At 53.1% G+C, this 88132-nt stretch carries 81 protein-coding genes and 1 riboswitch (1 of these 82 running past the window's edge); of the genes, 63 read left to right on the plus strand and 18 right to left on the minus strand.

The window, feature by feature from the left end; translation table 11 throughout:
* From sucC to E6072_RS05985, 5 genes are all read left to right on the plus strand, one after another.
* A protein-coding gene (gene sucC, locus E6072_RS05965) for an ADP-forming succinate--CoA ligase subunit beta (RefSeq protein ID WP_316694425.1) crosses the window boundary here: on the plus strand, positions 1 to 249 show its end. It extends 918 nt beyond the left edge of the window; only the last 249 of its 1167 coding nucleotides appear in the window; the start codon falls outside the window, past its left edge; its stop codon occupies positions 247 to 249.
* Between the two features lie 30 nt (positions 250 to 279).
* A complete protein-coding gene (gene sucD / locus E6072_RS05970; RefSeq protein ID WP_101930148.1) occupies positions 280 to 1212 on the plus strand; it encodes a succinate--CoA ligase subunit alpha in 933 nt (310 codons plus the stop codon).
* 381 nt (positions 1213 to 1593) lie between these two features.
* Complete coding sequence (locus E6072_RS05975; RefSeq protein ID WP_316694429.1) at positions 1594 to 3735, plus strand: DUF6350 family protein; 2142 nt, start codon at positions 1594 to 1596, stop codon at positions 3733 to 3735.
* 29 nt (positions 3736 to 3764) lie between these two features.
* Positions 3765 to 3843, plus strand: a riboswitch (ZMP/ZTP riboswitch).
* A 27-nt stretch (positions 3844 to 3870) separates the two neighbouring features.
* Complete coding sequence (purH, locus tag E6072_RS05980; protein WP_316694431.1) at positions 3871 to 5481, plus strand: bifunctional phosphoribosylaminoimidazolecarboxamide formyltransferase/IMP cyclohydrolase; 1611 nt, start codon at positions 3871 to 3873, stop codon at positions 5479 to 5481.
* Positions 5482 to 5664: 183 nt separating this feature from the next.
* Positions 5665 to 7794 carry an alpha/beta fold hydrolase gene (locus tag E6072_RS05985; protein ID WP_316694432.1) on the plus strand — a complete coding sequence of 710 codons (2130 nt, stop codon included), beginning with the start codon at positions 5665 to 5667 and terminating at the stop codon, positions 7792 to 7794.
* Here the strand turns inward: E6072_RS05985 and E6072_RS05990 are convergent.
* The gene (locus tag E6072_RS05990) at positions 7791 to 9227 is read right to left on the minus strand and encodes a L,D-transpeptidase (RefSeq protein WP_316694433.1); all 1437 of its coding nucleotides are present in this window, start codon (positions 9225 to 9227) and stop codon (positions 7791 to 7793) included. The two genes, E6072_RS05985 and E6072_RS05990, sit on opposite strands and share 4 nt — an antisense overlap.
* Positions 9228 to 9586: 359 nt before the next feature.
* Between E6072_RS05990 and rpmE the strand changes: the two genes are divergently transcribed.
* The 25 genes from rpmE to E6072_RS06115 all read left to right on the plus strand — a co-directional run bounded on the left by rpmE (position 9587) and on the right by E6072_RS06115 (position 30420).
* A complete protein-coding gene (gene rpmE / locus E6072_RS05995) occupies positions 9587 to 9805 on the plus strand; it encodes a 50S ribosomal protein L31 (RefSeq protein ID WP_316694434.1) in 219 nt (72 codons plus the stop codon).
* Positions 9806 to 9966: 161 nt separating this feature from the next.
* On the plus strand, positions 9967 to 11016 hold the full coding sequence (locus E6072_RS06000; protein ID WP_316694435.1) for a galactitol-1-phosphate 5-dehydrogenase: 1050 nt from the start codon (positions 9967 to 9969) through the stop codon (positions 11014 to 11016).
* 5 nt (positions 11017 to 11021) lie between these two features.
* On the plus strand, positions 11022 to 11972 hold the full coding sequence (locus tag E6072_RS06005) for a sugar-binding domain-containing protein (RefSeq protein WP_316694436.1): 951 nt from the start codon (positions 11022 to 11024) through the stop codon (positions 11970 to 11972).
* A 2-nt stretch (positions 11973 to 11974) separates the two neighbouring features.
* Entirely contained in the window at positions 11975 to 12616 is a 642-nt protein-coding gene (gene deoC / locus E6072_RS06010; protein ID WP_316694437.1) for a deoxyribose-phosphate aldolase, read from the plus strand.
* 27 nt (positions 12617 to 12643) lie between these two features.
* On the plus strand, positions 12644 to 14182 hold the full coding sequence (locus E6072_RS06015; protein ID WP_316694438.1) for an FGGY family carbohydrate kinase: 1539 nt from the start codon (positions 12644 to 12646) through the stop codon (positions 14180 to 14182).
* Between the two features lie 212 nt (positions 14183 to 14394).
* The gene (gene prfA / locus E6072_RS06020; protein ID WP_316694440.1) at positions 14395 to 15498 is read left to right on the plus strand and encodes a peptide chain release factor 1; all 1104 of its coding nucleotides are present in this window, start codon (positions 14395 to 14397) and stop codon (positions 15496 to 15498) included.
* 19 nt (positions 15499 to 15517) lie between these two features.
* Complete coding sequence (gene prmC, locus E6072_RS06025; protein ID WP_316694442.1) at positions 15518 to 16372, plus strand: peptide chain release factor N(5)-glutamine methyltransferase; 855 nt, start codon at positions 15518 to 15520, stop codon at positions 16370 to 16372.
* A 76-nt stretch (positions 16373 to 16448) separates the two neighbouring features.
* The gene (locus E6072_RS06030; RefSeq protein ID WP_316694444.1) at positions 16449 to 16850 is read left to right on the plus strand and encodes a hypothetical protein; all 402 of its coding nucleotides are present in this window, start codon (positions 16449 to 16451) and stop codon (positions 16848 to 16850) included.
* A 15-nt stretch (positions 16851 to 16865) separates the two neighbouring features.
* Positions 16866 to 17489 (plus strand): L-threonylcarbamoyladenylate synthase, encoded by a 624-nt coding sequence (locus tag E6072_RS06035; RefSeq protein WP_316694445.1) that lies wholly within the window; start codon positions 16866 to 16868, stop codon positions 17487 to 17489.
* 9 nt (positions 17490 to 17498) lie between these two features.
* The gene (locus E6072_RS06040) at positions 17499 to 18644 is read left to right on the plus strand and encodes an MraY family glycosyltransferase (protein ID WP_316694447.1); all 1146 of its coding nucleotides are present in this window, start codon (positions 17499 to 17501) and stop codon (positions 18642 to 18644) included.
* Positions 18641 to 19159, plus strand: coding sequence for a hypothetical protein (locus E6072_RS06045; protein WP_316694449.1), 519 nt, complete (start codon positions 18641 to 18643; stop codon positions 19157 to 19159). Before E6072_RS06040 ends, E6072_RS06045 begins: the two co-directional genes overlap by 4 nt.
* A 177-nt stretch (positions 19160 to 19336) precedes the next feature.
* Positions 19337 to 20134 (plus strand): F0F1 ATP synthase subunit A, encoded by a 798-nt coding sequence (gene atpB, locus E6072_RS06050; protein ID WP_316694534.1) that lies wholly within the window; start codon positions 19337 to 19339, stop codon positions 20132 to 20134.
* 57 nt (positions 20135 to 20191) lie between these two features.
* Complete coding sequence (gene atpE / locus E6072_RS06055) at positions 20192 to 20395, plus strand: ATP synthase F0 subunit C (protein WP_024059362.1); 204 nt, start codon at positions 20192 to 20194, stop codon at positions 20393 to 20395.
* Between the two features lie 23 nt (positions 20396 to 20418).
* Entirely contained in the window at positions 20419 to 20973 is a 555-nt protein-coding gene (locus tag E6072_RS06060) for a F0F1 ATP synthase subunit B (RefSeq protein ID WP_316694450.1), read from the plus strand.
* A complete protein-coding gene (locus E6072_RS06065; protein WP_316694452.1) occupies positions 20973 to 21803 on the plus strand; it encodes a F0F1 ATP synthase subunit delta in 831 nt (276 codons plus the stop codon). The genes E6072_RS06060 and E6072_RS06065 overlap by 1 nt, the downstream gene beginning before the upstream one ends.
* Positions 21804 to 21831: 28 nt before the next feature.
* Positions 21832 to 23487 (plus strand): F0F1 ATP synthase subunit alpha, encoded by a 1656-nt coding sequence (atpA, locus tag E6072_RS06070; RefSeq protein WP_316694454.1) that lies wholly within the window; start codon positions 21832 to 21834, stop codon positions 23485 to 23487.
* Between the two features lie 2 nt (positions 23488 to 23489).
* Positions 23490 to 24413, plus strand: coding sequence for a F0F1 ATP synthase subunit gamma (locus E6072_RS06075; protein WP_316694457.1), 924 nt, complete (start codon positions 23490 to 23492; stop codon positions 24411 to 24413).
* Between the two features lie 27 nt (positions 24414 to 24440).
* Positions 24441 to 25886, plus strand: coding sequence for a F0F1 ATP synthase subunit beta (gene atpD, locus E6072_RS06080; protein WP_278606040.1), 1446 nt, complete (start codon positions 24441 to 24443; stop codon positions 25884 to 25886).
* Positions 25886 to 26143 (plus strand): F0F1 ATP synthase subunit epsilon, encoded by a 258-nt coding sequence (locus E6072_RS06085; protein ID WP_278606039.1) that lies wholly within the window; start codon positions 25886 to 25888, stop codon positions 26141 to 26143. The genes atpD and E6072_RS06085 overlap by 1 nt, the downstream gene beginning before the upstream one ends.
* 37 nt (positions 26144 to 26180) lie before the next feature.
* Positions 26181 to 26603 (plus strand): DUF2550 family protein, encoded by a 423-nt coding sequence (locus tag E6072_RS06090; RefSeq protein WP_278606038.1) that lies wholly within the window; start codon positions 26181 to 26183, stop codon positions 26601 to 26603.
* A gap of 69 nt (positions 26604 to 26672) precedes the next feature.
* Complete coding sequence (nucS, locus tag E6072_RS06095; protein WP_316694459.1) at positions 26673 to 27371, plus strand: endonuclease NucS; 699 nt, start codon at positions 26673 to 26675, stop codon at positions 27369 to 27371.
* Between the two features lie 40 nt (positions 27372 to 27411).
* A complete protein-coding gene (locus E6072_RS06100; protein ID WP_278606036.1) occupies positions 27412 to 28632 on the plus strand; it encodes an N-acetylglucosamine-6-phosphate deacetylase in 1221 nt (406 codons plus the stop codon).
* Between the two features lies 1 nt (position 28633).
* Entirely contained in the window at positions 28634 to 28915 is a 282-nt protein-coding gene (locus E6072_RS06105; protein ID WP_278606035.1) for an ATP/GTP-binding protein, read from the plus strand.
* A 110-nt stretch (positions 28916 to 29025) separates the two neighbouring features.
* Positions 29026 to 29799, plus strand: coding sequence for an alpha/beta fold hydrolase (locus E6072_RS06110; RefSeq protein ID WP_278606034.1), 774 nt, complete (start codon positions 29026 to 29028; stop codon positions 29797 to 29799).
* A 207-nt stretch (positions 29800 to 30006) separates the two neighbouring features.
* Positions 30007 to 30420, plus strand: a complete 414-nt coding sequence (locus E6072_RS06115; protein WP_278606033.1) for an ACT domain-containing protein — start codon at positions 30007 to 30009, stop codon at positions 30418 to 30420.
* A 21-nt stretch (positions 30421 to 30441) separates the two neighbouring features.
* On the opposite strand, the gene E6072_RS06120 is transcribed toward E6072_RS06115, so the two are convergent.
* Positions 30442 to 31491 (minus strand): DNA adenine methylase, encoded by a 1050-nt coding sequence (locus E6072_RS06120; protein WP_316694461.1) that lies wholly within the window; start codon positions 31489 to 31491, stop codon positions 30442 to 30444.
* Positions 31492 to 31606: 115 nt separating this feature from the next.
* Here E6072_RS06120 and E6072_RS06125 point away from each other — a divergent pair, with 115 nt between their 5' ends.
* Positions 31607 to 32953 carry a DUF4921 family protein gene (locus E6072_RS06125; RefSeq protein ID WP_316694462.1) on the plus strand — a complete coding sequence of 449 codons (1347 nt, stop codon included), beginning with the start codon at positions 31607 to 31609 and terminating at the stop codon, positions 32951 to 32953.
* A 149-nt stretch (positions 32954 to 33102) separates the two neighbouring features.
* Here E6072_RS06125 and E6072_RS06130 read toward each other — a convergent pair whose 3' ends face one another.
* The 6 genes from E6072_RS06130 to E6072_RS06155 are packed head-to-tail and all read right to left on the minus strand — an operon-like array spanning position 33103 to position 35665.
* Entirely contained in the window at positions 33103 to 33348 is a 246-nt protein-coding gene (locus E6072_RS06130) for a CsbD family protein (protein ID WP_316694464.1), read from the minus strand.
* Between the two features lie 19 nt (positions 33349 to 33367).
* Entirely contained in the window at positions 33368 to 33994 is a 627-nt protein-coding gene (locus E6072_RS06135; RefSeq protein ID WP_316694466.1) for a hypothetical protein, read from the minus strand.
* Positions 33991 to 34587, minus strand: coding sequence for a hypothetical protein (locus tag E6072_RS06140; protein WP_316694468.1), 597 nt, complete (start codon positions 34585 to 34587; stop codon positions 33991 to 33993). Before E6072_RS06140 ends, E6072_RS06135 begins: the two co-directional genes overlap by 4 nt.
* Complete coding sequence (locus tag E6072_RS06145) at positions 34584 to 34940, minus strand: hypothetical protein (protein ID WP_316694470.1); 357 nt, start codon at positions 34938 to 34940, stop codon at positions 34584 to 34586. The genes E6072_RS06140 and E6072_RS06145 overlap by 4 nt, the downstream gene beginning before the upstream one ends.
* Before the next feature lie 12 nt (positions 34941 to 34952).
* On the minus strand, positions 34953 to 35147 hold the full coding sequence (locus E6072_RS06150; RefSeq protein ID WP_024059343.1) for a hypothetical protein: 195 nt from the start codon (positions 35145 to 35147) through the stop codon (positions 34953 to 34955).
* Between the two features lie 23 nt (positions 35148 to 35170).
* Positions 35171 to 35665, minus strand: a complete 495-nt coding sequence (locus E6072_RS06155; RefSeq protein WP_316694472.1) for an Asp23/Gls24 family envelope stress response protein — start codon at positions 35663 to 35665, stop codon at positions 35171 to 35173.
* Positions 35666 to 35840: 175 nt separating this feature from the next.
* On the opposite strand from E6072_RS06155, the gene E6072_RS06160 reads away from it, so the two are divergent.
* Positions 35841 to 36881 carry a hypothetical protein gene (locus E6072_RS06160; protein ID WP_316694473.1) on the plus strand — a complete coding sequence of 347 codons (1041 nt, stop codon included), beginning with the start codon at positions 35841 to 35843 and terminating at the stop codon, positions 36879 to 36881.
* A 14-nt stretch (positions 36882 to 36895) separates the two neighbouring features.
* On the opposite strand, the gene E6072_RS06165 is transcribed toward E6072_RS06160, so the two are convergent.
* Complete coding sequence (locus E6072_RS06165; protein WP_316694476.1) at positions 36896 to 37441, minus strand: gamma-glutamylcyclotransferase family protein; 546 nt, start codon at positions 37439 to 37441, stop codon at positions 36896 to 36898.
* 294 nt (positions 37442 to 37735) lie between these two features.
* Here E6072_RS06165 and E6072_RS06170 point away from each other — a divergent pair, with 294 nt between their 5' ends.
* Positions 37736 to 38179, plus strand: coding sequence for an Hsp20/alpha crystallin family protein (locus tag E6072_RS06170; RefSeq protein ID WP_316694477.1), 444 nt, complete (start codon positions 37736 to 37738; stop codon positions 38177 to 38179).
* Positions 38180 to 38277: 98 nt separating this feature from the next.
* Here the strand turns inward: E6072_RS06170 and E6072_RS06175 are convergent, their stop codons facing one another.
* On the minus strand, positions 38278 to 39024 hold the full coding sequence (locus E6072_RS06175) for a hypothetical protein (RefSeq protein ID WP_316694478.1): 747 nt from the start codon (positions 39022 to 39024) through the stop codon (positions 38278 to 38280).
* A gap of 194 nt (positions 39025 to 39218) precedes the next feature.
* Between E6072_RS06175 and E6072_RS06180 the strand changes: the two genes are divergently transcribed.
* From E6072_RS06180 to pgi, 4 genes are all read left to right on the plus strand, one after another.
* Entirely contained in the window at positions 39219 to 40445 is a 1227-nt protein-coding gene (locus E6072_RS06180; RefSeq protein WP_316694480.1) for an NADP-dependent isocitrate dehydrogenase, read from the plus strand.
* 208 nt (positions 40446 to 40653) lie between these two features.
* Positions 40654 to 41496 carry a substrate-binding domain-containing protein gene (locus tag E6072_RS06185; protein WP_316694481.1) on the plus strand — a complete coding sequence of 281 codons (843 nt, stop codon included), beginning with the start codon at positions 40654 to 40656 and terminating at the stop codon, positions 41494 to 41496.
* A 25-nt stretch (positions 41497 to 41521) separates the two neighbouring features.
* Positions 41522 to 43786: a 6-phosphofructokinase gene (locus tag E6072_RS06190; RefSeq protein ID WP_316694482.1), complete on the plus strand. Its 2265-nt coding sequence runs from the start codon at positions 41522 to 41524 to the stop codon at positions 43784 to 43786.
* A 27-nt stretch (positions 43787 to 43813) separates the two neighbouring features.
* Positions 43814 to 45511, plus strand: a complete 1698-nt coding sequence (gene pgi / locus E6072_RS06195) for a glucose-6-phosphate isomerase (protein ID WP_316694484.1) — start codon at positions 43814 to 43816, stop codon at positions 45509 to 45511.
* 349 nt (positions 45512 to 45860) lie between these two features.
* Here pgi and E6072_RS06200 read toward each other — a convergent pair whose 3' ends face one another.
* Both E6072_RS06200 and E6072_RS06205 read right to left on the minus strand, forming a co-directional pair.
* Entirely contained in the window at positions 45861 to 46709 is an 849-nt protein-coding gene (locus E6072_RS06200) for an aldo/keto reductase (RefSeq protein WP_316694486.1), read from the minus strand.
* A gap of 262 nt (positions 46710 to 46971) precedes the next feature.
* Entirely contained in the window at positions 46972 to 47400 is a 429-nt protein-coding gene (locus tag E6072_RS06205) for a GNAT family N-acetyltransferase (protein ID WP_316694487.1), read from the minus strand.
* 403 nt (positions 47401 to 47803) lie between these two features.
* Here E6072_RS06205 and dnaK point away from each other — a divergent pair, with 403 nt between their 5' ends.
* The 8 genes from dnaK (at position 47804) to E6072_RS06245 (ending at position 58129) form a co-directional block, all read left to right on the plus strand.
* Positions 47804 to 49681, plus strand: a complete 1878-nt coding sequence (gene dnaK, locus E6072_RS06210) for a molecular chaperone DnaK (RefSeq protein WP_278609015.1) — start codon at positions 47804 to 47806, stop codon at positions 49679 to 49681.
* A 104-nt stretch (positions 49682 to 49785) separates the two neighbouring features.
* Entirely contained in the window at positions 49786 to 50631 is an 846-nt protein-coding gene (gene grpE / locus E6072_RS06215; protein WP_316694488.1) for a nucleotide exchange factor GrpE, read from the plus strand.
* A 21-nt stretch (positions 50632 to 50652) separates the two neighbouring features.
* The gene (locus E6072_RS06220) at positions 50653 to 51660 is read left to right on the plus strand and encodes a DnaJ C-terminal domain-containing protein (RefSeq protein WP_316694490.1); all 1008 of its coding nucleotides are present in this window, start codon (positions 50653 to 50655) and stop codon (positions 51658 to 51660) included.
* 11 nt (positions 51661 to 51671) lie between these two features.
* Positions 51672 to 52097, plus strand: coding sequence for a heat shock protein transcriptional repressor HspR (locus tag E6072_RS06225; protein ID WP_316694491.1), 426 nt, complete (start codon positions 51672 to 51674; stop codon positions 52095 to 52097).
* 45 nt (positions 52098 to 52142) lie between these two features.
* Positions 52143 to 53120, plus strand: a complete 978-nt coding sequence (locus E6072_RS06230) for a hypothetical protein (protein WP_316694492.1) — start codon at positions 52143 to 52145, stop codon at positions 53118 to 53120.
* Positions 53121 to 53350: 230 nt separating this feature from the next.
* Positions 53351 to 55972 (plus strand): ATP-dependent chaperone ClpB, encoded by a 2622-nt coding sequence (gene clpB, locus E6072_RS06235; RefSeq protein ID WP_316694493.1) that lies wholly within the window; start codon positions 53351 to 53353, stop codon positions 55970 to 55972.
* A 285-nt stretch (positions 55973 to 56257) separates the two neighbouring features.
* The gene (locus E6072_RS06240; RefSeq protein WP_316694494.1) at positions 56258 to 57253 is read left to right on the plus strand and encodes a TetR/AcrR family transcriptional regulator; all 996 of its coding nucleotides are present in this window, start codon (positions 56258 to 56260) and stop codon (positions 57251 to 57253) included.
* Positions 57254 to 57265: 12 nt separating this feature from the next.
* The gene (locus E6072_RS06245; RefSeq protein ID WP_316694495.1) at positions 57266 to 58129 is read left to right on the plus strand and encodes a serine hydrolase domain-containing protein; all 864 of its coding nucleotides are present in this window, start codon (positions 57266 to 57268) and stop codon (positions 58127 to 58129) included.
* Here the strand turns inward: E6072_RS06245 and E6072_RS06250 are convergent.
* Positions 58126 to 58926 (minus strand): exodeoxyribonuclease III, encoded by an 801-nt coding sequence (locus tag E6072_RS06250; protein ID WP_316694497.1) that lies wholly within the window; start codon positions 58924 to 58926, stop codon positions 58126 to 58128. The two genes, E6072_RS06245 and E6072_RS06250, sit on opposite strands and share 4 nt — an antisense overlap.
* Before the next feature lie 41 nt (positions 58927 to 58967).
* Between E6072_RS06250 and pyrE the strand changes: the two genes are divergently transcribed.
* From pyrE to carB, 12 genes are all read left to right on the plus strand, one after another.
* Positions 58968 to 59543 carry an orotate phosphoribosyltransferase gene (gene pyrE, locus E6072_RS06255; RefSeq protein ID WP_024059322.1) on the plus strand — a complete coding sequence of 192 codons (576 nt, stop codon included), beginning with the start codon at positions 58968 to 58970 and terminating at the stop codon, positions 59541 to 59543.
* Positions 59544 to 59545: 2 nt separating this feature from the next.
* Complete coding sequence (locus E6072_RS06260) at positions 59546 to 60319, plus strand: SDR family NAD(P)-dependent oxidoreductase (RefSeq protein ID WP_316694499.1); 774 nt, start codon at positions 59546 to 59548, stop codon at positions 60317 to 60319.
* Between the two features lie 3 nt (positions 60320 to 60322).
* Positions 60323 to 60952 (plus strand): TrmH family RNA methyltransferase, encoded by a 630-nt coding sequence (locus E6072_RS06265; RefSeq protein WP_316694501.1) that lies wholly within the window; start codon positions 60323 to 60325, stop codon positions 60950 to 60952.
* A 55-nt stretch (positions 60953 to 61007) separates the two neighbouring features.
* Positions 61008 to 62030, plus strand: coding sequence for a class II fructose-bisphosphate aldolase (gene fbaA / locus E6072_RS06270; RefSeq protein ID WP_316694503.1), 1023 nt, complete (start codon positions 61008 to 61010; stop codon positions 62028 to 62030).
* A 612-nt stretch (positions 62031 to 62642) separates the two neighbouring features.
* Entirely contained in the window at positions 62643 to 63629 is a 987-nt protein-coding gene (locus E6072_RS06275) for a glycosyltransferase family 2 protein (protein ID WP_316694505.1), read from the plus strand.
* Positions 63622 to 64074 (plus strand): PssD/Cps14F family polysaccharide biosynthesis glycosyltransferase, encoded by a 453-nt coding sequence (gene pssD, locus E6072_RS06280; protein ID WP_316694507.1) that lies wholly within the window; start codon positions 63622 to 63624, stop codon positions 64072 to 64074. Before E6072_RS06275 ends, pssD begins: the two co-directional genes overlap by 8 nt.
* The gene (locus E6072_RS06285) at positions 64071 to 64607 is read left to right on the plus strand and encodes a hypothetical protein (RefSeq protein ID WP_316694508.1); all 537 of its coding nucleotides are present in this window, start codon (positions 64071 to 64073) and stop codon (positions 64605 to 64607) included. Before pssD ends, E6072_RS06285 begins: the two co-directional genes overlap by 4 nt.
* A 65-nt stretch (positions 64608 to 64672) precedes the next feature.
* The gene (glf, locus tag E6072_RS06290; RefSeq protein WP_316694509.1) at positions 64673 to 65848 is read left to right on the plus strand and encodes a UDP-galactopyranose mutase; all 1176 of its coding nucleotides are present in this window, start codon (positions 64673 to 64675) and stop codon (positions 65846 to 65848) included.
* 3 nt (positions 65849 to 65851) lie between these two features.
* Positions 65852 to 66718 (plus strand): ABC transporter permease, encoded by an 867-nt coding sequence (locus tag E6072_RS06295; RefSeq protein ID WP_316694510.1) that lies wholly within the window; start codon positions 65852 to 65854, stop codon positions 66716 to 66718.
* 5 nt (positions 66719 to 66723) lie between these two features.
* Positions 66724 to 67491 carry an ABC transporter ATP-binding protein gene (locus E6072_RS06300; protein WP_024059312.1) on the plus strand — a complete coding sequence of 256 codons (768 nt, stop codon included), beginning with the start codon at positions 66724 to 66726 and terminating at the stop codon, positions 67489 to 67491.
* Between the two features lie 202 nt (positions 67492 to 67693).
* The gene (carA, locus tag E6072_RS06305) at positions 67694 to 68899 is read left to right on the plus strand and encodes a glutamine-hydrolyzing carbamoyl-phosphate synthase small subunit (protein ID WP_316694511.1); all 1206 of its coding nucleotides are present in this window, start codon (positions 67694 to 67696) and stop codon (positions 68897 to 68899) included.
* Positions 68883 to 72164, plus strand: a complete 3282-nt coding sequence (carB, locus tag E6072_RS06310; protein ID WP_316694512.1) for a carbamoyl-phosphate synthase large subunit — start codon at positions 68883 to 68885, stop codon at positions 72162 to 72164. Before carA ends, carB begins: the two co-directional genes overlap by 17 nt.
* A gap of 282 nt (positions 72165 to 72446) precedes the next feature.
* On the opposite strand, the gene E6072_RS06315 is transcribed toward carB, so the two are convergent.
* The 3 genes from E6072_RS06315 to E6072_RS06325 form a co-directional block, all read right to left on the minus strand.
* Positions 72447 to 73160, minus strand: coding sequence for a PspA/IM30 family protein (locus E6072_RS06315; RefSeq protein WP_316694514.1), 714 nt, complete (start codon positions 73158 to 73160; stop codon positions 72447 to 72449).
* Between the two features lie 72 nt (positions 73161 to 73232).
* Positions 73233 to 75215 carry a TPM domain-containing protein gene (locus E6072_RS06320; RefSeq protein ID WP_316694516.1) on the minus strand — a complete coding sequence of 661 codons (1983 nt, stop codon included), beginning with the start codon at positions 75213 to 75215 and terminating at the stop codon, positions 73233 to 73235.
* Positions 75216 to 75293: 78 nt separating this feature from the next.
* On the minus strand, positions 75294 to 78485 hold the full coding sequence (locus tag E6072_RS06325; protein WP_316694519.1) for a hypothetical protein: 3192 nt from the start codon (positions 78483 to 78485) through the stop codon (positions 75294 to 75296).
* Positions 78486 to 78616: 131 nt separating this feature from the next.
* Between E6072_RS06325 and E6072_RS06330 the strand changes: the two genes are divergently transcribed.
* The 3 genes from E6072_RS06330 (at position 78617) to E6072_RS06340 (ending at position 81395) form a co-directional block, all read left to right on the plus strand.
* Positions 78617 to 78994: a cold shock domain-containing protein gene (locus tag E6072_RS06330; protein ID WP_316694521.1), complete on the plus strand. Its 378-nt coding sequence runs from the start codon at positions 78617 to 78619 to the stop codon at positions 78992 to 78994.
* A 28-nt stretch (positions 78995 to 79022) separates the two neighbouring features.
* On the plus strand, positions 79023 to 79796 hold the full coding sequence (locus E6072_RS06335; protein WP_316694523.1) for a DUF3027 domain-containing protein: 774 nt from the start codon (positions 79023 to 79025) through the stop codon (positions 79794 to 79796).
* 141 nt (positions 79797 to 79937) lie between these two features.
* Positions 79938 to 81395, plus strand: a complete 1458-nt coding sequence (locus E6072_RS06340; RefSeq protein ID WP_316694524.1) for an NCS2 family permease — start codon at positions 79938 to 79940, stop codon at positions 81393 to 81395.
* A 127-nt stretch (positions 81396 to 81522) separates the two neighbouring features.
* On the opposite strand, the gene serC is transcribed toward E6072_RS06340, so the two are convergent.
* A complete protein-coding gene (gene serC, locus E6072_RS06345; protein WP_316694526.1) occupies positions 81523 to 82665 on the minus strand; it encodes a phosphoserine transaminase in 1143 nt (380 codons plus the stop codon).
* A 159-nt stretch (positions 82666 to 82824) separates the two neighbouring features.
* Between serC and E6072_RS06350 the strand changes: the two genes are divergently transcribed.
* Together E6072_RS06350 and E6072_RS06355 are read left to right on the plus strand one after the other, a co-directional pair.
* Entirely contained in the window at positions 82825 to 83511 is a 687-nt protein-coding gene (locus E6072_RS06350; RefSeq protein WP_316694528.1) for a metal-dependent transcriptional regulator, read from the plus strand.
* A 265-nt stretch (positions 83512 to 83776) separates the two neighbouring features.
* Positions 83777 to 84526 (plus strand): NlpC/P60 family protein, encoded by a 750-nt coding sequence (locus tag E6072_RS06355; protein WP_316694530.1) that lies wholly within the window; start codon positions 83777 to 83779, stop codon positions 84524 to 84526.
* A gap of 1186 nt (positions 84527 to 85712) precedes the next feature.
* Here the strand turns inward: E6072_RS06355 and E6072_RS06360 are convergent.
* Complete coding sequence (locus tag E6072_RS06360; protein ID WP_316694531.1) at positions 85713 to 86783, minus strand: hypothetical protein; 1071 nt, start codon at positions 86781 to 86783, stop codon at positions 85713 to 85715.
* A 921-nt stretch (positions 86784 to 87704) separates the two neighbouring features.
* Between E6072_RS06360 and E6072_RS06365 the strand changes: the two genes are divergently transcribed.
* A partial coding sequence (locus E6072_RS06365) for a hypothetical protein (protein ID WP_316694533.1) occupies positions 87705 to 88132 on the plus strand: 428 nt, incomplete at its 3' end.

Here is an 88132-nt window from a genome sequence, read left to right on the forward strand (position 1 = left end):
CAGGTCAAGTCGGTATTCGTAAACGTATTCGGCGGAATCACCGCCTGTGACCAGGTGGCTGCCGGAATCGTAAAAGCAATCGAAATCTTGGGCGATAAAGCCACTAAGCCACTGGTAGTACGCCTAGATGGCAACTCAGTAGAGGCTGGCCGCAAGATTTTAGAGGAAGCGAACCTAGAGCAGGTGACCATGGTAGAAACTATGGATGCTGGCGCCGCCCAGGCAGCTAAACTCGCTGCTGGCTGTTAAGAATCGGTAAAAGCATAAGGAGAAGCAAATATGTCAGTATTCCTTGATTCCTCAGCCCGGATTGTCGTACAGGGTATGACCGGTTCGGAGGGGCGTAAGCACACCCGGCTGATGCTAGGCGCCGGGACTAATGTGGTGGGGGGAACCAACCCCAAGAAAGCAGGACAAACGGTTGATTTCGATATTGTCCCCCTGGGTGAGGCCGCCGAAAAGAAAGGTGTTAAAGCCGGAACAGTTTCGGTGCCGGTATTTGGCACCGTGAAAGAAGCCATGGAAAAAGAGGGTGCGAATGTTTCAGTAGTATTCGTCCCTCCGCGTTTCGCTAAAGGGGCGGTACTAGAAGCCGTAGAGGCCGGGATGCCGCTGATCGTGGTGATTACCGAGGGGATTCCGGTACAGGATTCCACCGAGTTCGTAAATGCCGCCCTGGAAAAGGGATGCCGGATTATCGGTCCGAACTGCCCGGGGATTATTACCCCGGGACAGTCCAATGTGGGCATTACCCCGGCAGATATTACCGGTTCTGGTCCCATCGGATTGGTATCTAAATCTGGTACTTTGACCTACCAAATGATGTTTGAGCTGCGAGATATTGGCTTCACCACCTGTATGGGGATTGGTGGTGACCCGGTGGTGGGCACCACCCATATCGATGCTCTCGAGGCCTTCGAAAAAGACCCCGACACCAAAGTAATCGTGATGATCGGCGAGATTGGGGGAGATGCGGAAGAGCGCGCCGCCGACTATATCGCCGCTAATGTCACCAAGCCGGTAATCGCTTATGTAGCGGGCTTTACTGCTCCTAAAGGTAAAACCATGGGGCACGCAGGTGCTATCGTCTCTGGTTCGGCAGGTACTGCCCAGGCGAAGAAGGAAGCTCTGGAAGCTCATGGCGTCAAAGTTGGCAAGACTCCCTCTCAAACGGCGGAGCTGGCCAGGGAGGCCTTTAAAGCTCTTAGCTAACTGATAGTCAGTGCCAGATAGCAAAACAAAATTATTGCCTGGTAGCTAGAGATATTGCTGGGGGGGCGGTGCTTAGCACCGCCCCCCCAGTCGACTATTTACCGTCAGGCGCAGCTGACCGCGGTGCGCCTAAGTGGCTAGAGAGTTAAAAAGTGGACAATAGTAGGGATGTTGCGCCGGCCTAATGTTCCAAAAAATCCTCTCCGATCTGCAGGAGCCAGGAAACAAGTTGCGCATACCCAAAAGGGGGCAACTATCCAGGCCAGTAAAAACTATCAGCAGGAAGCTTCAACGCGGAGACGGGGACAAGCCAAGCAACTGGCCTTTACGGACAAGAAACGTCCAAGCAGCAGCGCGAAGACAGTTGGGAGTCGTGGATTGGTGAACAAGCTGCGGTTAGTTCGCAAGAAAGCCCCAACTGCTGGGAAAGCTACCGACAATGCCCTTGACTCAAAGGCGAAAGCCAGCTCCCAAAATACTCGACGCACCCTCACAGTGAGAATTCCTCGCGGAATCACCCGGATGGTGGCCGCCGCTCTGATCACCTGCCTAATTCCCTGGCTTGTTTTCTTGAGTATTAGTGCCGGAGTTTATTTTTCCACCTCTTCCAACCCCTGGATGACAGACACGGTTTGGACGGATTCCCTGGCCGTAGGAGCCAGTATCTGGGCTCTGGGATTCGCAGTCCCTCTTCCCGCTGGTCTAGGGCAAGCCGCCACTTTGTCGGTGATTCCCCTGGGATTGTGGATAGCCTATCTTTGGCTAGGGGGGCATGTGGCGCGCACTTTCGTCCTCGAAAGTAGAGCTGTACTGTGGGTTTACCCCTTTGCGCAAGCGATAGTTGCCTTCCTGGTGGGGCTAGTTGTGCGCGGATCCTACAGTCTGGGGGCACTATTCTTTTGGGCGTTAATCCACGGTTTCGCTACCGTGATCTACGCTTTTTATCTCTTTGATCGCGATCAGCGTCCCGATACGGAAAAACCATCCCTACGGCATCCCAAAGCGCGTTTAAAAGATGACCTAGAACGTTTTACCAGCTGGAGCCGGCAATTTATCCTCCGCGTGCGCAAACCAGATCATGCCTATAATCAGGATCTCGAAAACCGACGCCTCGGCATTGACCGCGATGAACGCAGTTGGGACGGCGTCAATAGCACTTGGACAGTACCCGGCTGGGTTATTTCCGGGCTGCGGGCTGGTTGGCAAGTATGCAAACTATTTGGGATCGTGACCTTGATACTGGTAGTTGCCCAAGTGTTCACCCATTTCCCAGCAGTAAAGAACATCTTAGACCTGTATGGTCTTTCCCTAGGGGCAGGGATTTTGATTTGGCTGGCGCAATTGCTGTATCTGCCTACTGTGCAAACTTGGGCGCTGGCCTGGGTTCTCGGGCCGGGATTTCAACAAGGTACCGGCACTATCCGTTCGCTGACGGAGGTAAAAACCGGCCCGATTCCGGCAGTCCCCATTTTGGGGGCGCTGCCAAATCAAACTCCCGGGTACTGGATATCGGCTGTGATCGTAGGGCTCGGTTTGCTGTGCGGATACCTGTTTTACACTTCCATGGCGCGGGTAGATTTCTTCTCCCACGTGGCTTCTTTCTTGGTAGCTACCCTTTCGTTTACGGTTTTAACTACTTGGTTCTGCTTTTTATCTTCCGGCTCCATCGGCGCGGGACGCATGTCCATGTGGGGGGCAGATCCCTTGACCACCGCGGCTATGGGGTTAATCTTGGTGTGGATACCGATCCTGCTGATAGCAATCCTTACCCACCCTCATGCTCGCGCTTACCTGGCAGATAATTTCTTTAAACTCAAGAGGGCGAGCGAACGAGCTGGGCGTCAAGGCTTTGCAGTCGCGAAAGAAAAAGCGAAAGAACTGCACTCCCGAAATCCCCTGAGCGCCGAGGGCGCGGTTACGGATGAGGACGCGGAAGCTGATACGCAGGAAACGGGCGGCGAGGATAGCTCCGCGAAGCCGCAGGCGACTGGAGATAATGAGGCGCAGGAAGTGCCCTCAGCTGCGAAAGAGGTGACGGAAACTGAACAAGTAGCGCTACCGCCAGAGCTTCCGGTAACAGATTCGGAAGCTGTCTCCGCTGGTGACAGCGGCGATACTAAGGTAGAGGCAGAAAGAAACACTGAAAATATTCCCGGAGACAGCGAGGACGCCCTCGACACTACCAAAAAATCGCAAGCTGACCAGGTGGCGAAGCCAGCTGCCCCGCGGCAGAGCCCGGAAGAAAAGTTTGCGCGCTCTAGGGGAGCCCTGCCGGTAGATACCGAGGAAATAAAAGACCTGGCCACCGATTGGGCAGAGCGCAAAACCGATGAAGTTATTGCGAAAGAACGCCAGGAATTGGAAAAAATCAAATCTTCTGCCCAGCGCCTCCCAGAAGCAGAACTGACGCGGCCAGCAATAAAACGCTCAATTTTCAAACGAGGCCGCTTGCGTGCTGGCAAACCCCGGCGCGGCGCTGACGACACTTCCACCCAGGCCATCGAAATCCCCGACCAAGACTAACTTTCGCCACCGAAGCCAGCAGGGTAGACTGGTTCTAACGTGACTGGCGAAAAAAGTGGATAACCACTGGGGAACGTAAAAGGACAGTCGCTCGCCTGGGCTGGACAAAGAATGCAACAAAAGGATTCCCACGTCATGAGCGAAATAAAACCCATTAAACGGGCCCTGGTCAGCGTCTATGATAAAACCGGCCTTGATAAACTGGCGAAAAACCTACAGGCAGCTGGGGTTGAAATTGTTTCCACCGGTTCTACTGCTCAAGTGATTGCCGCTGCCGGGGTAGAGGTAACCGAAGTTTCCCAGGTAACCGGGTTTCCCGAATGCCTCGATGGGCGGGTAAAAACCCTGCACCCGCTGATTCATGCCGGGATTTTGGCTAACCGGGAGCTTCCTGCCCATGTTGCCCAGCTAGAAGAACTCAAAGTAACCCCGATTGACCTGGTGGTTTGCAATCTTTATCCCTTCGCCGACACGGTGGCTTCCGGCGCCGGGTTCGCTGATTGTATCGAAAAAATTGATATTGGAGGGCCGTCAATGATTCGGGCGGCCGCCAAGAATCACGCCGATGTCGCGGTGATTGTTGATCCTAGTTCCTACGACGATTTAGCTGCTGCCCTGCAGCGCGGAGGCTTCACTGCTGCGGAGCGTCGCGAACTCGCAGCTATGGCTTTCAACCACACCGCCATTTATGACACCCAGATTTCTTCCTGGTTTGCGAAGCAACTAAAGGGCGAGGATGAAGCTACCGCTGGCAGCGCCCTGCCTAACTTAGAACAGTGGAAACCGCAGCTCAAGGAACTGCACAGCTTGCGCTATGGGGAAAATCCGCATCAAGAGGCCGCCGTCTACCGCTTCACCGATGAAGAGGGCGGCCTGGCGCAGGCAGAGCAGCTAGGCGGCAAACCTATGAGCTACAACAACTACACTGACGCCGATGCGGCTTGGCGCGCGGCCACCGACCATAGCGAGCCATGCGTGGCGGTAATCAAACACGCTAACCCCTGCGGGATTGCAGTTGCCGAGGACGTAGCGAAGGCGCATTTATTGGCGCACGGCTGCGACCCGCTATCGGCCTATGGTGGAGTGATTGCCTGTAACCGTGAGGTTACTTTGCAGATGGCCCAGCAGGTGAAACCGATTTTCACTGAAGTAATTATTGCCCCTGACTATGAAGCAGAGGCGCTTGAGCTGCTGCAGACCAAGAAGAACCTGCGGATTTTGCGGATTGACGCAGATGCCCCGGTGCAGTGGGAATTCCGGCAGATCAGTGGAGGAATGCTGGCGCAAACTCGCGACCGCTTGCAGGCCGAGGGCGACAACCCCGAAAACTGGACTTTAGCGGCGGGCGCAGCAGCTGATGAAGCCACTCTGGCAGATTTAGCTTTTGCTTGGAAGGCAGTGCGGGCAGTGAAGTCAAATGCCATTTTGCTGGCAAAAGAACAGGCCACTGTAGGTATCGGTATGGGGCAAGTGAACCGGGTAGATTCTTGTGCTCTGGCGATTCAACGTGCAAATACCTTGGGGCAGGCGCCGGAAGCTGAAGCTGCCCCCGAGCGGGCACGCGGCTCGGTGGCTGCCTCCGATGCGTTCTTCCCCTTCGCTGATGGCCCGCAATCTCTGATTGAGGCAGGCGTGAAAGCCATTGTGCAGCCCGGTGGGTCGATTCGCGACGAAGACACCATCAAAGCCTGTCAAGAAGCAGGCGTAACCCTGTACTTGACCGGTACCCGCCATTTCTGGCACTAGGCTGCTGAGTCGGGGATAGAGACTAGATAATCGCTAGTTTTAATGCGGTGAATGCAGCATCGGGCTAAGTAATAAATTGCTTTGCAGTAGCGGTTAATCTGATTGCGTACTGATAACCTGGGGACGCCGGCAGGCGTCCCCAGGTTATTTTGATTTTCCAGGTGTGTAGTTAGGAGAGCGACGATGATTATCGCAGCAACAGATGGTTCCTCCCTCGGAAATCCCGGTGCAGGCGGCTGGTGTTGGTATCTGTCTCCTGATTGTTGGCGATCTGGTGGTTTTACGCTCGGAACTAATAATCAGGCAGAACTGATGGCAGTAGCCGATTTACTGACCGAAACTGCGGGTATGAATGATGATTTATTGATCCAGGCGGACTCCCAGTACGTGATTAATATTTTGACGAAATGGCGGTTCGGCTGGAAGAAAAGGGGGTGGAAAACTGGCGGTGGTAAACCGGTAGCCAACCTGGAACTGGTCAAACGCCTAGATCAGTTACTATCTGACCCTGCCAGGAGGGGGAAAGTTAGCTTCGAATGGGTAAAGGGGCACGCCGGGCATCCCCTCAATGAACAGGCAGACTCCCATGCGCAGGCGATTGCAAAGGCATTCCAGGCGGGGACTCCTCGGGAGGCGGATTTTGGGCCAGGCTGGAATACCGGCAAGAAGAATGCCGGTGGACGAGATTGTGATACAGCAGGTGGTAGTGCTAACAGTTCCGTACAAGAGCGGAAGCTGAAAGGTTGCCGCGAAACTAACGGCCAGCAAAAACCTGCCGCTCCGGCATCTGCCTTCGCGCGCCCCCTTTACCCGAAACTAGACCAAAATCCTAACCCCAAAGAATATCGTCAAGGACGTTACCTGATCCGCGAACACGTCCTCACTGTCCCCCTCTACCATCCGGAAGTAGCGTTAAACCTGTTCCCGGACTCGGCGAAAAATCCGGTAGTAAACCTGGAACGAGGGGCAGATAGCCAGGAAACCGGGGTGCAGAGCGAGCTTTTTGCGGTTAATTCCGGCGAACAACCCCGGCCAAAAGCGCCGGGAAACTCCGATATTTCGACACCAGGCAGCCAGTTCCTGCCTCCCTGGGTAGATGCGGAAATCAAGAAAACCAATATCGAAATTTATGCCCGCGAAATCGCCCTTGACGATGAGGAAAACCGTCCCTATCTGATTTATTTCCAAGGCGGCCCGGGGTGTAAAGGCTCTCGTCCGGCAGACTGGTCATCTCCCTGGTTTGGCGCTGTCCTGGAAAAATATCGGATAATCATGCTTGACCAGCGAGGAACCGGGCGCTCCACCCCGCTCGATAATGTCACTATTCCTGCCCTAGGAAACCGCGCTGGAGCCTGGTTGCGACTGATGCGCGCCGACCAGATTGTAGGGGACGCCGAAGCACTGCGCCGCGCCCTGGGGATAAAAAAATGGACGGTGATGGGGCAAAGTTTCGGTGGCTTTATTATTACCGCCTATCTGTCTCGCTTTCCCGAGGCTATCGAAAAATCCTATATCACCGGGGGGCTGCCGGGGCTGACCAAGGTAAACCGGATTTACGAGCAAACTTTCGCGGCTACCGCCCGGCGTTGCCAAGAATTCTACGCCCTGCCCGGTATGGAAGAAGCGGTTCGGCAAACCTGTGCACACGTGCTAGAACACGATGAATACCTGCCTAATGGAGAAAAACTGACCCCCAATCGGATTAGGCAGGTGGGTCTGGAGCTGGGACGTACGCTCGGCCTGGAAAATCTGCGCTACCTGTTCGAGGCGCCGTTTGTGCAGATCGGGGGTAAACGTCACCTCACTCAAGAGTTTTTAGGACAGGTAGGAGGACGAGTCAGTTATGCTCTCGATCCCCTCTACGCCCTCCTGCATGAAACTATTTACGGGAACGCGGTTCCGCAAAGCGAAGTGGAACCCACTGCCTGGGCGGCAGATCGGATTCGCGAGAAGGCTCCCGGATTTGCCCAAGCTGCCGATCCCCTCGATAAGACCCAACCTTATTATCTTACCGGGGAACATTTTGGTAGCTGGGTGTTTACCCGCGATCCTGCACTCAAGCCCCTAGCGGAACTGGCAGATGATTTGGCGGCGGAAACCGAGTGGCCGGTACTCTATGACCCGCAGAGATTGGCGGAAAACCAAGTACCGGTACATGCGGTAGTTTACCGGGACGACATTTTCGTTCCCCGCGCCCTATCGCTAAATACCGGCAGAGTTATGGGAGCAAATATCTTGGAGAAAGAGGATTTGCACCACGACGGGCTGCGCGCCAGCGGAAACCAGATTATTTCCTGGCTGCTATCCCGCTAGGAGTGGGATATAACCGGGGTACCGATCGGTGCCCACTCATAGAAATCGCGAGCCCCGCCCACCGGCATATTCACGCAACCATGAGATCCTCCTGGGCCTCCCCAGCCGAAGGATCCGCGCCAAGGAGCTCCGTGCAGCGCGTAGCCTCCAGAAAAGAACATGGCGTAGGGGACGTTCGGAGAAACATAGCGACTTCCGTCAGTATTGAATCCCCGCATGGTTTTAGAACGATATTTACGTTCGATAGCGAAGTTACCTTTAATGGTGGGGGTAGCAGGAGCTCCGGGAACCATAGAGGTAGGTCCCTTCACTACTGAAGCACCTTCATACCCAGTTACCGTGTAGTTAGAGAGGTTAACATCAATCCATTTTTCTCCCGGCGCCGCCATATAGGATAACTTTTCCGCGCCATCAGCAATGGTTTTGTCTTTGACGCTAGCTTTTTCAACCTGGGTTTCGTAGCTGAGGGAACTGTCTTGCCCAGCTGCAAAATTCTTCGTTATTTCTTGGGTTAGTTGTTCAACATTGCTGACCTTCACCCCATCTTTAGGTTCGGTCTCGGTTTTCAGAACTTTGCCGGAACTATTGACGAATCGTTTCCCGTCAACCTTCTTAACTTCAACTTCCCCTTTATTCTTGTTAACCCAGTCTCCGACAGCCTGTTGATTAACTTCAGGTTTAGCGGTTTTACTGATTGCAGGGATTTTTACAAAACTAACTTTTGCTTTCTGATCAGCGGTGAAGGTCTTTTCTCCCGCAGCAATCGTCACTTTGTTTTCCGTTAGTTTAACAGCTGCATCCGCCATTTGTTGTGCCATATCTTGGCTGGCTAGTGGTTTAACTGGGCTAACCTTTAGAGAGGAAAGTTGATCCTTTTGAGTGTCCATAACCTTGTTGGCTGCTGCGACCAGCGTATGGGTATCCACGCCGAACCCGTCCTTACCTGGAACCACTTCGAATCCGGTTCCTTCCGCATTAGCTTTCACTATCGGCTCGGTAGCGGGTTTGGCCTCTGGAATAGCTTTGGACAGATCCTGCGATAGTTTATTGGTTACCGCCGGATCAATGTCGTGAACGATATCCACCTGACGGGAAGTGAATAGGCTACTGAGGTAGCTGAAAGCGCTGTCTCGATTCGTGGCATTTTGCGCAGTAGTTTTCGAGTCCAACAGGTATCCGATTTCCTGGGGAGTAAAGGATTTCTCTGGGATTCCCTGTCCTGAGAAAGTCGCTTTATAGCCGGTTTGGGTGGCTTCCAGTTCTTTTTGGATCTGGGAGCTGGTCATTCCGGATACTTTTACTTCCCCTACCTTGGTTCCCGGCAGAGCCTTTTTTCCCATCGCGTAGTAGGTGACATAAATAGCGAATGCCGCAACCAGCGCCACCAGGGCGGTAACTATCACGGCAACAGTTATTTTTGCATTCTTGGACATCGATATCTTTGCTTCCGAACGGTCTAATCAAATAACATCTTCATCCTAACGGGCTTTAGAGCCTTCTAACATAGCCAGGGTGGGTAAGTCTGCTCACAGTGCAGGTAGAACCACTTTTTATTCTGTTTGACCAGCGGTAATAAGCCCCCGTCTCTCCTGCTGTTATGAGATTGTTATCAGAATTGTTTTTCGGATAGTGAACACTGGTGAGATGCAGAAAAATAAAAGGTCACTCCCACCACATTTTGCCTGAGAACTGGCGTTACCAACGCCCAAAGTGGCATAATCAAATCCGGTTCCGGTTCACCTTATGTAACCAGCATTTGGACCCGGCGCCCTGAGAACCTCAAGGAGAAACCATGAAACAGGGAATTCATCCCGAATATGTTCCCACCACGGTTACTTGTACCTGTGGGAACACCTTTGAAACCCGTTCCACCATTACCTCCGGCGTTATGCGGGTAGATGTGTGTTCCGCTTGCCATCCCTTCTATACCGGTAAGCAGAAGATTATGGACACCGGAGGACGAGTCGCTCGCTTCGAAGCCCGTTACGGCAAGCGCAAGCGCGAAAAGTAAGCTTTGTTTTAAGTGTGGCCGACGAGTGCGTCGGCCACACTTTTTATTTTTTCCACTGCACCATTGGTGCAGTTTTTTCTTTATTTGCCGTATGGGCTACCTAAACAACTAGCGTTTAGTTAGCAAGCAAAGAAGCTTGTTTAGACTGATAGGAGGCAGATATGGCAGAAAAAATGACTGCGGTAGTTATGTATGGGGTTGACGATATTCGGATGGAACAGGTGGATGTTCCCAAACCTGGCTCCGGGGAAGCACTACTAAAAATCGCTGCCTGTGGAGTATGCGGATCTGATTTAGACCGAATGTACAAAAAGGGGCCGCACAAACTGCCTCTTATCACAGGGCACGAATTCTCAGCGATAGTAGAAGAAGTAGGCGAAGGTGTAACTTCTGTGAAAGCTGGCGATCATGTGACGGTGCCTCCAATGTTGCCGTGCTTTAAATGCGGCCCTTGTCAGCAGGGGCACTTCTCGCTGTGTGAAAACTATGATTACTATGGATCGCGCCGACATGGAGCCTATGCAGAATACGTATGCGGTCCGGCCGATTTGTTATTGAAAGTTCCCGATAGTCTGGACTTAAGAGCTGCAGCAATGGTAGATCCGGCTGCTATTGCCCTGCATGCTATTCTCCGCACTAAGCTCACTGTAGGGTCACGAGTTGCGGTAACGGGCGGGGGCGGTCCTATTGGTCTTTTCGCAATCCAATGGGCACGAATCATGGGTGCTTCCCAGGTTGTCTCTATTGATGTGACAAAGGAGAAAATACCTATGGCAAAAGAAGCCGGGGCTGATGAGGCAGTTAGCGACTGGAAGGATTTGGGAGATATCGGCGGAGGCTTTGACGTCATCATTGAGACTTCTGGTGCCAGAGTCGTTCCTGATCTTGCAGTATCTGTATTGGCTCGTCATGGAGAGTTAGTCTTGATTGGTATTCCCAATGCTGACATCACCATTTCGGATTCAAGTTGGGCACGTTTGATGCGTTTAGAAGCGGCAATTATGGGTTCGTGGAACTCTTTCTCTGCGCCGTTCCCCGGCCATGAATGGAGAACCGCGGTAGAAAAACTAAATTCCGGAGACCTGAAATGGGAGTTTATGATTACCCACGAGCTTGGCTTGGATTCTGTAGCGGACACAATAAAACGTATGTACAACCGGGAAATCCATAGCTCTAAAGTGATTTTCATGCCGGACAAGACTCGTAAATAGTTCATATGAAGCTTCCGAGTGAATACCGCAGAGAACAGGTCTTGGGGGCGGCCAGACTATATTTTCTAGAAAGGAAAACCACCTCCCAAGTTGCTCAAGAGCTGAACTGTTCCCGATGGACGGTGCGGCGACTACTGCAAGAAGCCTATGACGAGGGGTACGTTTCGATCGAAATCGTTGATCCCTATGTTAGGGTCAGTGATCTCGAGGAAGAAATAACCCATCGTTTTTCGCTGTCCCGAACTATCGTAGTGCGGAATCGTTTGAATCTAGAGGATACCGTTACCGCAGTAGCCAATGAAAGCGCCAAATACTTAGCTGGGCTTAAGCCGATGCCTCAGCTTGTGGGGGTCTCTTGGGGACGCACACTCGCTGAGATAGCGAAAGCATTGGAATCAGGATGGGCAGTAGATCCTATGATTGTCCAACTCAATGGGGGAGTGGCTGCACTCTCTTCAGCTCAATCTGTCCAAGAAACTATTTTGAGCTTTGCCCAAAAGGCAAATGGTAAGGCTAAAGGTCTTCCTTGTCCGGCAATTGTTTCAAAAGTTTCATTGGCAAAGGATCTTCGCGAAGATCCTGGAGTAGTAAGTGTGCTCGATATTGGGCGTCAGGTCGATGTGGCGATTTTTTCTCTGGGAGCTTTGAGATTCGACTCGGTACTCGTTGAGTCCGGATGCATTACCCGCCAGGATGTTAGCTATTTAAGAGCCAATGGTGGCGTGGGGGATATTCTCGGTCGTTTTATTAACGGCGCCGGAGAAATAGTGAGTCCAGAGTTGGAATCGAGAACTATTGGTGTTGATTTAAAAACACTTAAAGGGATTAAAAATTCCATTGGGGTAGCTGTTGGTGAAAACAAAGCATCAATAACCAGAGCTGCTCTAAAAGGTGGCTTTATGACCACTTTAATTACCGATGAAAAAACAGCTAAGGAAGTATTAGCAGAAAGGTAATCATGACAAAAGTATCTGCAAATATTATCGATCACACCCTGCTGGCTCCTGAAGCCACATCCGAGGATATTAAAGAGCTAATTGAGGAAGCGGTGGAACTTGGTACTTACTCGGTATGCGTCTCACCGAGCATGCTACCTATTTCTACTCCTAAGTCTTTAAAGGTCGCTGCCGTGTGCGGTTTTCCAAGTGGTGCTCATGCAAGTGAGGTGAAAGCTCTAGAGGCAAAGCTAGCGGTAGAAAATGGTGCTGACGAGATAGATATGGTTATTAACGTTGGAAAAGTTAAAGAGCATGACTGGGACTATCTGGTTTCCGATATCAAAGCAGTGCGCGCTGCTATTGCCGAAGACGTGGTACTCAAGGTAATCATCGAATCTGCATGTTTAACCAACGATGAAATTGTTCAAGCATGTCAATGCGCAGAAAAAGCTGGAGCTAATTTTGTGAAAACCTCTACTGGATTCCATAAATCTGGTGGAGCATCCGTGGAAGCTGTGAAGCTAATGCGCAAGACGGTGAGTGACGAAATAGGAGTTAAAGCCTCTGGAGGCATTCGAGATCCCGAAACGGCTTCAGCAATGGTTGATGCGGGAGCTAATCGCCTGGGTCTGTCTGGTTCAAGAGCAGTTCTAAATAAGTAAAAATATCTATTAACAATGGGGTTAAAAATGGTTGATAAATTATTGCTGAGTATAGATGTTGGAACTGGAGGAGTAAGAGTTGCTGCTGTTACTCCGGAGGGCAAGATGCTTGATTCAGCATCCGTTTCAGTGGAGACTTACACTCCAAAACCTGCGCATGCTGAGCAAAATCCCCAAGACTGGTGGGATGGATTAAAAACTGCTGTTGGGAAGTTGCTACTTAACCTGCCGACTGACGCCTTCGCAGGAATTGCAGTTGATGGGACTTCTGCAACAGTAATCCCTTGCGATAGTAGTGGGAAGCCACTCCGTCCCTGCCTGCTGTGGATGGATGTTAGAGCTGCTAAACAAGCTGAAAAGCTTACCAGTACTGGAGATCCTGCTCTTAAATACGCGGGAATGCAAACAGTGTCTGCCGAGTGGGGTGTGCCCAAGCTTATGTGGCTGGCCGAAAATGAGCCCGATATATACAAAAAGGCAGAGGTGTTCGTTGATTGTGTTGACTGGATGAATTTCAAGTTAACAGGCGAGTGGGCAATGTCCATTTGTACAGCTACCTGTAAATACTTCTACGACTCAAACTGGTCAGGATGGCCTACTAGCCTCTACGAAGAGGCGGGAATTCCCGACGCCCTAGGGAAGCTACCTAGCAACGTGTTGAATATGGGCGAAGTAGTGGGTGAGCTAAGTCGTGGCGCCGCGCAAGAGCTTGGTTTGCCTGCGGGGATTCCTGTCACGATGGGAGGTATCGATGCTCATGTCGGTGCAATCGGACTTGGAGTCGTTGATGAAGGATCCTTGGCACTAATTACCGGTTCTTCTCACGTGATGCTAGGGCAAACAGATCAAGCTATCTATGCCAAAGGAATCTGGGGGGCATATTACGATGCTATTATTCCTGGTCTTTATACAGTTGAAGCCGGACAGATTTCATCAGGTTCAGTGAATAATTGGTTCACCAATAGGTTTACGGTTGATGCCCATAGTTCCAGGAACCTATCCGGAGATCTTTACAAGTATTTGGATGCACAGGCTCAAGAGATTCCAATAGGCTGTGACGGTGTCGTCGCGCTGGATCATTTCCAAGGAAATCGTTCTCCTTTTTCCAATCCCTATTCCCGGGGAGCGTTCACCGGGCTGACTCTTTCACATACTGAAGCTCACCTGTACCGAGCTGTTTTGGAGTCGGTTTGTTATGGAACAAAAACTATTTTTGACACATTCCGGGATAAAGGTTTCGACCCGGTAAAAGTGGTGGTTTCTGGCGGGCCGACGAAATCGAGATTCTGGATGCAGATGCATGCAGATGTAACTGGGGTACCGATGTTATTCCCGAAGAATACAGAAGGGCCGCTGATGGGTGGTGCGATCTTAGCGTCAATTGGGGCTGCATTGCATGAAGATATTGGGAGTGCAGCAAAAGCTATGGTTGAGATGGCGGATGCGATTGAACCAAACTCAGATGCAACTAGCGAGTATCAGTTCTACCACCAGAGATATTTAGAAATATATGAAGCCCTAGCTCCGGTAAGTAGCCAAATAGTGCGGCATATTTCCGAAAGCTAGAGTACGGCGTCAAGCGGGGGTGCGGTTCAGTATGGGGAACTGCACCCCCGTTATTGATGTAAATAGTTCCAATAAATCCCTTTGCCGTATTCCCGTACTCTTCTAAATAATTTGTATTTATTTTCCCAGAGATCCCGGACAGTCATTTTTTGGTTCATCCCACCGGCAACGTAGAGTAGAAGTCAGTTCGCGAAGAGTTATAAGGAGCAACTGTGGGATCGCCGATTGACGAGGAAGCTGTAGAAGCCCTCATCGCAGAAAAAACTGAACTGGAAATGAAGATGGGCGATCCCCAAGTGCAAAAGGATCAGCAGCAGGCTCGCAAAATCGGTCGCCGTCACACCCAGTTGGCGCAGATAGCGAAAGCCTATGAGACCTGGAAGAGTGCGCGGGAAGATTTACAGGCCGGACAAGAGTTGGCTAAGGAAGATCCGGACTTTGCCTCCGAGATTCCCCAGATGGAACAGGCTGAAAGCAAAGCGTTAGATAAGCTACGTAAAGTGTTGGCACCCCGCGATCCTGATGATGCTCGTGACGTCATTATGGAGATTAAAGCGGGTGCAGGTGGGGATGAATCCGCCCTCTTCGCTGGGGATTTGCTGCGGATGTACGAACGTTTTGCAGAAACCAAAGGCTGGAGCGTGCAGATCATGGACTCCACTGTGAATGATCTGGGCGGAATCAAAGACGCCCAGATCGCAATAAAAGCTAAGGGGAACGTAGCCCCTGAAGAAGGAGTCTGGGCGAACCTAAAGTATGAGGGCGGAGTGCACCGGGTGCAGAGAGTGCCGGTTACCGAGTCACAGGGACGCATTCACACCTCTGCTGCCGGGGTATTAGTGATGCCGGAGGTAGAAGACGCGGGAGAGGTGGAGATCGACCCCAATGAGGTGCGGGTAGATGTATTCCGCTCCTCCGGACCGGGTGGACAGTCGGTTAATACTACTGATTCCGCGGTACGTCTGACCCATATTCCCACTGGAATCGTGGTCAGTATGCAAAATGAGAAGTCACAAATCCAAAACCGTGAGGCCGCGTTCCGGGTGTTGCGGGCTCGCTTAAAGGCAGAGGAAGAGGCGAAACGGGAGGCCGAGGCGGCAGAGCAACGACATTCTCAAGTGCGCACCGTAGATCGCTCCGAACGCATCCGTACCTATAACTTCCCGGAGAACCGGATTGCTGACCACCGCACCGGGTATAAGGCCTATAACCTTGACCAGGTACTTAACGGACAGTTGCAGCCAGTGATTGACTCGGCGATCAAACTTGATGAGGAGCATCGTCTAGAACAGCTTTCCGGACAGTCAGCTAACTAGATTCTGCTCGGATCTTCTGATGAGTGAAGCCGGTTTCTCCCGCCCGCAGGCGTTTAGTTGGGCACGCCAGCGCTATAGTGAAGCTGGAATTGAACCGGCGCGAGAAATCATGGCGATTTATTGTGCTGCTTGTGGAGCCGACGAATTTTTGTTTGCCCCCCAGGAATTAACTCCTGCTCAGACCCAAGATTTCCGGGAACTGGTGAAACGGCGCTGCAGTCACGAACCATTGCAGCATCTGCTAAAAGAGATGTTTTTCGGTTCCTTCCGCTTGTTTTCCAGCCCCGATGCCTTTATCGTGCGTCCGGAAACTGAGTACCTAGTAGAACTGGCCTTGCGCCCTCGGGGTGCACGAGAAGCGGGCTTGGCTGCGGATTTATGTGCAGGATCGGGCGCTATTGCCCTGACACTTGCCCGCGAGTTGCCTTCGGCTGCGGTCTTTATGGTGGAGATTAGTGAAAAAGCCTTGCGAGTAGCGCGGAAAAACCTGGAACGTTACCCACAGCTTGCGCGGCGAATTAGCGTGAGCTGCGCAGATGTGGCTGACCCTCGTTTATGGGAAGAGCAAGCGGGGCGTTTTGATCTAGTGGTTAGCAACCCTCCCTATGTCCCGCCGGGTACTATTACGCAACCAGAAGCCTTAAAGGATCCCCCGCTCGCCCTCTGGGGTGGGGGAGTAGATGGCCTTAATATCCCGAAACAGACAGTGAAACAGGCTTTTCGACTATTGGGTAAAGACGGAATTTTGGCGATGGAACACGATCCTACGCAGGGAAAAAAACTGTGTGAATACGCTGGTAAAATAGGATTTAGTCGGATGAGGACGGAGCGGGATCTCACCGGGCGTCCTCGCTATCTATTGGCACGAAAGTGAAGATCAGATAAAGGTCTGCCTTAAATAATGCTAACGTTAAGGTAAAGTGGCTGGAAGATAGCAGAAGGGTACGGCAATGGCGGCTTGGTTTCGCGCGGTAGGAGCAGCAACCGCCGCGGCGCTAGTACCTATGGTTTTCACCGCTACCGCCTTCGCAGAGGATCCGTCCCCCCAACCAACTTTGCATTACGTGGAAGCTCCTCTGGACAGCCCTCCCAGTACTACCAGTAGCACCCCTAAAGAAGTCACGATTACTGCCGAGGCGGAGCCAACGACTCCGATGCCTATCCCGGAAACTAGCGAGCCTACTCCTACCGGACAGATGAATCCTCCTTCCGCGTCAAATAGAACCTCCGCTGCCCCCAGGCATCTAGCCCAAACCGGAGGTCAGCGCGATATTTGGCTGATCGGGTTTTCACTGCTTAGCATTTGGGTGGGAAGCGCAGTGATCACCTATGGGCGCAAGCAACACCGATAAGGCTAATATGCAAGTATGCGAACTCCGCTTAGTAAGCAAGATATAACTAGTCTCAAAAGTCTGATAGCGGCGGGAAAACTGCTGGTAGTACCCACCGACACAGTCTATGGAATAGCCGCCGACCCTTTTGCGGCTTCCGCAGTAGATCGGTTGCTAACGGCAAAAGGTAGAGGCCGGGATTTCCCCTCCCCGGTACTAGTAAGTAGTATTTCGCAAGCTGATGCATTGGTACCCAAGATTTCTCCTCTGGCCAGAGTGTTTATGGAGAGTTTTTGGCCGGGAGCTCTGACCGTGGTGTTGCCAGCGCGAAACGATTTGCCACTCGACCTGGGGGTAACGGGAGGAACTGTAGCCCTGCGCCAACCAGATCAAGTTGATCTTTTGCAATTACTGCAGGAAAACGGACCGCTGGCAGTAACCTCTGCGAATCTTCATGGGTTACCACCTGCACAAACGATTAAGCAAGCGCAAGACTATTTCTCAGATAAGGTCGCCGAGTATATCGACGCCGGTCCTAGTCAGATTGGAGAACCATCCACCATAGTTAAGGTAGAGGAAGCAGAATACTCGGTGCTACGCAGCGGGGCAATTCCGCCTCGTCAGCTTCAGACGGTTGCCGGGAAAGCAGCAAAACAATAGGGAGAGAATGTGAAAGCCTATCTGTTACTGGGGGTAATTGCCTGTGCGATTACTTTTTTGGTGACCCCGATAGTGCGCCGTATCTCCTTGGCTCTTCACGTTTTGACCCCGGTGAGGGAGCGCGACGTTCACCAGGTGCCCACTCCGCGACTAGGTGGGGTTGCTATGCTGTGCGGCCTGTTAGGAGCGTTTTTGGTTTCGCGGCAGATGCCTTATTTTTCCCAGTTTTACGCCGATCCCCAGGTGTGGGCGCTTATCTTTGGTTCGATCGCCATAACAGTGCTTGGGGTAGTGGATGACATTTATGACTTGAACTGGTGGACTAAACTTTCCGGACAGGTCTTGATCGCGGCTGCGGTCGCTTGGCAGGGCATTCAAGTGGTTTCGTTCCCTATCTTTGGGATGACTATTCCCTCAACCAAGATGTCGATTCTGATAACCGTGCTGATCATAGTGTTTTCTACCAATGCGGTGAACTTTGTTGATGGTCTTGACGGTTTAGCAGCCGGAATCACTTTGATCGGGGCAGGAGCATTCTTTATTTATTCATATCTTTTGATTCGCCTGACCAACGCGCAAAGTTACGCCTCCTTCGCTGCCATGATCGGAATTGTAATTGTGGGGGTTTGCCTAGGTTTCCTAGCCTCTAACTTTCATCCCGCAACTATTTTCATGGGAGACTCGGGTTCGATGCTGCTGGGGCTGACCATTTCTTGCATGTTCATCGTAGTTACCGGACAAATTGATCCGGTTTCTCTGGGCACATCACAGTTCCTACCAGCAGCGATTCCGCTGCTTTTGCCGCTGGCAGTAATGGCTCTGCCCTTTGTCGACATGATAATGGCGGTGATTCGCCGTTTGGCCAATGGGCAAAGCCCCTTCAAACCGGATCGTCTTCACCTGCATCATCGACTTTTGAAGATGGGGCATTCGCATCGCCGCGCAGTGTTGGTCATGTACCTGTGGGCATTTTACTTTTCGGTACTGGCAGTTTGTTTGCTGAAGCTTGACTGGCGTCCCGAGTTAATACTGGCGGCGCTAGGTGGGATAACCTGCCTGATAGTCACCCTTTTCTACTTACCGGGATTACGTAGTTACTATTCGCTGGGCGCGGATCCCTATCCCCGACATGTACGAGGAAAGGATGGCCGATGAACGAAAATATCGAAAGCTTCTCCGAAGGGACGTCGGGGAGGGGCTTGACCCCTGCGCATCGAGACCCTGACACAAGGAGTCCGCGCACCCCGGAAGTCACTACAGTTGCTGATCGCTACGGCGCGCGGATGGCTATTCGCAAAGGAAATCGCGCTGTTGTCGTGATTTTGGCGATCCTAACCCTGATTTCTGTACCGGCGGCAGGAATAATTCGTTCTTGGCCAGGGGCTCTAGGGGCTCTTTGTGCCATGGGAATCATGTGGGTGGTGGCGGCCGTTGGAATCGGTGCCAACCGGATGGTATTGCGAGATCCCCTGCGCACCAGCGGCTATGTTTTTGGGGCCTATTTAGTGAAACTGGTCATAGTTATCGTGGCGGTAGCGATGCTTCGCCCTTTGCCACAGGTTGATAGCAAAGTGATTTTTCTGGTGTTGGTAATCGCAATTTTACTAACCACTATTGGAGAGGCGCGAGTAGTAACGAAAACCAATAAAATAAGTATCGGAAAGCTCTAGGCCAGGTATTTTTATGGTAAAACTCCGGTTAGTTCTCGGGGACGCAAGTCCTATGCTAAGTTATTTTAGAGGTATTCGGGAGTCCGTCCGCCGACTGAAATAAAGCGTTAGGATGGAATCCGGATCACGGTTTTCGGCCAAGATCGGCAGAATTGAAGGGAACAGATAGTGTCACTGATGCTTAGTGGGCTAACCACCCTGATACCGCAAGGCGGTTTCGAGGCACCTACCATTGACGAATTTTTTCCAGACGTAATAGCGTTCGCTGGTACTCCCTTCGAAATGAATCGCATCACCTTGGTGCGGATTGTGCTGCTGGTGGCTTTCTTGATTTGCGCGATCCTATACACGCGTCGAGCCAAAATGGTTCCGGGAGCGGCACAATCTACTATGGAGTACCTACTGGATTTTTGCCGCACTAATATTTCCGAACAAGTGATGGGCAAAGTATACGCCCAGAAATACAACGGTTTTGTGACCGCAATCTTCTTTACCGTCCTGTTTATGAATATCGGGGGAGTCATCCCCGGGTTAAATATTGCCGGTAGTGCCGTGGCGGGAATTCCGCTGCTTCTGGCAATATTTGTCTGGTTTTTATTCATCATCGCGGGAATCCGGGCACAGGGATTTGGGGGCTACTTTAAATCCTCGCTATTTATTCCGAACGTACCCAAAGTGCTCTATATTTTACTGACTCCAATCGAGTTTTTCTCCACGTTCTTGGTACGTCCCTTCACCTTGTTTGTCCGGCTTTTAGCCAATATGATCGCCGGACACATGCTGCTAGCGCTGACTATTTTGGCATCCAACTATTTCCTGCTTACGGCTGCCGGGGGCTTGAAGGTAATATCGATAGTCACCTTCCTGGCCGCAATTGCGGTGACCGCTTTTGAAATTTTTGTTGCGTTCTTGCAGGCTTATGTATTCGCGGTGCTGACTGCAGTCTACGTTGAGCAGTCGGTGCACTCCCATTAAAGACTTCCGCTTTTGGCGGGAAAACCCACAAATAAAGAAAAGAAAGAGAAGAAAATAATGACTGGATCAATAGCTACTCTTGGATACGGATTGGCATGCCTCGGCCCTGGTATCGGCCTTGGTATTTTGATTGGTAAGACCCAGGAATCTATGGCTCGCCAGCCTGAACTAGGTGGCCGCCTAACCACCAATATGTTCATCGGTATCGCCTTCGTAGAGGCGCTTGCCCTGATCGGTTTGGTTGCCGGATTCCTGTTCTAATCTAATCGTAAAAGGGAAACTTGATGTTAAACATGATTCAGCAGGCCGAGGCAGGTGAACACAATATTCTGCTACCTGCGATTCCCGAGCTAGTGTGGTCTGCGATTATTATCGCGATCTTCTTCTTCGTGATTTTGAAGTACGTTTACCCCAAGTACAAGGAAATTACTGACCAGCGCGCCACCACCATTAAAGATGGTTTAGAAAAGGCAGAGCAGGCGAAACAACAAATCGCCGACGCTAATGCCCAATCTGAACTGGCGTTGCGCGAGGCTCACGAAGAAGCAGCCCAGATCCGTTCGGAGGCGCAAGAGAGCGCCAAGCGGATCGTGGCCGAAGCGAAAACCCAAGCTAACGAGGAAGCTGAGCGTATTAGTGCCCAGGCACAGCGGCAGGTGGAAGCCAACCGGCAGGCGGCAGAGATTTCTCTTAAGACTGAGGTCGGGATGCTGGCTGCAGAATTGGCAGAGAATATTGTGGGCGAACAGTTGACGGATCGGGGCCTGTCTGCACGGGTAATTGACCGTTTTTTGGATCAACTGGAAACCTCCTGCGAAAAGGAAAGTGTTAGGAAATAATGCGCGCATCCAGTAGGCAAGCTCTAGAGCAGGGCAAAGCGGTTTTAGCCCGGCAAACGGGCATGACTGCCCAGACTTGTTACGACTGGGCAGATGACTTCTTTGTACTATCTGACTTGGTGCAAGGCTCATCTAGGATTGCATTGGCGCTTACCGATCCGGCTCGTAGCTTGCAGGATCGGGTCAGGTTGCTTCAAGCCTTGGCCGAAAACCTTTCAGAGGTTGCACTTACAACCGTGGAAGGTGCTCTTAGTGCAGCTCCCAGCGCCCAAGAACTGCCCACCGTGATTGAAACTCTCGGTGAATACGCAGTACAACGCGGTGCTCAGACTGAGGGTAAAGCTATCGAGATCGCGGACGAAATATTCGCTTTGGAACGATTCGTGCGATCTAATCAGCAGGTACGCTCAGCGCTTTCGGATCGCAATCGCGAGCCAAAATATCGGGTGCGCTTACTAAAAGAGCTTTTTGGTTCCAGTTTGTCGCGTCCGGCTACAACTCTGGCTCTTCGGGCGGTAAGTGCTGTAAGTCGCGATAGCAAGCTGGAGGACTCGGTATCCTTAACTGGAAACTTGCGTCATATGCGCCGTGATCTGGCAGCAGCCGGCGATACGCTGGTAGCAACGGTGCAGGTGGCAACCCCGCTTGCAGATGCCCAAGCTGAGCGACTGCGGGATATCTTGTCCCGGCGTTATCAAAAAAACATTCACCTACAGGTGAGCGTAGAACCTTCGGTGCTAGGAGGCATGAAAGTTCGGGTGGGTTCCCAAATTTTCGATGGCTCCTTGGCCACCATCATTCAAGAAACAAAGCAGAAACTGGCCGGGTAGTACCGGAACGTTAGGAAAAGGCAATTTCATGGCTGAACTTCAAATCCAACCGGAGAAGATTCGTGACGCCCTCGCGGACTTCGTAAGCTCCTATGAGCCCACTCGCTCTACCGAGGACGAAATCGGGCATGTAGTGATGGCGGCTGATGGTATCGCGCAGATCGAGGGCTTGCCGGGGGCAATGGCGAACGAGCTTCTCAAGTTCGCCGATGGCACTACCGGATTGGCAATGAACCTGGAAGATCGCATGATTGGCGCGATTGTGCTGGGCGACTTCTCGGGTATTGAAGAGGGACAACCGGTGCGCCGTACCGGAGAGGTACTATCCGTTCCAGTGGGTGACGGGTATCTAGGGCGCGTTGTTGATCCCATGGGGCAGCCCCTAGACGGCCTGGGCGAGATTCAAGATATTGAAGGACGCCGGGTCTTGGAGCTACAGGCTCCCGGGGTGATGATGCGTAAATCCGTGCACGAGCCCTTGCAGACCGGCCTGAAAGCCATCGACTCCATGATTCCGATTGGGCGGGGTCAGCGGCAGCTGATTATTGGAGATCGCCAAACCGGTAAAACTGCGATTGCGATTGACGCCGTGCTTAACCAGCGAAAGAACTGGGAAAGCGGCGACCCCAATAAGCAGGTACGTTGCATCTATGTTGCTGTGGGGCAAAAAGGTTCCACCATTGCCAGTGTGCGTGGCCAGTTAGAGGCCGCCGGAGCCATGGAATATACCACTATCGTGGCGGCGCCTGCTTCTGACTCTGCCGGGTTTAAGTACCTGGCACCCTACACCGGTTCCGCGATCGGTCAGCACTGGATGTACCAGGGTAAACACGTCCTCATTATTTTTGATGATCTGTCCAAACAGGCAGAAGCCTACCGTAGCGTTTCCCTACTGCTGCGCCGTCCGCCGGGGCGCGAAGCCTACCCCGGTGACGTTTTCTACCTGCACTCTCGCCTCCTAGAGCGCTGTGCCAAGCTTTCTGATGAGCTGGGTGGAGGCTCGATGACCGGATTGCCTTTGATTGAAACCAAAGACAATGACGTTTCGGCCTATATTCCCACCAATGTTATTTCCATTACTGATGGCCAGATCTTCTTACAGTCGGATCTGTTTAACTCCAACCAACGTCCGGCCGTGGATGTAGGTATCTCGGTTTCTCGTGTAGGCGGCGACGCGCAGGTCAAAGCGATGAAGAAAGTCTCCGGCACTTTGAAGATTACTTTGGCGCAGTACCGAGATATGCAGGCTTTCGCGATGTTCGCTTCCGATCTGGATGCCACCACTAAGCGGCAGCTAACCCGGGGTGCGCGGTTGATGGAATTGCTACGTCAGCCGCAGGCTACTCCCTACGAGGTCGAGGATCAGGTTTGCTCAATTTGGGCAGGAACCAGCGGGTATCTGGACGATATTGAGGTTTCTGATGTGCACCGCTTCGAATCAGAGATGCTCGCTTATCTGCATGCCAATACGGAGGTACCCGCCAAGATCAAAGAAACCGGGCAGTTCGATTCCGATACCGAAGAGGCTCTAAAAGCAGCGGTCGAGAAGTTCCGCAGCGGTTTCGTTTCTTCCCAGGGAGTGCTGGACTCAGAAGTTAACATTCCCGAAGAGGTTTCCGAAGCTGAGCGTGATAACGAAAAACTGGTGGTAGATCGCCACAACAAGCAAGATAAAAAGGATTAACCTTGAGCGGAAAGCAGCGGATATATAAGCAGAAGATCAAGGCCACGCAGACGCTGGGTAAGGTCTTTCATGCTATGGAGCTGATCGCGGCCTCGCGTATCGGAAAGGCTCGCGAAGCTGCCACTCAGTCCACGCCCTTTGATACGGCAATCACGCAGGCTTTGGCGGCTTTAGCGATGCACTCTTCTTTTGATCATCCGATCACCAGGGAGCGACTGGACACTGATCGGGTAGCAGTCATGTGTGTTACCTCCGATCGCGGTTTGGCCGGTGCCTATTCTGCCTCCATCTTGCGGGAAACCGAAAAGCTGGTGGAAGAGCTAAAAGAGCGGGGTAAAGAGCCGGTGCTTTACGCCTATGGGCGTAAAGCCGAAAGTTACTTTCGCTTCCGCGGGATTGAGGTGGAGCGATCCTGGAGCGGTAACTCGGATTCACCGACCATCGAGCAATCTTACGAGATCGCCGACGTTCTGACCGACACTTTTTTGGCGGACGTGATTCACCAGGGAGTCTGTGAGGTTTACCTGGTGTTCACCCGTTACGTGAACATGGTCAAACAGGTTCCGATAGTGCGCAAGATGTTGCCACTGGAGGTTATCTCGGAAGAAGAAGCCGAAGAGATGGATATTAACCTGGATACGCCCCAGGGCAAGGTACCTCCGCTATACGAGTTTGGGCCCAGCCCCGAGGCAGTTATAGACCAGATCTTGCCTATGTATGTGCGTTCGCGGATTCGCTCGGCGCTGCTGCAGGCAGCTGCCAGCGAGCTGGCCAGTAGGCAAACCGCGATGCACACTGCCAATGACAATGCTCAGGACATGATTGAGCGCTATACCCGCCTGGCTAATAATGCACGTCAGGCAGAAATTACTACTGAAATAACGGAGATCGTCGGCGGGGCGGAAGCCTTGGCCGCTGGTCGCTAGAGGAAACAAAGGATTAAGGAGACTCTAATGAGTGATACCGAACGGACTACGGGCGTGGGACGGGTTTCCCAGGTGATCGGCTCGATCGTGGACGTGGAGTTCCCGCCAGATCATCTGCCGGAAATGTACAATGCCCTGGAGACCATGATCCAGATTGAGGGCGAAGCTGCACCCCATAAGCTCACCCTGGAGGTGGCACAGTTCCTAGGCGACGATGTGGTGCGCTGCCTAGCCCTAAAGCCCACTGACGGATTGGTGCGCGGACAGGAAGTAACTGATACGGGAGCCCCCATTTCGGTTCCGGTAGGTGACGTTACCAAGGGGCACGTATTTAACGTGACCGGCGACTGCCTCAACCTGGAAGAGGGGGAGACCCTCGAGATTAAAGAACGGTGGCCTATCCACCGCGACCCGCCCTCTTTCGATCAGCTGGAATCCAAAACCCAGATGTTTGAAACCGGGATTAAAGTTATTGACCTGCTTACCCCCTATGTGCTGGGTGGGAAGATTGGTCTGTTCGGCGGGGCAGGCGTAGGCAAGACCGTGTTGATTCAGGAAATGATTCAACGCGTAGCCCAAGATCACGGCGGTGTGTCGGTCTTTGCTGGCGTGGGTGAGCGTACCCGCGAGGGTAACGACTTGATTCATGAAATGGATGAAGCGGGAGTTTTTGATAAGACCGCACTAGTCTTCGGACAGATGGATGAGCCTCCGGGGACGCGTCTGCGCATTCCGCTAACCGGTCTAACCATGGCGGAATATTTCCGGGACGTACAGCACCAGGACGTGTTGCTGTTTATCGACAACATTTTCCGTTTCACCCAGGCCGGCTCGGAGGTATCAACTCTGCTGGGGCACATGCCGTCGGCGGTAGGCTACCAGCCGAACCTGGCCGATGAAATGGGTCTGCTCCAAGAACGCATTACTTCGGTTGCAGGACACTCGATTACCTCGCTGCAGGCGATTTACGTGCCGGCTGACGACTACACCGACCCGGCTCCGGCAACTACTTTCGCGCACCTAGATGCCACCACCGAACTTTCGCGTGATATTGCTTCACGTGGTCTGTATCCGGCGGTTGATCCCTTGTCTTCGACTTCGCGGATTTTGGATCCCACCTATGTAGGTGAAGAACACTATCAGGTGGCCACCCAGGTAAAGTCGATTCTGCAAAAGAACAAAGAACTGCAAGACATTATCGCGATCCTAGGCATGGATGAGCTTTCTGAAGAAGACAAACTCACCGTGAACCGGGCACGCCGGATCCAACAGTTCCTGTCCCAGAACACCTATATGGCCGAGAAATTCACCGGGGTAGAAGGCTCCACAGTTCCGCTGGCTGAAACCATTGAGGCCTTTAAGCGCATCTGTGAAGGCACTTATGACCATATTCCGGAGCAGGCGTTCTTTAATATTGGCGGGATCGAGGATCTGGAACGCAATTGGGCGAAGCTGCAGAAGGAAGCGGCGTAATGAGTTCGCTTTCGGTTAAAGTAGTGACCCGCTCAGGGGAGCTGTTTAGTGGGCAGGCAGGCTTCGTCTCCCTGCCCACTACCGAAGGCTCACTGGGGATTTTACCTGGACACCTGCCTTTTTTAGGTACCATTACCGCGGGAAAAGTTAAAGTAGGGATGAAAGAAAATGACCCGGATGCCCGGGTTTTTGAAATAGTTCCCGGATTTGTTTCCGTTGATGAAGACAAGGTGACCATCGTAGTTGACGGGCTGTAAATCGAAAAGATTTGGCTATAGGCGATATAGTTAGGCCATGACGGCGCTAAAAGTTCTTCTGCTAATCATTTTGGTGATTGCCGCCCTAGTGGCTTTAATCGCCGCCTATTTTTTGTGGCGTATGAATCGCCTCTACCGTCAAGGAGCTTTTCTGTGCTCCTACCGACCGGACGTAACCTCCGGATGGACCGAGGGCTGCGCAGTATATGAGGCCGAGTCTTTAAGCTGGTACAAGGCGGCTGCTCTGTCATTCCGTCCCGACAAGACTTGGCCGCGTCGGCAGATAGAGCTAGGGAAAGTCCACAACTACCTGTCCAAAAAGGGGATACGGAACGTGGCGGTTCCGGTAACGGTGGATACCCATCGTTTCTGGTTGTTTCTTTCCGAGGACGATCACGCCGGCCTCGTATCCTGGGCAGAAGCCGCGCCCCCTCGCGAAATCCCCCAGTCCTGGGGTTAAGATGCTTGCAAACTAACGCCGGAAATGACCGGGTGAAGTAGATTTCCTGATGATCTAGAATAGACTCCCATGCGCGTATTTTTCGCTAATTGCTCCGTCGAATACAATGGTCGCCTCACCTCGTTTCTACCGATGGCACCGCGAATGATTATGGTGAAAGCCGATTCTTCGGTACTGATTCACTGTGATGGCGGTTCCTATAAACCCCTTAACTGGATGGCAGGGCCGGCTACTATCGAAGAATTACCGGTACCTCCTGAAGACGAGGCTGCCGGCATAGACCAGATTTGGTTAGTAGAATCAGCAAAAACTGGCGATCAGCTAAAACTGCGGATCGGAGAGGTCTTCTCGGAAACCAGTTGCGATCTGGGAATAGACCCGGGACTACAAAAAGACGGGGTAGAGGCGCATTTACAAGAGCTGCTGGCGGCGCAAGTTCCCGACATCCTGGGCGCCGGCTGGGAACTAATCCGGCGCGAGTATCCCACTCCGGTAGGCCCGGTCGATTTACTGGTTTTCGACCCCGATCTCAATCACGTCGCCATCGAAGTGAAACGCCGCGGAGAAATCGATGGGGTAGAGCAGCTTACCCGCTACCTAGATCTGCTTTCCCGCGATCCAATTATGCCGGAAGTGCGGGGGATTTTTGCGGCGCAAGTAATCAAACCGCAGGCCAGAACCCTTGCCGAAGATAGGGGGATTCGCTGTCTAACCTTGGATTACGATACGATGCGAGGAGTAGACGACGCCGAATCGCGCCTGTTTTAAGCCATGAAAAAACAACTTATCGGGCAGGAGCATTGCAGCTATGAATGAAGTATTTGCCATCCGCGGACGAGTAATAACCGCGAATCGCATAATTACCGATGGGGCAGTGGTAGTTTCCGGAGACGCCATTGTTTGGATAGGCGAATCAACTGCGGCTAAAGATGCTGGTTTCGGTGACGAAATACTGGCAGCCACCGCTCCAAGCGACGATCGCTACGTATTGCCGGGGTTGATCGACGTCCACTGCCACGGGGGCGGGGGTGTGTCTTTCCCCGATCTCCAGTCCGAAGACCAAGCCCTGGCAGCGGTGGCTGAACATTTACGCTGGGGTACTACCTCGCTGGTAGCCTCGCTGGTTACGCAATCACCGATGGTGTTGCGGGAGAAAGCAGAAATATTAGCCGGGATGTGCGCGGCAGGTAAACTCGCGGGTATCCATTTTGAAGGTCCCTTCATTGCTCAAGGGCATTGTGGCGCTCAAGATCCCGCGCATATTCAAGCCCCTAATGAACCCTTAGCGCGCGAGCTGCTGATTGCCTCCCGGGGCTATGCGGTGTCGATGACTTTCGCGCCGGAAAAACCTTACGCCATGGGACCTTCCGGAGTCGCCGAAACCTTGATTGCAGGTGGGGCAGTACCTTCCTTTGGACATACCGATACCAGTTCTAAGAAGATGCGGGACGCCTTGGTAGAAGTGCGGCAAACCCTGCAGCATTCGGCGCATGCCCGCTGCCCGCATGCGACGGTAACTCACCTGTTTAATGGAATGGCGCCCATGCATCACCGCGATCCCGGACCGGTTCCGGAGATCTTGGCGGATGCCGCCGGGGGCGGAGTGATTGTCGAACTCATTGCCGACGGTGTCCATGTGGATCCTTCTTTAGTACGCAACGTATATGAACTGATCGGGCGCGAACAGATGGTATTCGTGACCGACGCAATGGCCGCTACGGGGCTGGGAGACGGCGACTACGTCCTCGGGGGGCAAACAGTAACCGTTAAAGAGGGCGTAGCAACTTTGAGTCAGCGCGGCGGAGGGCTCGCGGGCGGAACCTCTCATCTCATCAACCAGGTGAAGATAGCGCATAAGGCAGGAATCCCGCTGGTAGATGCGGTGTATTGTGCTTCGGCGCAAGGGGCAAAAATCTTAGGAAACCCCCAATTAGGGCAGGTGGCTCCCGGCAAATTTGCTGATCTTTTAGTTACTGATGCCGATTTGAATCCTATGGAGGTTTACAAACGCGGATCCCGGGTATTTTAAAGTGGCTAGGCGCTCTCGTAAACGTCCCTGGGGGGAGCATCGGCCTTTAAGGATGGATTCTTTAGCTTCCATGCCGCGGGCAGTTTCCCGCCCGGACGGTGATTTCCAGGTGCAGTACCTGTCCCAGGCGCGTAAAACTTATTTGTGTCCCGGGTGTAACCAGGAGATTCAGATCGGCCAGGAACATGTGGTGGCTTGGCAAACTGACTCTATTTTTGGTACTCAAGCTGGTCTAGACCAGCGCCGACATTGGCATCGTTCGTGTTGGGAACGCGGTCTCTAGTATTTGCGACTTCGTGGGGCTCGCCAAAACCCTAAAACATAATTCCGCAACTATCATGCCAGTTTTCGCGGTCATCTTCTCCGAGCTGTGCGAAGATGGAGATTATGAACGTGGCTATTTTTACGCGGGATGCGCATAGAATGGCGGGCACCCCCGCAGTGGTTTTATTAGCAGCTTTTCCCTATGACCATCGAATGTGGGAAGGGGTTGCCCGTCGTTTTGAGGGAGTACCGGTAATAGCGATCGATCCTCCCGGGTTTGGCCGTTCCCCGGTTCCGCTAGACCCGCCCTCTTTAGAAATCTATGCCGATTATGTAGCCCAGGCAGTACGAGCAGAAGGTGCGGAAAAAGTACTGGTGTGCGGGAACTCTATGGGAGGGTACACCGCGCAGGCAATGATTGAGCGTCATCCTCGCTTAGTGGGCGGAGTGGTACTAGTGGGCACTAAGGCTGATATTGATACTGCGGCCGCGCGAGCTGCACGCACAGAAATGGCGGTCGGCGCCCTGGTGGGCAGGGCGCAAGAACAACTGGTAAAGTCCATTCCCACCATGTTAGCCAAAGAGACCCTCACGGATTTTCCCAAGATTCCCCAGCTGATGGAAAAATGGATTAACGAGGCACCCGGGGAGGCAATTTCTTGGGCGCAGCGTGCTTTGGCGGCGCGCCCCGGCCGTCTCGAGACGCTAGGACGGGCGCAGATTCCGGCCATGGTGGTTCGAGGGGAGCAAGATCAAAACTCCACTGCGGCCCAGGCGGAGGCGATGGCCAAGGCGCTCGGTACTCGGGTAGTCTCAGTGCCGCGGGCGGGACATTTGGTGCCGTTAGAGGCGCCCTCGGCGGTAGCGCGGGCAGTGATGAGTGTTTATCGGCGGATGTCCTGACTTCCGCCCGGGATGAGGGTCTTACGGGCAGAGTCGATCCCCGCTTTGCCAAGGCCTTATCAAGGCCGGATTTATAAGCCAGCACTCTAAAACAAGTTGCTGAACGCAGCCTGAAAGTTTTGGTATTTACCTGCTGCAACCGGTAAAAATCGACCGCAGAGTGAGACTAGAAAGCACGGGTAGGGCTTAGCCCCCTAACTTAAAACTATGAGTTCGTATTCTGACTTTGATCTAGCATTGTCTAAGCTTCATCCCCATATGTGTGGCAAGTATGTGTTCTTGTCGGAGCGGGATGGTCTGCCCGCGGGCTTAGAGCCGTTTGCACAGATAAAAGAAGAAGAAGGACTCACCCTAATCGTTCCCTTAGAACAGGCAAAAGCAGCAGGTCTGGACACGGGGAAAAAGATCTATCGTCGGATTACTTTGGATTGTGATGTCTCGCTAGAAGAAACGGGGCTGACTTTTACGGTTGCTTCCCAGCTGGCCAGCCAATCTATTCCCTGCAATGTTTTATCCGGACTGCACCATGACCACCTGATGGTACCGGCAGCGCGGGCGCAAGAGGCCATATCTTTGTTGCAGCAGCTCTCCCAGCAGGCTAAAGGCTGGCTCCAATACTAAAATCTCTAACTGTAGACTGATTTAAGAGGATAAGGCCGCGCTGATTTGAGACAGAATGGTAGGGTTGCCACCCACAAACACATTCTCAATATTTCGATCCGCGCCGGGCTTGCCCACTTTCTTTCCTTGCGGGTCATAGATTCCGATTTTTGCCCCCACATAGCGGCGCTGTGAAAACGAAAACTTTTTTACCTGGGCAAATCCAGCCTCTAGGATGGCGTTAACCATCTCGTCCTCGCCAATCCAAGCTTCGTCATTATAGGAAACCACTATGGTTTGGGCGCGTACCCGGCCAAGCAAGGAAAAGAAACTTTGCGCCATAGTGCGTTTGGAATTAAATACTGAACGGTGCTGATCACCGCGCGCATCGATCCTTTTGCGCGCCACGCCGTAGGCCTCCGGGGCATCCCAACGCACTAAGGTTTCCCAAATATGGTAGTTCGTGAAGTAACGATGCTGGTTATAGGGGGGATCGAGGTATGCGAGATCTACTTGGGGTACCTGGTCAACCAGTTTGAGGGCGTCTCCTTGTAAGGCCTGCCCCTTTCCCGGCAGCAGCTGCGGCAAACGCAGCTCCAATTGGTTATAGGAACGCGACGCCCACTTCTTCAGATACGCCATTTGGACTCCCGTGGTGGAATCTACGCGGTCGGCGGCCTCCATCAGAGAAGTTAATAATATCGGGAATAAGGGATCATCTTGCAGGTCAACCAGGTAATCTCGGCAAGCATCGATACGCCTTCCGTTATGGGGCTGAAAAAACCGGGCCTGGCGGCAAAAAGTTTCGGTGAAGTATCCCTCTTTACCTTTAAGGGCGCTCATTGCCTCTAAGTGCGTTGCCAAACCGGCAAGGTCAACGCTGTCCCCATCGGTTTCGATATAGGTGCGTGCCAATTGGTAACTATAGGAAGCAAGATCGCAGGCAGTGGTGAAGATCCCCCGGCGTTTAAACTCTTGGGCGACCCGAGTGGTACCGGAAAAAAGATCGAGAGCGCTCCGCGCGCCAGCAGCACTAGCAATGCTTCCTAAAGCTGGTACCAGCTTCCGTTTTGACCCCAGATATTTAATCAACTTACCTCCTTCCCCCTTCCGCTCACTATAAACCAGACCCCCCGCATTTAAAGCATCTGACTTACACGCGCTGGGAGTGGGCGAAAAAGTAGCAATAGGCAACTAGGGTGGAAGTATGGCAAAAGAGGAAGCAGCAGCCGCACGAGCATTAGTTAAACTGGCAGATGGAACCGTTAAGCAACGAAATCAGTTAACTGGAACCGAGGTGTGGACGGTACCGGGTCGGGGGCATCGCCCGCTTTCCAAGCCTCAAGTTAACCCCACTCCCATTAGCGCCAAGGATCATACTGCCAGTTGTGCCTTCTGCTCTGACCGCTATTTAGAAACCCCGCCCGAAAAATCTCGAATTGTCTTAGGTGATCCAGATCTGCCAGCAGATAAGACTACCACTTTCGGAAATTTCCAGATTGTAGAAGGGCTAGCGGCCGATCAGCTTAGTAAATACCCGGCCGATTTTCGCCGGATCCCGAATCTATTTGAGATCGTTTCCTATCAGTACTGGCATCTTAATCATGGCCATGAACCATCCGACAAAGAACGCCAGCACCTGGCGGAATACCTTTCTACCCCTACCGGCTATGACCATGTGTTGCGGGTAGTGCGAGCGAAGCTGCACCAATATGGGATGAATGACGAGGAAATAAATAGCCTCAGCGAACCCGAAATGTTGGGGCAAGCGAACTCGTTCTTCTCCGGTGGACATGATCTGATTGTGGCTAATCGGCATTTCGTTCCGGGAGCCACTAACTCCTCGCAGCTGGCTTCCGCGGGTACTCTGACTCCTGATGAGCATCATGCCTATATTGCCTTCACGGCGAAGGCACTGCGAGATCTGTACGATCTGGATCCTGCCGTCAAATATGTGGCGGCTTTTCAAAATTGGCTAAAACCGGCGGGTGCCAGTTTCGATCACCTACATAAGCAACTGGTAGCGATTGACGAATTCCCCGTTCAGACCACTCAGGAACGCGAACGGCTGCGCAAAGACCCCGATATTTACCACACCATTTTGAAGATTCGGGCTACTCGCGGGCTGATCTTGGCGCAAAACGAGGACGCAATTGCGATGGCGGGGGTGGGGCACCGTTATCCTACGATCGCGGTCTGGCCGCTCGGTAAGCCCTGTAATCCCTGGGACGCGGAAGAAAAGAAGACGCGGGCAGTTTCTGATATTTTGCACGCTATCCATGCTGCTACCGGCGCTGATGTACCTTGCAATGAAGAGTGGTATCACCGTCCGCTATCGGTTTCGACTCCCATGCGCTGGCGGATCTTACTGAAATGGCGAATTTCAACTTTGGCGGGTTTTGAGGGCGGTACCCGGATTTACCTAAACACGATTGATCCTTGGGGTATTTCCCGGCGAGTGGTTCCCCGGCTGAAAGAGCTGCGCGCAGCCGGTAAAATCGCCGATATGCGCATTGGTGAGGAAACCAAAGTTTTGCCCTCCCTACTGGATTAGCTAAGCATTAACGATAAACTGGCCGCTTGCGGGTTTCTAAACGGGGTTTATAAACGTAAACGCTAGGGGAGTGGGACATAAAAGGATCGGGAGGCGATTGCCTCCCGATCCTTTTATATAGCTATTTTAAAGCTTAGTTTTCTCTGGATTTACTTATCGCCAGAGAAACCTTCCTTGATTTTTTCGGCAGCAGCTTTTAGGTTAGCGCCGGCTTCTTCGGCCATGTCCTTGGCTTTATCGGAGAATTCAGAAACCTTATCTTTGATTTCTGCACCCACCTGGTCAGCTTTGCCTTCGGCTTCTACGTTCTTGTCTCCGCTAACTTTGCCGGCAGCTTCTTTTGCTTTGCCGCCCAAGTCCTCTGCAGAGTTCTTAATCTTGTCGTCCAGTCCCATGTTGTTCTCCTTTTATATTTTATGAATCTACGCGATCCGCAGATCCTAAATTGGTTCGCCAGTTCGTGGTTAGTTGCACCAGAATCGGCATTTTTATTCCTAACACTTGATCTAACTTCGTAATCGCTTGATCAATTTCTATCTTAACTGCGCGAGGGTTCGTTCCCTTGTAAACCGCGGCGGTTAGCGCCAGTCCTGGACGCTTTTTTACCTCCCATGAAGAGATTTTTAGAGAGGCAATGTCGCGACTACTAGCCACTTCACTCTCGATTATGTCCTGGATTAACCCTAATTCGGCAGTAGTCTCGCCCTCTTTGTCAGAATCCTTTCCGGCCTTATTTAAAGCCAGCGAGCGAATCTTGCCGCCACCTTGGGAAAACACCCAGACTATTAGCAATAGGATCACCAAGATTCCCAAGGCTAGGGCTCCTGCTTGAACCGCGGAAATCTCTCTGCCTTGCACCTGGAAGGTGGACTGTCTAGCCAGGGTGGTAAATGCGGACTCTATTTTTGAGCGGTAGCCAAGAAGGCGGCGGTGAATCGAGGTTGAGGTCGCAGCGGCGGTAATTGAAACTCCGGCGACAAGAAACAGCAAGCCAAAAATAAACAGTAAGATCCGATTCAAGGCTCGGGGTAGTTTTTTCACTTTTCGAGCCTCCCTTCGGTAGCGATCTTAACTGCTGATTTTAGCCGCGGCCTCAGCTGCCAGGAAGCTATTTCATCGCTTGCCACCTGTTGAATTTGGGCTTGGTCTAAGGGGCGCCCAGTACTAGGGATAATAGTACTTACCGAACGCCTTTTACTAACTGCGGTAGAGACGGTTCCTTGTGGCAGTCCCGCCTCTTCACGTACTAAACGAGAAATACCCGCGGCGACCACCGCGTCATCCACAACGTAGGCAACGCGTTCGTCACTTAGGGCATGTTTACTTAAAGTACCCGGCAGCACTGCTTTAGCTAGCAATAATATTCCGCAGAGGCTTAGCAGCACCCCTACGATAATCGCTAGGGGACGGTGACTATTACTCAAAGATGCAAATCCTTGCTCCCACATATCAGCCGGGTTTACCAGCAAGGGGTCTTTCCCAGCTAACGCCAGCACGCCCTCGGTAGCTAAAAACCCCAGAGCGGCAACTATGAGGATCGCTAAAATAACGCTGCTCAAAGCGCGCGAGGAATGGGTCTGCCGCCGGACCAGATAAGAGACGTAAGGACCGGATTTGCTGGATTGGTTACTCATTGCAGCTGCCTCCGTTCCTGATGCTTATAGATTCCAGTTAAACGCAGATTTACCCGTCCGACTTTTACTCCCGCGATCTGGCCAACGCGGGTAACGATGTCACGCCGCGCCGCGTCTGCCAAGGAAAACACGGAGGTATCAGAGGTGTTAACGATAGTATCTACGACTTGGGAGCTGAGGGGACAAGAAATATCTATGCCCAACAGTCCCTGGTCGTCACGAGTAGAAACTTTGATTCGCTCACCGGGGACACTGATTCGCTGCGAGGTAGCCGCCATCGCAATGGTTTGGATAGCGCGCGCAGACACCGTGGTGATTCCCGCAAGTTCGCTTGGTTCCTTATCGGAATTCATTACTCCTCCTTCTTAATCGGAGGTGGTAGTGTGCTTGCCGATTAGGGCTTCACCCACGCCTTTCAGATCTAGCTTTCCCGAAGCAGCCCTGCCTAATACCGCCCCGATGGCCATAAACAGGATGGCGACTAAGAAACCAAAGAATCCGTGAGCTACGGCCATATATGCCAGAAAAGCACCACAAAAAATACCAGCTATGGTGGTCATATTATTTTCCTTTCCGGTGACGGTTACTTCAGATCCTTTTTATCCTTCTTGTCTTCGTCTTCTTCATTGTCGTCATCGTCCGGTACGTGCACATCCGTAACCTTGATGTTTACTTCGGTAACTTCTAGTCCTACTAGTCCCTCGATAGCCGAGAAAATAGCTTCCCGGACTTTATCGGCTACTTCGTGTACCGGGTAGGGGTACTCCACAATCAGCACTACGTCCAGTGCCGTTTGAGTCTGCCCGATTTCTACCGAAATACCCTGGGTAATGCTTTCGGAGGCTCCGACTTTGGAACGCAAAGCCCCCAGGGCGCGGGCGGCGGAGTTGCCCAGATCGTACACTCCGGGGATCTCTTTTATGGCCAGACCAGCAACTTTGGCAACTACCTGGTCGGCAACGGTCGTTAGTCCCTGTCCCTGATCCTCGGCAACGTTATTTGCAGGGATTAGCTCTTTGGCTTCTTCAGTGGTGGGTACTACGGTCGGGGTCTTCTTATCTTGTTTGCTATTTGCCATTATTCCTATCCCTACTTGGTTGGTAACGTTATGCTTTCAACGGCCTATAACCAGCAATTTTTGTATTCCTGATCTTTAGTGACCTGCTTTCAGGATATCGGATGATGCTTCTCCAAGCCAGCGTTTATGTTAATTCAATGAGCATCTAAGCTGGTTTTCCCGGTAGGATCACCCTATGGCTAACCGACAAAATGAAGAAGGAACCGCTGAGCATAGCGATGATGCTGCAGATATCAGTTCCTTAAGTAAGGCTGACCTTTCACCCTCAGAGAAAGGTCAGAAAAATGCTACCCTCCCTGCTGCTAAGAAGGAGCATAGCTCGCAGCTAGATACCCCCGGTGAGGATGAGCAGACAGACAAGCAGGAACCGCCGGAGGAAACCGCTACGAGCGGAGAGGGCGACGCCGAGGATGATACGGACTGCCCGGGCGAGGATCTAGTTACCGAGGGCGAGGGTAGCGCTGACGAAGAGTTTCAGATTCCTGAAATTTTGCCGCTAGCTGGCGGCAGGGCAGCGAAAGATGAGGTAGATCCTGAAGTTGGCAGCGAAGGGAGTAAGCGGGTTTGGGGAAATCAGGTTGGCGGACACGTTGACCGCGAAGAGCTCGGGGACTCCAGTTCGGGTACTGCCTTTGATGTTGATCAGATTGCCCTGAAGAAGACCGGTCAAATTGAGAAAACTCATTCCCGTTCGCGCACCGTTATTTCCTGGACATTGGGGATAGTGGCAATAGTGGCCGCTATGGGGATTGCGCTGTACGCCAGTGGCGTTTGGCAAAAGATTTTTACTCCCGCGGGCGCCCCCTCTCCCCAGGAAGGAGCAAAAGCTTATTACGGGGCGCTGCTAGAAAAGGATGCGCAAACTATTTGTGCTTTAAGTTCTGAGGAGGCTCGGGGGCAATTGGTACAAGCGATTAGCCAAAAAACCGATGAAAATAGCCTCAAGCAGTGCACGCAGGCAGTTGAGAAAACCTTTGCACAGTCTGAGCAGTCGCCCTCGGTGAAGTTAGCAGATCTGAGGTTCTCCCCAGAAACTAAGGCAGATGCCGGCGGAGCAAAGGCGGTTTTGATTAAGGATAAGCAGGGCACTCCGCTGCAAATTATGGCGTGGCAAGAAGATGAGGGACGTTGGTTCCTGGCGGCGCAAAACTTACAGCAGCAAGTGATGATGAAGTATCAGCAATCCTTGGTTGCAGGGGGTACGGGCGCTAAGTAGTGGCCAGCTCGGCTTTAGCGGTCTAGCTCGTCCTCATCGTCGCTGAAACGCTCATCGATATTGGGGTCTTGCGTGTCTTCGAGGGCGGGGGAGAGCTCTTCCCATTCTTCCTCGTGGTTATCCCAATCTCCGCTGGGGGAGAGCACCAGTTCATCGCGATGGTCGCGGAAGGAGTCCGCAGTAGCCATATAAACATAGGCCTGCACTTCTTGGGTGGGACCTTCCCAGGTGCTGTCTTTGTCGGGGAATACCTCTACCCGCACGATTTGCCGGGTGTACATATTATTGGGGTCGCCTTCCCCTAGGTATCCTTCGTATTCGTCGAGTTCTTCTAGGGTTTCTTCAAATAAACGCTGTTCGATCAGGAGTACTTGCCCCACAATGCCGGTACCGCCGATGGAGCGGATCGCCATCGGATAGGACGCCCCAATATATAGGGAGGCTTCCCGCAGATAGGCCGGGCCGAATTCGGTCACCACGGCTTTCAGACTGGAGCCAAAGCCGCGAGAACCGAGTTTCAAGGTGCCGTAGACAAATAAAGGTAGGTATCGCGTGCTCATATTCCTATTTTCTCAGTAACGACTGGTTTTAGGGCGTCTTTGGGGCGGCGTTTTGGGTTACTGTCACTGGCGGTTGCGGATAGTAATACATATTGGCTGTTCAACGGGAAAATCGGGGAATAGGGGGAGGGCTTTGGGGGAGATAATTAAAAGTTGAGTCTATTAGACTTAACTTTTCGCCTTCAGAATAATTGGCTAGCACTAGGGTATGGAGAGTGCCAGAATGGGATCCGTGAGGCCGAGAGAATCTCGGTAAGAAGATTTCCCGCCACTTCGCGGGGGTAAGGAGTAATCATGGTTCGCAGGTATGATCCCTTCCGTCAGATGGAAGCGATTTTTGATGACGCGATGCGCCAAGGGCCTTCCCGGGCAGCTATGCCTTTGGATCTGTATCGTGATGGAGAAAAGTTTATTGCCCTTTTCGATTTGCCGGGGGTGGATCCGGCCAGCGTAGACATCGATATCGAGGATCGCACTCTCACTATTCGTGCCGAGCGCAAATCCCCCGAAATCACCGGTGCCCAGTGGCTGACTCATGAGCGTCCCTTCGGTACTTTCGCTCGCCAGCTCACCTTGGGTAATGGAGTGGCTCTTGACCAAGTTGAGGCCGAGTATGTGGACGGGGTGCTCAAGCTGGTTATCCCGGTGGCAGAGGAAGCTAAGCCTCGCAAGATTGCGGTGCAGCGTGGCTCTCGCCAGATCGAGGGCAATGCCGAGACTCTTAATGGCGCCGACTAAGCGCAGGTGGTAGTATCTTTTGGGCGGGGACGCAGATTTCGAGCGTCCCCGCCCTTAAGTTTTTCTCTATAGCCGTTGGTGGCTTCCAGAAGTCTTAGCTAGTTATCTGTGCTTTTTGTTTGAACGTTGATTTGCCTCGCAAAGTCTATGATCTGACTGGCCACGGTTACCGGATCGAATAGTTGCAGGTGATGGCGGGAAGAATCGGCGCGCACCAAGCGGGCATCGATCGCGCGAGCAAAGGAAGTCAGTCCCTGCCAGGTGTTGCTATTGCGGTGGTGGGCAGCAGAAATCACCAATTGAGGGAGCTGACGATCCAGTAAATCAATCTCTTGGAGATCTTGCCAAGCCAAGTAAAAGGAAGGTTGCTCGCGGGCGGCTCCGCGGTAAATCCAGGCGAGGATCTTTTGCTCCAGCTTTTGATAGAGAGGACTGGCGCCCTCGTTGTTTCCCTCGAAAGAGGGGTCTATCTGTACGATTCCAACTGGCTGCACCCGGGAGGAAGTGGGGGACTTTAATATTTGTGCCGCCCAAACTCGTACCAGCATTGCCCCATAGGAGTGCCCCACCAGTACCATGGGTAGTGGATGTTCAAAAGTGGCGCCCAGGTGGCGAGCAATTTCTTCTCCGCCCGCTCTCATCTCCGCCACTAGGCTTTGCCAAGTCACTTCCGCCCCCTCTTCGGGGTGCAAAATCGGGGAGCGGGTTGAGCGAGCGCAGTAAAAAGCACGGCTAAGAATCGGGAAAGTCAGGTTCCAGCTACGCATAGACCCGCCCAGTCCGGCCTCTAGCCAGATAAGTGGCCGAGGCCTGGAAACAGGGGTTTTGCCAATCTGAATCTGCATATAGCTAATTTAAGGTACGAAGCTACCGCGTGAGTAGGATTTACCATCACGCAGAATCTTGCGGGGGAACAATGTTTGAGGCGGATAACCGCAGACTTCGCCTCTCCGGTCACACCGCCAGCCATTGCTAATTTATCTCGATATCGAGTAAAGTTAAGACCAAGGACTTAAAACTACTAGCTTTGGAGTTATTCATGGCAAAGATCAAAGTAGCCGGCCCAGTCGTTGAACTAGACGGCGATGAAATGACCCGCATTATTTGGCAAAAAATCCGTAACGAACTAATCCTTCCCTATCTGGATGTGGATCTTCGTTACTACGACCTCAGCGTAGAGAACCGAGATGCCACCGGAGACCAGGTCACGATTGATGCCGCCAATGCGATTAAAGAACACGGCGTCGGGGTTAAATGTGCAACTATCACCCCGGATGAGGCGCGGGTGGAAGAGTTTGGGCTCAAGAAAATGTGGAAATCGCCCAATGGTACTATCCGCAACATTCTCGGCGGGGTTATTTTCCGCGAACCCATTATTATGAGCAATGTGCCGCGCCTGGTGGGTGGATGGACAAAGCCGATTGTGGTTGCCCGACACGCCTTCGGTGACCAATACAAGGCCACTGATTTCAAAATCCCCGGTGCCGGGAGCCTAACCATTACCTTCCAACCGAAAGATGGATCCGAGCCTATAGAACATACCATTGTTGAATACCCCGAAGGTGGGGGAGTTGCCATGGGTATGTACAACTTCAATGACTCCATCAAAGATTTCGCTCGCGCTTGTTTCCGTTATGGCCTGCTGCGGGGATACCCGGTTTACCTGTCTACCAAGAATACGATTTTGAAGGCCTATGACGGGCAGTTTAAGGATATTTTCGCCGACGTCTATGACGGCGAATTCAAAGAGCAATACGAGGAAGCCGGCCTGCACTATGAACACCGCTTGATTGATGACATGGTGGCTTCTTCCCTTAAATGGGAAGGCGGATATATTTGGGCCTGTAAGAACTATGACGGTGATGTGCAATCCGATACCGTAGCGCAAGGTTTCGGTTCCCTAGGGCTGATGACTTCGGTACTCATGACTCCCGATGGGCGCACTGTCGAGGCCGAAGCAGCACACGGTACGGTAACTCGACACTATCGCCGTTGGCAGCGGGGAGAAAAAACCTCCACCAACCCGATTGCCTCTATCTATGCATGGACCCGCGGTCTGGCTCATCGCGGCAATCTAGACAATACTCCCGAGGTTTCTCACTTCGCGCAGACCTTAGAGGATGTAATTGTCTCTACTGTTGAAGGCGGGCAAATGACCAAAGACCTAGCTCGCCTGATCGATGAGGACCATCCCTGGTTGGATACCGATGGCTTCATGAATGTGTTGGTTGAGAACCTGGCTAAGCGTCTAGAACAAGATGCCTAACCTAAAACCCGGCTGACCTAAAGGTTTTAACAGGTGACTCGAACCTGGAAATCTCAGATCCGGTCGGTCTATTCGGGGGCGGACGCGAAGAAGAAGCGTCCGCCCCGACCTTTTTCGTCTGGTCGATACCAAGAAATAGGCTAGTATTGAGTAGTGAGTTAGATGCTCAGTAACCTAGCAGAATTGGCGTCGACAGAAGGGGGTCACAGTGGCGAAGAATGCTAAGACACAAGCGAAGCGTTTTCTGTTCGTGAGCCCTCCGATGCCGTATGATTCTCCGTTACTTAGCATGGCGATACGCACCGCCTTTGAAACCGCCAAGATGGGATTTGACTTAATCCCTGTCCAGATAGAGACCGATAAGCTCGATGTTGATGCTTTGGCGGACAGTGCAAAGCTAATTGGCCCGATTTTGCCACTGGTTCCCTTTAGTAAAGAGCAAAATAAACAGTTGCAAAGCCTGGGAGTACAGGTCGAGCCAGCAATTTTTGCTACTGACTCTCCGGCGTATCCGGTGGTGGCAGCGCTATATGGTGCCTCCGGACGGGCGATGGCATCCCGAATGGTCTCCTCAGGTCATCGCAACTTGGTGTACCTGTGTTCCTCTGACCCCTTGCTAGAAAACCTAAACCAGTTACGATATGCCGGAGTGCTGCAAGGGTGTATTTTCGGAGGTTGTCCCACGCCCACTATGCTGACTACCGAATACAATTCTCCCAATCTTTCCGGAGAGTTAGTGCAGCTGTTTTCAAAGAATCCCGGGGTTGACGGGTTTATTTGCCATAACGATTTCCTGGCGATGGAGGTTATCCAGGCGCTTAGGATGTGTGGACGCATGGTTCCCAATGATTGTGCCGTTATCGGGGTAGGTAATGCCCCCGAAGGTCAACTCTTCAACCCGCCACTTACCTCTATCGATTTTAATCCCGAAGTAAGCGGGCAGCTTTACGCCCAGGCGCTCGGCAAATTCTTATCTGGCGAAAAGATCACTGCCCCAGATCCGAAAGAAGTTGACAAAATGATGACGCTGGTTGCCAGGGGAAGCGCCTAGGTACCAGCCTTCCAGAGGAGGAATAATGGGTCACTCCACGCAAGCCGAACCGAAGCGTTTAGGAGTCTTAACCTCGGGTGGGGATGCCCAGGGGATGAATGCTGCGGTACGGGCGGTCGTGCGGACCGCTTTAAAAATGGGTGCGCAGCCCTATGCGATCCTTGAAGGTTGGCAGGGAGCTGTTACCGGCGGTGAGATGATCAAACCGATGGGATGGTCAGATGTATCTAGTGTGCTCAATAAGGGGGGCACAGTCATTGGGACTGCCCGCTGTAAAGAGTTTCGCGAACGTTCTGGACTGCGCAAAGCCGCTAAAAACCTGGTTTTAAACGGTATAGATCGCCTGATTTCTATTGGGGGAGACGGCTCGCTAGCGGGTACTAACGAGTTTCAAGAAGAATGGCCTAGCCTCCTAGAAGAACTGGTGCAATTAGGGGAACTAACCCCCGAACAGGTAGCTGGACATGAAAAGTTGCGGGTAGCCGGCCTGGTTGGTTCTATCGACAATGATTTAGTTGGCTTTGATATGACCATAGGCACCGATTCTGCCCTCCAGCGGATCCTGGCGGCTTTGGATGAACTTTCCTCTACCGCGGCCTCCCACCGCCGCACTTTCGTAGTAGAAGTTATGGGACGACATTGCGGATACCTACCGCTGATGAGTGCGGTTGCCCGGGGTTGCGACTATGTATTCATCCCCGAAGCTCCTCCTGAACAAGGGTGGCAGAAAATCCTGACGAAAAAACTGGAAGCTGGACGCAAGGCAGGCAGGCGCGAATCCATCGTGTTGGTGGCCGAAGGCGCTATCGATCATCAAGGTAATCCTATTACTGCAAACGATGTGTGCGATGCCCTCGAGCAAGAAACCGGAGAGCGTCCGCATCTGACTATCTTGGGGCATGTACAGCGCGGGGGCACGCCCTCAGCCTATGATCGGTGGATGCCCACTGCCCTGGGGTATGCGGCAGTGTATGAAGTGCTAAACCAAGACCAAGATTCCGAGCCGGTTATCATTGGGGCTCGTAATAACCGGGTTGCCCGCTTGCCTTTGATGAAAGCAGTAAACGATACTCGTGCGGTTGCCAAGTTTACGAAAGCTCAAGAATACGAAAAGGCAGTTAAGGCGCGAGGACGTTCATTCAGCGAAATGCTGGCCATTAATGAAGTAATGTCTACTCCGCCCCAGCAAGACGAACTACCCGATAATGCCCGGCGGGTAGCCATTATGCACGTAGGCGGACTTGCTCCCGGAATGAATACCGCTGCTCGAGCCGCAGTGCGTCAAGGCATAGACTGTGGGTTTGAAATGCTGGGAATCTACGGTTCCTTTGAAGGGCTCATGTCTGGAAAGGTTAAGCAGCTAGCTTGGGAAGATGTTGAAGGCTGGGGCTTTGATGGAGGAGCGGAACTTGGGACTTTGCGCCCCATTCCTCGGGTAGAAGAATACTACGCAATAGGGCGAGCTCTGGAAGAGCAGCGCATTGACGCCCTAATCGTAATCGGTGGCTACAACGCCTACCTGTCGATCAATCAGATGCGGCAGGAAACCTCCCGCTACCCGGCGTTTAATATTCCGATGATTTGCATTCCGGCATCAATCGACAATAACTTGCCGGGATCTGAGCTTTCTATCGGCGCAGATTCTGCCCTCAATAATGCGGTCTGGGCGTTAGATCGTATCCGAGAATCTGCGGCAGCTTCTCGGCGTTGTTTCGTAGCTGATGCGATGGGGCGGCACTGCGGATACCTATCCTTAATGTCCGGTATCGCCGCGGGGGCGGAGTTAGTCTACCTTGATGAATTCCCATATGACCTGCAAGATCTAGCGAACGATGTGAAAATGATGCGGGATTCTTTCCGTGACGGTCGCCGCCTGTGCCTGGTACTACATAATGAAGAGGCCGGAGGCAGATATGATCGAGAATTCATAGCCTCCGTGTTTGCCCAAGAATCGCAAGGGATGTTCGATGTACGCCACTCGGCTCTGGGGCACTTGCAGCAAGGGGGAGAGCCTTCGCCCTTTGACCGCATCTTAGCTACTCGCCTGGTGCGGGCAGCGATTCAGGAGCTCAGCGAGCAATTCGCGCAAAATCGCAGCGAGCCCTTGGGGGTGGGGCTGTCAGCAGAGGGGATTGAGTCTTTCCCGCTGCTGCAAATGCAGCAAAAGGTTGATCCCGAGGTGCGTCGCCCCCTCAGCCAATGGTGGTTGCCACTGGTTGATATTATCTCGGTCGTTTCCCGTGATGAATGGGATATTGCAGTCCGACCATTGCCGATAACCGACCTATAACCTATACCAATTCGAACAGGAGAAAACATGGGCGCTCCGATTGACCCCAGTACTACCCAGGCGTGGCAAGAGTTAACTAATCTTGCCGAATCGTTCCAACCGGATCTTGCCGGTTGGTTTGAACAACAACCAGACCGCGCCGAACAGCTTAGTTTTACCGCCGCGAATTTGCGGGTTGACTTGTCAAAGAACTTGGTAACCGCTCCCATATTGGAGGCACTGGCACGCCTGGCGGCACAAACCAAAGTCGAGGCTCATCGTGATGCCATGTTCGCAGGGGAACATATTAATACCACCGAGGATCGTGCGGTACTCCATACCGCGCTGCGGCGTCCTGGGAAAGAGAAACTCGAAGTTGATGGGCAGGACGTTAGCGCCGATGTAGCCGCCGTTTTAGAGCGGGTTTATGCTTTTGCGGAAAAAGTGCGCAGTGGAGCCTGGCTCGGAATTACTGGAAAACCCATCACTACCGTGGTGAATATCGGAATCGGAGGTTCGGATTTAGGGCCGGCGATGGCCTACGAAGCGTTGCTTCCCTATGTTAAAACCGGACTTGAATGCCGCTTCGTATCCAATATTGATCCTACGGATCTATGCGAAAAAGTGAAGGACTTGGATCCCGAAACCACCTTGTTTATCGTGGCCTCCAAGACTTTCACCACTTTGGAAACCCTCACCAATGCCCGCGGTGCCCGCAGTTGGCTATTAGACCAGCTGGCTGCACGCGGAATCTGGGAAGGCAAAGATAGTGGATCGCAGCCTACTGATGAGGATTCCCGGCAGGCAGTGTCCAAGCATTTCGTGGCAGTGTCTACTAACCTGGAGGCGGTAGCCGAATTTGGTATTGATCCAGATAACGCCTTTGGTTTTTGGAATTGGGTAGGAGGACGTTACTCGGTAGATTCCGCAGTTGGCACCGCCCTGGCTGTCGCGATCGGTAAAGAAGGATTCTCCGATTTTCTATCCGGTATGTACGCGATGGACGAGCATTTCCGGACGGCTCCGCTCAGCGAGAATGTTCCGATTCTGATGGGACTCATCAACGTGTGGTACCGCAACTTCTTGCACGCTCCTACCCACGCGGTCTTGCCCTATTCGCAATATCTGCACCGGTTCCCGGCCTACCTCCAGCAACTAACTATGGAATCCAATGGTAAGGCCGTCCGCTGGGATGGGGCAGCGGTAACCTATGATACTGGCGAAATCTTCTGGGGAGAGCCCGGCACTAACGGGCAACATGCTTTTTACCAGCTGATTCACCAGGGCACCCAAATGATTCCCGCCGATTTTATCGCTTTCGCCAACCCCACCTGGCCGCTCAAAGATGGAGACAATGATCAGCACGAGCTATTCCTAGGTAATTTCTTTGCCCAAACCCAGGCGCTAGCTTTCGGTAAAACCGCTGATCAGGTACGTGCCGAAGGTACTGCGGAACCTATCGTCCCTGCCCGGGTATTCCCCGGAAACAAGCCGTCTACCTCGATCATGGCGCCGCGGCTAACACCGGCGGTACTGGGACAGCTGATCGCCCTCTATGAACACATCACCTTTACCCAAGGGGTAGTGTGGGGGATTAACAGTTTCGACCAGTGGGGCGTAGAACTGGGTAAACAGCTTGCCAAGGCGCTCACTCCGGCAATCGCCGGTGATAAAGAGGTCTTGGAACAACAAGATCCTTCTACTAAAGCCCTGATCAACTACTACCACGCCAATCGCGAAAACTAGCCTGTATTAACGCGGGGGCTAGATTTTTCCTCCCGCCCAAGATTTCGGGGAAAGACTTCGGTCTTTCCCCGAAATCTTATGCCCACCGCACCTACTCGGATAAAATCTAACCCCCGCCCACTGCTGGGATTGAATAACCCCTAAGCTGCGTTAGTAATCGTGGTTGGCGTGGTAAAAGATGCGAGAGGGCGACTTGAGCCGAGCGCAGCAAGGCTCACCAGAGCCCCGAGCGCTTTTACCGCACCAACCGTAAGAGCTTGCCTCTGCGGTAATACTCGCATTTACCACCGCACCAAGCTATTCCCGGGTTTTGACAGTAATTGCTGCTTGTCGCTGCAGATACGGAGGGTTAGAGGCGATCCATGGTGTCGGGGTGGGAACCGGAGCGTCCCGCCTCGCCCTTATCTAAAGAATCCAGATCGGCTTTAGCCTGGTCATCTAGTTGGAAATCAAAAATATCCAGGTTTTCTTTAATCCGGTCGGGGTGAACCGACTTGGGGAAGAGGACGTCTCCGCGTTCAATACCCCAACGCAGTACTATCTGGGCAGGCGTTTTCCCGAGGCGCTTGGCTGCCGCCAGTACTTTTTCTTCCCCTAAAACATTGCCGCGAGCTAGTGGCGACCAGGCTTCGGTCACGATCTGGTGCTGACTATGGAAAGCCCGCAGCTCGTTATTGGCAAACTGGGGGTGAATCTCTACCTGGTTGACAGCCGGGGTTACTCCCGTCTCCGCGATCAAACGCTCCAAGTGGTTGATCTGGAAGTTAGAAACCCCCACAGTACGGGCGGTCTTATCGAACTGGAACTCCAGTAGAGTGCGCCAGGTCTGCACGAAATCTCCACCGTAGAGAGTGGGAAGCGGCCAGTGAATCAAAAATAGATCCACATAGTCGGTGCGTAGATCTTCCAGGCTCTGTCGGAAAGACTTCCGGGCGTCTTCGGGCAGATGCTTGTCGTTATTGAGCTTGGTGGTCAAGAAAATTTCGTCGCGGGGAATCCCGGACTCTTCAATAGCACGTCCCACTTCTGCTTCATTGTGATACATCTGCGCGGTATCGATATGGCGAATGCCGAGATCTAAAGCGTATTTAACTGCATCTACGCAATCTTCCGGGGCAATTTTGTAAGTTCCAAAACCAAATTGCGGAATCTGATATCCGGTGGAAAGTCCTACGCTGGGAATGGACAGGACACTCATGTAATCGTTCCTTATTTCTCGACTGCTTTTGCCCCTATTGTTACCTGATCCCTACTCTCTTTGGGCAACATTGCTAGCTAACTCACGCTTTACGCCGTGGTGGCTTTGGGGAAAAACCAAAATAAAATGGGTTTATCAGCAAATATGGTTACCAAACTTGTTAATGTGTTTTATCTTGCATCGCAGGGTAAACTTTGCCGGCGTACTCACGGCTTTGAGTTTTAGTAGCTATATGTTTGTGCAGATACAAGGGGAGACTAAACTATCCCGCGTAACGGTAAACGTTGGTTTCGCGTTGTTTAAATCCGCAGCGCCGATATAGCCGGTTGGCGGCTTCGCGCGAGGGGCGGGAGGTGAGATCCACCGTTTTAGCTCCGACCTTTTTGGCGTGGCGCACTGCTGCCTCTACTAGTTTTTGCCCCGCTCCCTGACCGCGGGCAGCTGAATCTACCACCACGTCCTCGATCCAGGCCCGCTTACCGGTAGGGATTTTGAAGGTTGCTAAGGAGAGCATCCCTAAGATTTCTCCCTCTTCGGAGCGAAAGAGCAACAGGTAAACCCCCTCTTGGACGCAGAATTCTTTTATCTGCTGAGGGCTTAGCTGCTTGGCAGACTGGGAAAGCTGGGGGAGGAGCCGAGAAAATGCCTCTACGAGTTCGTCACTAAACTCTTCAACCAGTTCTACTGCCATGATTTCTCCTTTACTGTGCGGAAGGCTCCTACCTAGAAAAGATATACGCTCCCAGCGCAATTTGGGAAGTAACTTGACCTTAGCGGGCTAAGTTATGGGAAATCTTTTTCCATAACCGGTTTTGTTCAGGGTAAAATCCCAGTTCGCGCGCACTTTTAAAGGCTGTTCTTAAAAATGTTTAGAAATAGGGGAATAAAAACTGCCTGTTTAAAGTTGAGTTAATTAGACTCAAGTTTTGAAGGTTTAGCTTGATACTTCGTCAGTATTTGGTAACCTTGAGTGCGTAAGGCTCAAGGTTTATGGAATCTGATCGGAAGGCGCCAAGACTGACAGTATCGGGCATCAGCCGTCAGAACCTAGAGCTAGTAAGACCAACTAGATACATTCTTAGGAAGGAAAATTCATGGCACGTGCAGTAGGTATTGACTTGGGTACCACCAACTCCGCGATTGCGGTTCTAGAAGGTGGGCAACCCACTATTGTCGCCAATGCGGAAGGTCAGCGCACCACCCCCTCGGTGGTGGCATTCTCTAAGGCCGGGGAAGTTCTGGTGGGCGAAGTTGCCAAACGGCAGGCGGTAACTAACGTAGATCGCACCATCGCCTCCGTGAAGCGTCATATGGGAGACAGCTCCTGGAAAGTAAAAATTGACGACAAAGAATACAACCCCCAGCAGATTAGCGCTTTCATTTTGGGCAAGCTGAAGAAAGATGCTGAAGAGTACTTAGGGGACTCGGTACAGGACGCGGTAATCACCGTGCCGGCCTACTTCAACGATGCGCAGCGTCAGGCCACCAAAGACGCCGGTAAAATTGCGGGACTAAACGTACTGCGTCTGGTAAACGAGCCCACCGCCGCCGCTCTAGCATACGGGTTGGAAAAGAGTGAAAAAGACGAATCCATCCTGGTGTTCGACCTTGGTGGTGGTACTTTCGACGTTTCCCTGCTGGAAGTCATGAAAGATGAGGACGGCTTTTCCACTATCGAAGTGCGTGCGACCAACGGTGATAACCGCCTCGGTGGTGACGACTGGGATCAGCGGATCGTGGATTGGCTAATCGGTACGGTGAAAACTAATACCGGGGTGGATCTGTCAAACGACAAGATCGCGATTCAGCGCCTGCGTGATGCCGCCGAGCAAGCCAAGAAGGAACTATCTTCGGCGACCTCTACTCAGATTTCTTTGCAGTACCTGTCGATGGCCGAGTCTGGTCCGGTACACCTAGATGAACGCCTCACTCGCGCTCACTTCGAAGAAATGACCCAGGATCTGCTAGAACGCACCCGCAAGCCCTTCGAGCAGGTAATCGCGGATGCCAAGATCCACGTATCTGATATTGACCACGTGGTGCTGGTGGGTGGCTCTACCCGGATGCCGGCAGTAGCCGAGATGGTAAAGACCTTGACCGGTGGGAAAGAAGCCAATAAGTCGGTTAACCCCGATGAAGTGGTAGCCACTGGTGCCGCTCTGCAAACTGGTATTATTCAGGGAGATCGCAGTGACGTCCTCCTAATTGACGTGACTCCCTTGTCGCTAGGAATCGAAACCAAGGGTGGGGTAATGACTACCCTGATTAAACGCAATAGCGCGATTCCCACCAAGCATTCGGAAATCTTCTCCACTGCGGAAGATAACCAGGATTCGGTGCTAATCCAGGTATTCCAAGGGGAACGTACCTTTACTCGCGATAACAAATCACTGGGCACCTTCCAACTGACTGGGATTCTACCGGCACCGATGGGGGTTCCCCGGATCGAAGTTACTTTCGATATCGACACCAACGGGATTGTGCACGTATCGGCGAAAGACCAAAACACCAATAAGGAACAGTCCATGACTATTTCTGGGGGGTCGGCGCTTTCGAAAGAAGAGATCGACCGCATGGTTAAAGAGGCCGAAGCGCACGCAGAAGAGGACGAGAAACGGCGTGAAGAAGCCGATTTGCGTAACTCGGCGGAACAGACGGTTTACTCAATCGAGAAACTGCTAAAAGATAACGCCGAGAAGCTGCCCGAGGAAATCGCTAAAGAGGTGCGGGAAGCATCCGACAAGGTTAAGCAGGCTTTGGAGGGCGAAGATATCGAGGCCGTGAAGGCAGCGATGGAAGAGCTGAACACCAAGTCGCAGAAGATCGGGGAAACCCTCTATGCGCAGACCCAGGCAGAAGCCGCACAAAGCCAGGCAGAATCTGGAGCTTCCGGTGCTGAGGATGCTGGCGCTGGGGCAGAAGATGACGTAATCGATGCGGAAGTAGTCGACGAAGAGGACGAAAACAAGTAACTGTTTCGTCTCAAACTGTCTGGGGCGCTCGCGAAAGCGGGCGCCCCTGGACAGGAGGTAAGAATTTGGATCAGCACAATGGGAAACGGAGGATAAAGATCAAGGTGAAAGACCCATTGCATCCCACTTCGGAACCAGAGCCAGAAAAACCAGCGGATTCTGCCGCCTCGCAGTCAGATCAAGCACAACCAACAGGTACAACAGGTACGCCGGAAGCAACCACTAACGGCCAAGATGATCAGGTGGAAGCTTCCCCGGCGCCAGATACTAGCTCCGCTAATTCAAAGCCAGAAAAGGGCGCTGAGAAGGACTTGGATGCCTCCAAGGAATCGGCGCCTGTAGGCAGTGACGCCGTGGAGAAAGACGAAGAACCGGATGAAAATGCGGCTTTCGTTGACCTCGCTGCACGCCTGGGAGAAGATATCGTCGATGCCCCGGCACCCGCTGAAGGGGAAAATAGCGTGCCGGCAGAAACCGAAGCGGATTCGCAGACTACTGCGGAGATTGATCAGCTTAAAGCCCAGGTGGCAGAGCTTACCGAACAGCTGGCGCGCGCAAGAGCGGAAACCTATAACTTACAGCAGGAATACTCCGGGTATGTTAAGCGCAGTAAGAGCGATATGTCGGCTCATCATAGCGAAGGGCAAAAAGCGGTATTGCAGGTATTGCTGGGCGTCCTTGACGATGTGCAAGCAGCGCGTGATGCCGGGGATTTGGAAGGTCCTTTTGAAGCCATTGCGAAGAAACTGGAAAATACCCTGGAAACCAACTTTGGGCTAACTCGCTACGGCAGCGTTGGGGAGGAATTCGACCCGAACGTGCATGAAGCCCTGATGGCGCAAAGTGGTGGGGAGGGCGAACCCAGTATCGCCCAGGTACTCCAGCCCGGGTATAAAGTGGGCGAAAATATTTTACGGGCAACGAAAGTAATAGTCAATAACCCAGATTAGGGATTAAGGAGGTGAGCATTCATGGCTGGACAAGATTGGATAGGCAAAGATTTTTACGGCACCCTAGGGGTGTCAAAAAAAGCAGATCAGTTAGCCATTAAGAAGGCTTACCGGAAGCTGGCACGTAAATACCATCCCGATCAAAACCCCGGCGATAAAGCTGCCGAAGAAAAGTTTAAGGCGATCGGGGAGGCATATCAGGTGCTGTCTGACCCGGAGCAAAAGCGGCAGTATGACGCGATTCGCGCTATGGCGGGCGGTGGTGCCCGTTTCAGCGCCGGCCCCGCTTCAGGTCGTGGTGGGGCCGGAGGCTTCGAAGACGTATTAGGCGCTATGTTTGGGGGCGGAACCGCTCCCGGGGCCGGCTCCGCTAGGTTTAACCTGGGAGAAGGCGACCTCGGCTCCATGTTTAGTTCTCTGTTTTCGTCAGGGGGGCGCGCCAGCTATGGGGCACCCGGTTCCTTCGGCGCAGGGTCTGGCGGCTTTCCCGGTGGGGGTAAAGGTCAAGATTTGGCCGCGGAAGTCACCTTAGATTTTCGTACCGCTATCGCCGGGAGCACCATGAAGTTGACGGTGGATGGTAAGAGTATGACCGTGCGCATTCCCGGCAAGATCCGTGATGGTAAGAAGCTGCGTCTGCGCGGGAAAGGGCGACCGGGGCCAGCTGGAAATGGTGACCTGGTAGTAACGGTGCATGTAAAACCGGATCCGGTGTATTCCTTCGATGGGAAGTCTTTGCAAATGCACCTGCCGGTGACTGCAGCAGAAGCTCTGGCAGGTGCCACGGTGAAAGTGCCCCTGCTCGGAGGTAAAACAGCAACTATTAAGATTCCTGCCGGGGCTGATTCGGGCACTAAACTGCGTTTGCGCGGGAAAGGTTTGGACGGGTTAGATGTGGTGGCTACCGTCCGGATAGTCAACCCGCGCAAACCTTCTAGCCGGGTAGTTGATATTGCCCATCAGTTAGGGGAAGCAATCCGAGCCGATCACCCGGATTTCGATCCTCGTTTGGGCCTTGAGAAAAGCTAAGGGCTCGATCGATGGAAACCCTGTATGTGATTTCGGTAGCCGCAGAGCTGGCGGGGATGCATCCGCAAACTCTGCGGCAATATGACCGCATCGGGCTGGTTATCCCTAAGCGCACCAAGGGTAGGGGGCGGCGTTATAGCGCCGAAGATATCGCAGAACTGCGAGAAATACAGCGTCTGTCCCAAGAAGAAGGCATTAACCTGGCGGGCATTAAACGGGTGCTGGAATTGCGACGCGCCGCTGCTCGCTTAGCCGCAGAAAATCAACGTTTGCGTCAGCGATTGGCTGTTTATGAACGAGGGCGCGGACGGGTGTTTTCCGCTGCCCCCACCGGTGAGGTATCTCCACTTACTAAATTCCCGCTCTCGCGGGTGGCGCGAGGGCAGGAACTCGTCCCCTATCTGCCAGGACAAATGATTATTTGGGGCGAAAATTGAGGCTAACGCTTACAATAGGGCTCAGGCTAAGCAACGGGAGGAACTATGGGCGAAACCCCTAACAGGTACGGCGCGCACTCTAGCGAACAGGAACAATGGGTATTAAATGGCGAGCTGCATTCTGGCACCCCTGCCGCGCAGCGACAAGGTGGTGCGCCGGCCTCCTCTCGGCCTGCCTCTTCTGCGGGGCAAATGCCCAGAATAGATGGAGCTAGCGGTGAGAGTAATGCCAGTTTTGGGGGAGCAAATGGTTCATCTCCGAGCTCTGGGGAAGAATCTTCTCAGCCTCCGTCTTTCTCGGAGCCGCAACGAAAATTTCCGGTTCCCCCTGGTTATGGTAGGAACGATTCTTGGCACGGACCCTCGACGATGCCGCAATCAGGCGGACCGGAAGGTATGGGACCGGGCAGTTTTTCCGGCCTAGGTGACGATTCGGCGACTGCGCCGAAAACTCCAAAATCTCGCGCTGTGCCAATCACTGTTTTGGTGCTAGGGATCGTGTTGATGCTGGTGGTAGCGCCGATAGTCTTCGTCGTTATGATAGTGGTTGCTGGTCTGCAAATAGATTCCAATACGGAGACCCATCAGGGGGTTACCTCTATCACCCGAACTGCGGACTATCAGGGAACTTCACTGCTGATTGTGGAAGCCTCTAACGGCGGCAATGTGCGCTGTGACGCTACTTTTAACGGAGACAAGATTGAGTCTCTATCCGGGGATGATTCTGTAGTTGCTGGTTTTGCCTCCGACCCGGATAACGACGCGCAACACATCTTTATCTACAATCTTAATTCTCAAGGAACCTTGAAGATTAAATGCGAGCCCATCGGTGACAAAGAAGCTACTATCTCTTCAATTTCTATTCTTCCTAACCTTTCCTTCGCTCCACTGATTGCGGCTTTCGTGGTGCCCACGATTATCGGCTTTACTGGCATCGGCTTGTTGATTTGGGGAATAATCTGGACGGTCAAACGCGGTCGGGATAACCGTAAAGCGTTAATCAATAACTCCTACTATCGGTAGTCTCTCGTCTTAAGGTTTACCTTTTCTTGCCTGCTACCAGAGTTCCCTTGGTCAGGTGCTTAGGCGGGTTTGTCTCGGGTTTCCTCTGCTTATTTTAGAGGTAGAAAATACCGTTATTAAGCGGGATAAACCAAAAAATATAAAGTTGAGTGGAATAAACTCAACTTTCGGGGTGTTGGACTAAATAGCAACACCCCATCCCACCCGGATGGGAATACGGGAGGAAACAAATGGAAACAAAACTTACTGTTAAATCACAAGCTGCCTTAGGGGATGCGGTACAAACCGCGCAGGCCAATAAAAATCCCCAGGTAGAGCCAGAACATCTCTTAAATGCATTGCTGGGGCAAACTGATTCAATAGCCTTTGCGCTTCTGGAGGCAGTAGTGCCAAATCGCACTCAGCAGATTAACGCGCCCTTGCATCGAATGCTGGGAAAACTGCCTAGCGTCACCGGCAGTTCCGTCGGGGAAGTGCAAACCTCCCTGGCTATGCGGCGGGTTATTAACAAAGCCGGAGATTTAGCGCGAGAGCTAACCGACGAATACGTATCTACCGAACACCTACTAATCGCCCTCGCCGATGAATCCGAAGGGGAGACCGGCGTTAGCCGTCTGCTAAATAGTGCAGGCGCGAGCGTAAAAGCGCTGCGCGAAAAGCTCCAGGAGATTCGCAAAGACCCGGTCACGTCGCAAGACCCGGAAGCTTCCTTCCAGGCCTTGGAAAAATATGGTCGTGACCTGACGGAAGTAGCCCGCAGCGGCAAACTCGATCCCGTAATCGGACGGGATAAAGAAATTCGGCGCGTAATCCAAGTGCTCTCGCGGCGCACCAAAAACAACCCGGTACTAATCGGAGAGGCCGGGGTAGGTAAAACCGCAGTGGTAGAGGGTCTAGCGCAGCGGATTGTAGCCGGAGACGTTCCCCAGTCTTTGCAAAACAAGAAACTGATTAGCCTAGATTTAGGGGCGATGGTAGCGGGCGCCAAATACCGCGGCGAGTTTGAAGAACGACTCAAGGCCGTCCTCGAAGAAATCAAGAACGCCGGCGGAGAAGTCGTCACTTTTATCGACGAGCTGCATACGGTAGTAGGGGCTGGGGGTGGCTCCGAGGGTGCGATGGACGCCGGCAACATGATTAAACCCATGCTCGCGCGCGGCGAACTACGGATGGTGGGAGCTACCACCCTGGACGAGTATCGACAAAACATCGAGAAAGATCCCGCCCTAGAACGTCGCTTCCAACAGGTTTTCGTAGCCGAACCCTCGGTAGAAGATACGGTAGCGATTCTGCGGGGCATTGCCCCCAAGTACGAAGCGCACCACAAAGTCACGATTACCGATGGGGCGTTGGTGGCGGCGGCGAAACTTTCGGATCGTTATATCACCGACCGCAACCTACCGGATAAAGCCATAGACCTGATTGACGAGGCCGCTTCCCGTCTGCGGATGGAGCTGGATTCCAGCCCAGTAGAGGTAGATGAAAAGCGGCGTCAGGTAGACCGGCTGAAAATGGAAGAAGCCTACCTGGCGGACTCTGAGGGCGAAGGCTTAGACGAGCAGAGCAAAGCCCGCCTAGCAGATTTGCGCGCGGAAATCGCCAAAGAACAACAGGTCTTGGATGAACTAAATGTGCGTTGGGAATCCGAAAAAGCCTCTCGCAATAAAGTGGGGGATCTGCGTGCCCAACTAGATAAGCTAAATACCCAGCTAGAGCGGGCAATGCGTAGTGGAGATTGGGAAAGCGCTGGACGGCTGCAGAACGGAGAAATCCCGCAAATTCAGGCCGCGATTGCCGCTGCCGAAAAGCAGGAACAGGAAAGCGATGACTCCCAAGCCATGGTGGTAGAAAAAGTCGGCCCTACCGAAGTCGCCGAAGTCGTAGAATCCTGGACCGGGATCCCTACCGGTAAAATGCTGCAAACCGAAACCGACAAACTGCTGCATATGGAAGCGGAAATCGGGAAACGGTTAATCGGCCAAGAGCAGGCAGTACAAGCGGTTGCAGATGCGGTGCGGCGCTCGCGGGCAGGGGTTTCTGACCCCAACCGTCCCACTGGCTCATTCCTGTTCCTCGGGCCAACCGGGGTGGGGAAGACTGAGCTTGCCAAGTCCTTAGCGGCCTTCCTCTTTGATGACCCCACCGCTATGGTGCGCATCGATATGAGCGAATACGGAGAAAAACACTCGGTATCACGCCTAATCGGAGCCCCTCCCGGATATGTGGGGTATGAAGAGGGCGGACAGCTCACCGAGGCAGTGCGGCGGCGTCCCTATTCGGTAATTCTGCTCGACGAAGTGGAAAAGGCGCATCCAGAAATCTTCCATGTGTTGCTGCAGGTCTTAGATGATGGCCGCCTTACTGATGGGCAAGGCCGGGTAGTGGATTTTCGCAACACTATTTTAGTGCTTACCTCTAATTTGGGCTCGCAATACTTGACGCAGCCGGATATAGCCGCGGACGAGAAAGAACGCCTCGTGAAAGAAGCGGTCAATGCCAATTTCCGACCCGAGTTCTTGAACCGGTTGGACGAGATTCTGATTTTTCAGCCCCTTAGCCGCACCCAGTTAGCTAAGATAGTGGATTTGCAGCTGGCACAGGTCATGCAGCGGCTGGCTTCTCGACGCTTGCAGTTGGAGGTTAGCGAGGACGCGAAGAATTGGCTGTCTAACCGGGGCTATGACCCGGCATTCGGAGCACGTCCGTTGCGCCGGCTAATTCAAAGCGAAATCGGTGACCAACTAGCGCAAGGACTGTTGGCCGGAAAATGGGAGGATGGTTCAGTTATCAAGGTAACGATGCCGCAACAGCGGGCTGTTCCGGCGGGAAGGTTTCATCTTCAGCTAAGTTAGTGACACAGTGTCAGCAAAGTGGCGCCGGGGGTGAAGATCCCTGGCGCTGCTTTTTACGATCGCTTTACTAAACGCCGAGCATTATATGAGATGTGTAGCTGCTTTTATTAGAACAAGTAAATAAAGTCTTAATATGATCTTCGTTTATGTAATTCGCTTAAGAAATCTAGTCGATTTGTTAGGTGGTTTGAGGGGAAAAACTGTATCCTAGTTAGAGCTTGGGTTTTTTGTGCCCAGATATAGAAAAGATAATAGGCGGTAGGCAAAAGGGAGGGGGATGCCCAGGTGCCCAAACCAGCACACAAGAGCGGGGAGCGCGGGCCTTACGCCGGTGGCGTAGCTCGACGCGAAGCCATACTTGACGCAACCGTAGACATGATTGCGGAAGTTGGCTACCACGGGCTATCTATGCGCGATGTGGCTCGCCGTGTTGGTATTTCCCATCCCGGGGTTATCTATCACTTCCCATCCAAAGAAGCCCTACTCATGGCGGTTATTGAACGCTACGAGGATCGCTCTAACTTCCACGTGCAGGCTATGCGGCATATGCAGCCTTTCGAAGTGTTCAACGCCTTCACTGAACTTTCTACTGAACTCAGCTCTAACCCCACGATCGTGGAAATGGAGTGCATGCTTTCGGTGGAAGCCTCTAATGAGGTGCACCCCGCCCATGATCACTTCGCAGCCCGATTTGAGGGATTGCAAAGTGTGCTGACTAGTGCATTTAGTCAGCTACAAACAGACGATCTGATTAACAAGGATGCCGATCCGAAGACACTGGCGCATTCCCTACTGGCCGAATGGTACGGCCTACACATCCAGTGGCTCTACAACAGGGACGGGGTAGATGTGGTCGGTTCCCTCACTAACTTGATTATTAATCAGGTCGATCTTTCCAACCCCAAGGCACTTCGTGCCATCATGTCCAGCGGTTTTGCTACCCCCTCGGCAATGGCTGCAATCGAACAGGTGGCTGGGTTTACCTTGGAAGATTTGTTGGAAAAGGGATATATCAGCCTTTCCTCCCAAGAAATGGAGAAATACGGTCTTTCGGACGTGCCCGAGGACATACTGGACAAGATTGTTCGTTCCGGCATCCTGAATGCCAGCGACCTCGAGTACGCGCAAGAAAACCAGGCTCTCAGTATCGACTTGCTGGGGCGCTTGGTTATCAACAGCGTTCTCGAAACCGAGGAATACAACACTTTGGCGGATGTTGGCGTCGTGCCGCGTGAAGCGGTGGCTGCACTTACCGCAGTTATGGCTGCCCGTCCCTTCTAGGAACTCGTGGGGATGGCTTCTGAGCAAGTAGCTGCGGTTTTAACGCAATTTCCTTTTCCGGTTTCCTGCGCGCTTTTTTCCTTTAAATCTGCAACTTTGCCAGGGAGCTGTCAGCTGCTTGGAAGCTGGGGCGACCAGGATAAAGTCTATCCTTGGATGTCGGTCACCAAGCTGGTAACTTCCCGCACTATTTTGGGGGCGGTAGAAAACGGTGTCCTCGACTTGAGCGAGCCTCTGCCACAGCTACCAGGAGTAAGCGAGTCCCGCCCGGTAAGTGTTGCTGACCTGCTCGCGCACCGGGCCGGCCTGGGTCATGAAAAACGGGAGTTTACCCGCGCGACCGGTAGCCGCCGGGTGTATTCCAATTCTGGATATGAGATTCTTGGTGAACTACTCAGTCAGCGCTCCGGGATTCCTTTTTCTATCTGGGCCCAAGAAATGGTACTTTCACCCCTGGGAATAGAACGCCAACTGTCCGAATCGCCCGCCTGGGGAATGTACGGGAGCCTTCGGGAACTCTTGGCATTTGCTATCGAGGCCGCCTGCCCGCGTTTCCTCTCCCCAAGGCTGTTTTCTGCCTGGTCGCGCAGTGATGGGAAGCAGCTACCTGGGGTAGTGCCTGGCTATGGCTTTCACCGCGACAATGCCTGGGGATTAGGATGTGAAATCCGCGGCGCCAAAGACCCGCACTGGACGCTGCCTGACTCCAGCGAGGATACTTACGGTCATTTTGGGCAATCCGGATCTTTCCTATGGATTGACCCTACCTCGCGTCTGGGAGCAGTCTTTTTAGGGCAAGAGCCTTTCGGCGCCCTCCACAAGCAGCTATGGCCGAAGTTAAACCGCGCCCTGCGGGAAGTAGCCCAAACCGCTTAATGGATCTTGGGAGCCACCTCTAAAATCACCGGCACATGGTCAGATGCCCCTTTGCCTTTGCGCTCCTCGCGCAAAGACTGCGCCCCCGTGACCCGTTTTGCCAGGGCAGGAGAGCAATAGGCAAAATCAATCCGCATCCCCTCATTTCGCGGGAAACGCAGCTGCTTATAGTCCCAATAAGTGTACTGATCAAACAGGTCACGGGTAACTTCGGTGAAACCGGCATCTGCGAAGGCAAAAAATGCTTCCCGCTCCTGCCTAGACACGTGAGTGGAGCCGGCAAACACCTCCATATCCCATACGTCCTGGTCAAAGGGGGCGATATTCCAGTCACCCATCAGCGTTATTTCTGCCTGGGAATCCACCTCTAACAGCGAGGACGCATATTCGCGGAGCCGCGCCAGCCAGGAGAGCTTATAGCGGTAGTGAGGGTGAGAAAGCTCCCGCCCATTGGGAACATAGAGGGAAAAGACTTGCACCCCGCCACAAGTGGCGCTGATTGCGCGCGGCTCCACTACCGGTTCTTTCCCCGGATTGCCGTAGGCGGGTTGGCAGGGGAAATCCCGTTGCACGTCCTTAAGACCCACCCGAGAAATAATCGCCACCCCATTCCACTGGTTCGCTCCATGCACCGCGACCTCGTATCCGGCAGCGGTAAAAGGTTCATAAGGAAACTGTTCGGGGCGACATTTGGTTTCTTGTATCGCCAAAACATCAATGTTTTCTCGCTCTAAAAATGCGCTTACCCGCTCATATCGGGCGCGAATGGAATTAACGTTCCAAGTTGCAATCCTCATGTGCTAACCATATCGGTTACAAAACCGATAAACTGAATGTCATGACCGCTAATGATTCTCAAAAGGCTCGTTTGGTTTCCTTAATCAAAGAGCTATCTGTTAAATACGGCGATTTCACGTTGGCCAGTGGCAAAAAATCCTCATTCTATATTGATTTGCGGCGTTCAACTTTGCATCATGAGGCTTCGGTGCTGATTGGGCATGTGTTACTTGACCTGCTAGAGGAAGCAGGATTTCTGCCAGAGGATATTGACGCAGTCGGCGGGCTGACCATGGGTGCCGATCCGGTGGCCTTCGCGATTATGCAAGCGGCGGCTTCGCGCGGACTCGATATTGATGCGTTTGTGGTTCGTAAAGAAGCTAAAGATCACGGAATGGGACGCCAGATTGAAGGCCCAGATATTGCGGGCAAACAGGTGGTAATCGTGGAAGATACTTCCACTACCGGCGGCTCTCCTATTCAAGCAGCTCAAGCAGCAGAAAAAGCAGGCGCTAAAGTGCTCTGCGTGGCGGTAGTGGTAGATCGCGGTGATGTTGCGAAGCAAAAGGTTAATCAAGCTGGCTGGAAATATCTGGCGGCACTAGATTTGACAGATTTAGGAATCGAGGGGGATTAAAGATGTCATGGGTTTTAGTAACTGGGGCTTCCAGTGGGCTAGGGCTAGAGTTTTGTAACCAGTTGGCAGGGCGCGGACACAATGTAGTGATGGTTGCCCGCCGGGAAAATGTTTTGGTGACCGAGGCGCAACGCATCGAGAATTACTATGGGGTTACCTGCGAAGTTCTACCCGCAGACTTGGCTACCCAACCGGGGCTTAAAGCGGTAGCACGCCGCTTGGCTGCCTCCGAACGCCCGATTTCACTGCTGGTTAATAACGCTGGTTTCGCCCTAGCAGAAGATTTTGTGGACGGATCCGCCTCCCAACAGGTACGGGGGCTAAACGTGATGGTGAGGGCGGTAATGCTGCTGTCACAAACTGCGGCCTCTCGGATGCGCCGGCGCGGACGGGGCGCAATTTTGAATGTGTCCTCGGTAGCATCTGGAACGGCGATGGGAACCTACGCTGCCCATAAGACCTGGGTAGAAATCTTTAGTTGCGCCCTCGCCGAGGAACTGCGGGGCAGCGGAGTACAGGTAATGGCGCTGAAACCTGGCACTACCGATACCGGCTTTTTCAGTAAAATTACTACCAAAATCGAGGACGTACCCACTATTGCCCGCCTAACCCCGGAATACGTGGTGGAACAGGCCTTGAATGACTTGGCGCGTGGCAAGGTCATCTCGGTGCCTTCCCTAATCTTTAAGCTGATGAGCTTCCTAACCTGGAAAGCTCCCCGCTCCCTGGTGTGCCATTTCACCGGTTACCTCCAGCGTGACCGTTTCCGGGTCTAGGGTATGGCTAACGGAGTTGGACCTTGGCCGGGAGGTCCGGAACACTGGCCAGAGGGCGAGCATTGGGATCCTGATTTGCTGGCGGGAGGCGACCGCCGGAATGTGGAAGATCGTTTCCGCTATTGGCGGCGGGATGCTATTCGCGATTTCCTAGACAGTGAACGTTTCCCGTTCCAGGTGGCTATCGAAAACCTCGACCATGATTTCAATATTGGATCCATTGTGCGGTCTGCTAACGCTTTTGGCGCAAACTCGGTACATGTTGTGGGGGCACACCGCTGGAATAAACGCGGCGCGATGGTAACCGACCGCTACCAGCATGTAGACCATTTCCCGGACGCGTCCTCTTTTGCGCATTGGGCGCGGCAGAGCGGGATTACCCTGATTGGGATAGACAATGTTGAGTGTTCTCAGCCCCTAGAGGACGCGCAGTTACCGCAACGCTGTTGCCTGGTTTTTGGGTCTGAGGCGAACGGTTTGAGTTCAGAAATGATTGCGGAATGCGCGGCAGTTTACGAGATTACCCAATATGGCTCTACCCGGTCTATCAATGTAGGAGCAGCTGCCGCCGTTGCCATGTGGGCGTGGGTGATTCAACATAACAAAACCGTGGGACACAAGACCCTGCACTAAGCTTTACCTTGTGAGAGAATGAGACCCGTAAGAACTTTAGAAAAGGAGGGCCACAGTGCCAATCGCAACCCCTGATGTTTATAACGAAATGCTTAACCGTGCTAAGGAAGGCAAATTCGCCTATCCCGCGATTAACGTGACTTCTTCCCAAACGCTAACCGCCGCGATTCGTGGTTTTGCCGAAGCTGAATCTGATGGCATCATCCAGGTTTCCTCCGGTGGTGCGGATTACTGGTCCGGCTCCACTGTGAATGACCGGGTAGCTGGTTCCCTGGCTATGGCTGCTTATGCTCGTGAAATCGCCAAGGGCTACAACGTTACCGTGGCACTGCATACCGACCACTGCTCGAAAGAGAAAATTGACGGTTGGATTCGTCCGCTGATGGAAATGGAAGCTGAAGAAGTAAAGGCTGGGCGTCTGCCTTTCTTCCAGTCTCATATGTGGGATGGCTCGGCTGTACCGCTAGAAGAGAACCTGGAAATCGCCAAGGAAATGCTAGAGCTGTCCGTTAAAGCCAACACCATCCTAGAGGTTGAAATCGGGGTTGTCGGTGGCGAAGAAGACGGCGTTGTTGGGGAAATTAACGAAAAGCTGTACACCACTGCTGAAGATGGTCTAAAGACTGTTGAAGCTCTAGGTTTGGGCGAGAAGGGTCGTTACATTACCGCTTTGACCTTCGGGAACGTACACGGTGTTTACAAGCCCGGTCACGTTAAACTGCGTCCAGAAATCCTAGGCGACATTCAGAAAGAGGTCGGAGCTAAAGTCGGTAAAGAAATGCCGTTCGACCTGGTAATGCATGGTGGTTCTGGCTCTAGTGCCGAGGAGATCGCTACAGCGGTTCGCAACGGTGTTATCAAGATGAACGTAGACACCGATACCCAGTATGCCTTCACCCGTCCGGTAGCTGACTGGATGCTGAAGAATTACGACGGTGTTCTGAAGATTGATGGCGAGGTCGGCAACAAGAAGCAGTACGACCCGCGTTCTTGGGGCAAAACTGCCGAAGCTGGTATGGCGGCGCGCGTAGTTGAGGCTTGTGAACGCCTCGGCTCGGTCGGCACCAAGATGAAGTAACTCTGCTGTTTAGCTAGTTACCTAAAGATTCAAGGGTAGCCCTGGCGGATTTTCCGCCAGGGCTACCCTTTTTTCGTGCATTTTTAATACCGACACTTGGTACCGGAAACAAAATCACCCTCCGGAAACAGGATTACCCTCCCGCGACGAAATCGCCCTCCAGATTCGTGGATGTGGGTGAAGAAGGTTCGTTTTTTATTCGCGATGGAGGGTCATGGTGTCTAGGGAGGGTGTTTTGTGCGGGGAGGGTGCTTTTGCTCGAGTTTCTTCCTGATACCTGACGGAATCGCCCTCCGGGGACAAGACCACCCTCCGGGGTTGGTGTTTTTGGGTGGATAATTCGTTTTTTCCTTGCCTGTGGAGGGTGTTTCTGTTTGTAGAGGGCGTTATTGTCTGTGGAGGGTGTTTTTGTACGGGGAGGGCGATGTGGTATTGATCCACGGGTAGGAGAGGACATCTCGACACTAATAAAGTCAAAGCCGCCTATTCGATTTGATCCGCGGGTAGGGGAGGACACAAATGAAAATAATTGAGACGATCACTGTTCGGGTATTAACCCGGTATTTCTCCGCTTAGATATGATGGAAAAAACCAACCAAAGGAGATATGGCAATGGGCGAAGAACGTCAGGTATCTGCGGTGGTAGTAGCTTATAACCGCGCTAAACTACTTCGCGAATGCCTGGATGCAATCGCCGCGCAGACCAGGCCAGTCCAACGGGTAATCGTGATTGATAACGCTTCAACTGATGATTCTGCAGGTATTGCCCAACAGCACCCGGTAGTTGACCGCGTAATACAGCTGTCAGAAAACACCGGCGGGGCAGGCGGTTTTTGTGCGGGAATCGCACACGCTCTTGCCTATAAAGAGCTGGAAAGCCAGGATTTCATTTGGATCATGGATGACGACACCATTCCTGCGCCGGATGCGTTAGAACAACTGCTAATAGCCGGGCAGACTTATCCCGGCTCCCCAGCGCTCCTGGCATCAAAGGCACAATGGACAGACGGTAGCGAACACCCCATGAATGCTCATCGGGAAAGACCGCTAATATCACCGGATCGCAAACAGATCGCCCGGAGTCTGGGAATGCGCCAGGTACGGGCGGCCTCCTTCGTGTCGATACTGGTAGAGGTAGCACAGGTGCGCAGGAGCGGTCTGCCGAGTGCCGATTACTTTATTTGGAATGATGACTTGGAATACACCGCCCGGCTGCTGAAACACCGGATCGGATTATACGTACCAGCCTCGGTGGTAGTGCACAAAACCCGCGCTGCCGCGTCCGCTACCGATGATCCCGGGGATCGTTTTTATTACGAGACTCGCAATAAAATTTGGTTCCTATTGCGGTCGCGTGGATTACTACCTCTGGATCGGCTACTTTACGGAGGTTCCACGATCGTGCGCTGGTTCAGAATGTGGCTATCCAACGGGGAAAAGAAAAAGATGCTGCGCCTGGGAGTGAAAGGAGTGACCGATGGGGTGCTATCTGGGCCGCGTCCTAACGAAGAGGTTTTTGCTGCCGACCCGGAAACCGCTAACCTGGTTGCCGCCTGTGAAAACGCTGCCCGGGTGAGAACGGATAAGAACCATGGTTAAAGTTCTTTTTGCTGGCTCCTCCGGCGGACACCTAGCCCAGCTCTACACCTTAAAACCCTGGTGGAAGCGGCAGCAATCCCTGTGGGTAACTTTCGAAACTCCCGATGCGGTCTCCCTTTTAGCTGATCAGAAAGTTGTGTGGGCACAGCATTCACCCGACCGCAACTTGCGGGACGTATTTCGCTCGCTGCGTCTAGCCTGGAAGCTTCTACGTTCTGCTCGCCCTGAACTGGTGGTTTCTGCGGGGGCTTCCCTGGGGACGGTTTTCATTGTCTTAGCGCGACTAATGAAGATTCCCACTATCTATATCGAGGTTTTCGACCGGATCGAAATTCCCTCGCTATCGGGTAGGATCTGTTACCGCTTGGCAGATCGCTTCGCTGTGCAATGGCCTGAACAGTTGAAACTTTATCCGGGTGCCACTGTGATCGGACCGCTACTATGAGTGAAACCGCTAATGTAATCGAAAATAATAACCGCACACTTCAGGCTGACTACTTGTTTATGGTGGGAACCCACCATATGCCTTTTGATCGTTTAATCCAGATGGCGGATCGTTTTGCTCGCGAGAATCCGGATGCTTGCGTCCTGGTGCAATACGGAGCTTCTCATCCTCCGAAAGAGGCGAACGGGCGCGAAAACCTTAGTCACCAAGAAATGGATGCCCTGGCAGGGAACCTAAAGGGAGTGGTTTTACCGGGCGGACCTTCTCTGATGATGGAATGGTTGCGGCGCGGTTTTCTGCCCGTGATCGTACCTCGCGACCCGGAACTGGGCGAACATATTGACACTCACCAAATCCGGTTCTCTGACTTCATGCGCCAGCGTTCCCTAATCGCCCTCGCCCATGATTATGAGCAGGTCAAAGCGGCTTTAGCGAATCCTCAACCCGTATCTGCAGCTCAGCTAGAAAAGATCGATAGTTCCAGCGCAGTTAGAACCTTCGAAAAACTAGCCTCGTCACTGCTGGCAGATTAATTTTTAGTTTTCAACACGGTAGGATTGAGGGAGCTATAAACGCACGCAAGACAAGGGGAAGCCACGTGAATACCGATCTAGTGATTGTCGGATCCGGACTATTTGGTCTGACCATGGCAGAACGAGTCGCCAATGATTTAGGTCGGCGGGTAACCATCGTTGAAAAACGCGATCATATCGGCGGAAATGCCTACTCTTACCGTGATGAGGAAACCGGTATTGAGATCCATAAATATGGAGCGCACCTGTTCCACACTTCTAATGAGCGGGTATGGGAATATGTCAACCGCTTCACTGCATTCACCGACTATGTACACCACGTATACACCAATGTCGGGGGCGAAGTTTTCCCTATGCCGGTCAATCTGGGAACCATTAACCAGTTTTTCCGCGCTGCGTATTCTCCCGATGAAGCTCGCCAGCTAATTGCCTCCCAAGCTAGCGCTATCCGGGGCGAGGACGCGGAAGAAAACTTCAGAACCAAAGGGATTTCCCTGGTAGGCGAGCCCCTATTCAAGGCTTTCTTTGAAGGCTACACTGCGAAACAATGGCAAACTGATCCGCGGGATCTATCGGCGGCGATTGTGTCGCGCTTGCCGGTGCGTTACAACTATGACAACCGCTATTTTTCCGATAAATACGAGGGGCTTCCCCAAGAGGGGTATGCTGCGTGGCTAGAAAAAATGGCGGATAACGATCTTATTGACGTGAAACTATCGACCGACTTTTTTGATTCCTCCCAACCTTTCAACCGTGATGCCTGCATTGGGCAGGTACCGGTGGTTTATACCGGTCCGGTAGATAGGTTCTTTGATTACCGCTATGGGGAGCTCGGTTGGCGTACCCTCGATTTTGAGTGGGAGACCGTAGCTACCGGTGATTTCCAGGGTACTTCGGTGATGAATTATGGTGACCGGGAGGTTCCTTACACGCGGATTATTGAGTTCCGGCATTTTCATCCGGAGCGGGATTACCAAAATGAAAAAACGGTGATCGCCCGGGAATATTCGCGCACTGCCGGTAGGGACGATGAGCCCTACTATCCGATTAACACTGCGCGTGACCGTCAGCAGCTATTGGAATACCGCGCCCTACGTGATCAGTTGCCCCACACCCTCTTTGGAGGACGTCTGGGCTCCTACAAGTATTTTGATATGCATATGGCGATTGCTTCTGCGCTTTCCCGCTATGACAACGTGGTGAAACCTTATTTCACCGGTAAACAGACGGATAGGAAATAAGTGGTGAGTGTCAGCACTGATTTTACCCGGCCGGGTACTTCTCGCGGTTTATTTGAAGTATTCCGTAAACAGTACTTGCTGCAACTACTAGTACATAAAGAACTACGAGTACGTTATCGGGGTTCGATACTGGGGATGCTCTGGTCTTATGCCAAACCTGCAACCCAATTCCTGGTGTTTTATTTTGCCATCGGGGTGTTTATGGGAATGAACCGGAACATTACCAACTATGTGGTTTACATGTTTGCCGGAGTGGTTGCGGTTAACTATTTTTCCGAAATCTTTGGTAACTGCACGCGTTCGCTGGTGCAAAACCAGGATTTGGTGAAAAAGATTTATTTACCGCGGCAACTTTTCCCCGTATCCTCCGTTTGGGTGGCGTTTGTGCATTTTGTGCCGCAAGTGGTGATTTTGATTATCGGGAGCCTGATTTTCGGTTGGCGACCGGGGCTAAAGAATCTACTGGCAGTGCTGCTAGCGTTCGTCATTCTCACGATCTTTAGTTTGGGGCTGGGACTGCTCGGCGGAGCTTTTAACGTGCTATATCGCGATGCCGAAAATTTCGTGGATTTGATTTTAATGGTCGCTACCTGGGCTTCTCCGGTTCTCTATAAATGGTCAATGGTTTACCACGTACTGGGGGACTGGCAGGGAGGATGGCTGTGGTACGTATATCAACTAAATCCCCTCACCACGGTAGTCGAACTTTTCCATTATGGTTTTTGGATTCCCACCGAGGGCGTATACGAGAGCTTCCCGGACAACTTTTCGTTAATCGTAGTGGCTTCCGCCCTGATTTCCATTTTGTTGCTGCTGATAGGGGATAAAGTTTTCCGCCACTATGACGGGCGTTTCGCCCAGGAGCTGTAAGAGCCATGGCCAATAAAAGCGTGAAAGTTGATCCTGAATTAACCCAAGCTGATACCGTGATAACCGCGCAAGATGTGGTTAAAGACTTCACTATCCGTAACACCCACACATTGAAAGATATGCTGGTATGGTCTTTGACTGGCAGGCGGGGACAGATGCGTGATCGTTTTCGCGCCCTCGATCATGTTTCATTCAATATTGCCGCGGGAGAAACCGTGGGGCTCTTGGGATTTAACGGATCCGGAAAATCCACAATGTTGAAACTTATTTCCGGGGTGATGCAGCCCTCGGCAGGAGCCGTAGGGGTGCGGGGTAAAGTCGCAGGCTTAATTGAGGTAGGCGCGGGGTTCCATCCTGATTTAACCGGGCGGGAAAACATTTTCTTGAACGGCGCTATCTTGGGGATGACCCGTGAAGAAATCGAAGCTCATTTTGACGAGATTGTAGATTTTTCGGAGATTCATGAATTCCTAGATACCGAAGTCAAGTTTTATTCTTCGGGAATGTTCCTGCGCCTAGCCTTTTCGGTGGCAGTCCACACTGACCCCGATATTTTTCTGATTGATGAAATCTTGGCGGTGGGCGATGAACCCTTCCAAAAGAAATGTCTTGACCGCATTTCGCAACTGTCAGAAGCGGGCAAATCGCTGGTAATCGTCAGTCACGACCTGGATCTAATGGGGCGTTTTTGTGAGCGGGGGATCGTGCTGAAAAAAGGGAAAAAAGTGCTAGATGGCCCGATTGCCGATGCGGTTAAATTGATGCGTTCCTAGGCTGGGCTCCAGCGACTTTACATTTTTGGTAGTCAGCTTTCTTCAGTATCCGAGTGCTGGTGAAAAATCACGCCCGGATAGCACCTTACGGTATGCTTATAGGCAGTGAAACTCTTAACCATTTGCTCGCGCCCGCTTGGTGCGGGCAATTTTTCTATACGCCCTCGCCCGCAAGGCTCAAGCGTAGATAAGGAGTAATCGTATGCAGCAGAACTCCTCGGATTTGGCCTTAATCGTGCTGGAGGACGGGTTTATCGCGAAAGGCAAAGCCTGGGGGAAGCGGGGACGCGCCCTGGGGGAAGTAGTGTTCGCGACCGGGATGACCGGATACCAGGAAACTTTGACTGACCCGTCCTATCACCGGCAAATAGTTGTCCAAACCGCGCCTCATATCGGCAATACCGGCGTAAATGAGGTTGATCCAGAGTCAAGCCAGGTCTGGGTAGCCGGATACGTGGTGCGTGATCGCGCCCTACGGGCTTCCAATTGGCGCGCTACCGGCGACCTGGAAGACCTACTCAAAGACCAGGACGTGGTGGGTATTTGCGAGGTAGATACCCGCGCCCTCACCCTGCATTTGCGCGAAGCCGGCGCCATGCGGGGCGGAATTTTTTCTGGTGATGCTCTCCCGGCAGGAGCTGCCTATCTTGACCAGGCAACCCGCGATCTTTTGGTGTCCGTTGTGCGCGACCAGCCGGTGATGGCAGGAGCGGCGCTGGCTGCCGATGTGAGCACTCCCGAAAAATACGTAGTGGAACCCGCCGGTGAATATGCAGGCAAAGAACCTTTAGCGGTGGTGGCAGCCCTAGATTTGGGGATTAAATCCCGCACCCCCGAGCAGATGGCGCTGCGCGGAATCCAGGTGCATGTGTTTCCGCAGCACTCTAACTTTGCCGACATTATGTCGGTGAATCCCGATGGGGTGTTTTTCTCTAACGGACCGGGTGACCCGGCCTCAGCAGACCACGAAGTAGCTCTAGCGAGGGCGGTGCTCGATGCGGGGATTCCTTTCTTTGGAATCTGTTTCGGCAACCAAATCCTCGGGCGCGCCTTGGGGTATGGAACTTACAAGCTCGCCTATGGTCACCGCGGGGTAAACCAACCGGTGGTAGATCGAGAAAGCGGGAAAGTACAGATCACCGCCCATAACCACGGTTTTGCGGTAGATGCCCCGGCTGAACATCCTTCGGTGGCGCCTTTCGATGGCGGACGCTACGGGCGGGTAGAAGTATCCCACCTGGCTCTAAACGATGGGGTAGTAGAGGGGCTGCGCGCGCTCGACCTGCCGGCTTTCAGCGTACAGTATCATCCGGAGGCAGCAGCTGGCCCCCACGATGCCCAATATCTCTTTGATAAGTTCCTAACCATGATGCAGGAAGCGAAGGAAAAACATGCCACGCAGAACTGATCTTAAATCCGTCCTAGTTATTGGTTCCGGGCCGATTCAAATCGGTCAGGCCTGCGAATTTGACTATTCCGGGAGCCAAGCCTGCCGCGTGCTCAAAGCGGAAGGGTTGCGGGTCATTTTGGTTAATTCCAACCCGGCAACCATTATGACCGATGCGCAAATGGCGGACGCTACCTATATTGAGCCGATAACCCCGCAGGTGGTGGCGTCGATTATTGAAAAGGAACGCCCAGACGCTCTGCTGCCTACTTTGGGGGGACAGACCGCACTCAACACTGCGATTGCCCTTTCTCAGGATGGCACCCTGGAAAAATACCAGGTGGAGCTGATTGGTGCCAGCGCTAAGGCAATCAACGCCGGTGAAGATCGCGAAGAGTTTAAGCAGGTAGTTCACCGCTGCGGAGCGGAAGTGGCTCGTTCTTTCATTGCTCACAACCTGACTGACTGCCGGGCAGCTGCCGAACAGCTGGGATATCCACTGGTGGTGCGCCCTTCGTTCACGATGGGAGGTATGGGTTCCGGTATTGCCTATAACGAGCAGGATTTGATTCGGATCGCCGGGGGAGGAATGGCCGATTCCATTACCTCCGAGGTTCTCCTGGAAGAATCGATTCTGGGCTGGAAAGAATACGAACTAGAGCTGATGCGCGACAAAGCCGATAACGTGGTCGTGGTCTGCTCTATCGAGAATGTGGATCCGGTAGGGGTACATACCGGCGATTCCATTACGGTGGCTCCCGCGCTTACGCTAACTGACCGGGAGCTGCAGAATCTGCGCGATATTGGGATAAACGTTATCCGGGAAGTCGGGGTAGATACCGGCGGCTGTAATATCCAGTTCGCGGTTCACCCAGATACTGGCCGGGTAGTAGTTATCGAAATGAACCCTCGGGTGTCCCGTTCTTCTGCCCTGGCCTCGAAAGCTACCGGTTTCCCGATTGCGAAGCTGGCCGCAAAATTGGCGCTCGGCTACACCTTGGACGAGATTCCCAACGATATTACCGGCTCGACTCCGGCTTCTTTCGAGCCCACTTTGGACTATGTAGTGGTCAAAGTGCCGCGTTTTGCGTTTGAAAAGTTCCCGGCCGCTGACCCTACCCTAACTACTGCTATGAAGTCGGTAGGCGAAGCGATGGCGCTGGGGCGCAACTTTACTGAAGCCCTACAAAAAGCGATGATTTCGATTGATAAAGCGGGTACTTATTTCCGTTGGGATTTGCCGCTTTCCTCCTCTAAAGAGGAGTTATTAGAGCAGGTCAAGATACCTACGGAAAAGCGCCTGATTCAAGTGATGGACGCGATTAGGGCAGGGGCGAGCCTAGAGGAACTCTATGAAGCTACCCGGATTGACCGCTGGTTCTTAGACCAGCTGTTCTTACTGGACGAGGTCGCGCAAGAAATCCGGCAAGCCGAAGCTATTAGTCCAGATCTGTTAGTCAAAGCGAAACGTCACGGGTTCTCTGACTTGCAGATTGGTCAGATTCGCAGTGTATCCGACCAGGTGGTGCGGGAAGTTCGCAAGGCTTTCGGGATTCGTCCGGTCTACAAGACGGTTGATACCTGTGCGGGCGAGTTTCCTGCCCAAACCCCCTACTACTATTCCAGCTATGATCTGACCAGCGAAGTTAAATCGCGTCAGCGTCCGGCAGTTATTATCTTGGGCTCCGGGCCGAACCGGATTGGGCAAGGGATTGAGTTTGATTATTCCTGTGTGCACGCCACTCAGGAACTGCAATCTGACTATGACACGGTGATGGTTAACTGCAACCCGGAAACCGTTTCCACTGACTACGATATTTCTTCCCGCCTCTATTTCGAGCCGCTTACTTTCGAGCACGTGATGGAGATTTACGAGGCCGAATGCGAGGCCGGACCGGTAGCGGGGATGATTGTACAGCTCGGGGGGCAAACCCCGCTGTCGCTAGCTTCTCGCCTAGAGGAAGCCGGGGTGCCGATTGTGGGTACCTCGCCAAGCGCGATTGATGCCGCAGAAGACCGTGAACTTTTCGGGCGCGTCCTTGATGAGGCGGGGTTGCCTGCTCCTGCCCATGGCACTGCTACTACCCCGCAGCAAGCCTTTGAACAGGCCGAAAAGGTTGGCTACCCGGTTTTGGTGCGTCCTTCCTTCGTACTGGGAGGACGAGGAATGGAGATCCTTTATTCTCGGGAAGAACTCGATTCCTATCTGCATCGCTACAATCTGTCTGATCCCACGGTAATGACCGGACCGCTACTGATCGATCGGTTCCTAGATGATGCGATAGAGATCGATGTGGATGCTCTTTATGATGGTCAGGAGCTATTCCTGGGCGGAGTAATGGAGCATATCGAGGAGGCCGGGATTCACTCGGGGGATTCTTCTTGCGTATTGCCCCCGATCACTCTGTCGGACGCGATTATCGCCCATATTCGCACCTCAACCGAAAAAATAGCAGCCGGGGTAGGAGTACGCGGCCTAATTAATATTCAATATGCCCTGGTCAGCGGGGTATTGTATGTGATTGAAGCCAACCCGCGAGCTTCCCGCACTGTGCCTTTTGTAGCTAAAGCGACCGGGGTGCCGCTAGCTAGGGCAGCTGCCCTGGTGATGATGGGCTCTTCTATTGCAGAGCTAAAAGAGCGCGGCTACCTGCCTGCAGATGATTCCGATTTCGCTACCCCGGGTCGCCCGATCGCGGTTAAAGAAGCGGTACTACCTTTTAAACGTTTCCGGGATGAGGACGGACGGATAGTGGATACCGTCCTCGGACCTGAAATGCGTTCTACCGGGGAAGTTATGGGATATGACCGGGATTTCCCCACTGCCTTCGCCAAGAGTCAAACTGCAGCCTATGGAAATCTACCCTCTAAAGGCACCGTGTTCGTATCGGTGTCGGATCAGGATAAACGATCCTTGGCTTTGCCGGTGTCCCGTCTGTTTGACCTGGGATTTTCGATTATGGCTACTTCGGGTACGGCAGCTTTACTGCGCCGTTACGGAATCCCGGTTACCGAGGTGAGAAAAGCCAGCCAAGGGCCAGGGCCGAACGGGGAGCAAACGGTAGTGGATATTATCCGCGCCGGCCTAATCGATATGGTGATTAACACCCCCGGCACTTCTGGGGCGAGAGCGGATGGTTACGAAATCCGTACCGCTACCACGGCCGCGGACAAACCGATTATCACCACTATTTCCCAGTTCCAAGCAGCAGTGCAAGCGATTGAGGCTACTCGCGACCGCACCTATGGGGTCTGTTCGCTGCAGGAATACGATAAAGCTAAATAGTAATGTTTTTGCTGGTTGCCGCCGCTATCGGGCTGTCGATTGGCCTGATAGCGGGGCGCTGGGCGCCGGTGGGGGAATACTGACCCACAGGGACAGGGGTAGCCTCCCCTAGATTTACGGATTTCTGGGTTCGGAAAATACTGACGTAAAACTTGAGATGTACTTGGTTATGAACCTAGGGGAGCAAAACTTGACCGGTAGTTGCCGTACAAACACTTGCTGGCGCCAGAAACGATTTCTGGCGCCAGCAAGGAGTATTACAGCTATCGGCGGTAGGGGGAACTATTTGTTCTTCAAAGCCGCAAGGCGAGCCTCAATTTCTGCGGAAGAACCGGATTTTTCCAGTTCCGCGAACTGATTCTCTAGTGACTCAGAAGCCAGCTCGGCGCGTCCGGCTGCCAGGGCTTCCTGCTTGCGGATTTTCTCCTCGAAGCGATTAAGCTCGCTGGTGGGATCCGCCAAGTTAAACTTCTCCGCGGTTTCTTGTACCTGGTTTTGAGCCTGGGCGGTCTTTTGTCGCGCCACCAGTTGGTCACGCTTGACTTTAAGATCCTCGAGCTTAGTCTTCATCCCGGCCAAGCCCAGCTTGAGCTGCTCAGCCATATCTTTTTGGGAAACCAGCAGCGGTTCTTGCGCCTTAACCTGCTGTTCGAAATCAATCTGCTTGCCTAGAGCCAGACGCGCTAGATTATCGAGGCGCTCTGCCTCGGCCGTATCCCCGCTAGTACGCGCTTCTTCCGCCTTCTTTGACGCTAAAGCCGCCTTTTCTCCCCACTGGGAGGCGGCGGAGCGATCATCTTCTAAATCTTTCTCGGCCAGCCGCACATTCCCTACAGTCTGGGCAACTGCGCTTTCTGCTTCACGTATCGAGTTGGTATAGTCTCGAATCATCTGGTCAAGCATCTTTTCGGGATCTTCTGCCCGGTCAAGGAGCGCATTGATATTGGCTTTCGCCATATTGGTAATCCGACCCAGAATTGTTTGTTTTTCTGCCATGGTTCCTCCTACTATTGGTTGGTTTTGTCTTAATAATTACTGATTCTACTGGAAATACTGACCACTGACGGGCTAAAATTTCCCTCCGAAGCCACCACCGGAGTTTCCCCCGCCGAAACTGCCTCCGAAGCCCGATCCGCTACCGCCCCCAAAACCGCCGCCGAACCAATCGGAGTTGCCGGTGTTTGAGCCCCAACTGGTTCCGCCGCCGAAGCCGCGTCCCCCATTTAAGATTCCGCCTAGGATCATCCCGGTTAGGAAATCGTTACCGCCGCCTCCAGGCCCACTTCCCCAATCGTTGCGGCGCTCTCGGTAGTCGGTACTTGCACTCTCGCGGGCTTTGTCGGCAGCTTCTCCTGCCAATTCCGCTAATTTGATCCCGGTATCTCCTCGAGAGGCCTGCGCCTGCTGGTAGAGGGAATCGGCGCGCGCCAGATACTGGCGAGCATCTAAACCTACCGCGCCGCGGTGACTAGAAACGTAGCTATTTGCGCTATCTATTCGGGCTTGCGCGCTAGCTAAAGCCGTCTGTAATCTGGCCGCAGCTTTCTGTTTTTGCTCGCTATTTTGCCGGTGGGGTGCGAGTGCTTGATCCAAGTCGGCTTCGGCTTGGGCAATCGCCGATAAAGATGCGAGGGGATCGCCCTGACCATCGCGGGCTTTTAAGCAGTTATCAATCGCGGTCTGTGCGTTAGCGCAAAGGGTCTGAAAAACTGCCTTGTCTTGTAAATTCAGGCGTTTTACATCGTCTAGGTCTGAGGAAATAGAAGTCACGGCCTCCAGTAGCGACTGCTGCAGGTTCGCCAAATGGGTCTCGGCCTCGGAAACTTCCTTTATCAAGCTGCGAGCCTGGGCGATTGCCCGTTCGGCGGTTTGTACCTGCACCTTCAGGCTCGGCGAGCTCTCCTCGCCCTGTAGGGGCTCCAAAGTTTCTCGCGCAGCCCCCAAGAGGTTGCTGACCTGCTCGGGCGCATCATCCAGTGAGGTCAATACCGCCTGGGGGTGGGTCTTATGCAGCGCCGCAATGATGGCGGGAAGCTGTCCTGCCTGGGTTTCTAACTCGGCTATCAACGACAACTGGTTCTGAATCCGGCTAGGTAAAGAATCTAAAGATTCGCGCAGTGCCGTCAATTTCTCTGTCTGCTGCGCTAACAGCTCTACAGCGCGTTTAGCCTCGTTGGAAGCTGCTTGTGCCTGCTGGGATTTTTGGATACCCGACAGAGAATCTAAGTCCCGCAACTTCTCCATAGCGCTATCTCGCGCCTGACTCGCCTGGGCTAACACCTGGGCATATTCCTCAGTTTGAGCCGTCCCTAACTGCATTTTCGCGAACTCTAGTTCTTCTTTTGCACCCCGGACAGCATCGTCAGCGGCCAAGACATCTACGCTCGCCTGTTCTACCAACTGCTTATCCGATGCGGCCTGCCTGGTTTTTATTTGATCGCGGGTCTTTGACTGTTTACGGGCAAAGACCATGATGCCGATCCCGATCCCCGCTATCACCAGGACTAACGCTAGGGGTCCGAACCAGCCACCCGTCCTCGCCGATTCTTCACTTCCGGCGCCGCCCGGATCTAAGGAGGACGAGGCCGCGCTAACGGCGAACACCTTAACCGCTTGATCCCAATTACCTTGGGACAGCAGGGGTTCTATTCCTTGAACTATGCGATTTTGCTTATTCTCGCTGATGCGCACATTAGCGGCAGGACAAATATAGTAAGAACGCTCCTGTACCGCGATAGCTAACAGCACGCTTTGGCTATTGCCTGCTGCCTGCTCCCGACTTTTCACGCACCATTGCTGCGCGCTTAACGGCGAGAAGTTATCGGTGAGGGCGGCATAGATCTGATAATCGGAGCTGGAGGCTCCAGCTAGCGTTTCCGCTACTTGCCCCGAGTTCTCTAGATAGCCAGCCGGATCCGATAGATGCTTATCGAAACTGCTGGCGGGCGGGGACGCTAGTGCGAGGCTCGCGGGCGCGACTACCGTAACAGTAGCGGCCAGCACTGCCAGGAAGAATATTAGAAAGCGTTTGCGGAATCGAGCTAAGCACATAGCTAAATCCTATCGGCAAGTGGAGGTTAAAGCTCGCACAAGCAGAAAGGTTTAGCTTTTATAAGAACCTTTGACCCCTTAGCTTCGCTTTGCGACATCGTTTTCGGCCAGGCGTAGAGCCTGCTCGGTTTGTTGCTGCGCGCGTTGCAACAGCCGTAGAGCTTCCTGCGGATCATGGTTCCCTGGCTGGTCAAGGCGGGTTAAAGTTCTATTCGCCAGGTCTAGCATGGTGCGAGCCGCCACTCCCACTTTCGCGGTATGAACCCCGATATAGTCATCGACAGCCGCCATCAAAATCGCGACCTGCTCACTAAGCGGCTCAACTTTTTCTGCAAAGGTCAACGCGGCCTCTACTTTTGCTCCGGCGCGGAGCGCTGCTTCTTCCGCATGTGCCTGTCGCGCGATCTTTTGTGCCTGCAACAAGAGATTCTCGGTACGTACGGTAGCTTTGAGAACCTCGTTTTCTTGTCCGGCGCGATCCCTAGCCTTCGCGTCCTCAATGAGGTTCTGAGCCCGAGAAAGTAGTTTGTGGGCTCCCATCACATCGTTACCAATACGCGTGGCCTTTTTAGGATCAACGTTTTGGATACGTTCCACAATCAACCGGCATCTGACCAGGTCTTCCCGGCAGTTCTCGATTTCCCGCTCGAACCTTAAAAGGATCTCGTTCAACGGGGTTTGCTGGTGATACAGATTAGTAAAGTGGGTGATCTGATCGCGTAGCTCACGCAGTGGTCCGGGCAGGTTACCGGCTACGATCTGCTGATCAATAGGACGGGACTGCAACTGGGCAGTAGCGAACTCGCCAAACGCGGCGCGGACGCTATCTTGAGCCCGAACTAACGCCAAAGCAAAAGGTTGGGTTACGGTTTTTCCGACCCGCTGCTGGGCGAGCGTCAGTTTGCTGGCTCCCTTACGAGCCCAGGAATCTGCCTGTCGCAATACTTTCGTAAAGTCAGGTGCCGGGCGCGTTTCTTCCCGGTGGGCGGTTTCCTGCGGTGCCGGCGAGGGTTTCACGCTTTGCTTCGCTACTCTAACGGGTTGCGCTGCCACCTGCGAAGGGGCAGGGGAGAGCGCGGAAGAAGCCGGCCTGTTCGCCATGGCGGGTACCTGTCCCGGTACTTGCTGCGACACCTGCCCGGGCGTCTGTCGCGATACTTGTGGGATTGCCTGCGGAGATACCGGTGGCAAAGAGCGGGCAGTTAGATGGTTAACTGCGGGCGCCATTTTCGGCAGCGTGGGCATCCCTGACTGTCCGCGCTGAGGGGCGGAAGAAGCGGCATTATCTGGTGCCTGCCGGGCGAAATCATCAAGGGTGCGGGAAGTAGAAGTAACTGCCGGAGCGTAGGCGGCGTTAGTTGCTGCCTGCAAACCTACCTGAGGGCGGGAAGTATCCCCGGTATCAGAGACAGGGGTTTGGAGCGCAGCCGGTGCAACCGGAGAAGCGACTGCCTGTGGCGGCAGCGGCGAGGCAAACGGTGGAGCTGCCTGCCCCTGATCGCTAAGGTTTGCTGGCAGGGGGCTAATCTGCGGCTGAGCCGCGTGCGCGGTTTGCACGGTTTGCGCAGTGGTCAAGGCCTGTTTTCTTGCCTGTTCTTCCCGGAAACGATTAGCTGCCTGGGCACGGGCTTTGGCTCGAGCGATCTCATCGCGACGCTCTTGGCCATAGTCTTTAATCTGTGCGGCAGAAGTAACCTGGGTGTCATCGTCATTGGCCTGTGGAGGCAAATAGGTAGTTTCTCCCGGGCGCAGCACCGAAGAATGCTGCTGTGGAGCCGAGGAGGTCGCGGTGGCAGTCGCTAGGGGCGAGCTCGCCCTTAGCGGGGTATAAGTCGCGTTCGAGCGGGGAGCAGTCGCGCTGACCCGTCCGGGAGTCTTAGCCGGCAGGCTCGTTGACTCGGGAGCAAATGCTCTCGGTTGTGTTTCCGGCGCTGCCTGCGGGGATATTGCTGGTTGTTCCACAGGTAGTGTCGGTACTGGTGCGGGCGCTTGCGGTAGGCTCGGCTCTTCGCTTTGTTGCGGTAGTTGCGAGGAGGTAGGCGCTTGCGCTTGGGGTGCGCGAGGTACCTGGTAGCCCGCGTTGGCCTCGGTGCTGGTGGTAGCCTGCGACCTTGTGCGCGCTAAAGCGATCTGATCCAGTTCTGCCAGCGACGGAACTTTTCCACCCGGCTGCTTATCCAAAGTGCCCGGAACGCCGGTAGGAATAGCGGGATTTGCCTCCTCTGCCTTAACCTGCGCTGTTCCGGCCGCGGATGTTAGGTTCGATTCCGGGTTTACCAGACCGGCATCAGTGCTAGGCCTGCGCAAAAGCGCAGCGGCCGCCTCCGGCTGGGAGGACGAATTACCCGCAAGGTTTCCCGATCCGGCCGTGGCAATGTCGGGATTAGCTGCTGGAGCCTTGCCGGACTTAGTTTGCTCGGACTTAGATTTAGCCGAGGATTTGTCTTTGCGCCCAAAGCGTAAACGGAATTTGCCTTTGCTAGGCTGCTCATCCTGGTGATCGTCCTCGTAGGCCGCGGCCACTTTCGAAGATTGTTTACTTGCCGATTCCGGAGAGTCGCTTGCTCCGCCTTGCAAGTTCCCTACCGCGGAGGAGGGCTCCTGGCTCCGCGAATCCTGCGACGCGAGAGCTTTCCCCGATCTACCCGAAGTATTATCCTCGGTTCTATCTTGGGCTTTCCGGCGTGCCCGGAGTACCCGGGAAATCACGATAATTACCACGATTAGCGCAATCAGAAAAGCAATCATTGCCCAAGGGGCAACCCCCAAGCCTGAGCCCATTTCTGGCGCCTTCACAGAAAGCGCATCTAGGTAAGCTAACACTGCCTCCGGGTATTTTTGTTGATTTAACAGGGGCACCATTTTTTCGGAGGCAATAGCAGACAATTCTTCTTGGGAGAGTTTCGCCGCATTATCTGCAGAAGCTAAATACATAGTCTGATTAGGGTTATCAGCCACTATCGAGAGCATATAGGATCCCTGCGGGGCGCCTGATTTTTGCAGAGCCATCAGGTTCCAATTGCTGACAGTGTCATTGGAATACTCAGAGGGGAACGCCACATACACGTGTAGTCCAGAACGATCCAGAGAAGCTAGCCGCTCCTTGACTTTGTCGGCCTGCCCCCCAAGCTTGTCGCCAGGATCATATACGTGATCGGAAATCGTTGGCGGTTCTTCGGCGTGTGCGATATTTCCGGCGACTGTGAAACTGGCAAAAAGTGCTGCTAGAAGCACTATCGTCAGTAAGCTGATTCTTTTTAAGACTTTCACTTAAGTTTCTCCCTAACTAATGAGGCTAGCCCGGAGCGGATTAAATCCTCACTTTGCATTATCATATGCAAAGAAGTGGGTTATATGTTGCCTCATGTAACCTAGATTAAGAAAAAGTAGGGGAGAAATCAGTGCCAACCGGAAAAGTTAAGTGGTTTGATGCCGACAAAGGGTTCGGGTTTATCACTGCGGAAGACGGCTCGCAGGTGTTTTTACATGCCAGCGTGTTGCCTGCTGGCGCTAAACCTCCCTCGGCGGGAACGCGGGTAGAGTTTTCAGTTGCCGACTCCCGTCGCGGCCCACAAGCCCTATCGGTGCAGATACTGCAGCGCACGCCCTCAGTGGCAAAAAATTTGCGGCGCAAACCCAAAGACATGGTGCCGCTAGTTGAAGACCTGATTAAGTTATTGGACGCCTCCTCCGGGCATTTGCGGCATGGACGCTACCCGGAAAATGGCGGAAAGATCGCGCAACTGCTGCGGGCAGTTGCCAATGATTTCGATGCCTAACGGTGGCGGTGAACTAAGAAAGACGCACATGAGTGAAACTACCCGGCGTAAAGCGGGAAAAGTAGATACTGTACTGGCCGGCGCGGTCGATATTGCTCGCCAAGGGCTGGCTCCTATTGCTAAGCCGGAAGAAATCGGGCAGCATTTGGGCGCCACTAGTGAAGGTGAACGCCTGGCCACCCACAGTTTTGAGTGCCTAAAGCCCGGTTACCGTGGCTGGCACTGGGTGGCGGTTCTAGCGCGGGTGCCGCGAGGACGCAAAGCCACAGTTTGTGAAATCGACCTGTTACCGGGCGAGGACGCGCTGCTGGCACGTCCCTGGGTACCCTGGGCAGAGCGTCTGCGCCCTCAAGACGTAAAACGCGAGGACGTATTACCGTATGTTCCCGACGATGACCGCCTAGACCCGTCCTATGCTGATACCAGTCCCGAAGATTTGGATCAGCGAACCGTGGAGGAACTCGGTCTTGGTCGTCCCCGGGTGCTTTCGGCTTGTGGGCGTGCCCAGGCCGCTAAACGTTGGTACCATTCGGAGCAAGGGCCGGCGCGGCGTGGGACGACCCGTAAGAAGCTCCCGGAAAACACCTGTTCTACCTGCGGATTCTTGCTAAAGATGGCGGGGAGTATGCGCACTATGTTCGGGGTGTGTACCAATGAATGGTCGGTCGATGATGGGCGGGTGGTCTCTATGGATCACACCTGTGGTTCCCATTCGGAAACCGACGTGAAGGTGGATACTTCCCCCTGGCAGCCCACTCCGGCGCGGCTGGATGAACTGGATGTAGAACAGGTGGAAATTTAGCGCCTTACCGGCAAACGCCAAGAGCGAAATGCTGTGCAGAAAGACATGCAAGTAAGTTGCGTATAGCGGGCGTGATTGGAAAAACCCTGAGAATCTTCCGATAATGAGCTTGTAAGTAACTTCTATGCCCCTGGTGGCAGATTGGACAGTTTCTTGGCTTCTCAAGATACGGCGAAAAAGCCGGATAGTTCCCTAGATCGTTTCTTTAAAATCTCCGAGCGTGGCTCCACCATTGGGCGGGAAGTTCGCGGCGGACTGGTCACTTTCTTTGCTATGGCCTATATCTTGGTGGTTAACGCCGCGATTTTGGGCGTGGCAGCCCCCAAAGATATAAGCCAATCGTCAATCGCCGCCGGCACCGCCCTGGTTGCCTGCGTGATGACGCTGCTAATGGGGCTAGTCGCTAACTTCCCGCTAGCGGTAGCTTCCGGTATGGGACTAAACGCCGTGGTGGCTTTCACTTTGGCTAATCCAGAGGCTTTGGGGCTCAGCTATCAGGAAGCGATGGGACTTATTTTTTGGGAGGGTGTGGCTATCACCATCCTGGTGTTGACTGGTTTTCGGGAAGCCGTGTTCAAAGCGGTTCCGGCGCAACTCAAAACCGCTATCAGTGTGGGTATCGGGCTGTTTATCGCGTTTGTCGGGCTGATTAATGCCGGGATTATTCGTCCCGGGGGCACTCCGGTGCAGCTGGGGGTCAACGGCTCTCTGGTGGGATGGCCGGCGCTAGTATTCTGCTTCGGTTTGATCGTGATCGTGGTGCTGTATGTTCGCAAAGTCCAAGGCGCGATTTTGATTGGGATCGTGAGTGCTACGGTTTTGGCATTTATTGTGCAGGCTTTCACCCATTTGGGTTCCCGCGCAGCTGATGAAGAAGCCGTCTCTGCCTGGGCATCTAATGTTCCGCAGCTGCAGGGATCCCCGGTTTCCCTGCCTGATCTTTCCACTATCGGCGCGATTGATTTCTTTGGCCCCTTCACCAATCCTCACACCACCGCGGTGGGTGTAGTGCTCTTGATTTTCTCGCTGATGCTGGCGGACTTCTTCGACACTATGGGAACGATGGTGGCCGTAGGTGCGGGCGCGAATTTGTTGGACAAGGACGGTAATCCGCCCAAGACTCGCGAAATCCTGCTGATTGACTCGCTTTCCGCCATGGCCGGGGGACTCGGCGGGGTTTCCTCTAACACCTCCTTCGTGGAATCTACCTCCGGGGTGGGCGAGGGTGCGCGTACCGGTTTGGCTTCGGTAGTCACCGGCCTACTGTTCGGGGTGTCTATGTTCATCGCCCCGCTAGTGGAGCTCGTACCTGCCGAGGCGGCCTCGACCGCCCTAGTGTTCGTAGGCTTTTTGATGATGGTGAATGTGCGCGATATCGAGTGGACGCGTGCGGACGTAGCGATTCCGGCTTTCATGACCATCATGATGATGCCGTTTGCCTATTCGATTACTGTCGGTATCGGGTTCGGGTTCATCACGTATGTGGTGGTAAAGATTGCTTCCGGACGAATTTCGCGGATCCACCCCCTCATGTGGGTGGTTTCCGTACTGTTCGTTATCTACTTCTGCCTCGGGCCCATCCAATCCCTGCTGTCATAAAGCTGCCGGGGAAAGAGCCTTAATAGATCAAATAGTCCGTGGGAGCGGCCAGGTTCTGCCTCCACGGACTATTTGGTTTATAAGCGTTGTAGCGCTGCTTAGCGGGCGCAGGTAGCTGCGTCAGGTGCTAGAGGCGGTCGATTACGTAGTCGAGGCAAGCGGTTAGCGCCTGAGTATCTGCAACCTCGATATTGGGGAAACAAGCCACCCGGATTTGGTTTTGACCCAATGCGCGGTAAGGATCGATATCCACAATCCCGTTAGCCCGCAGCTGCGCAATCACCGTATCCACGTCAATATCTTTAAAATCAATCGTCACCACTACCGGGGACTGTTCACGCGGATTCGAGATATAGGGGCAAACCTCGGATCGGGAAGCAGCCCACTCATAAAGTACCGCCGAGGACGCGCGGGTACGGTTCTCCATAGCCGCTAGGCCGCCCTCTGCCAGCATCCATTGCACCTGGTCTTCCCATAAAATCAAGGTGGAAATTGCCGGAGTGTTTAAAGTCTGGTTCTTAACCGAGTTCTTCAACGCCACCGAAAAATCCAGCACCGGCGGAATCCAGCGCCCTGCCCCCGGAGCCTCTTTAATCTCCTGCGCTCGTTCCTGAGCAGCCGGAGAGGCCAGCGCCACCCACAGCCCGCCCTCAGCCGCGAAACATTTCTGTCCCGAAAAATAGTAGACATCGGTCTGGGAAATATCGACCTGCACCCCGCCCGCAATAGAAGTCGCATCTACCAGGTTTAATCCTCCCACGATCCTCTTTACCGGGCTGAGGGCGCCGGTAGAAGTCTCGTGCGCCGGATAACAATAGGCGTCGATTCCCTCCTGCTCGCCGCGCAGCAGCGCAATGTCGCTCGCGGTTTCTTGCCCCTGCGCCCTCGCCGAGATACCCCCCAGTGCAATCGCGGGGTCTTTAAGATGTGGCGCTCCGCTGACGGTCTGGGCAAACTTGGCGCCAAAAGAACCGAACACGGCGTGGGCAGAGCGCTCCCTAATTAAAGAGGACGCCGCCACTGCCCAAAAAGTAGTGGCTCCGCCATTGCCGAGGACTACCTCGTAGCCGTCGGGAAGGGAGAACAATTCCTTGAGTCCCCCGCGCAGCGAACCCACCAGGTCTTTAACTGGGGCTTGCCGGTGCGAGGTGCCGGGGAGGTCACTGGCTGCAACTTTCGCAAGGGCGGTTTTTCTTATTGAGCTGGGGCCGGCGCCGAATTTCTTGTTTTCAGGTAGTAAATCTGCGGGAATGCTAATGAAGTTCTCCATAGGGAAAACCTTACTCTAGGTGCATAAATCGGTGCGAATCTAGCAGCTATGCTTCTAGATAATGCAGACGAAAAAGAAAATATATCGGCTAGCGGGTTAACCTGAAGGCGGGTAATTGCGCGGTGACATCTCGCGTACGGCACAGCATAAGGGGCATTAATGAGTGACCTGGTTGATACTACTGAAATGTATCTAAAAACTGTCTACGAGATGCTAGAGGACGGAGTTCCGCCTCTGCGTGCCCGCATCGTGGAACGTTTAGATCATTCGGGGCCCACTGTTTCCCAAACTGTTGCCCGTATGGAACGTGATGGTCTGCTTTATCTGGCTGATAATCGCCGGATCGAGTTCACCGAGCAGGGGGTGGAGCTAGCGCGGGAAGTGGTGCGTAAACACCGTTTAGCTGAGCGTTTGTTATTGGATCTGATCGGTCTGGACTGGGTGATGGTTCACGAGGAGGCTTGTCGCTGGGAACATGTAATGTCTAACGCGGTAGAGATGCGCCTGTTGGATCTGCTGCACCACCCGTCCACCGACCCTTACGGCAATCCGATTCCCGATGGACATGACGGGATCGAGGGGTCAGGGACTTCGATTTCCCAGATTGTGGAACAATATGGCGGCATTGTGGCCACCAAGATTGTGCGAATTGGTGAACCCATCCAAGCAGAGCCCCGGATGCTGGCATTTTTTGATGAAGCGGGTATTTTGCCTGGTAAAGAGGTAAATTTGCAGCCTGAGAACGGGCAGATTGCCGTTATGGGGGTCGACACGGAAAAAACTGTGTTACTTGACACGTCCCTAGGGCAGCATCTGTTTGTCGAAGGGGTTTCCAATAGGGATTAGGCCTGTCTAATACAGGTTTTGAACTGCGGTAATAGCGGATTTTTGCGGTTTATGTTTCGGATCTGAGGGTGTGCGCTTTTGTGGGACGAGCCACTTGCGTGTCGCGGCGCTGAGAAAGATTAAAAAATTTTCGTAACCAAAACGTGACATTCCGTTATCGAAGCATTATATTTAGTTACGACCAATCGGCCAGAGAAACTTTTTGGGTAGCCACCAAAAGTTTTTCGGCAAAAGCGAAATAAGCACTTTTAGGAGAGCTCTCATCGTGACTCAGAAACTTCAGGCGCGTCACCGCGCTCCGAGCCGTCCCTCTACTCCGGTTTCTCAAGCTGCGAAATCCCTATTTTCCTCCGAAAATGGCAAGCGTTTGTCGGCGCTCGCCGGCTCTGGGGTTGCGCTGACAGTAGTGGCGGCGGCCGCCGTTCCCGCCAGTGCAGATGCCACTGTGGCCAAGCAAATCGCCACCTCCGTGGATTCTGCACAACTGGCAAAAGGCACGGTTGAGAAGCTGACCGTTAACCAAGAAGTTACTTCTGAGGTGGCGGAGCCTACTCAGTCGAATGTAGCCGCGAAGGTAAATGCTGCGCCAGCTCCGGCTACGGCAGCTGCGTCCGCGCCTACCCAGAACACGCAGCGCTCGTCCTCGGAATCTGCCGAAACCTTCGTGGGTCGCGACCTCGGCAAAGCTGATGGCACTGCGGTAGGAATCGCGATGCAGTATCAGGGCGTTCCCTATGTGTGGGGCGGCATGAGTCCCAGTGGTTTCGATTGTTCCGGACTCGTGGGGTATGTGTACCGCCAGCTCGGGTATTCGCTACCTCGCTCAACTGGTGGAATTGCGGCTTCTGGAACAAAGTTACCGCTCAGCCAAGCACAGCCCGGTGATATTTTGTGGAAGCCTGGTCACGTGGCCATCTACGTTGGCGGCGGAAAGCTGATCCATGCTCCCAAGCCAGGTGATCGTGTTAAGGTAGCACCGATTTATTCGAACGGCTTCAAGGTTATTCGCCTGTAGCTACTGCCTGCCTGTGGCTGCGGCGACGCACTACGGGTATCTGCTGTTGCTGATATTCGGCGCGGGTTTCGATTTGTGACTTTCATGTGAGGGTAGCGACAAAATATTCTTAAGAAAGCAGCGCCGATAGATTCTTAATAATTTGTGATGGTTGTGACCCGAGGGACTCCCTCGGGTCACAATCTTTTTCGCTACTTACTCCCACTTTTCTCTCTCCCGCGCCAGCGAGTCTTTTCGGGTATTAGCCCTATTAGCCCTCTTTTTTGTTCGACGTTCTTGATATCGCCATCTATCCTTGGCGCGGGAGGGTATTTATGTCTGGGGAGGGTGTTTTTGTGCGTGGAGGGCGATTCTGGCGCATATATTGCCTGTTAATGTGTATGCGCCCGACGTTTCCACCCTCCAGATATAAAATCGCCCTCCTGATCTAGTCAATCCGCCTCAATCTCCCGGATTTTTTCTCGCGCTGGCAGGTCTTTCTGTCTCAGGAGGGTGATTAAGACGCGGGGACATTCCTGTCTCGGGAGGTTATTTTTGCGTCTGGAGGGTGGTATCGCATGTGGAGGGTGTTTTTGTGTGTGGAGGGTGGTAATGTCGCGCATATTTCCTAGTTGCGAGGGGCGCCACAGCATTTTCGCCCTCCAGAGACAAAATTGCCCTCCGACTTTTATTGGCAGTCCTTAAAGTTTGCTTCAGATCCCCGCTCGGGAGATTTTTCATGTCTCTGGAGATTATTTTTGCGTCCGGAGGGTGTTTTTGTGTGCGGAGGGCGGTAATGTCGTGTATATTTCCTGTTCAGATCTCGTCAGCCGACGTTTTCACCCTCCAGCCGCTCGGAACGGTCGCATAGTTTGGCAAAGAGAGCTAGAAGTTACGCCGGAGAACGAACTAGTAGTTACGTAGGGCAATCCGCAATTAGTAAGGTCGGACAAACAAGAATTAATATGGGAGGCTCCGTGCTCCTTTAAATCAGTAGGAGGAAGTGCGCGCGTCCTTAGACTAGGATTCAGTTTCACCTTCTCGGCATCAGAATATGTGTTTGAACTGCAGCCGAAGGATAGGAATAGAAACCGGAAGGATATGGGTGTGCTTATGACTGCCTCTTCTGTGAAACAAATCAATCCCGCTAGACTAGCAGGCCGCAAAAAGCTTTCCACAAGCTATAACAGATAGGCCGCTCGCAGCCCTACATATTAAAGGCAGGCTTTTTCAAGCGATAAAGGGGAGGAAGAGCTACACCGTTCCAACTGGTGTCGAGCCGCTCCCACAGGAATTTGGCGAAGCCCAGAGTGTCTGCCACGTCCTCATAGGTAAAACGGTAAATATGCCATCCGAGTTTTTGTAGCCTGCTTTGGCGCTGCTTTTCCCCTTGAATGGCGTCGAAAGCTTTCTGAGGGTCGTTGCTCTGATACTTCTGCATACCGTCGATTTCAAATGCTTTACGAATCTTCGGGAGGGCGGCATCCAGAAAATAGCTTTGAGCAGGGGAAATCTGGACTTGAAACTGAGGAATTAGTCGCTTTACCTGTGCTAACTGAGCTGCGGCATGAAATAAAGATTCCGCGTAACTTTCGAATCGGGGATCCATGTTTGCGAGGATTCGCCGAGCTTGAGGCGCTCCGAGTCGTTTCCGATAATTGTTGGCGAGGTTTCTCATTTGCGCGCGCAGTTTTGGAATCCGGTCTGCGAAAGCTTCTCGACCACGGCGATCAAGTTCGTGCCACTGCGGAATCAGCTTCCTAGCTGCGGAATCGGCAACTGCTTGCGCGCTCCCGGCTGGGAGCCAGGCGGCACATTGCAACGTGGTGGTGGGAAGGTCGGTGATTCGCACTCGGTGTCCGATAAATTTAGTGGAGTTTTTTGGGAGGGTGATCTTATGAAAAATCAGGGGAGTCGGCGGCATTTTCGTGCGGATAGGTCGGCCCTGGGAAGTATCGATGTCCACCCACGACGGCAGCTGTTTCTTTTCAAAATGCCTAGTCGAGGTATGTATAGGAGTATCGCCTCGCAGCGATTTTAGGGACAGACCATGCAGCAGGGCGGCAGTAACTCCGATAAACACCGGGGGAGTATGACATCGCGCCGCGTGGGAGGCGATTTGTCCTAACTTTACGTAGCGGATTCGCTGCCATTTGTTCGCTGATTTCAGCGGCCTGATCACGTGTCCGCGCCCGACTTTAATTAGGGAGCCGTTCGCTAGGGAGTTTTCAAGGACTCTCCGCGAAAACGCCTGGGTGCTAATTAATTCAGGAAACATAGCTACACCTTGACAGCTATGGTTAACAAATTCCTGTTCCCAATAATCAGACAAGGACACTTTCGGATTGCAGCCCGCTGGGGACTGGCGTGATGGAGGTCTGGTTTATAAGTCGCGGGAGGGCGCTCTTGTCTCGGGAGGGTGGAATGGGTGCGTGTTTGGCGGAAAGTGCTGGTGGGTTCTGACGGAATTGCCCTCCGGCGACAAAATGACCCTCCAGGTTCGAAGATGCCCTCCGCGGACAGGAATGGCATACCAAGGCATATTCACCCTCCGGCGGTGAAAACACCCTCCCGAGACAAGAACTCCCTCCGGCGACGAAATTTAGGGTTGTTGGGGGGAGGGGTCAAATCAGTAGTCTTTTGATGAGGGAACCGCGCCGGACATACTGACAAACTGGAGGTACTGAGGAGCTGGGGGCGCTGAAGATGTGGGCAACATAGATAATCCGGGATATGTAATCAACCTGGGACACGTAGATAATCTGCCAACTACCGATAATCCGACATCTACAGACAAGCTGCGGACGCTGAAGGTGTAGGGAACGTAGATAATCCGGGATATGTAATCAATCTGGGACACGTAGACAAGCTGCCAACTACCGATAATCCGACATCTACCAACAAGCTGGGGGCGCTGAAGATGTGGGGAGCGTAGCTAATCTGGGGCACGTAATCAACCTGGGATACGTAGACAATCTGGATCCCATCTACCATCCGGGGTTTATAGGACGAAAGCCCTCAGGCTAGAAAAAATCTAAAATAATCGGACGAAAATGTAAGAAAAGATTAAATAGTTCGTAGGAATAACTCGCCCGAACTGTTGCGGAAAAAAGATTAGTTTATTATCATTGAAACGTAAATTATTGAGTTGAGGAATAGCTGTAACGTTTGGTAGCTGGCTCATAGTAGAGGTGTTAACGTGGCAAGTAAGGTAGTTAGCAGAAGGCTTATTGCTTCGCTGTCGGTTTTAGGGCTGTTGTTGTCAACATTGCTGGTGATCGTGCCGATGACGGCGCCCGCGGTTGAACAGACGAACTCCAGTAAAGTCGCTTCTACCGGCACGAACTCTACCGGCAACAAGTCCGCAAAGTCTTCTGCAAACACCAACCACTCCACCAGCAACACCAACCATTCCAGCGCTGCCACCGATAATAGCCAGGCTCAACAGTTCAATTTCCAGCAGACTAACGCAGGCGTTCCCCAAGCACTTCGCGTGCCAACTCCTATGCGCCAGGGGGTACCCCCAACTGATGATCGTTTCATTTTTAATGGGACGGAGCTTACTGGTCTGACTGATAAGGGTAAGGCCGCGCTGGATGCTAATAAGGAACTGACTGTCCCGGCGGA

The sequence above is a fragment of the Varibaculum cambriense genome, assembly GCF_032557235.1.
In the GTDB taxonomy this organism is placed as follows: domain Bacteria; phylum Actinomycetota; class Actinomycetes; order Actinomycetales; family Actinomycetaceae; genus Varibaculum; species Varibaculum cambriense_C.

What these genes read in the sequence shown, in the direction of transcription:
- sucD (WP_101930148.1), top strand. Translation starts at nt 280, where the DNA reads ATGTCAGTATTCCTTGATTCCTCAGCCCGGATTGTCGTACAGGGTATG.
- purH (WP_316694431.1), top strand. Translation starts at nt 3,871, where the DNA reads ATGAGCGAAATAAAACCCATTAAACGGGCCCTGGTCAGCGTCTATGAT.
- E6072_RS05985 (WP_316694432.1), top strand. Translation starts at nt 5,665, where the DNA reads ATGATTATCGCAGCAACAGATGGTTCCTCCCTCGGAAATCCCGGTGCA.
- E6072_RS05990 (WP_316694433.1), bottom strand. Translation starts at nt 9,227, where the DNA reads ATGTCCAAGAATGCAAAAATAACTGTTGCCGTGATAGTTACCGCCCTG.
- rpmE (WP_316694434.1), top strand. Translation starts at nt 9,587, where the DNA reads ATGAAACAGGGAATTCATCCCGAATATGTTCCCACCACGGTTACTTGT.
- E6072_RS06000 (WP_316694435.1), top strand. Translation starts at nt 9,967, where the DNA reads ATGGCAGAAAAAATGACTGCGGTAGTTATGTATGGGGTTGACGATATT.
- E6072_RS06005 (WP_316694436.1), top strand. Translation starts at nt 11,022, where the DNA reads ATGAAGCTTCCGAGTGAATACCGCAGAGAACAGGTCTTGGGGGCGGCC.
- deoC (WP_316694437.1), top strand. Translation starts at nt 11,975, where the DNA reads ATGACAAAAGTATCTGCAAATATTATCGATCACACCCTGCTGGCTCCT.
- E6072_RS06015 (WP_316694438.1), top strand. Translation starts at nt 12,644, where the DNA reads ATGGTTGATAAATTATTGCTGAGTATAGATGTTGGAACTGGAGGAGTA.
- prmC (WP_316694442.1), top strand. Translation starts at nt 15,518, where the DNA reads ATGAGTGAAGCCGGTTTCTCCCGCCCGCAGGCGTTTAGTTGGGCACGC.
- E6072_RS06030 (WP_316694444.1), top strand. Translation starts at nt 16,449, where the DNA reads ATGGCGGCTTGGTTTCGCGCGGTAGGAGCAGCAACCGCCGCGGCGCTA.
- E6072_RS06035 (WP_316694445.1), top strand. Translation starts at nt 16,866, where the DNA reads ATGCGAACTCCGCTTAGTAAGCAAGATATAACTAGTCTCAAAAGTCTG.
- E6072_RS06045 (WP_316694449.1), top strand. Translation starts at nt 18,641, where the DNA reads ATGAACGAAAATATCGAAAGCTTCTCCGAAGGGACGTCGGGGAGGGGC.
- atpB (WP_316694534.1), top strand. Translation starts at nt 19,337, where the DNA reads ATGCTTAGTGGGCTAACCACCCTGATACCGCAAGGCGGTTTCGAGGCA.
- atpE (WP_024059362.1), top strand. Translation starts at nt 20,192, where the DNA reads ATGACTGGATCAATAGCTACTCTTGGATACGGATTGGCATGCCTCGGC.
- E6072_RS06060 (WP_316694450.1), top strand. Translation starts at nt 20,419, where the DNA reads ATGTTAAACATGATTCAGCAGGCCGAGGCAGGTGAACACAATATTCTG.
- E6072_RS06065 (WP_316694452.1), top strand. Translation starts at nt 20,973, where the DNA reads ATGCGCGCATCCAGTAGGCAAGCTCTAGAGCAGGGCAAAGCGGTTTTA.
- atpA (WP_316694454.1), top strand. Translation starts at nt 21,832, where the DNA reads ATGGCTGAACTTCAAATCCAACCGGAGAAGATTCGTGACGCCCTCGCG.
- atpD (WP_278606040.1), top strand. Translation starts at nt 24,441, where the DNA reads ATGAGTGATACCGAACGGACTACGGGCGTGGGACGGGTTTCCCAGGTG.
- E6072_RS06085 (WP_278606039.1), top strand. Translation starts at nt 25,886, where the DNA reads ATGAGTTCGCTTTCGGTTAAAGTAGTGACCCGCTCAGGGGAGCTGTTT.
- E6072_RS06090 (WP_278606038.1), top strand. Translation starts at nt 26,181, where the DNA reads ATGACGGCGCTAAAAGTTCTTCTGCTAATCATTTTGGTGATTGCCGCC.
- nucS (WP_316694459.1), top strand. Translation starts at nt 26,673, where the DNA reads ATGCGCGTATTTTTCGCTAATTGCTCCGTCGAATACAATGGTCGCCTC.
- E6072_RS06100 (WP_278606036.1), top strand. Translation starts at nt 27,412, where the DNA reads ATGAATGAAGTATTTGCCATCCGCGGACGAGTAATAACCGCGAATCGC.
- E6072_RS06115 (WP_278606033.1), top strand. Translation starts at nt 30,007, where the DNA reads ATGAGTTCGTATTCTGACTTTGATCTAGCATTGTCTAAGCTTCATCCC.
- E6072_RS06125 (WP_316694462.1), top strand. Translation starts at nt 31,607, where the DNA reads ATGGCAAAAGAGGAAGCAGCAGCCGCACGAGCATTAGTTAAACTGGCA.
- E6072_RS06130 (WP_316694464.1), bottom strand. Translation starts at nt 33,348, where the DNA reads ATGGGACTGGACGACAAGATTAAGAACTCTGCAGAGGACTTGGGCGGC.
- E6072_RS06140 (WP_316694468.1), bottom strand. Translation starts at nt 34,587, where the DNA reads ATGAGTAACCAATCCAGCAAATCCGGTCCTTACGTCTCTTATCTGGTC.
- E6072_RS06145 (WP_316694470.1), bottom strand. Translation starts at nt 34,940, where the DNA reads ATGAATTCCGATAAGGAACCAAGCGAACTTGCGGGAATCACCACGGTG.
- E6072_RS06150 (WP_024059343.1), bottom strand. Translation starts at nt 35,147, where the DNA reads ATGACCACCATAGCTGGTATTTTTTGTGGTGCTTTTCTGGCATATATG.
- E6072_RS06155 (WP_316694472.1), bottom strand. Translation starts at nt 35,665, where the DNA reads ATGGCAAATAGCAAACAAGATAAGAAGACCCCGACCGTAGTACCCACC.
- E6072_RS06160 (WP_316694473.1), top strand. Translation starts at nt 35,841, where the DNA reads ATGGCTAACCGACAAAATGAAGAAGGAACCGCTGAGCATAGCGATGAT.
- E6072_RS06165 (WP_316694476.1), bottom strand. Translation starts at nt 37,441, where the DNA reads ATGAGCACGCGATACCTACCTTTATTTGTCTACGGCACCTTGAAACTC.
- E6072_RS06170 (WP_316694477.1), top strand. Translation starts at nt 37,736, where the DNA reads ATGGTTCGCAGGTATGATCCCTTCCGTCAGATGGAAGCGATTTTTGAT.
- E6072_RS06175 (WP_316694478.1), bottom strand. Translation starts at nt 39,024, where the DNA reads ATGCAGATTCAGATTGGCAAAACCCCTGTTTCCAGGCCTCGGCCACTT.
- E6072_RS06180 (WP_316694480.1), top strand. Translation starts at nt 39,219, where the DNA reads ATGGCAAAGATCAAAGTAGCCGGCCCAGTCGTTGAACTAGACGGCGAT.
- E6072_RS06190 (WP_316694482.1), top strand. Translation starts at nt 41,522, where the DNA reads ATGGGTCACTCCACGCAAGCCGAACCGAAGCGTTTAGGAGTCTTAACC.
- pgi (WP_316694484.1), top strand. Translation starts at nt 43,814, where the DNA reads ATGGGCGCTCCGATTGACCCCAGTACTACCCAGGCGTGGCAAGAGTTA.
- E6072_RS06200 (WP_316694486.1), bottom strand. Translation starts at nt 46,709, where the DNA reads ATGAGTGTCCTGTCCATTCCCAGCGTAGGACTTTCCACCGGATATCAG.
- E6072_RS06205 (WP_316694487.1), bottom strand. Translation starts at nt 47,400, where the DNA reads ATGGCAGTAGAACTGGTTGAAGAGTTTAGTGACGAACTCGTAGAGGCA.
- dnaK (WP_278609015.1), top strand. Translation starts at nt 47,804, where the DNA reads ATGGCACGTGCAGTAGGTATTGACTTGGGTACCACCAACTCCGCGATT.
- E6072_RS06220 (WP_316694490.1), top strand. Translation starts at nt 50,653, where the DNA reads ATGGCTGGACAAGATTGGATAGGCAAAGATTTTTACGGCACCCTAGGG.
- E6072_RS06225 (WP_316694491.1), top strand. Translation starts at nt 51,672, where the DNA reads ATGGAAACCCTGTATGTGATTTCGGTAGCCGCAGAGCTGGCGGGGATG.
- E6072_RS06230 (WP_316694492.1), top strand. Translation starts at nt 52,143, where the DNA reads ATGGGCGAAACCCCTAACAGGTACGGCGCGCACTCTAGCGAACAGGAA.
- clpB (WP_316694493.1), top strand. Translation starts at nt 53,351, where the DNA reads ATGGAAACAAAACTTACTGTTAAATCACAAGCTGCCTTAGGGGATGCG.
- E6072_RS06245 (WP_316694495.1), top strand. Translation starts at nt 57,266, where the DNA reads ATGGCTTCTGAGCAAGTAGCTGCGGTTTTAACGCAATTTCCTTTTCCG.
- E6072_RS06250 (WP_316694497.1), bottom strand. Translation starts at nt 58,926, where the DNA reads ATGAGGATTGCAACTTGGAACGTTAATTCCATTCGCGCCCGATATGAG.
- pyrE (WP_024059322.1), top strand. Translation starts at nt 58,968, where the DNA reads ATGACCGCTAATGATTCTCAAAAGGCTCGTTTGGTTTCCTTAATCAAA.
- E6072_RS06260 (WP_316694499.1), top strand. Translation starts at nt 59,546, where the DNA reads ATGTCATGGGTTTTAGTAACTGGGGCTTCCAGTGGGCTAGGGCTAGAG.
- E6072_RS06265 (WP_316694501.1), top strand. Translation starts at nt 60,323, where the DNA reads ATGGCTAACGGAGTTGGACCTTGGCCGGGAGGTCCGGAACACTGGCCA.
- E6072_RS06275 (WP_316694505.1), top strand. Translation starts at nt 62,643, where the DNA reads ATGGGCGAAGAACGTCAGGTATCTGCGGTGGTAGTAGCTTATAACCGC.
- pssD (WP_316694507.1), top strand. Translation starts at nt 63,622, where the DNA reads ATGGTTAAAGTTCTTTTTGCTGGCTCCTCCGGCGGACACCTAGCCCAG.
- E6072_RS06285 (WP_316694508.1), top strand. Translation starts at nt 64,071, where the DNA reads ATGAGTGAAACCGCTAATGTAATCGAAAATAATAACCGCACACTTCAG.
- E6072_RS06300 (WP_024059312.1), top strand. Translation starts at nt 66,724, where the DNA reads ATGGCCAATAAAAGCGTGAAAGTTGATCCTGAATTAACCCAAGCTGAT.
- carA (WP_316694511.1), top strand. Translation starts at nt 67,694, where the DNA reads ATGCAGCAGAACTCCTCGGATTTGGCCTTAATCGTGCTGGAGGACGGG.
- carB (WP_316694512.1), top strand. Translation starts at nt 68,883, where the DNA reads ATGCCACGCAGAACTGATCTTAAATCCGTCCTAGTTATTGGTTCCGGG.
- E6072_RS06315 (WP_316694514.1), bottom strand. Translation starts at nt 73,160, where the DNA reads ATGGCAGAAAAACAAACAATTCTGGGTCGGATTACCAATATGGCGAAA.
- E6072_RS06320 (WP_316694516.1), bottom strand. Translation starts at nt 75,215, where the DNA reads ATGTGCTTAGCTCGATTCCGCAAACGCTTTCTAATATTCTTCCTGGCA.
- E6072_RS06335 (WP_316694523.1), top strand. Translation starts at nt 79,023, where the DNA reads ATGAGTGAAACTACCCGGCGTAAAGCGGGAAAAGTAGATACTGTACTG.
- serC (WP_316694526.1), bottom strand. Translation starts at nt 82,665, where the DNA reads ATGGAGAACTTCATTAGCATTCCCGCAGATTTACTACCTGAAAACAAG.
- E6072_RS06350 (WP_316694528.1), top strand. Translation starts at nt 82,825, where the DNA reads ATGAGTGACCTGGTTGATACTACTGAAATGTATCTAAAAACTGTCTAC.
- E6072_RS06360 (WP_316694531.1), bottom strand. Translation starts at nt 86,783, where the DNA reads ATGTTTCCTGAATTAATTAGCACCCAGGCGTTTTCGCGGAGAGTCCTT.